66 protein-coding genes, 2 tRNA genes, 1 pseudogene, 1 riboswitch and 1 other annotated feature (1 of these 71 running past the window's edge) are annotated in these 89,614 nt (G+C 40.5%); of the genes and pseudogenes, 33 read left to right on the forward strand and 36 right to left on the reverse strand.

Annotated features, from left to right (window positions below; all coding sequences use genetic code 11):
• Positions 1-72: the end of a YcgL domain-containing protein gene (locus CTN01_RS01750; RefSeq protein ID WP_005370601.1), read on the forward strand. Its footprint begins 207 nt before the window's first position; the window shows 72 of its 279 coding nt (coding positions 208-279); its start codon lies beyond the left edge, outside the window; the stop codon is at positions 70-72.
• Between the two features lie 7 nt (positions 73-79).
• Entirely contained in the window at positions 80-1,048 is a 969-nt protein-coding gene (locus CTN01_RS01755) for a lytic murein transglycosylase (protein WP_045148158.1), read from the forward strand.
• A gap of 236 nt (positions 1,049-1,284) precedes the next feature.
• Here the strand turns inward: CTN01_RS01755 and CTN01_RS01760 are convergent, their stop codons facing one another.
• Complete coding sequence (locus CTN01_RS01760; protein WP_045183993.1) at positions 1,285-1,680, reverse strand: H-NS family histone-like protein; 396 nt, start codon at positions 1,678-1,680, stop codon at positions 1,285-1,287.
• Positions 1,681-2,040: 360 nt separating this feature from the next.
• Positions 2,041-2,221: riboswitch (Lysine riboswitch) on the forward strand.
• 84 nt (positions 2,222-2,305) lie between these two features.
• On the opposite strand from CTN01_RS01760, the gene CTN01_RS01765 reads away from it, so the two are divergent.
• The gene (locus CTN01_RS01765) at positions 2,306-3,904 is read left to right on the forward strand and encodes a Na+/H+ antiporter NhaC family protein (RefSeq protein ID WP_045148202.1); all 1,599 of its coding nucleotides are present in this window, start codon (positions 2,306-2,308) and stop codon (positions 3,902-3,904) included.
• A 162-nt stretch (positions 3,905-4,066) separates the two neighbouring features.
• Positions 4,067-4,645 carry a thymidine kinase gene (locus CTN01_RS01770; RefSeq protein ID WP_005370610.1) on the forward strand — a complete coding sequence of 193 codons (579 nt, stop codon included), beginning with the start codon at positions 4,067-4,069 and terminating at the stop codon, positions 4,643-4,645.
• 113 nt (positions 4,646-4,758) lie between these two features.
• Here the strand turns inward: CTN01_RS01770 and hisIE are convergent, their stop codons facing one another.
• The 10 genes from hisIE to CTN01_RS01820 all read right to left on the reverse strand — a co-directional run bounded on the left by hisIE (position 4,759) and on the right by CTN01_RS01820 (position 14,170).
• Positions 4,759-5,382 (reverse strand): bifunctional phosphoribosyl-AMP cyclohydrolase/phosphoribosyl-ATP diphosphatase HisIE, encoded by a 624-nt coding sequence (gene hisIE / locus CTN01_RS01775; protein ID WP_005370611.1) that lies wholly within the window; start codon positions 5,380-5,382, stop codon positions 4,759-4,761.
• Positions 5,379-6,152 carry an imidazole glycerol phosphate synthase subunit HisF gene (gene hisF / locus CTN01_RS01780; RefSeq protein WP_045127247.1) on the reverse strand — a complete coding sequence of 258 codons (774 nt, stop codon included), beginning with the start codon at positions 6,150-6,152 and terminating at the stop codon, positions 5,379-5,381. Before hisF ends, hisIE begins: the two co-directional genes overlap by 4 nt.
• Before the next feature lie 10 nt (positions 6,153-6,162).
• Positions 6,163-6,897 (reverse strand): 1-(5-phosphoribosyl)-5-[(5-phosphoribosylamino)methylideneamino]imidazole-4-carboxamide isomerase, encoded by a 735-nt coding sequence (hisA, locus tag CTN01_RS01785; protein WP_045148159.1) that lies wholly within the window; start codon positions 6,895-6,897, stop codon positions 6,163-6,165.
• Positions 6,898-6,917: 20 nt separating this feature from the next.
• The gene (hisH, locus tag CTN01_RS01790; protein WP_045148161.1) at positions 6,918-7,565 is read right to left on the reverse strand and encodes an imidazole glycerol phosphate synthase subunit HisH; all 648 of its coding nucleotides are present in this window, start codon (positions 7,563-7,565) and stop codon (positions 6,918-6,920) included.
• Positions 7,565-8,635: a bifunctional histidinol-phosphatase/imidazoleglycerol-phosphate dehydratase HisB gene (gene hisB, locus CTN01_RS01795; protein WP_080896170.1), complete on the reverse strand. Its 1,071-nt coding sequence runs from the start codon at positions 8,633-8,635 to the stop codon at positions 7,565-7,567. Before hisB ends, hisH begins: the two co-directional genes overlap by 1 nt.
• A gap of 11 nt (positions 8,636-8,646) precedes the next feature.
• Positions 8,647-9,693, reverse strand: coding sequence for a histidinol-phosphate transaminase (gene hisC / locus CTN01_RS01800; RefSeq protein ID WP_045148205.1), 1,047 nt, complete (start codon positions 9,691-9,693; stop codon positions 8,647-8,649).
• 9 nt (positions 9,694-9,702) lie between these two features.
• Positions 9,703-11,004 (reverse strand): histidinol dehydrogenase, encoded by a 1,302-nt coding sequence (gene hisD, locus CTN01_RS01805; protein ID WP_045148162.1) that lies wholly within the window; start codon positions 11,002-11,004, stop codon positions 9,703-9,705.
• 3 nt (positions 11,005-11,007) lie between these two features.
• Entirely contained in the window at positions 11,008-11,904 is an 897-nt protein-coding gene (gene hisG / locus CTN01_RS01810) for an ATP phosphoribosyltransferase (RefSeq protein WP_045148164.1), read from the reverse strand.
• A 41-nt stretch (positions 11,905-11,945) separates the two neighbouring features.
• Positions 11,946-12,081, reverse strand: a sequence feature (His leader region).
• Positions 12,082-12,416: 335 nt separating this feature from the next.
• On the reverse strand, positions 12,417-12,941 hold the full coding sequence (locus CTN01_RS01815) for a YchJ family metal-binding protein (RefSeq protein WP_080896172.1): 525 nt from the start codon (positions 12,939-12,941) through the stop codon (positions 12,417-12,419).
• 2 nt (positions 12,942-12,943) lie between these two features.
• On the reverse strand, positions 12,944-14,170 hold the full coding sequence (locus tag CTN01_RS01820) for an EAL and HDOD domain-containing protein (RefSeq protein WP_045148165.1): 1,227 nt from the start codon (positions 14,168-14,170) through the stop codon (positions 12,944-12,946).
• A 321-nt stretch (positions 14,171-14,491) separates the two neighbouring features.
• On the opposite strand from CTN01_RS01820, the gene CTN01_RS01825 reads away from it, so the two are divergent.
• A complete protein-coding gene (locus CTN01_RS01825) occupies positions 14,492-15,394 on the forward strand; it encodes a sulfite exporter TauE/SafE family protein (protein WP_045148167.1) in 903 nt (300 codons plus the stop codon).
• Between the two features lie 28 nt (positions 15,395-15,422).
• Here the strand turns inward: CTN01_RS01825 and lpxH are convergent, their stop codons facing one another.
• Positions 15,423-16,163 (reverse strand): UDP-2,3-diacylglucosamine diphosphatase, encoded by a 741-nt coding sequence (gene lpxH / locus CTN01_RS01830; RefSeq protein WP_045082680.1) that lies wholly within the window; start codon positions 16,161-16,163, stop codon positions 15,423-15,425.
• A gap of 45 nt (positions 16,164-16,208) precedes the next feature.
• The gene (locus tag CTN01_RS01835; RefSeq protein ID WP_005370640.1) at positions 16,209-16,703 is read right to left on the reverse strand and encodes a peptidylprolyl isomerase; all 495 of its coding nucleotides are present in this window, start codon (positions 16,701-16,703) and stop codon (positions 16,209-16,211) included.
• 202 nt (positions 16,704-16,905) lie between these two features.
• Between CTN01_RS01835 and cysS the strand changes: the two genes are divergently transcribed.
• Complete coding sequence (gene cysS, locus CTN01_RS01840; RefSeq protein ID WP_045148168.1) at positions 16,906-18,288, forward strand: cysteine--tRNA ligase; 1,383 nt, start codon at positions 16,906-16,908, stop codon at positions 18,286-18,288.
• A gap of 67 nt (positions 18,289-18,355) precedes the next feature.
• On the opposite strand, the gene CTN01_RS01845 is transcribed toward cysS, so the two are convergent.
• From CTN01_RS01845 to CTN01_RS01860, 4 genes and pseudogenes are all read right to left on the reverse strand, one after another.
• Positions 18,356-19,243 (reverse strand): mechanosensitive ion channel family protein, encoded by an 888-nt coding sequence (locus CTN01_RS01845; protein WP_045148170.1) that lies wholly within the window; start codon positions 19,241-19,243, stop codon positions 18,356-18,358.
• Complete coding sequence (locus CTN01_RS01850) at positions 19,244-21,601, reverse strand: AAA family ATPase (protein ID WP_107188413.1); 2,358 nt, start codon at positions 21,599-21,601, stop codon at positions 19,244-19,246.
• Between the two features lie 145 nt (positions 21,602-21,746).
• Positions 21,747-22,565 (reverse strand): ion transporter, encoded by an 819-nt coding sequence (locus CTN01_RS01855; protein ID WP_005370644.1) that lies wholly within the window; start codon positions 22,563-22,565, stop codon positions 21,747-21,749.
• Positions 22,566-22,772: 207 nt separating this feature from the next.
• Positions 22,773-23,410: pseudogene (locus CTN01_RS01860) on the reverse strand (YchE family NAAT transporter).
• Positions 23,411-24,116: 706 nt separating this feature from the next.
• Between CTN01_RS01860 and adhE the strand changes: the two are divergent.
• Positions 24,117-26,798: a bifunctional acetaldehyde-CoA/alcohol dehydrogenase gene (gene adhE, locus CTN01_RS01865; RefSeq protein ID WP_045082678.1), complete on the forward strand. Its 2,682-nt coding sequence runs from the start codon at positions 24,117-24,119 to the stop codon at positions 26,796-26,798.
• Between the two features lie 65 nt (positions 26,799-26,863).
• Here the strand turns inward: adhE and CTN01_RS01870 are convergent, their stop codons facing one another.
• The 8 genes from CTN01_RS01870 to CTN01_RS01905 all read right to left on the reverse strand — a co-directional run bounded on the left by CTN01_RS01870 (position 26,864) and on the right by CTN01_RS01905 (position 34,570).
• Positions 26,864-27,541: an SDR family NAD(P)-dependent oxidoreductase gene (locus CTN01_RS01870; protein ID WP_045148171.1), complete on the reverse strand. Its 678-nt coding sequence runs from the start codon at positions 27,539-27,541 to the stop codon at positions 26,864-26,866.
• A gap of 180 nt (positions 27,542-27,721) precedes the next feature.
• Positions 27,722-28,249, reverse strand: coding sequence for a VC2046/SO_2500 family protein (locus tag CTN01_RS01875; RefSeq protein ID WP_373455571.1), 528 nt, complete (start codon positions 28,247-28,249; stop codon positions 27,722-27,724).
• Between the two features lie 122 nt (positions 28,250-28,371).
• Positions 28,372-29,346, reverse strand: a complete 975-nt coding sequence (locus CTN01_RS01880) for an alpha-L-glutamate ligase-like protein (protein WP_005370649.1) — start codon at positions 29,344-29,346, stop codon at positions 28,372-28,374.
• A gap of 3 nt (positions 29,347-29,349) precedes the next feature.
• Positions 29,350-30,858 (reverse strand): inactive transglutaminase family protein, encoded by a 1,509-nt coding sequence (locus CTN01_RS01885; protein WP_005370650.1) that lies wholly within the window; start codon positions 30,856-30,858, stop codon positions 29,350-29,352.
• Between the two features lie 14 nt (positions 30,859-30,872).
• Positions 30,873-31,682 carry an ATP-dependent zinc protease family protein gene (locus CTN01_RS01890; RefSeq protein WP_045082677.1) on the reverse strand — a complete coding sequence of 270 codons (810 nt, stop codon included), beginning with the start codon at positions 31,680-31,682 and terminating at the stop codon, positions 30,873-30,875.
• An 86-nt stretch (positions 31,683-31,768) separates the two neighbouring features.
• A complete protein-coding gene (gene cmoB / locus CTN01_RS01895) occupies positions 31,769-32,743 on the reverse strand; it encodes a tRNA 5-methoxyuridine(34)/uridine 5-oxyacetic acid(34) synthase CmoB (RefSeq protein ID WP_045127236.1) in 975 nt (324 codons plus the stop codon).
• A 15-nt stretch (positions 32,744-32,758) separates the two neighbouring features.
• Positions 32,759-33,487, reverse strand: a complete 729-nt coding sequence (gene cmoA, locus CTN01_RS01900) for a carboxy-S-adenosyl-L-methionine synthase CmoA (protein ID WP_005370656.1) — start codon at positions 33,485-33,487, stop codon at positions 32,759-32,761.
• 171 nt (positions 33,488-33,658) lie between these two features.
• Positions 33,659-34,570, reverse strand: coding sequence for a DUF72 domain-containing protein (locus tag CTN01_RS01905; RefSeq protein ID WP_045148172.1), 912 nt, complete (start codon positions 34,568-34,570; stop codon positions 33,659-33,661).
• 320 nt (positions 34,571-34,890) lie between these two features.
• On the opposite strand from CTN01_RS01905, the gene aspS reads away from it, so the two are divergent.
• The 18 genes from aspS (at position 34,891) to nadA (ending at position 52,459) form a co-directional block, all read left to right on the forward strand.
• Entirely contained in the window at positions 34,891-36,681 is a 1,791-nt protein-coding gene (gene aspS / locus CTN01_RS01910) for an aspartate--tRNA ligase (protein WP_045082673.1), read from the forward strand.
• 204 nt (positions 36,682-36,885) lie between these two features.
• Entirely contained in the window at positions 36,886-37,632 is a 747-nt protein-coding gene (locus CTN01_RS01915; protein ID WP_045148173.1) for a YebC/PmpR family DNA-binding transcriptional regulator, read from the forward strand.
• Positions 37,633-37,654: 22 nt separating this feature from the next.
• A complete protein-coding gene (gene ruvC, locus CTN01_RS01920) occupies positions 37,655-38,176 on the forward strand; it encodes a crossover junction endodeoxyribonuclease RuvC (RefSeq protein WP_005370662.1) in 522 nt (173 codons plus the stop codon).
• A gap of 120 nt (positions 38,177-38,296) precedes the next feature.
• Positions 38,297-39,751, forward strand: coding sequence for a methyl-accepting chemotaxis protein (locus CTN01_RS01925; RefSeq protein ID WP_045148174.1), 1,455 nt, complete (start codon positions 38,297-38,299; stop codon positions 39,749-39,751).
• A gap of 77 nt (positions 39,752-39,828) precedes the next feature.
• On the forward strand, positions 39,829-40,452 hold the full coding sequence (ruvA, locus tag CTN01_RS01930) for a Holliday junction branch migration protein RuvA (RefSeq protein WP_005370666.1): 624 nt from the start codon (positions 39,829-39,831) through the stop codon (positions 40,450-40,452).
• Between the two features lie 29 nt (positions 40,453-40,481).
• Complete coding sequence (gene ruvB, locus CTN01_RS01935) at positions 40,482-41,501, forward strand: Holliday junction branch migration DNA helicase RuvB (protein ID WP_045082670.1); 1,020 nt, start codon at positions 40,482-40,484, stop codon at positions 41,499-41,501.
• Positions 41,502-42,449: 948 nt separating this feature from the next.
• The gene (gene cydA, locus CTN01_RS01940; protein WP_045082669.1) at positions 42,450-44,036 is read left to right on the forward strand and encodes a cytochrome ubiquinol oxidase subunit I; all 1,587 of its coding nucleotides are present in this window, start codon (positions 42,450-42,452) and stop codon (positions 44,034-44,036) included.
• 17 nt (positions 44,037-44,053) lie between these two features.
• Positions 44,054-45,190 carry a cytochrome d ubiquinol oxidase subunit II gene (cydB, locus tag CTN01_RS01945; protein ID WP_045129501.1) on the forward strand — a complete coding sequence of 379 codons (1,137 nt, stop codon included), beginning with the start codon at positions 44,054-44,056 and terminating at the stop codon, positions 45,188-45,190.
• Positions 45,191-45,204: 14 nt separating this feature from the next.
• On the forward strand, positions 45,205-45,312 hold the full coding sequence (gene cydX, locus CTN01_RS01950) for a cytochrome bd-I oxidase subunit CydX (protein ID WP_005370675.1): 108 nt from the start codon (positions 45,205-45,207) through the stop codon (positions 45,310-45,312).
• Position 45,313: 1 nt separating this feature from the next.
• On the forward strand, positions 45,314-45,607 hold the full coding sequence (ybgE, locus tag CTN01_RS01955) for a cyd operon protein YbgE (protein ID WP_052956164.1): 294 nt from the start codon (positions 45,314-45,316) through the stop codon (positions 45,605-45,607).
• Positions 45,608-45,885: 278 nt separating this feature from the next.
• Entirely contained in the window at positions 45,886-46,290 is a 405-nt protein-coding gene (gene ybgC / locus CTN01_RS01960; RefSeq protein WP_005370679.1) for a tol-pal system-associated acyl-CoA thioesterase, read from the forward strand.
• The gene (gene tolQ, locus CTN01_RS01965) at positions 46,291-46,980 is read left to right on the forward strand and encodes a protein TolQ (RefSeq protein WP_005370681.1); all 690 of its coding nucleotides are present in this window, start codon (positions 46,291-46,293) and stop codon (positions 46,978-46,980) included.
• A gap of 3 nt (positions 46,981-46,983) precedes the next feature.
• A complete protein-coding gene (gene tolR, locus CTN01_RS01970; RefSeq protein ID WP_045127231.1) occupies positions 46,984-47,427 on the forward strand; it encodes a protein TolR in 444 nt (147 codons plus the stop codon).
• Between the two features lie 9 nt (positions 47,428-47,436).
• Positions 47,437-48,525 (forward strand): cell envelope integrity protein TolA, encoded by a 1,089-nt coding sequence (tolA, locus tag CTN01_RS01975; protein WP_045148177.1) that lies wholly within the window; start codon positions 47,437-47,439, stop codon positions 48,523-48,525.
• A gap of 35 nt (positions 48,526-48,560) precedes the next feature.
• Positions 48,561-49,889 (forward strand): Tol-Pal system beta propeller repeat protein TolB, encoded by a 1,329-nt coding sequence (gene tolB, locus CTN01_RS01980; RefSeq protein WP_045148179.1) that lies wholly within the window; start codon positions 48,561-48,563, stop codon positions 49,887-49,889.
• 58 nt (positions 49,890-49,947) lie between these two features.
• Complete coding sequence (pal, locus tag CTN01_RS01985) at positions 49,948-50,490, forward strand: peptidoglycan-associated lipoprotein Pal (protein ID WP_005370689.1); 543 nt, start codon at positions 49,948-49,950, stop codon at positions 50,488-50,490.
• A gap of 21 nt (positions 50,491-50,511) precedes the next feature.
• Positions 50,512-51,234, forward strand: a complete 723-nt coding sequence (ybgF, locus tag CTN01_RS01990) for a tol-pal system protein YbgF (RefSeq protein ID WP_045148180.1) — start codon at positions 50,512-50,514, stop codon at positions 51,232-51,234.
• A gap of 163 nt (positions 51,235-51,397) precedes the next feature.
• Positions 51,398-52,459: a quinolinate synthase NadA gene (nadA, locus tag CTN01_RS01995; protein WP_045082665.1), complete on the forward strand. Its 1,062-nt coding sequence runs from the start codon at positions 51,398-51,400 to the stop codon at positions 52,457-52,459.
• 98 nt (positions 52,460-52,557) lie between these two features.
• Here nadA and CTN01_RS02000 read toward each other — a convergent pair whose 3' ends face one another.
• Complete coding sequence (locus tag CTN01_RS02000) at positions 52,558-53,130, reverse strand: UPF0149 family protein (RefSeq protein ID WP_045148181.1); 573 nt, start codon at positions 53,128-53,130, stop codon at positions 52,558-52,560.
• Positions 53,131-53,390: 260 nt separating this feature from the next.
• Between CTN01_RS02000 and CTN01_RS02005 the strand changes: the two genes are divergently transcribed.
• The 4 genes from CTN01_RS02005 (at position 53,391) to CTN01_RS02020 (ending at position 56,289) form a co-directional block, all read left to right on the forward strand.
• Positions 53,391-53,478, forward strand: a tRNA-Ser gene (locus CTN01_RS02005).
• 27 nt (positions 53,479-53,505) lie between these two features.
• Positions 53,506-53,596: transfer RNA gene (locus CTN01_RS02010), tRNA-Ser, on the forward strand.
• A gap of 320 nt (positions 53,597-53,916) precedes the next feature.
• On the forward strand, positions 53,917-55,014 hold the full coding sequence (locus tag CTN01_RS02015; RefSeq protein ID WP_045148183.1) for a S1 family peptidase: 1,098 nt from the start codon (positions 53,917-53,919) through the stop codon (positions 55,012-55,014).
• A gap of 174 nt (positions 55,015-55,188) precedes the next feature.
• Positions 55,189-56,289 carry a MalM family protein gene (locus tag CTN01_RS02020; protein ID WP_107342077.1) on the forward strand — a complete coding sequence of 367 codons (1,101 nt, stop codon included), beginning with the start codon at positions 55,189-55,191 and terminating at the stop codon, positions 56,287-56,289.
• Here CTN01_RS02020 and CTN01_RS02025 read toward each other — a convergent pair.
• From CTN01_RS02025 to CTN01_RS02035, 3 genes are read right to left on the reverse strand one after another with little or no spacing between them, the layout of a single operon-like run.
• Positions 56,281-56,886, reverse strand: a complete 606-nt coding sequence (locus CTN01_RS02025) for a CDP-alcohol phosphatidyltransferase family protein (RefSeq protein WP_107188411.1) — start codon at positions 56,884-56,886, stop codon at positions 56,281-56,283. The genes CTN01_RS02020 and CTN01_RS02025 overlap by 9 nt on opposite strands.
• Positions 56,876-57,526, reverse strand: coding sequence for an ATP-binding cassette domain-containing protein (locus CTN01_RS02030; protein WP_045148186.1), 651 nt, complete (start codon positions 57,524-57,526; stop codon positions 56,876-56,878). Before CTN01_RS02030 ends, CTN01_RS02025 begins: the two co-directional genes overlap by 11 nt.
• A gap of 18 nt (positions 57,527-57,544) precedes the next feature.
• Positions 57,545-59,194, reverse strand: coding sequence for an ABC transporter permease (locus CTN01_RS02035; RefSeq protein WP_045186558.1), 1,650 nt, complete (start codon positions 59,192-59,194; stop codon positions 57,545-57,547).
• Between the two features lie 245 nt (positions 59,195-59,439).
• Between CTN01_RS02035 and CTN01_RS02040 the strand changes: the two genes are divergently transcribed.
• The 4 genes from CTN01_RS02040 to CTN01_RS02055 all read left to right on the forward strand — a co-directional run bounded on the left by CTN01_RS02040 (position 59,440) and on the right by CTN01_RS02055 (position 63,979).
• Complete coding sequence (locus tag CTN01_RS02040; protein ID WP_107188410.1) at positions 59,440-61,065, forward strand: LytS/YhcK type 5TM receptor domain-containing protein; 1,626 nt, start codon at positions 59,440-59,442, stop codon at positions 61,063-61,065.
• A gap of 10 nt (positions 61,066-61,075) precedes the next feature.
• Positions 61,076-61,810, forward strand: coding sequence for a LytR/AlgR family response regulator transcription factor (locus CTN01_RS02045; RefSeq protein ID WP_045127222.1), 735 nt, complete (start codon positions 61,076-61,078; stop codon positions 61,808-61,810).
• 181 nt (positions 61,811-61,991) lie between these two features.
• Positions 61,992-63,203: an L-lactate MFS transporter gene (locus CTN01_RS02050; protein ID WP_045082660.1), complete on the forward strand. Its 1,212-nt coding sequence runs from the start codon at positions 61,992-61,994 to the stop codon at positions 63,201-63,203.
• A gap of 332 nt (positions 63,204-63,535) precedes the next feature.
• Positions 63,536-63,979 (forward strand): L-alanine exporter AlaE, encoded by a 444-nt coding sequence (locus CTN01_RS02055; RefSeq protein WP_005370705.1) that lies wholly within the window; start codon positions 63,536-63,538, stop codon positions 63,977-63,979.
• 109 nt (positions 63,980-64,088) lie between these two features.
• Here the strand turns inward: CTN01_RS02055 and CTN01_RS02060 are convergent, their stop codons facing one another.
• The 7 genes from CTN01_RS02060 to CTN01_RS02090 form a co-directional block, all read right to left on the reverse strand.
• Positions 64,089-65,015, reverse strand: coding sequence for a PstS family phosphate ABC transporter substrate-binding protein (locus CTN01_RS02060; RefSeq protein ID WP_045148187.1), 927 nt, complete (start codon positions 65,013-65,015; stop codon positions 64,089-64,091).
• Between the two features lie 10 nt (positions 65,016-65,025).
• Positions 65,026-65,634: an OmpA family protein gene (locus CTN01_RS02065; protein ID WP_045129506.1), complete on the reverse strand. Its 609-nt coding sequence runs from the start codon at positions 65,632-65,634 to the stop codon at positions 65,026-65,028.
• A 2-nt stretch (positions 65,635-65,636) separates the two neighbouring features.
• Positions 65,637-66,947 (reverse strand): TolC family outer membrane protein, encoded by a 1,311-nt coding sequence (locus CTN01_RS02070; RefSeq protein ID WP_045148189.1) that lies wholly within the window; start codon positions 66,945-66,947, stop codon positions 65,637-65,639.
• 62 nt (positions 66,948-67,009) lie between these two features.
• Entirely contained in the window at positions 67,010-68,329 is a 1,320-nt protein-coding gene (locus CTN01_RS02075) for an HlyD family type I secretion periplasmic adaptor subunit (RefSeq protein ID WP_045148190.1), read from the reverse strand.
• On the reverse strand, positions 68,319-70,499 hold the full coding sequence (locus CTN01_RS02080) for a type I secretion system permease/ATPase (protein ID WP_045148192.1): 2,181 nt from the start codon (positions 70,497-70,499) through the stop codon (positions 68,319-68,321). Before CTN01_RS02080 ends, CTN01_RS02075 begins: the two co-directional genes overlap by 11 nt.
• A 7-nt stretch (positions 70,500-70,506) precedes the next feature.
• Positions 70,507-80,277: a T1SS-143 repeat domain-containing protein gene (locus tag CTN01_RS02085; protein WP_107342078.1), complete on the reverse strand. Its 9,771-nt coding sequence runs from the start codon at positions 80,275-80,277 to the stop codon at positions 70,507-70,509.
• Between the two features lie 398 nt (positions 80,278-80,675).
• Positions 80,676-89,614, reverse strand: an 8,939-nt coding sequence (locus tag CTN01_RS02090; RefSeq protein ID WP_107342079.1) for a T1SS-143 repeat domain-containing protein, incomplete at its 5' end; no start/stop codon positions are given.

Raw genomic sequence — 89,614 nt, forward strand, 5'->3', positions numbered from 1 at the left:
CTTCAAGTTCCACCACCAGTAACAAATTTATTGGATCAATATAAAGCCGAGAAAGCCGGCAGAGCTAATTAAGGTTATTATGCATAAGCGTTTTATATCGGCCGTTGTGGCCTTAGGACTAGGGATTTCCTCAACAGCTTTTGCTGCTGATGAAGGGTTTAACGCATATATAAATAAGCTAAAAGCAGAAGCGCGTAGTAATGGTATATCTGAGCCTATTCTCGATTCAGCTTTTAAGGGCATTACATTTACTCATCGTGCAGTAAAGGCGGATAAAAACCAACCTGAGAAAAAGTTAACATTAGATCAATATATTCCACGCGCTGTACCTGATTGGAAAGTTAAACAAGCACGTCGTTTATATCAAGAGAATAAAACAACGTTAGATCGTATAGGTAAAGAATACGGCGTACAGCCACGTTTTATTGTCGCGTTATGGGGAGTTGAAAGTAACTTTGGTAAGTTACAAGGTAATTACCATGTTGTTGAAGCATTAACTACGTTGGCTTATGAAGGTCGTCGTGAAGCCTTATTTCGTAAACAAGTGATGGCTGCATTACAAATCCTTCAAGAAGGACATATTACGATTGATGAGATGAAAGGATCATGGGCAGGGGCGATGGGCCAATGTCAATTCATGCCGACATCTTATTTAACCTTTGCTGTTGATGGTAATAACGATGGCAAAGCAGATATTTGGAATACTAAAGCGGATGTTTTTGCATCTGCTGCGAATTACTTAAAAAAATCAGGTTGGAATGATAAATATACTTGGGGACGTCAAGTTAAGATCCCATCATCATTATCGGCTGATTTAAAAGGTACGGGTGTAGAAAAAACCAAAACACTAGCACAATGGCAAACATTGGGTGTTCGCACTATAAGTGGTGGAAATTTACCAAAAGAAGACATTGATGCGTGGTTAATTCAACCTGATGACGAACATGGGCGTGCTTACCTTGTTTATGGTAATTACCAAACATTAATGAAATGGAATCGCTCTCATTATTTTGCTTTAGCTGTCAGCCATCTTGCTGATCGTATTTAAAAGTTATAACCAATAATAGGTTATATCATATGTATTGAAAGTCAGGCGCTAATGCCTGGCTTTTTATTTTGCGATGTGTTTTCTATATTTCAAAGCTAATAAAGATTTACTTAGATATACCTTTAAGCAATGTTAAAACATAGTTGTTTAGATTGATGTCTATAATTCTTGGTTTATGAAAGTATAAAAAAAGCCCAACTAAGTTGAGCTTTTTAAATATATGGCAGGAAATGAAATTAGATTTCAAATTCTTCTAAAGATTTACCATTTTCAAGTGCTTGCTTAAGCGCACTTGGTGTACGGCCTTGGCCTGTCCACGTTTTTTCTTCACCGTTTTCATCGATGAATTTATATTTAGCTGGACGTGCAGCACGTTTTGCTTTTGGTGCTTTTGAAAGGCTTGCTAACAATTCTTCAGGGTCGATACCATCAGCTAATAGCATTTCACGATATTGAGCTAATTTTTCATTACGCTCATTTTCTTTTGCTTGTTCTTCTTCTTCAGCTTCAGCACGTTCTTGAACAACGGTAGTTAATTTCTCTAGAGCTTCTTCTAGTTGCTCTAAAGTATATTCACGAGAAAGCGCACGAAGACTACGAAGGTTTAAAAGTGCTTTCATTGCATCAGACATTTTTATATTTCCTGTTATTTTTAACTAACTGTAAATAATAATAGCAGTGTCGAATCATTTATTACAATAGTAATGCTTTTATTCTTTATGTCAAAACACTTTAAACATTCTTTATTCTTAATTGTTAATAATAGCGATATTCGTATTTTTATAAAAATACGAATATCAGATTTATGCTTAATAGATGTTTATATGGTTACAAAATGAAACATATCTGCTCGTAGGTTCATAATATTTAATGAGTGAAGCTATACTTAGATAAGATTTATTTATAAAACAATGGCATTTGATGTGTTGTTAAATGTTTAACGTGATGTTGTTGCAAATAATGAAACATTACGTAGAATAATCGCAACCTTGATGTAAGGTAGAGGCGCGTTATCTAATAGTAATTAACAAGAGGGTGAAGCCAATGACGGTTAATGAAAGGAGCTAATGCCGAAGTAAGAGTGACGTCAAATCCTTTTTCTGGGGTTGTATTGAATAAGTGCAACACTGCCATAGTATATAATCATATTCACTATGGAGCGCTACTGTGAAAGAGAAGAGCTAAAATGTTCTTCAAATATGGTTGAAACCATATGATCCAGTAGATCTCCAACCTAATTCGGTTGTCTTTGAGATCATGAATTTAGTAGATTACTCCCATTCATTAGTATCCATTATTCCTCCTATTGTTGCGTTAGGGTTAGCGATACTTTCTCGGCGTGTGTTAGTTTCTCTTGGTGCGGGTATCGTATTAGGAGCACTTTATTTAAATGATTTTTCATTTAATCATTCAGCTTCTTATTTAGGAGACACAATACAAAACTTATTCATATCTGATGGTGGTATTAACACCTGGAATATGAGTATTGTTTTATTCCTCATTATATTAGGCATGACGACAGCATTGTTAACATTGTCTGGTGGTACTCGTGCATTTGCTGCATGGGCACAAACAAAAATTAAAACGAAAAGGGGCGCGAAACTGCTTGCTGCCTTTTTGGGTGTGTTTATTTTTGTTGATGATTACTTTAATAGTTTAGCGGTGGGTTCTATCGCTCGTCCTGTAACGGATCGCTATTATGTATCGCGTTCTAAATTGGCTTATATATTGGATTCAACAGCCGCTCCAATGTGCGTTTTAATGCCAGCATCGAGTTGGGGAGCGTATATAATTACATTAATTGGCGGTATTTTAGTTACGCATGGGGTAACAGAATATACACCTTTAAGTGCCTTTTTAACGTTAGCGCCAATGAACTTCTATGCTATTTTTGCTTTAGCTATGGTTTTTGTTGTGTCTTGGTTCCAATGGGATATTGGACCAATGAAAAAACATGAGATGGCAGCAATGCATTGTCGTGGATTTGATGAAGGCAGTGATGTTGATGAACAAGCAAAAGATTTAACTGACGAATTAGAAATTGTTGAAAGTACGAAAGGTAAAGTTGGCGATTTAATTTGGCCGATTGTTATTTTAATACTTGCCACGTTCTTTTTTATGGTTTTTACAGGTTACCAAGCATTAGCAGCAGACGGTAAATCTTTTGCTCTTTTAGGTGCGTTTGAAAATACAGATGTCGGTAAGTCACTTTGCCTTGGTGGTTTATTTGGCTTAATTGCTGCGATTATTCCAGTCATTCGACAGCGTATTGCATTTAATGAAGTTATTCGTACGTTATGGATTGGTGCTAAATCCATGTTTGGTGCGATTTTAATTTTATTATTTGCTTGGAGTATTGGTAGCGTTATTGGTGATATGAAAACGGGTCAATATTTATCCACGCTAGTACAAGGGAATATTAACCCTATGTTATTACCGATGATCTTATTTTTATTATCAGGCGTGATGGCATTTTCTACAGGTACGTCGTGGGGCACGTTTGGTATTATGTTACCTATTGCTGGTGATTTAGCAGGGGCAACCGATATTGCCTTAATGTTACCAATGCTAGCGGGGGTATTAGCAGGCTCCGTATTTGGTGATCACTGTTCACCTATTTCAGATACTACAATATTGTCTTCAACGGGGGCACGTTGCCATCATATTGATCATGTCGCAACGCAACTTCCTTACGCGGTTTCTGTAGCCTTTGTTTCTACTATTGGCTTCCTTGTGCTAGGTATGACAGATTCATTACCCGTGGCCTTCATAGCGGCTATAATTACTTTTATTATGGTTTGTGTGTTGTTTGCTTGGTTATCACGACGTACTTATGCCCCAGCAGTAAAAAGCTGATTTTATCTCTGCTCTTTTAAGCCCATACACTTTTCATAAAAAAGAGTATGGGCTTTTTTGTAACTAATTTGTACTTGTTAAGTCTATCACTTTTCATTGTGAGTGAATTTCTGTAGCATCGGCGCAGTTTTTTTAAACCAATCGTATTACTAGGGAATCCTCATGGCCCAAATGTATTTCTATTACTCTGCTATGAATGCAGGGAAATCGACCACATTATTGCAATCCTCATTTAATTATCGCGAAAGAGGAATGACCCCCGTTATTTTTACTGCTGCGATTGATGATCGTTTTGGTGTGGGTAAAGTCAGCTCTCGCATTGGTTTAGAAGAAGAGGCTGAGTTATTTAATGCAGAAGATGATTTATTCGAACGATTAAAAGCCTTATCGGATAAAGGTAAAATTGATTGCGTATTAATTGATGAATGCCAGTTCTTATCTAAAGCACAGGTATATCAATTAACGGAAGTGGTCGATAAACTCGATATTCCAGTTTTATGTTACGGCTTACGTACAGACTTCTTAGGTGAGCTTTTTGAAGGGAGTCGTTACTTATTATCGTGGGCGGATAAGTTAGTTGAACTAAAAACAATTTGTCACTGTGGTCGCAAGGCAAACATGGTGATCCGTCAAGATGAAACCGGTCGTGCTATTGCTGATGGTGAACAAGTTGAAATTGGTGGCAATGCTCGTTACGTATCGGTATGTCGATTACATTATAAAGAGGCATTAGGGCGTTAATTATTTAATGATAATAGGGATTGTCCTCTTTATCTTATCCAGTAATACGTAATTATTGCGAAACAAAAAGCCAGCTAAATAAGCTGGCTTTTTCATCGTAACTGACGATTGAATTATTTCTTATTATGACGCTCTTGCAGTTTATTAGTCACATCTGACAGTGATAAACCTTGATCTTGAAGCAGTACAAGCAAGTGGTAGATCAAATCTGCTGATTCACACACTAATTCCGCCTTGTCACCCGACGTTGCCGCAAGCGCGACTTCAACGCCTTCTTCCCCCACTTTTTGCGATATACGCTTGGTGCCACGATCGTAGAGGCTGGCTGTGTAGGAAGACTCAGGATCTGCACCTTTACGACTCGCCAAGAGTTGTTCAAGTTGATGAAGGAAAACCAGTGATGGTGGCTGTGCACCGCTTTCATCAGAATCAAAACAGGTGGTCGTGTTTAAGTGGCAAGTTGGACCAATCGGATCAACTTGTACTAATAAAGTATCTTGGTCACAATCAAGCTGAATACTTTTGAGTTGCAGTACATTTCCTGATGTTTCACCTTTCGTCCACAGGCGCTCTTTGGTACGAGACCAAAAGGTGACTTGCTTGGTATCAAGTGTCTTTTGAAGCGCATCTTCGTTCATGTAGCCAAGCATTAGAACTTGACCACTGGCATTATCTTGAACAATAGCAGGGATCAGTCCGGCTACTTTTTCCCAATTGATGTTGGTTAATAAACTCATAGTCGGATCTCCACATTTTGCGTTTTCAGAAATTGCTTTAACTCACCAATATTGATGATTTGTTTATGGAAAACAGAGGCAGCTAAGGCACCGTCTACATTCGCAAGCTTAAAGGCATCGCTAAAGTGTTGCATTTCACCGGCACCGCCAGAAGCTATTAAAGGTACATTACATACACTGCGTACCATGTTGAGTTGTTCTAAGTCGTAACCGTTACGCACGCCATCTTGGTTCATCATGTTCAGTACGATTTCACCAGCACCACGACGTTGAACTTCTTCAACCCAATCACGTGTTTGCCATTGGGTAGCTTTGGTACGCTTTTCATCACCAGTAAATTGGTATACCTGATATTGACCTGTTTCAGCGTCAAAATAGGAATCAATACCGACAACGATACATTGCACACCGAACTTATCAGCCAATGTGGTGATTAATGTTGGATCAGCTAGTGCTGGCGAGTTAATAGAGACTTTATCTGCACCAAATTGAAGAATACGGCTCGCATCGTCAGCAGATTTAATCCCACCTGCGACACAGAACGGAATATCAATTACTTCAGCAACGCGAGATACCCAGCTTTTATCAACAACACGACCGTCACTTGATGCGGTAATATCGTAGAAAACCAGTTCATCTGCGCCTTCTTCTGCGTAACGTTTGGCTAGCGGTACAATGTCGCCAATAACTTCGTGGTTACGAAATTGGACGCCTTTTACAACCTGACCATCACGTACGTCTAAACAAGGAATAATACGTTTAGCTAACATTGTGGTCTCCTTAATTGTTCCAGCATGTAAAGGCTTGCTCGGCAGTAAATTTGCCGTCAAGTAGGGCACGACCGACAATCACACCAGCTACGCCTGAGCCTTTTAATGCTGCAATATCATCAAGTGAGCCAATGCCGCCAGATGATTGAAATTGTACTTGTGGGTATTGGCGACAAAGATCGACATACAGTTCGACATTTGAACCAGCCAATGTGCCATCGCGAGAAATGTCAGTACACAGCACGTGTTTTAAACCAACTTTTAAGAAATCTTCTAATAGCGCCTCAATAGTAACGCCTGAATCTTCTTGCCAACCAGATACAGCGACAATGCGGTTACTGTTGTCATCAATATTGATATCCAGAGCCAATACGATGTGTTCAGCACCGTATTTTTCCATCCAACCTTTTACCATTTCTGGTTGTTTAACGGCCGTTGAACCTATCACGACACGTTTAGCACCAGCGTTTAACAGATCTGCGACGTCTTGTTCGGTGCGTACGCCACCACCAATTTGTACATTGGCTGGTGTGCTTTTGAGTAGCTTTTCTATCAGGGATAACTGACGGGCTTGTGTATCTTTTGCGCCCGTTAAATCAACCAAGTGTAGCCAGTTAGCGCCAGCTTGGTGGTAAAGATTAAATTGCTCTGCGGGATCGACTTTGTATTCTGTCACTTGACCATAGTCGCCTTGGAATAGACGAACGACTTGGCCTTCAATCAGATCTAATGCAGGAATAATCATAACAAGTCCTTTTGTTATCGTTATAGTTCGAGGAAGTTTTGAATGAGTTTCGCGCCAGCTTTACTTGAACGCTCTGGGTGAAATTGCACCCCGTAGTAATTGCCGCTTTGCACTGCTGCAGTAAAGCTTTGACCATATTGCGCGCTGGCAATGGTTTTGCCACCTTGCTGCGCGGTATGATCAAATACAGGCATAGCGTAACTATGAACGAAATAAAAATAGCTTCCCGCAGGAATACCTTTAAATAGTGGGTGATTATCTTTCGGTGTAATGGTGTTCCAACCCATATGTGGCAGCGGCAAACCCTCTGCTTGGATCTTCTCTACAGAAGCATCACACAAATCTAGACAGGGAATAATTTCACTGCCATTTTGACCGTGCTCTTGTGATTCTTTACCTAGTAGCTGCATACCTAAACAGATACCTAATAATGGTTTAGTCACTTGCTTTACTAAGCTAACTAAATCACGTTGTTGTAGATTCTGCATTGCTTCACTAGCGGTACCGACCCCCGGAAGAAAGAGCTTATCGGCAGCAAGTACAACTTCTGGATCTTTGCTGACTTCCACCTGATAGCCAAGACGTTCAATAGCAAAGCGAACAGAAGATACATTGGCACAACCGGTATCAATAATGACTACGCGCTGTTGAGTATTGGTTGCTGTCATTACAACACTCCTTTACTGCTTGGTAGTTCGTTACCTTCTACTTTAATCGCTTGGCGCAATGTGCGGCCGAAAGCTTTAAATAGGCTTTCAACGATGTGGTGATCGTTATTACCTGTTGATGATAAGTGCAGGGTACAAGCGAGCGTATCAGTTAAAGATCGGAAGAAGTGTGGCACCATTTCCGTTGATAAATCACCAACTTGATCACGACTAAATTGTGCATCAAATTTCAAATATGGACGACCAGATAGATCTAACGCGCATTGTGCTAAACACTCATCCATTGGTAGGCTAAAGCCAAAGCGGCCAATTCCACGTTTATCACCTAAGGCTTTTTTCAACGCTTCGCCTAACGCAAGTGCGGCATCTTCAACACTGTGGTGATCATCGATGTGTAAGTCACCATCAACGGTTAAAGTCATTTGAAAACCGCCGTGCGTGGCGATTTGATCTAACATGTGATCAAAAAAGCCAAGGCCAGTTGAAATCGTATTACCGCCCGTTTGATCTAAATTCACTTTAACGCGAATGTCAGTTTCTTTGGTGGTTCGTACAACTTCAGCAATGCGAGGTTGGGTGGTTAAATCAGTTAAGATCTGCATCCAATTCATGGTTTCAGGGTTGTACTGAATACCACGAATCGCCATATTTTCAGCAAGCTGTAGATCGGTAATCCGATCGCCAATGACTGCTGAGGTTTCAAAGTCTACGCGACCTTGTTGAAGGTATTCTTTGACCAGTCCAAGCTTAGGCTTACGACAACTACAACCTTCGTTATCAAAGTGAGGACAGATCAGCACATCGCTAAATACTACACCTTGTGATTCGAATATTTCCATCATCATGTTATGTGGCGCATCAAAATCTGCCTGTGGGTAGCTATCTGTACCTAAACCATCTTGGTTTGTCACCATCACTAGTTTGTAACCTGCGTTTTGCAAAGCAAGTAGGGCAGGAATTACATTTGGTTCAAATTTAAGTTTGTCTAAACGGTCTACTTGAAAGTCTACTGGCGGCTCAATAATTAAGGTGCCGTCACGGTCAATAAATAAAATCTTTTCTTTGCTCACAATCAACGTCCTTATTGTTGTTCTAATTGGCTACGAATAAAGGCGAGAGTTTTCTCACACTCATCGCGGTTACCTACACTGATTCGAATACAGTTTTCAATCGGAGAGCGGCGTAAAATAATGCCGTTATCCCATAATGCTTTAAATAGTTGATCTGCATTAGGGAATTCAACCAGTAGGTAATTACCGTAACCATCAAATACGGTTACGCCATCTAGCATGCTTAAACCCGCTTGTAAGTAAGCGCGGTTAGCACTGATATCAAGCACTTGAAATTTTGTTCGTGCTCGACCTGCTTCTGATAGGGCTTGGACTGCAATTTCAGTGACAGGTACAGGTACTGGGTAGGGGGCAATCACTTTGAGCAAAACATCGATAATATCGCTGTTAGCAATGGTAAAGCCACAGCGCAAACCCGCTAGTGCAAACGCTTTTGATAGCGTACGAAGAATGACTAAATTAGGGTAGCTTGACAGTAAATCGCTGGCGCTTTCTTCTAAGCAGAAATCGATATAGGCTTCATCAACGACCACTAGGGCTGAGTTTGCTGTCATATCTAACAGGGCTTCAATGTCTTTACGTGCTAACAAGTTACCTGTCGGGTTATTCGGGCTACAGACGAAAACAATTTTCACGCCATCAAGGTTTTGTGAAATGGCCTCTAAATCCAATTGCCACTTGCTTGTAAGCGGAACAACTTTCGCATTTACATCGTAAGTTTCAGCACTGATCGCATACATGCCATATGTCGGAGGACAATATAGAATACTGTCTTGGTTTGGCTCACAAAAAGCGCGGATCAGAAGTTCAATGCCTTCATCGGCACCACGTGAGGTTAGCACCTGATCAGGTTTTACATTTGCATAGTCTGCGTAGGCATTGATTAATGCTGGTGGCTGACATTCGCTGTAACGGTTTAATCGAGCAAGACTAATGCTGTACTCGTTGTCAAACGGCGATTCATTGGCATTTAACCAAATGTCTCCGTTGCCGCCTAGTCGACGGGCTGATTGGTAAGGGGTTAATTCACGTACTGTTTTACGTGCTAGTCTTGCCATCGTCATGATTTACCCCTCACGCTTAGCTGTTAATTTTTCAACACGGATTGTTACTGCACGTTTGTGGGCATCAAGGCCTTCAGCATCGGCAATCGTGGTTACTGTTTTTGCTAACCCCAGTAGGCCATCCGCAGACAGCTCTTGTACTGTCATACGCTTAGAAAAGTCAGCCAAGCCTAAACTTGAATAAGTCCGTGTGTAACCATAGGTTGGTAATACGTGGTTAGTACCAGATGCATAATCACCAACAGATTCAGGTGACCAGTTACCTAAGAAAATTGAGCCTGCATTGTCAAGTAATGGCACTAAATCACGTGGCGTACGGGTTTGAACAATTAAGTGCTCAGGCCCATAGTTGTTAGAAATCGCAATACACTGAGGTAATGTTTCAGCGACAATTAACAGGCTTGAACCTAATGCTTCTTTAGCAATATCTGCACGTGATAATTCAGCTAGTTGGCGTTGAATAGCATCAGCAGTTTTATCAGCAATCACTGGATCAGGCGTAACCAAAATGACTTGAGAATCAGGGCCATGCTCAGCTTGGCTAAGTAAGTCAGCTGCGATAAAGTCAGGATCTGCGCTGCTATCAGCAATGACTAATACTTCAGAAGGACCTGCTGGCATATCAATAGCAGCACCACGGAAATCATTACTCACTTGACGTTTAGCTTCTGTGACAAAGGCATTGCCTGGGCCAAAAATCTTATCGACTTTCGTGACGGTTTTGCTGCCGTAGGCCATTGCCGCAACTGCTTGTGAGCCACCGACATTGTAAACATCATCGATGCCACATAATTTAGCAACGTATAAGATTTCATCTGCAATAGGCGGTGGAGAGCACAGCACCACTTTTTGGCAACCTGCTATTTTAGCGGGCACGCCGAGCATTAATACGGTTGATGGTAGTGGTGCACTGCCACCTGGAATATATAAACCAACTGAATTAACAGGGCGTGTCATTTGCTCACAGATGATACCAGGCTGTGTTTCTACACGGAGTGTCGGTTGCTTCTGTGCCTTGTGGAAGGTACTGATATTGTCAAAAGCTTGCTGTAGCGCTTCTTTCATCTCTGTACTTAATCGAGCACATGCATCATCGATTTCTGTGTCACTGACTTTGATGGATGCTGGACGAATACCATCAAATTTTTCTGTCAGTTCAAGTAAAGCTTCATCGCCACGTTCACGGACATCGCTAATAATGCCAGAAACAATAGCGCTAATATTAGCGCCATTATTAACGGCTGGTCGAGCAAGAAGATTTTCTCGCTGACTTTCACTTAAGGATTGCCATACAACTGTCTTCATCGATTACTCCATCATTTTCTCGATTGGCAATACTAGAATAGAGCTTGCGCCTAATTCTTTTAGCTGTTCCATTGTTTCCCAAAATAGGTTTTCAGAACTCACTAAATGGATAGCAACACGAGATTTGTCTTCAGCAAGAGGAAGTACCGTTGGATCTTCAGCACCAGGTAGTAGGAGTTTAATTTGATCTAGGCGATCTGTTGGTGCATGCAGCATGATGTATTTTGATTCTTTTGCTTGAATCACGCCTTGCATACGGGTTAGTAAGCGTTCAATTAATGCTTGTTTCTCTGCATCTAACCTTTCTGTTGATTGGATAAGTACCGCTTTTGAACGCAGGATAACTTCTGCTTCCTTAAGGCCATTTGCTTCAAGTGTCGCACCGGTTGAAACCAAGTCACAGATAGCATCAGCAAGACCTGCACGAGGAGCAACTTCAACAGAGCCGTTTAGCATGCAAGTGCTAAATTTAACGCCCAGTTCATCCATATAGCGTTTAACTAATTGCGGATAAGTCGTTGCAATACGTTTACCGTTTAAATCTTGAGGACCGTTGTACTTAGCATCTTTATCAATTGCGATAGAAAGGCGGCAACCACCAAAATCTAGACGGCGTAGTTTTTTATAATCTGATGGCTCACCGCGAGCAGCACGTTCAAGGCCGACTTCTTCAAGTTCATTTTCACCAATCACACCTAAATCAACCACACCATCCATGATAAGACCAGGAATGTCGTCATCACGAACAAGTAGCAAGTCGATAGGCATGTTTTCAGCGTGAACAACAAGACGTTCGCCTACCATGTTAAATTTCACACCACAGCGTTTAAGCAGTGTTTGACACTCTTTACTTAGGCGGCCTTTCTTCTGAATCGCAATGCGTAATCGTTGTGTTTGCATAATCATTTCCCTGTCTTAATTCACTTAATTCAAAATCTGGTATTAAAAAACCCTCGGAAGCTTGTATCTTCCGAGGGTCTGAATTTGATTATTCCTTGTGACCACTGGAAGATAATGTTGTCTTCCAGGGTGAGGCGTATCCTCCCGAAAGACTAGTCAGGATGATGATGAATATGATTGTTAGTCATTTGGATACGCATAATAAAATCTCGTTAATACATAATGGTGTTACTTTCTTGTTATCCACACTAACTAAGAGTGTTAGATAATGCAACATTATTTTTAGCCTTTTATCTGATTTATTTTTCTTTTAGAAAATAGTTTAGGCGTAGTCGCAATTGTAAGAAGAAATTTCCTAACTTGTTGACTTTTAGATGGTTAAATTAATTGTGTCGAAAGAAATAAGGTAGGTGAATTATTGGCTTAGCACATAGTTTTGCGTGGGTTAGCATACTTGAATAAGAAAAACCGATGCTAAGATCGGTTTTATTGAGAAGAATGTTAACCCTATATTAACCACAACATTTTTTATATTTCTTACCGCTACCACATAAGCAAGGATCATTACGACCGACGGCTTTCTCTTTTTTAACGGGAGCAGGTGGGGCTGTTTGTTCTACTGGTGGTGGCTCTGGGTATTCACCATCAATGTAAAACCAACATAGCTTGCTATCTTTTTCTTGTTGTAAAAAACGTGAACGTTCTTGCAGGATGTATTCATTGCCTGCTTCTTTGTACATGGCTTTAAATTCAACAAAACCTTCGCCGCTTTCAGCGATTTCACTGTTTAGAACATCTAACCCTAACCATGTTAAGTATACTGATTCTGCAATGGCATCGCGGTGCTGTTCTGCTTCACAACTAGAGTGATAAGTTTGGACGACAAAATCAACTAACCCAAGCACATGGGCACTGTAACGTGCACGCATCAGTTGTTCTGGGTGTTTTGCTTTTGAATGATCAAGATGGATAGGTTTACAGCACTCAATAAGAGGCTTATTACTTCCACAAGGACACATTGATGTGTGTTTAGACATGTTTATTTAGCCGAGGTTTTCTCATATTCAGTAGACCATTTTACTGATTCTAAATAGTAGTCTGCAATGCTTGATTCATTGATTTTCAATGCGGTGCTGTATTTTCTAACTAATGGCCAATTTGCCTGATCGTAAGCATCTGTTAGGTTTAATATTGCGCCTAAAGGGCCTGCACGTTTAGTTAACGCTAACTTAACTTGCTCGCTTAAAGGGAGGAGTTCTATCAACTCTTCTAATGGTTGATCAAGCAAAGAGTCTAATAAGGAAAATAACCCAGTAAGAAAGGCCTGGTTACCATTATCTTTGGGTACTCGGGTCCGATATAGCTGCTCACAAAAATGTGCACGTTGGAGTGATAAGTTATAAAGAGAGTGAGGTTTTTTTTCAACCGCATGCGAGGTTGCGACAAATGTGACAAAACGTCGTAGCTGATCTTCACCAAGAAAAATTAACGCTTGTTTAAAAGAGGTTACGGGCTTTGAGCGCATTGATGTTAGTGCATTGACGTGACGAAGTAATTTGTACGATAAGGTTAGATCAGTAGCTATAATTTCTTCAATTTTGTCAAAATCAACATCAGTGACACAAATTTCTTTAAACAAACGTAATGTTGTTAAAGATGAGGGTTTTAATGACTTTCGTTGGATCATTTCTGGCTTACTGAAAAAGAAGCCTTGGAAAAGATCAAAGCCCGCATCATAAGCTTGTTGGTATTCTTCTTGTGTTTCTACTTTTTCGGCTAAGAAGCGTAGTTTTGTTTTTTCTTTATAGAATTGAATAAATCGTGCGGCTTTTTCAATACTGATAATACGGATATCGAATTTAATAATATGGATATACGGGAAAAAACGAGTCCATTGTTTATTAGGGATAAAATCATCAAGTGCGAGTGTGTAGCCTCTTTGATGAAGTTTCTTTACAGCTTCAAAAAGTTCGTCAGTTGGTTCGCAATTCTCAAGGATTTCGATGATGAAACTTTGTTTTGGGAAAAGAAGAGGTGTACCTGATACTATTGAACTATAAGGGAAATTAACAAATGCACGTTTACCTGATGTTAATTGAGCTTCTCCAGCTGAACTGAAAAAGTTATCGTTAAGCAGACGGTTTGTAGCTTGCTCATCACCAATATTTGGAAAGCAGTTATCTGGGCCATCCCTAAATAAAAGTTCATAGCCAATAGTTTGCTTATTTCTGTTTAAAATGGGTTGTCGAGCAATATATGAGAACATTGAAATCTACAGAAAAGTCCAAAGAATAAAATCATTTTAGTATTGTTATTATTAGCTAGAGCATATCAAATTTATATATTTCACAAAGTGATGTTTTTAACACTATTTAAATAAAGTATTGAAGCGTCAAGTACATCACGTTCACATATGGTTAAAAGAATTACACCTTATAAATATATTAGCATATAAAACTATTATAAATAATAAAAATGGTGTGAGATCTGTTTTGAGTTCATAATAGCAGTGTTTAAATATTCACTATTTTCGTGAATTACTTGAACTACCTATTCAATTTTTTATCAAATCGTATTTGTAATATTTATGTCTATATTTACCTTGATACAAGCGGGATTGCTTGTTGGTGGTAGTGTTTTTATTGTTATGCTTGTGATGGCATGGCGAAGAAACCGAAAGCAGGAAGCAGATACACGAGTTATTCCCATTGCCTTAATTGGTGGTTTTGCAAACTTCTGCGACACTTTAGGGGTGGGAAGCTTTGCCATTATGACGGCAGGCTACAAACAGTTTAAGCTTATTGATGATCAAGTTCTTCCCGGAACAATGAATTGCCAAGCGGTGTTAGCCACGGTCGTACAAGCGCTTATTTTTCTCACTGCAGTAAATGTAGATTCAATTACCTTATTAAGTCTCGTCGTTTCAGCGTGTTTAGGGGCAACAGTCGGTGCGCGCTTAGTCTCTAATTGGGATCGCCAACATATACGTATTGTGATGAGTGGTGCGCTCCTGGTGGTGGCCGGTTTGATGCTTGCGGGTCAATTAAAGCTATTTCCATTAGGTGGCACGAGTTTAGGGTTAAGTGGTTGGAAATTGGCGATTGGTATTGCTGGTAACTTTTTATTTGGCGCTCTGATGACTGTTGGTATCGGTTTGTATGCTCCGTGTATGACGATGATCTACATGCTAGGTATGAATCCGCTTGCTGCGTTCCCTGTGATGATGTGCTCATGTGGATTTTTAGGCTTCTTTTCTGCTGGTGGTTTCTTACGTCGAGACAAAATTAATAGTCGAGCGTCAGTTGCGGTTGCAATAACAGGTCCTATCGGTGTGGTGATTGCAGCCTATTTAGTGAAATCGCTAGATATGAAGCTGTTGGCTTGGCTTGTTTATGGGGTTGTCTTATATACCTCTTTGACGATGTATCGATCTTGGGTGGCTGATCGAAAACAGCTCAAGCAAGTCAGTGTCGAAGAAAAGATCGCATAAAAAGAAAGGTACGCACTGCGTACCTTTTTTATTGCTGCTGATTAGTATCAAAATTACGGGTTTCTAGCTGATAACCATCAGGCGTAACGACTAATATCGATCCATGTTCATACCAATCACCGAGGACAATGCGTGAGGCTGGTTTATTATCAACAATAAGTGAATGAATATCTGGTCGATGGGTGTGACCATGGATCATTTGATCAACATGGAATGCTTGCATTAATCTCACCACTTCACTTTGTGTGACGTCCATGATGGATTGGCTCTTCATCTGATTATTCTTACTACTCTTACTTCTAAACTTCTCACCAATTTTAATACGACGAGAGAGAGGAATGCGGAAGAATAACCATTGAATAAACTTGTTATGCACTTTTTTACGGTAACGTTGATACGCTTCGTCTTCTATACATAAAGTGTCGCCATGGAGGATTAAGGTTGGTTTTCCGTACAGTTCAACAATACAATGTTCAGGAAGTAACTGAACCCCCGTTTGTTGGCTAAAACGTTTACCAATTAAAAAGTCGCGATTACCATGGATAAAATAGCAAGGAACCCCCGAGTCTGTGAGGGTTTTAAAGGCCTGTTTGATTTGTTGTAAAAAAGGTGAGTCTTCATCATCACCAATCCACATCTCAAACAAATCCCCGAGTACGTATAAGGCGTCAATATTTTTTGTGTCTTCTGCCATAAATCGCAAAAAACATGCTGTCATATCGGGACGCTCAGCACTTAAGTGCAGATCTGAAATAAATAGTGTTGTCATAATAGAAAAAGGGCGACTAATGCCACCCTTAATATCAATGAAGACTTATTCTTCGATAGTTACGCTTTCGATAACAACATCTTCAACGGGTACATCAGAGTGGTAACCGTGACGGCCTGTTTTCACAGCCTTAATCTTGTTAACTACATCCATACCTTCAACCACTGCTGCAAATACACAGTAGCCCCAACCGCTCATGTTTTCACCAGTAAAATCAAGGAAGTTGTTGTCTTTTACGTTGATGAAGAACTGAGAGCTTGCAGAGTGAGGAGCGTTAGTACGCGCCATTGCAAGTGTACCTGTTTTGTTGCTTAGGCCATTATTTGCTTCGTTTTGAATTGGAGCGCGAGTTTCTTTCTCTTCCATACCAGGAAGCATGCCGCCACCTTGAACCATGAAACCATCAATAACACGGTGGAAAATAGTACCGTTGTAGAAACCATCACGGCAGTATTGAAGGAAGTTTGCACACGTTTGAGGTGCTTTGTCTTCGAATAGGTTAATTTTGATGTCACCAAAATTTGTGTGAAGGGTAATCATGATCTTTTCCTTTAATGGAGTATTTTTCTTTAAGTCTTGAATATTAACTTACCATAGCCTGCTCAGACAAACATTACCCGATTAATCGGTGGCTAATGGTTAAAATAGCATTCATTAAAGGATTTTCCTTGCCAACAAAAGGCATAAAAGGTGTAATTACCCTTCGAATTTGTAATCCTACTACTATGAGTAATGAAGAGACATGTTAAAGATCTATAACTCGCTCACACGACAGAAAGAGGCATTCACCCCAATCCAGCCTGGTAAAGTAGGCATGTACGTCTGTGGAGTAACGATCTACGATTTGTGTCACATCGGACACGGTCGTACGTTTGTATCTTTTGACGTGGTTTCTCGTTACCTGCGCTATTCTGGTTATGATTTAACATTTGTTCGTAATATCACTGATATCGACGATAAGATCATTAAGCGTGCTGCCGAGAATGGCGAAAGTTGTGATTCATTAACTGAGCGTTTGATCGGTGAAATGCATGCAGACTTTGATGCGTTAGGTATGAAACGTCCAGATGTTGAACCACGTGCGACACAGTTTATCGCAGAAATTATAGCGCTTTGTGAGCGTTTAATTGAGCGTGGCTTTGCATATGTTGCTTCTAATGGCGATGTCATGTTTGAAGTGAGCAAGTATGAAGATTACGGTCGTCTATCTAAGCAAGATCTTGACCAACTTCAAGCAGGTGCGCGTGTTGATATTGATATGGCAAAACGTAGCCCACTAGATTTCGTTTTATGGAAAATGTCTAAGCCAGGTGAACCTACATGGGAATCACCATGGGGCCCAGGTCGTCCAGGTTGGCACATTGAATGTTCAGCAATGAACTCTGCAATCTTAGGCGATCACTTTGATATTCACGGCGGTGGTTCAGATCTTCAGTTCCCACACCATGAAAACGAAATCGCACAATCTTGCTGTGCGCACGACACCCAGTATGTAAATACTTGGATGCACAGTGGCATGGTAATGGTTGACCGCGAGAAAATGTCTAAGTCATTAGGTAACTTCTTCACGATTCGTGATGTATTAAACCACTACGATCCTGAAACGGTACGTTACTTCCTAATGTCTGGACACTACCGTAGCCAGCTAAACTACAGCGAAGAGAACTTGAAACAAGCACGTTCTGCACTAGAGCGTCTATACACATCACTTCGTGGTTTGGACACATCTGTTGAAGCGGCTGGTGGTGAAGAGTTTATTGCTCGCTTTAAAGAAGCGATGGACGATGACTTTAATACACCTGAAGCTTATTCAGTACTGTTTGATATGGCGCGTGAAATTAACCGTTTGAAAACAGATGATGTTGCTACAGCTTCTGCATTAGGTGCACGTATGCGTGAGCTTGCTGATGTACTTGGTCTTCTATCTCAAGAGCCTGAAGCTTTCCTACAAGGTGGTGCTGGTGAAGATGATAATGTGGCTGAAATTGAAGCATTGATTCAACAACGTCTCGATGCGCGTGCAGCAAAAGATTGGGCTGCAGCAGATGAAGCTCGTGATAAGTTATTAGCAATGGGCATTATCTTAGAAGATGGTGCACAAGGCACAACATGGCGTCGTAAGTAATTACATCCCCATAAGAAAAAACCGAGCTAAGTGCTCGGTTTTTTTATATCAGTAATATAAATACGAATTAAGCATTGGCACTTTTGAGTGCGATCGCTGGTGGCCTAATACCATTACGTGCAAATTCTTCCATTACACGCAGCGTAATATCAGTTTCAAATAACTTTTCATATTTGGTATCAACCACATATGCTTTACAAGTTAACATGATTGCTAGGTAGTTATCGGTGATCGTTTGCTTTACTAAAACCGTCACAGGTTTTGGTAGGTGAATATAACGGCTTGATGACGCTGCTTCTTGGATTAAATCACGGGCTAAGCGGATGTCTTGATCCATACTGATATAGAAGGGGATTACTACTTGCATATCCAATGCGCCATAGTTACCACTGACGGTGACTTCACTTAAGAATTTGTTGTTTGGTATGGTGATAATATCGTCATTTAAGGTACGCATACGTACAGAACGCAAACCGATAGTAATAATATCACCATAATTGCCTTCAAATGTTACACGATCGCCAACCTGGAAAGGTCTATCAATCATCACTGTTAATCCTGCAATGAACGAGGCTGCCAAGTCTTTAAGGGCAAAACCAACAGATACCGCAATAGTACCGCCTATCAAAGCTAAGATACGATCATCAACACGGAAGCTCATCATAAAGACGGCAATACCCGTCGACATATAAATGAAGAATTGGAAGAAAGATTGCAACTTTTGCAGCAACATTCGGCGTTGAGCAAATTGGCTACTGATACCATCAACAATTGATTGAATGAATCGTAGTAATATCCAAGCGGCACAAACCGTTAATGCTGAAAAGAGCACACCACTCCAACGAATAAGGCTAGCAAATTGTTGCAAGCTTTCAATGTTTGGCATGTCATCAGCAAAAACTGCTGGTGAAAAACTGAGAAGTATTAGGCTAAATAGACAGAATAAACGCTTCATTTATTTCACCAATAAGTGCTGACGGTGGAGAACATTAGTTATATGACGGAACCAGTGATCGGAGATTTTCGCTTTATCATCTGACCATTCAATAAAACCACGACTTTGAAAGTAACGTAATGTACCAATAACTTCATCAAGGCTGAGCTGAGTACATTCAGAGAGCTCTTGCGGGGATGCGACCTCTAACTGCACGATAGAACGTAGCACTGCTAACATCGGCTTTGGCATTTGCTCTAAATCTTCAGATTGTGGTGCTTTAAATAAACGCACCAGTACTTTATCTGTGTCTTTATCTCGTTGCAGAGAGAAACGGAAGAATCGTACAGCAACCGTAGGATTACCATCAGAGTAATCCCACAGAATACGATAAAAGCCTCGCTGAGCTCTTTCTTCTTCTGTGATGTCATCTTCATCCCACTGGCGAGGCAGCACTAACCCTTCAAAGCTTATGGCAAATTCTCCTTCGGAAGAGGTACGGGTTTTTAATAAGTCGCCAATTTGTTGTTCGCTCCAGCGTGGCATAAAGGTGACTAAATCAAACAGTAAACGCTCACCACGAGCACGATCAACAAAACGCCAACATGATTTTTCAACTGCAATAATCGCACGATGACTTTTCCGTGTTTTACGCAATAAATTAGCGATACTCATTAGATCTTTCAGTCCACCGACTTTAGGTGTCACCAATCGTTGAGCGTTATCGATAGCGATTAAATAGGTTGTTTCACTATTACGTAAGTATTCAAGAATATCATCTTCACAACTGTCACTTGCAAGACCAAGTGCGGTAGAGAACTGTTGTAGCAATTCTGCGTAGCCATCATAAGGGCAGTTAATGTATATCGGTGTTGCATTTTTAACTTTGTGTAACAAGCGTCGAAGAAGCGTCGTTGTACCAATACCGCGCTCACCAGAAACAACACAAACTGCGGGTTTATCAGTCAATAAGTAGCCTGAAAGCTGTTTAATTTCTTCTAACGCATAGTCTTCAATGATTGGGCTATCATCACTACCAGGTTTTACATATTCATAAGTAGCGACACCTTTGATACGAACCATATTGAGTTGTTCGCGTGAGGTTTCTGTTTGTTTAGCAACTTCAATACGGAATAGGTAGGCGAGTGCATGACGAAAGAAAATGTACTTTGATAAGTTAGCAACTAGTGTGTGTTGAAAGCGACGTAAGGTAAGCCATGCTGCGCCTAGTGCCGTTGCTGGAATTGAAAGTAATAATTTATCTTTATGTTTGAGCGCCCATTTAATAGAAAGGGGAAGATGAGTCGCGCCTTTTAAACGCTTAAAGACGATATGCCTCCAACGACGCAGCGTAATTAAGGTTAATAAGATAAAAGCAAAGAAGATAATTGACCAAATCCACGCATAGATGGTGCCTTGGCCCAGTGTACGCGCTGAAATTTGTAGAATTACGCCTGCGGCAATAAATCCCCATACGTATTGGCGAATAGTTGAAAGACGTAATGCGACAACTTCAGCATCGCTATTATTGATGCTATTACGACGCGCAAACTCGAGAATAAAGCGTACTGCAATTGAGCCACCAAGAATCCACCAGGTGAAGATTTCCAAGTAGATCAAGTGATGCAAGCTTGGTAATTGAGAAACAATACGCAGTGAAAGCGTGATTGCAATTAACCAACCAATTGGACGGTGCGCTCGACTGATATACCAAATCGCACGAAACAAAAGATTGGGGTGCGGGTTATGTTCGAGTTGTGTTTCTCTAAAATGTTCGATCAAACGTGCGCTATTACGCTGCCACCAAGAAAGTAAAAATAAAATAGCGAAAACTTTTAAGGCAACCACAAGAATGGGTACTGGTGAGATCAGCATATCTTTTAGCAAATCATGGAAACTGCGTAATTGATATAAGGCCATGTACTGTAAGTTAAGTGCTGTGATTGATAGCTCTAACTTAAATTGTTGAACGCCAAAAGGGCCAAATCCTGTCACCTTATCTTGGATAGCTGATGAACTTAAATTGAGAAGGCGCTCTTTATCTTGGCTAATGCTCAGTAGTGAACTGTAAACCGATGACAGTTTTTCCCACGCTTGTTCTTTATCATCGCTTTTATGGTATTCATTCAGTGCTGTTGCTAGTAACTTTTGATGTTTCTTTTGTTGTGAGAGGGTCTTAGATAGTAAGGAATTAACTTCTTTGACATCGTTATGAGTGAACAAATGCTGATCAGGTAGCTGATTAATGGCAGTATTTATGCTCATTGCTGCTTGGGTTAATTCAGGCTGGTCTGTTTCAAAAAGTGTTAGCGTAGCAGATGCTGAAGCACTGAATATCAGAATGAAACTACAGAGTAATGAGTATATCGTTAATCGCATTAATTTTTCATATTTCCTAAATGATGAAGATAAAGGTAGACCAAATAAGACGAGAATAATTGTTATCTTGTAAAAGTAAGAATCAGATCACGTCTTAAAGATCAAGTGGTTAATCATTAAAGCTAATGGTTTAATTTAATGATAATTAGATATTTTCAGGGAGTTGTGTTCCACACTTTTTGCAGTAATCAGCATCTACTTCATGACCACTGGTCGCACAATTCGGGCATCGTCTTAGATTCCGATGTGTTTTCATTTCTTGATTGAGCTCTGCGGTCAAAATACCGGTGGGAACGGCAAGAATTGAATAACCGAGTAACATGGTTAATGAAGCTAACGCTTTACCCATCACAGTTTGAGGCACAATATCGCCATAACCAACGGTTGTAATAGTTACGACAGCCCAGTAAATACTTTTAGGGATACTGGTAAAGCCATTTTCAGGACCTTCAATTAAGAACATTAACGAGCCAAATACGGTAACTAGAATTAATACAGAGCTAAAGAAAACAAAGATTTTACGTTGGGCATGGCGTAGTGAACGTAAAAGGATATTGGAGTCTTGTAAGAACCTAGCCAGTTTTAGTACACGGAAAATACGTAAAACACGGATTAAACGTACGATCAGTAAATAGTTTGAACCTGGCACAAAGAAAGAAATGTAAGCAGGCACAATGGCAATTAAATCAATAATGCCATAAAAACTGCGCGCGTAAGCAAGAGGGCGTGGCGAACAATACAAGCGCAGAATATATTCAATGGTAAATAAGATCGTAAATAGCCACTCAGCACCTAACAGCGCTGTGGAGAATTTTGATTCAATACTGGCAACAGATGAAATGATTAGGATCAGTTCAGAGCTAACAATAGCGATTATTAAGCCAATATCGAATAGCTGTCCAGCGCGTGTAGAGGTGCCAAAAATAATTTGGTAAAGACGTTGTCTTAGAGTTAGTTTAATCATAATTAAGTGTTAGTTAGCCGTGAGCTTACGCAGAAGTAGGTTATTATTTTGTATGGCATATCAATCAGCAAACTAGTATAGCAAAAATAGTATTAGGTAAGTGCGTAAATGATGGGCGTAGGTAATTGATAATAAAAAGTCCCGAAAAAATCGAGACTTTATATTTAATTATTATCTTTTATTAGCGAGGTGTTTATGTTGTGACGCTTAAACTAGGCCTGGTAGCATCACTTTTAATCCATTAATAATAAATTCGATACCAAGTGCGGCAAGGATCAAACCCATGATACGAGTAATAACATTAATCCCTGTTTGACCTAAGAAGCGTACAATTAATGGGGCAGACCGAAATAGTAACCAACAGCCAAAAGCAAATACAACGATGGTAATGGCAATGCCAATCGTTGATGTCATTGTTGGATACTTGGAACCATAAACAATGGTTGAACTGATAGCACCTGGCCCTGCCATTAAAGGCATTGCAAGTGGTACAACGCCGACTTGTTCACGAATGGCTGACTCTGATTTCTCTTCTTTATTTTGCTTCACCTCACCAATCTTACCGCTCATCATTGAAAAAGCGATACTCAGTAATAGCAAACCACCGGCGACTCGGAATGAGTCAATAGAGATACTAAAGAGATCCAATAAGTGTTGGCCAGCAACAAGAGCTACCACCAATATAATAACAACAGCAGTATTGGTTGTTAACGCCGTTTTATTACGCTCTCAGGTGTCATTGAACCAGTTAATGACACGAAGACAGGCATAATACCAACAGGATTAACTGTTGCAAAAAGCCCGACAAAAAAGTGTAAAAATATTCCTATTTCAATGGCTTGCATGATTTTCTCGGTTAGGTTTACTATGTGTAAGTCATGAGAATAGTATTAATCAATACAGTTGATCTCAGTGTAAAAAAGCCTCGTATATAAGGCGTAGTTATTAACTTATTAGTTAGGTTATGTGTGTTATTTTTTTGACAGTTAAAACCAGTGTTAGTTAATCACTTGGTGATATTTTAATCTTATATTATTCGACTAACCACAAAAAAAAGCCTGCTTTTTTAGTTCTAGAGAAATATTTCTCCATTTATATTAATAAACTTTCATTGTTGAAAAGATGAACTACTATGGTGAAACGAAATGCTTATCAAGAGTAATGGCTCAATATTGACCAATTGGCATATGAAAAGGTGATAATTATCACAAGTGGATAAATATAGGGCTAGTAAATGTATTTTTATTACGTAATATTTCTCCTTGTGAATTGAGTGGTTATTGTTACTGATTATGTGAAATGTTAGTAAAAATATTGATTCTAAAGATTAAGTGTTTGTTTTTTGGTCGATTTAATGGCTTTTTATATATAAGTCAAACATCATACATAATAGTGATCTAAATCAAATCTTTTTGGAATGTGAATAAATATAATCAATTTTGAAAGTTATTTACTAAGTGTGTGAATTTCTTAATTCGACAATGTTAAGAATGAAAGGAATGAAGCCGTATCCTTACTAAAAAGTTTTCAATCTTAAGGTAGGAGTTTACTATGCCTGTTACAAATATTACTGAATTAGATGCAATGGTTGCTCGCGTTAAAGCGGCTCAAAAAGAATTTGCAACTTTCTCTCAAGAGCAAGTGGATAAAATTTTCCGCGCTGCTTCTCTTGCTGCAAATAATGCTCGTATTCCTCTAGCTCAGCAAGCTGTTGCTGAATCTGGTATGGGTATCATCGAAGACAAGGTTATTAAAAACCACTTCGCATCTGAATTTATCTACAACAAATACAAAGACGAAAAGACATGCGGTATCTTGGAAGAGAACGATGAGTTCGGCACCATGACTATTGCTGAGCCTGTAGGTATTATTTGTGGTATCGTTCCAACTACTAACCCAACATCTACAGCTATCTTCAAATCTTTAATCTCTCTTAAAACACGTAACGCAATTATTTTCTCGCCTCACCCACGTGCTAAAGACTCGACTAACGCTGCTGCTAAATTAGTCTTAGATGCTGCTGTTGCTGCAGGTGCACCAAAAGATATTATCGGCTGGATTGATCAACCATCTGTTGAGCTATCTAACGCACTAATGAAGCACGATGATATCAATCTTATTCTTGCTACTGGTGGTCCAGGCATGGTTAAAGCGGCTTACTCTTCAGGTAAACCTGCTATCGGTGTTGGTGCGGGTAACGTGCCTGTTGTTATCGATGAAACGGCTGATATTAAGCGTGCAGTTGCTTCTGTTCTTATGTCAAAAACGTTTGATAACGGTGTTGTTTGTGCTTCAGAGCAAGCTGTAATCGTTATGGACGAAGTATATGACGAAGTGAAAGAGCGTTTTGCTTCTCACAATGGTTATGTTTTATCTAAAGATGAAGCTGAAAAAGTTCGTAAAGTTTTACTAATCAACGGTAACTTAAATGCGGATATCGTTGGCCAGCCAGCAACTAAGATTGCTGAAATGGCGGGTGTTAAAGTTCCTGCTGATACAAAGATTCTTATCGGTGAAGGTGAGCGAGTTTCATTTGATGATGAATTTGCTCATGAGAAGCTTTCTCCAACATTAGGTATGTTCCGTGCTTCTTCTTTTGAAGATGCAGTAGATCAAGCAGTAACAATGGTAGAGATTGGTGGTATCGGTCATACATCTGGCCTATACACTAACCAAGATACGAACGCTGACCGTATTAAGTACTTCGGCGACAAAATGAAAACTGCACGTATTCTTGTAAATATCCCAACAACTCATGGCGGTATCGGTGATCTTTACAACTTTAACGTTGCACCTTCGCTAACTCTAGGTTGTGGTTCATGGGGTGGTAACTCTATCTCTGAGAACGTAGGTCCTAAACACCTTATCAACAAGAAGACAGTAGCGAAGCGAGCTGAAAATATGTTGTGGCACAAACTACCTAAATCAATTTACTTCCGTCGTGGTAGCCTTCCAATTGCACTTAGCGATTTAGAAGGTAAGAAGCGTGCGTTCTTAGTAACAGACCGTTTCCTATTTAATAACGGTTACGCAGATGAAATCGTATCTTTGCTTAAAGCACAAGGTATCGAAGTTCAAACATTCTTTGATGTAGAAGCGGATCCAACACTTTCAGTTGTTGAGAAAGGCGCTGAAGCAATGAAGAGCTTCCAACCTGATGTGATTATTGCACTCGGTGGTGGTTCACCAATGGATGCTGCGAAGATCATGTGGGTAATGTACGAGCACCCTGAAACGCACTTCGAAGAACTAGCAATGCGCTTTATGGATATTCGTAAGCGTATTTACAAGTTCCCTAAAATGGGTAAGAAAGCTGAGCTAGTATGTATTACTACTACATCTGGTACAGGCTCTGAAGTAACACCATTTGCGGTTGTAACTGATGATAAAACAGGTGCTAAGTACCCACTAGCAGATTATGAATTAACACCTCACATGGCTATCGTTGATGCGAACCTTGTGATGAATATGCCTAAGTCGCTAACAGCGTTTGGTGGTTACGATGCCGTAACTCACGCATTAGAAGCTTATGTATCAGTTCTTGCTAACGAATACTCTGATGGTCAAGCACTTCAAGCACTTAGAATGCTAAAAGAGTACCTACCATCAAGCTATGCGAATGGTGCTAATGATCCAATCGCACGTGAGAAAGTACACAATGCGGCAACTATCGCTGGTATCGCGTTTGCTAACGCATTCCTAGGTGTTTGTCACTCAATGGCGCACAAACTAGGTGCAGAGTTCCACGTACCACATGGTCTTGCTAACGCATTGTTGATTTCTAACGTTGTTCGTTACAACGCGAATGATAACCCAACAAAGCAAACAGCATTCTCACAGTATGCAAGCCCACAGGCGCGTCGTCGTTATGCTGAAGTTGCTGATCACTTAGGTCTATCACATGCGGGTGACCGTACAGCACAGAAAATTGAGCGTCTATTAACTTGGTTAGATGAACTGAAAGTGAATCTTCAGATCCCTATGTCAATCCAAGAAGCAGGCGTTGCAGAAGCTGATTTCCTTGCGAAAGTTGATGAGCTAGCGGTAGAAGCGTTTGATGACCAATGTACTGGTGCAAACCCTCGTTACCCTCTAATCTCTGAGCTTAAAGATGTACTAATGGCATCTTACTACGGTAAACCTTTCATTGAAGGTGAGGCGTTTGAAGGCACTACAGTGATTAAAAAATCAGAGCCAGCGAAAATCACTAAAGGTAAAAAAGCGAAAGCTTAATATCGAGCACTGATTGAAAAGAAAGCCCGCTAACTTAGCGGGCTTTTTTTATATCTTATAGATGCTTATATCAAACACTCTGCTTCAAGTATCCTGCCATTGAAGGAATCATTTGTAATAATGTATTCTGTGCAACTGACTATCTCTTCTTGTAATCGTGTATGGATCATTGTCTCATTATCTGAAGTAATTGGAATAATGGCACCCACACGGATATTCAAAGAAGATAATTCTTTAGACCAGCCAAAAGTTAAGCCTTGTATTACTGATTTACTAGTATCGGAAAGGTGAGTGTGGTGGCTAGATGGTTGTAGGGCTAAATTAATAATGACCGCTGGTTGTTTGTTGCCTTGCATTATTCTTGCTGCTATTTGTCCAACGCTAAAAAAAGTTGTTGCGCTGTTACACATGACATCATTGAATTCATTAATTGCATCGGGTTCAAGAATATTAGGCGTATTCGTACATTTGGGCCATGTGTTGAGTAGGACATTAAAAGTCCCTAGTTGGCGCTGAATATGGGTAAAGACTTGTTTAATAGAATGCGGTTGGGTGTCTTCTAAATGAAAGATGTTGATATGACTAGAAAATTGAGAGCAAGCATCCTGTGTTGCCTCTAACTTTTTGATGTCATTATCAACGAGAGCAAGTTTCGCCCCTAATGATGCGAAATGAAGAGCCATGGCTTTACCGATGAGAGTACCTGCCGCAGTGATGACTATTACAGATTGATCAATACGCATAGTAGTATCATCCAAAAATTATCATATTAATATGGCATTAACTGATCAGACCTAAAGTAGTTAATAACCATATTAGTTAGCGCTTTCACAATAGAATAATTAGATGTGACAATGTTTGATTGCGCTCACAAAGATACCTATTGCGTATCATTGATGGATTGGCAGATAGTTATATGTACATTAAGCAGCGTGATAAAGCTCAGAAGTTCGCTTGGCATGAATAAGCGAAGTATATAAGCTTTTTGGTGACGCAGAGATAGGGCGAGGCTCTTCTGGTGGAAGCTTGCGACGTTCGTGTACAGAAAGGTTATGAAAGAGATCTTCTGGTAATCCTTTGGTGTTCTCGGCTGGGAATGTTAACGCTGTCGGCTGTAGACCGTGTAGTAAACGGGTACTCGCAATACCTGATTCATGAAAAGCTTTTGCCTGATCCGCAGAGCGTTGGTAACAATGCTCTGATGTGGTCAGAGGTTGAGGAGAGGGTAGCTCAAAATAAGCACGCAGTTGTTGCTCTGTTTGAATCTGCTCAGGTTCGTTATCTTGCGGTGTATTTTCCATTAATTCAGAAGACAGTAATGCAAGCATTAATGAGAAATCAGCACGGCGACCAGATTCAACCGCTTGGTTGAGTCCCGTACCGAGCTGGATCTCATTGATCAGCATATTATCTAAAGAAATGGGTTGCATGGAAAAGTAAGCCTTAATCATATTGATACTCTTTATATCGACATCAATACTAAGAGCTTTAATTTTTTATTCTATTAATAAAAAATAAAAAAGCCCTGTCGCCATAACACGACAGGGCTTTCAAAAAGCATTAACCGAGAAGATTAAAACTTAGGTTTGACACCAAACTGGTGAGCAGCATAAGCGACACGCTCTTCAGGTGTTGGCGTATGTGCTGAAGTACCGATATTTTCAATATGGCGAAGGCGAGGGAGTAAACCACAACCATTTGCAATTTGAATAGCCAATCCTGGTCGAGCATTGAGCTCTAGTACCATAGGGCCTTTCACTTTGTCTAACACCATATCTGTACCCATGTAGCCTAAGCCTGTCATTTCCCAAGCACTCGCAGCAAGCGTTAGCAGCTTGTTCCAATTAGGTACTTGAAGCTCGCTGAGTAAACGATCAGTATCAGGATGGTGTTCAATTGGCTGATTAAATTGAACTGCTCGTACCGCTTTACCTGACGCGATATCAATCCCCACACCGACAGCACCTTGGTGCAAGTTTGCTTTACCATCGGATGCAGAAGTCGAACAACGCATCATCGCCATCACAGGATAGCCTTTAAATACGATGACACGAACATCAGGTACACCTTCAAAACTAAAGCCATCAAAAACATTATCAAATTGGATCAAGTTTTCGACCATGGCAACATCATTTTTACCACCCAACGAGAATAGTCCCGCGAGCGTATTGGTAATATGACGTTCAACATCTTGTTTATTGATTTCAGCACCAGACGGTTTTACATAAATACCGTCTTTGTGCTTAATAATAACTAAAATGCCTTTACCACCAGAGCCTTGAGCTGGCTTAATCACAAATCCAGGCCAGTCTTTGACCATGTCATGAATGTTCTTAACTGAACCTTGGCTATCGATAACACCGATCAAATCAGGAACGGTTGCACCAGCTTGTTGGGCAATAAATTTTGTTTTTAATTTATCGTCAACAAGAGGATAAAGGCTGCGATCATTATAGCGACCAATGTAGCTATGATTACGCTTGTTCATCCCCATGATGCCACGTTCTTTCAGCTTGTTTGGTGAAGTAAAACGTGCAAGTAAATTCATCGATTAATCCTCAGTTAGCGGCTTAAAACGACGAAGTTCACTTAAACGATAACCTGTGTAGTTACCTAGCATTAGGATCACCGCTAGGATAATGAACTGAACACCAATAAAGTTAAATGTTAGATGACGGATCATCGGGTTAGTCATTGCAAGGTAAACTAAAATTGCTGTTAGTAGCGAGCCACCACCTTGAACAAATACTTCTTTTGCCCCTTCTTCTTCCCATAGAATCGACATACGTTCGATAGTCCATGACAAGATGATCATAGGGAAGAAGGTAATGGTTAGACCTTCAATAAGACCAATCTTAAAGGCGACAACTGTGAATATTGAAATGATCAATATTACGGTAATAATCACCGCGGATATTCGCGAGACTAAGAGCAAGTTCAACTTCGATAAATAACTTCGAATAATTAAACCTGTACCAACAATCAATAAGAAACCGACAATACCCGTTAATAATTGTGTTTGGACAAACGCAACCGCGATTAACACTGGCATGAAAGTACCAGAGGTTTTCAAACCAATAATAACGCGAAGGAATACCACAATTAGCGCGCCAATCGGAACAAGCATAATGGTTTTAAACATTGCTTGTTCTTCGAGTGGTAATGAGTGGATTGAGAAGTTTAATAAATCTTCGGCTTTAATCTTCTCTTGCGTAGCACGCTGTGGTGTGATGTCTTGAGCAATGATAGAAAAACTAATATTAGAATTTCGACCACCAACAACATCTAGCATCGCACTGCCTTGTTGGTTCCAAATCATTACATCAGATGGTTTGCCTTCTTCACCAGTTGTAAGGTTGAAGAGTTTCCAACTATTGTTATCCCAAACTTCAACCATCGGCATCACTGTTTGGCGACGACGACCATCTTCAAGTTTTAAGCCGCTAACAATTCGCGAATGAATACCTTCAAGTGAAAGTAAATTCGTAATTGCTTCTTGCAGACTCATAGAATCAAGTAATACAGATGCGTTTTGGTTTTGTTTATCTTGTAATTGGCGAATAAGTTCACGGGTAAACGTGGTGTTGTTCGCAGATAAATTACGCGCCTGTGTTAACAGTGCTGTTGCTGCTGTTTGTTGTGGGTTACTTAAACTAACCGCTGCAGGTTCACCTTTAGGTGGGATCTCTTTGTACTGTGCTTGATCATCAACAAGAAGCTGAGTTTTGTAGTAAAGCACTTGCTTACCCATTGCGGTACGCGTAGCCCAGTCAGCTTGGTGACCTTCTTTCGTATCATGAATAAGTACAGAGTAGCCAGGAGGAGACGACGTACTTTCATCAATTAAGGTAAAGCCTTCCTGTGTTTCAGGCGTCGCCATTTTAACTTGTACAGGATCACCAACAGCATCGAATTGAACACGTGCTTCAACTTCCCACACTGCACGCTCATCGCCTGGTGTCCACGGCACACCGTAGACATCGTGGCGATACATGCTCAGCCCTAAACCTGCAATAATAAGCAGTGAAATAAGGATATAAAAAGGTACTCTAGACGTCATGACATCCTCATCATTTATTTATTAGCACTAACTGGCTCTGGTTTTGGCTCAGTTTTTCCTTGAACAAATTCTTTACCCACATCAACGAGTGCAATGTCTTTAAAGAACTCACGACCTAATAAAACAGGAAAATCCATCTTAGTTCGATCTGCAAGTGTGAATTGCGCTTTTTCATGTAAATTGCCAAGCGTGATCCAAGCCTCAATTACAGGGCGACGTACCGCATCTTCTGAGGTTGATTGGCGGATACGTACCCAACGCAGAATAGGTGCTTCGATAGTTTCAGGTGTTGCTTTATCGTTCTGTGCTTTTTCTTCTGGTGTATCTTCTGCTGAATCATGACTCAGGTTAAAACGTACCCATTCTTTTCCATCTCGTTCAAAAGTTTGTACATCAACAGCATTTAAAGAAGAGGTGGTTGCACCTGTATCGACACGTGCTTTAAAGAATGATTTAACCGAATCAAGCCAAACCCACTCTTCCTGACCAAGGATAGCTTTACCATTGGCTTGGGTTGGATTTTCTTCAATTTTAGGCTCAATAGGCACTCGAACAATTTGTTTTTCAACAATAACTTTAGGCTTTTCTAAGCTTTTTTGCTTAATAAACTTTAGATCTTTAGATATAGACGCTAATTTACTTTCTAGCTCGGTAATATATTGCTGTTGTGAATCCATTCGAGTAGAAACAGTATCGAATTGAGAATTAATGTTCTGTTCTACGTTGCTGATCGCTGCCAAGGTTTCTTGATGATCTTGAGGCTGCGTGGTTGAACACCCTGTCAGTATTGCAATTGTGATTAATGGTACGCTGAAGCGAAGCATCATATCTCCTATGTGCGTCTATTTTCTAATGTCGACCGTAGTTTACCTTACAAAAAGGGATGCGAACAGCATCCCAGTGTCAGTTACTAGTCAGGATTGCGGGCTATTAAAACCGCACGTTTTGGTGCTGGATATCCTTCGATAGTTTTTGACGGATTTTCTGGATCTAAGTATTCCGGAAGGGAATTATTTGTCATCCAATCTGTCGTTCTTTGCTCATCTGTTGTTGTTATATTCTCATCAACAATACGTACATCAACAAAGCCACATTTTTCCATCCACACTTTTAATGCTTTAGCTGATGGGAAAAAATAAACATTGTGCATTTGGGCATAGCGGTGAGTTGGAACCAATACCGCATTTTCATCACCATCAATCACCAATGTTTCTAGAATGACTTCACCGCCTTTACGCAGTTGATTTTTTAACTGAATAATGTGATCGAGCGGAGAACGACGGTGGTACAGAACTCCCATACTAAAGACCGTATCAAATGCTTTCAATTCAGGCAGTTCTTCAATACCTAATGGTAATAAGAATGCGCGATCATCATTGCCCATTAATCGCTTAATGGCTTCAAATTGAATTAAAAATAAGCTTGATGGGTCGATACCGACGGTAAGCTTTGCACCTTCACCCAACATGCGCCACATATGATAGCCATTCCCACAGCCTACATCTAATACGCTACGACCTTTTAGTGGTGTAATGTGAGGCAGTACACGATCCCATTTCCAATCTGAGCGCCATTCCGTATCGATATGAATATCGTGCATGGTGAATGGGCCTTTACGCCAAGGGTGAAGCAAACGTAATAGACTTTCTAAACGTTTTTTCTCGCCATCGGCAATTGGAGCTTCATTACGAACACTGACTTCATTTTTTAAATCAATAATATCGGGTTTATCGGTTGGGAACTTTTGCAATGCGCGAACCCAACGAGCCATATCACCGTGCTCTCTATTTTCCCAATCACTTAATTGTTTAGGTAGAGTATTTAGCCATGGACGTAATGTTTCATGCTGGGCAAGAAGCTGATAAAAATCAGAAAAACTAAACATATGGAACAAAAAACCTTATTTAATCGCAAACATTGAGCCGAAATTGAAGCACTGGAACCATACTTCAGAACTAGAAAAGCCGATTTTCTTGAAACGTGTTTTGTGGGTCTCAATACTGTCAGGGCGCATCACATTTTCTATTGCGCTCCGTTTTTGGCTGATCTCTAGTTCGCTATAACCATTCGCTCGTTTAAAATCGTGGTGTAAATCAATCAATAATTCATTGGCACGTTCGTCATCGAAAATATATTTCTCCGACAAAATTAAAATACCGCCAGGGCGTAAGCCAGCATAGATTTTTTCTAATAATGCTTGGCGATCTTCAGGTACAAGGAATTGGAGAGTGAAATTTAAAACCACGACTGAAGCGTCATGAATATCAACATCACGGATATCAGCTTCAAGTACTTGCACTGGTGTGTCAGAGCGATATGCGTCCACTAATAATCGACATCGTTCAACCATAGCAGCAGAATTATCAATTGCTAATATTTCGCAGCCTTCTTGCTGAATATGGCGACGCATAGAAAGAGTGGCCGCCCCTAAAGAACAACCAAGATCAAAGACTTTAGAATGAGGCTTGGCAAAGCGCTCAGCTAACATGCCAATTGCTGAGATGATATTACTGTAACCCGGCACAGAGCGTTGGATCATATCAGGGAAGACTTCAGCAACACGTTCATCGAACGTAAAATCACCGAGTTTTTCAATTGGCGCAGCAAAAATATTGTCGTGGCCTGCCATTTCTCACGAACCTCATAATATATAAAGAACAGGGATCCATTGTACGTATTAAGCATCAAACCTTGCTGATACTCAGGCGATCCATCACCTTTGAAAGGTCGCGTATTGTAGAGAAAATAGCAGCATTTGTCTTTAATGATTTCTGATTTGTTCTTTAATTGATTATTTGCGTTATAGCAAAGAGATTTGTGGCGTACTTATTTCAGCAGCACTGGGCATAGCAAGTTCGGGGAGTGGCGAAAGAGTGCTGTTTTCGCTGATAAGGTGATCGCGTAACACATTATAAAGCCGACGGGCTGATTCTGGCGCAGCATTATTGTCAGGAGTATGAATAAAGAGATAGGGCGTTTTACCTTCTTTGATCCATAAAGGCAGTCGTTGTAGCCAGTTTTTAAAAAAAGGATCGTTACACGCATCATCAGGATGACCAATAAAGCGGATCACAGGGTTATCAGCGGTTGCGATTGCATGAACAGGCACGCGAGGTTTCTTCTTTTGTGCATCAATTACCGCCTCTGTATTCGCTATGGCTGAAAATACGGGACGGCTATCCATAATAATGCGGTTACTGCCTTTTTCTAACAGCATTCGATTAAGTGCTTTTTCCTCTTCACCTTTCGCAAAGAACGCAGGATGGCGAACTTCTACACCTGTAGTAAAGTTGCGCGGAAACTGATCTAAAAAGGCATCGAGCAAGGGTAAATCGTGAGGACTAAACCTCGCAGGTAACTGAATCATCCATAAACCTGTCTTTTCTTCTACCGGAGACATAGTATTTAAAAAGTCAACAAGGCTCTGATTACTATGACGTAACTGCTGCTGGTGGGTGATGGTTTGTGGGATTTTAAAAGTAAATTTAAATCCACAATCAGGTGTCGCACCGTTCCAATTTTTTACCGTCGTCATGCTCGGAATAGCGTAAAATGTGGTATTTCCCTCGACAGTATGAAATACCTCAGCATAGCGAGCTAAACGGTCACCATTTTTACAGCCTTTACCGTATATGCTTTGCTGCCAATGATTGTGTGACCATTGAGATAACCCAAGATATAACGGTAAAGATAAATCAGAAGGTGAAGACATAATAAGACTTGGGTTTATTAAGTAGAGAGTGATGATTTATCTTACGTGATTTTGTTTGTAAAAGTCTAAATCGCCGTAGATATTTGGTCATAATAAGACTTTAAAGTCGTCATAACGAATTGGTGATGAATTACCGTCGGATCACTTCGCTTATTGAGGCTGTTTGGGTATAATGCCTCGTTATTTTTGCCTCTTGGCCTTCTTGCTATCCAATTTAGACGATAAATTAGACAGCAAGCGGTCGGGATTGAATTCGCCTGACGTTTAGCGTTATCGACACTAAACGCAGGAATGTAAAGTATATAGATTGGGAATTTCTTATGCGCACCCATTATTGTGGACACCTGAACAAGTCCCTTGCAGGACAAACAGTCGATTTATGCGGCTGGGTAAACCGTCGTCGTGATTTAGGCGGCCTTATCTTTATTGATATGCGTGATCGCGAAGGTGTGGTTCAGGTTGTTATTGATCCTGATATGACTGAGATCTTCACACAAGCAAACCAATTACGTAACGAGTTTTGTATTCGTCTTACGGGTGAAGTGCGTGAGCGCCCTGAAAGTCAATGTAATAAAGAGATGGCAACAGGTGAAGTTGAGATTTATGCAACTGGCCTTGAAATCATTAACCGTTCTGACGCGTTACCGCTTGATTTCAACCAAAAGAACTCTGAAGAGCAGCGTCTAAAGTACCGTTATTTAGATCTTCGTCGCCCAGAAATGAGCGATCGTATTAAGCTACGTGCAAAAGCATCAAGCTTCGTTCGTCGTTTCTTAGATGACAATGCATTCCTTGATATTGAAACACCAGTACTAACAAAAGCTACGCCAGAAGGCGCACGTGATTACTTAGTACCAAGTCGTGTTCACAAAGGTAACTTCTACGCATTACCACAATCACCACAGCTATTTAAGCAGCTGCTAATGATGTCTGGTTTTGATCGTTACTACCAAATCGTTAAGTGTTTCCGTGATGAAGACTTACGTGCTGACCGTCAACCTGAATTTACTCAGATCGATATCGAAACGTCTTTCATGACAGCTGAAGAAGTTCGTGCTGTAACTGAAAATATGATCACTGAAATGTGGAAAGAGCTACTAAACGTAGATCTAGGCACATTCCCAATCATGTCTTTCGAAGAAGCAGCGCGTCGTTTCGGTTCTGATAAGCCAGATCTACGTAACCCACTTGAGCTAGTTGATGTTGCAGACATCGTTAAAGATGTTGATTTCAAAGTATTCTCAGGCCCTGCAAACGACGAAAAAGGTCGTGTAGCGGTTATCCGTGTACCAGGTGGTGCAGAGCTAAGCCGTAAGCAAATCGACGAATACACTAAGTTCGTGGGTATCTATGGCGCGAAAGGCCTAGCATGGATGAAAGTTAACGATCGCGCTGCAGGTTTTGAAGGTGTTCAATCTCCTGTTGCTAAGTTCCTTAACGAAGAAGTGGTTGCTAATCTTCTTGATCGCACTCAAGCAGAATCTGGCGACATCATCTTATTCGGTGCAGACAGCAAGCGTGTTGTAACAGAAGCGATGGGTGCACTTCGTCTGAAACTAGGTGAAGATCTAGGTCTAACAGACAAGTCAGCATGGAAACCACTTTGGGTTGTTGATTTCCCAATGTTCGAAGAGAACGAAGATGGTTCACTATCTGCAATGCACCACCCATTCACATCACCACTAAACCTAACACCAGAAGAGCTAGCGGCTAACCCTGCAGCAGCGCTATCAAACGCGTACGATATGGTAATTAATGGTTATGAAGTGGGCGGTGGCTCAGTACGTATCCATAACTCTGATATGCAATCAACAGTATTTGATATCTTAGGTATCTCTGCTGATGAGCAACGTTTGAAGTTTGGTTTCCTACTTGACGCTCTGAAGTTCGGTACGCCACCACACGCAGGTCTTGCGTTTGGTCTTGACCGTCTTGTAATGCTACTTTGTGGTACAGACAACATCCGTGATGTTATCGCGTTCCCTAAAACAACAGCAGCAGCATGTCTATTAACTGACGCGCCAAGCCTAGCAAACCCAGCAGCATTAGAAGAATTATCTATTGCGGTTAAAATTGCTAAGAAAGACGAAGAAGCAAAAGACGCAGAGTGATCTGATTAATTTGTTTTAATAAAAGCCGATGACTTATTTGCCACTTTTTAGTGAACGCCTATAAGACATCGGCTTTTTTGTCTTTTGTTTATTCCTTTCTGCTGTACATCTTATTTGGTAAAAGTGTTTTGTTCGCTTTAACCTCTTATTTGGTTTATGTTTTCATGCAAGCAAAAAAATTAACATTGCCTGATTGGAGATAACATGGCTGGACACAGTAAATTTGCCAATATAAAACATCGTAAAGCTGCTCAAGATGCTAAACGCGGTAAAATTTTTACTAAGTTAATTCGTGAGATTACCGTAGCCGCTAAAGAAGGTGGCAGTGAACCAGAAAATAACCCACGCTTACGTGCTGCCATTGATAAAGCACTATCAAATAATATGACTCGAGATACCATTAACCGTGCAGTGACACGTGGTGCTGGTGGTGAAGGTGACGAAGGCGTAGAAACTGTTATCTATGAAGGCTATGGTCCTGCGGGTACGGCGGTAATGGTTGAGTGTTTAACTGAAAACCGAAACCGAACGGTATCGGGCGTACGTCATGCTTTCTCTAAAGCGGGTGGTAATCTTGGAACGGATGGTAGTGTAAGTTACCTTTTTGATAAAAAAGGCGTGATTTCTTATGCTGCAGGTTTAGATGAAGATGCCGTTATGGAAGTCGCGTTAGAATCTGGCGCTGACGATATTGAAACTAATGACGATGGCTCAATCGATGTTTACACTACGCCTGCCGATTTCGGTAGCGTGAAAGATTCATTAGATGCCGCAGGTTTTACAGCAGAAAATGCAGAAGTAACCTTAGTGCCATCAACGAAAGCTGAGTTAGATGCAACAACAGCACCTAAATTATTACGCTTAATTGATGCATTAGAAGATTTGGATGACATTCAAGAAGTCTACCATAACGGTGACATGTCAGATGAAGTAGCAGCTACGCTTGAATAATTGCTACTGATAGTAGTGAAAAATGTCGATAATTTTAGGTATAGACCCCGGCTCTCGTATCACGGGGTACGGGGTAATTCGTCAGGTTGGACGTAATTTAGAGTATTTAGGTAGCGGTTGTATTCGCACTTCAGAGCCAGGTATTCCTGGACGATTAAAGCAAATCTATGCAGGTGTTTCTGAAGTGATCACTCAATTTCAGCCAGATTTTTTTGCCATTGAAGAAGTGTTTATGGGTAAAAATGCCAGCTCTGCAATTAAATTAGGCCAGGCGCGAGGTAGTGCAATTGTTGCTGCGGTGAATGCAGATTTACCGGTAAGTGAATATGCTGCGCGATTGATCAAACAGGCGGTAGTCGGAAACGGTGGAGCAGATAAAGCGCAGGTACAACATATGGTTTGTTCCGTATTAAAGCTAGCTGGTAAGCCTCAAGCTGATGCTGCTGATGCTTTAGCTGTTGCGATTTGTCACGCGCATACCTATAAAACCTTAGTGGCTATGGCAGGGAAAGCGACGGGGGCACGAAAGGGGCGTTATCGTTAATAGGTTTACTATTATTAAAGATGAGACACTTGAGACATATACTCCGCAAGATATTTGTTATAAAAATGTTAACTAACTATAGTGGTCAGAGGTCTAACGGTAATAAGCAAGGAAGTGATTATGAACCCTGCCACTTTATGGCGCAGTATATTTATGCCGCGCCAACCTCAATGGACAACAGCACAACAACGCCAAGCCGATATCCTCTCCTTATTTACTTTTATCGCTTTTCTCGTTGGTATCTATAGTTTGATTAAATGGTCAAACCATGGTCATGATAATCTTGTTTTTACTTCTGTCATATTGATCGTATTAGAACTTTTTGCTATTTCGAGCCTGCGTTGGCTTCAGCAGCCTTTAATATCTTTAAATTTAGGCTTTATTGGTATGGCAATCCACGCGCTGAATATCATTTATCAAAGTGGTGGTGTAGTTGATTCAACACAGACTTATTGGGTGCCTTTGTTAGTTGTCTCTTTCTTCCTCTCGGCAACACGCCTAATGGCCATTCTTTGGAGTAGCTTGATCATTTGTGTTTCGGCTTATATGACATACCAACACATTCAGGGTGTTTCATTTCCACAGCTTTCTTTATCTCAGGCAGCACATCAAATTGAGGTTTGGTCTGGAACCGTGTTGCCATTGATTGTTATTTGTATTGCATTAGCTTTTACGGCAAAACAACGTGATATCGCCATTAATCGTGCCGAAAAAGCTAAGTTAAAAAGTGAATCAGAGGCCAATAAAGCAACTGAAGGTGAGTTACGTCTATCTGATGTATTACTTCAAGCGAATAATAATTCTGAACAGTTAAAGCAAGTGTCTTATAGCTTAGCTAATCAATCGTCGCAATTAGATAGCCAAGTCAATGAGCTAAATATTAATAGTGAATCACAAGCCAGCGCTGCAGAACAAATGAGCCATCAAGTACACCAAATGGTCCTCGGAATTGAGAGCTCAAGTCAGTTTGTTGAGGAATTACGTGAAAAAAGCGATGTGGTTCATGAATTAACTCAAAAAAGTTCGGCGCACTTAGAAGATTCAACGCAAGCGATCAGCCAAATTATTAATAGTCATGATGAGATTATGAAAGTGGCAGATTTAATCAGTTCTGTTGCTGAACAAACAAATTTGCTTGCGCTAAATGCTTCGATAGAAGCTGCTCGTGCTGGAGATCAGGGAAGGGGATTTGCGGTTGTCGCAGATCAAGTACGGGAGCTTTCGGCGAAAAGCAGTCAATCCGCAGTTGAGATCCGCCATTTATTGGATCGTAGTGAGCAGGAAGTACGGCACGGTCAAGATGTGATTAACGCCAGTACTGAACGGATGAATAATATAATTCAGCAAGTCACAACGATTTCGCAAGATGTACAAGGATTATCGGGTTTGATGGCTGCTCAATCAAGCGCATTAAAAGAGCTGGATGAAGCGAGCAGTGAAGTTGCTAATAGTGTGGTAAATACACAAAGTGTGGCTGCAATCGTTGCACAACATGGTACAGAATTAAATCAGCAAGTGGTTGCTGTTCGTCATTTAACACAACAACTTGATCAGGTTGTTTCTCACTCTTCGTAAATTCGATAAAGGACTGGATGTCTATCCAGTTCTTTACTATTCTAGTGCCAGTTTAAATTCACTATAGAGATGATGTTTTGATTGGTCGACTACGCGGAATTGTAATTGAAAAGCAGCCACCTGAAGTATTACTTGAAGTTGGTGGGATTGGTTATGAAGTGCAGATGCCAATGAGCTGTTTTTATGAGTTACCACAGATCGGCCAAGAAGCCATTATCTTTACTCACTTTGTGGTAAGAGAAGATGCGCAGCTACTGTATGGCTTTAATAAGAAAAGTGAACGTGAGTTATTCCGTGAAGTAATTAAAGCGAACGGTGTTGGGCCTAAATTAGGCTTAGCAATTCTATCTGCTATGACTGCAAGTCAATTTGTTCGCAGCGTTGAATTAGAAGATGTGACTACGCTTGTTAAAATTCCCGGTGTCGGTAAGAAAACAGCAGAACGTTTAGTTGTTGAAATGAAAGATCGCTTAAAAGGGTGGGGTGAAGGTGACTTATTTACGCCTGCACTTGATACTGCGGCATCAAACGCTCCGATCCAAGATCCATCGAATCAAGCTCGCGCTGAAGATGAAGCTGTGAGTGCATTGGTTGCGCTGGGTTATAAACCACAAATTGCCGCGAAAGTGGTTTCTCAAGTCACACAACCAGAGATGAGTAGTGAAGCGATCATTCGTGATGCACTACGCTCAATGGTATAACCCTGTAAGTTGGGTATAGGCATTAAAGTATGATTGAAGCTGATCGACTGGTTTCTGGTAATTTCGAAACAACCCGTGAAGACGATATAATTGATCGCGCAATACGACCTAAATTACTTGATGATTATCAAGGACAGGATCATGTTCGTGATCAAATGGAAATATTTATTAAAGCGGCAAAGATGCGTGATGAAGCCTTAGATCATTTATTGATCTTTGGCCCTCCGGGGTTAGGTAAAACAACGCTTGCAAATATAGTGGCAAATGAAATGGGGGTAAGTATTCGTACAACCTCTGGCCCTGTACTTGAAAAAGCCGGTGATTTGGCAGCGCTACTCACTAATCTTGAAGAAAACGATGTGTTATTTATTGATGAAATACATCGCTTAAGCCCTCAAGTTGAAGAAGTACTGTATCCTGCAATGGAAGATTACCAATTAGATATTATGATTGGTGAAGGCCCAGCCGCACGCTCAATTAAAATTGATTTGCCACCCTTTACTTTAATAGGTGCAACGACGCGAGCGGGTTCGTTAACTTCACCTCTACGTGATCGTTTTGGTATTACACAACGTCTTGAGTATTACAAAGTAGAAGATCTTAAAGACATTGTAGGCCGAAGTGCTAAATGTCTAGGGTTATCAATGGAAGAAGGCGGCGCGATGGAAATGGCCATGCGTGCTCGTGGTACGCCACGTATCGCTAATCGTTTATTACGGCGTGTGCGAGATTATGCTGAGGTTAAAGGTAACGGACATATTTGCCCTGATATCGCCAATAAAGCATTAGATATGCTCGATGTTGATAGCAGTGGTTTTGATTATATGGACCGTAAACTCCTATTAGCTATTATTGAGAAGTTTATGGGCGGCCCTGTTGGTTTAGATAACTTAGCAGCAGCTATTGGTGAAGAGAAAGATACAATTGAAGATGTACTTGAACCGTATTTGATTCAGCAAGGTTATTTACAACGGACACCAAGAGGACGAATTGCGACACATCGCGCATATCTCCATTTTGGTTTAGAACTCCCTGAAAATACGAAGTAAGATAAACGATTCGAAAAAATTAAGCGTGGCGATTAAAGCCACGCTTTTTTTGTTTAATAATTTTGTCTCATTGTAAATTAATTGTTATGTTAATTTGGTATTTATTTGTTGCCTTAGTAATTTAAATATCAATTAGACTGTTTATTCATAATTCAGATAGCATCTATATATTATTTTTATTATCAAAAATATGATTATAGTTTTCATTTTTATTAGGTGAAAACTAATGAAAAATATAAAACAAGAAAATATCACAAATTCGGAACGTTTTATTTGTATTGTATCGACGGTTTAATTTTATACATTAACGGGCTGATATTTAGTAAAAAATAAAAAATGTTATGTTTAACTTAGGTATTTATAGATTCGTAAGTTTAGATATTTGAGCGGCATTTACGAGACCTTAGAAGGCAGCGAATGATAGTCTAGAAGCTGGTTTGATGATCTTTCTAGATTATTCATAAATTTTAGAAAGTTATAGTATAGGTGAAGCAAAAAATTGATTCACTTTATTCAGCTGTCATGATTAAATAAGAACAGGAAAAAAAACAATATTTCAGAATGCGACCAATTATAATTCATTGTTTTCTCCTCCCAAATTCACTCTTCCTATCAAAATATTCCGTAAATTGATCTAAATCAAAAATATCTGCGTACTGGCTACCAAGCTCATTTTTTCTTGATATTTGTCAAAGCAAAACGCGTAATAAACTCTTTGAAGATTGCAATTAATATCTGTAATATTAGCGACGACTAAATTAGCTATAGAATTACGTTTATTTAAATTTATTTAAACAATATTGCAACACAACATGGACGCTTGTGATTATTAGCAAGTGATCAGGAAGGTCGGCAAGATTGCAATAAGTATTCTATGTAAAGCTAAACCCAATAATCGGTACATATGTAGTACTGTCACCAGTCAGCTGGTGAATAAAGGAGTTATCAATGTTAACTGATGTCGTCGAACTATCGCGGTTACAGTTCGCTCTAACAGCGATGTATCACTTTTTGTTCGTTCCACTAACTCTAGGTATGGCTTTTTTACTAGCCATCATGGAGTCCGTTTATGTAATGACCGGAAAGCAAATCTACAAGGACATGACTAAGTTCTGGGGTAAGCTTTTCGCGATTAACTTTGCTCTTGGTGTGGCTACCGGCCTATCTATGGAGTTCCAGTTTGGTACAAACTGGGCATACTACTCTCACTATGTTGGTGATATCTTCGGTGCGCCGTTGGCAATCGAAGCACTAATGGCATTCTTCTTAGAATCAACGTTAGTCGGCATGTTCTTCTTTGGTTGGGATCGTCTATCCAAGCGTCAGCACCTTACTGTCACTTGGCTAGTAGCTCTTGGCTCAAACTTCTCCGCACTATGGATTCTTATTGCTAACGGTTGGATGCAAAACCCAGTAGGCGCTGATTTCAATTTTGAAACAATGCGTATGGAAATGGTGAGCTTTGCAGACGTAATATTTAACCCAGTAGCACAGGTGAAGTTCGTTCACACTGTAGCATCAGGTTATGTATGTGGCTCAATGTTTATTCTAGGTGTTAGTGCATACTACATGTTGAAAGGCCGTGATATTGCGTTTGCTCGCCGTTCATTTGCAATCGCAGCAGCGTTCGGTATGGCATCTATCGTGTCTGTAATGATCCTTGGTGATGAGTCAGGTTACGAGCTAGGCGACGTTCAGAAAACAAAACTTGCAGCGATTGAAGCAGAGTGGCACACAGAGCCAGCACCTGCGGCATTTACTGCGTTTGGTTTCCCTAATCAAGAAACAATGGAAACCGATTACGCAATTAAGATCCCTTACCTAATGGGTATTATTGCAACGCGTTCTCTTGATACTCAAGTAACGGGTATCCGTGATCTTAAGAAAGAGCACGAAGTACGTATTCGTAACGGTATGGTTGCATACGGCCTACTAGAGAAATTACGTGCGGGTGATAAGACACCAGAAAACATTGCAGCTTTCGATGAAGTGAAAAAAGACCTAGGTTACGGTTTACTACTTAAGCCTTACACTGACAAAGTTGTTGATGCGACACCTGAACAAATTCAAAAAGCAGTAGATGACTCAATCCCTCAAGTATGGCCGCTATTCTTTAGCTTCCGTATCATGGTTGGTGCTGGTTTCTTAATGTTCGCCATTATTGGTGCTGCATTTATCCAGTCTTGTCGTCATAAGATCACGGGTAATAAACTAGTACTAAAAGCTGCGCTATTTGGTATTCCACTACCTTGGATTGCAATTGAAGCAGGTTGGTTTGTTGCAGAGTATGGTCGTCAACCATGGGCAGTAGGTGAAATTTTACCGGTTCATATGGCAGCTTCTAACTTGGCTCCATCTGATATTTGGTTCTCACTAGCAGCAATTTTAGCGCTTTACACAGCATTCCTAGTTGCTGAAGTTTACCTAATGGTTAAATTCGCTCGTCTTGGTCCAAGTAGCTTGAAAACAGGTCGCTACCATTTCGAACAAAATGACACAAAACAAGATGTGGTTTCACGTCAGGTTGAAGCGTAAGCAGGGAGAAACAAATAATGTTTGATTATGAAAGCTTGCGACTAATTTGGTGGTTATTAATCGGTGTATTATGCATCGGCTTTGCAATCACGGATGGTTTCGATATGGGTGTAGGTATCCTATCTCATATTATTGGTAAAACAGATAATGAACGTCGAGTAATGATCAACTCGATCGCGCCTCACTGGGATGGTAACCAAGTATGGTTAATCACAGCTGGTGGTGCATTGTTCGCAGCATGGCCACTCGTTTATGCAACAGCATTTTCAGGTTTCTATGTTGCAATGATCCTGACGCTAGCTGCACTTTGGCTTCGTCCTCTTGGCTTCGATTACCGTTCAAAGCTGACAGATCCAAAATGGCGTAGCCTTTGGGATAAAGCAATCTTCGTAGGTAGCTTTGTACCACCTGTGATCTTCGGTGTTGCATTCGGTAACCTAATGCAAGGTGTTCCATTTGAGCTAAACGAGTTCATGATCCCAACTTATAAGGGTTCATTCTTTGGTCTGCTAAATCCATTCGCATTATTGTGTGGTGTGGTTAGCTTACTGATGATCGTGACGCAAGGTGCGACATTCCTACAAATGAAAACAACAGATGCAATTCACGCACGTTCTCGTAACGTAGCTGTGATGTCTGCTGTAGCGATGGCTGTTGTATTTGTTATTGCAGGTTTTGTATCTCAAAGCATCAATGGTTACGTAATTACATCTGAAATCATTAAAAATGCACCTTCAGATCCAACAACGAAAGAAGTAATGCGTCAGACAGGTGCATTGTTCATTAACTATGCGAACTACCCAGCACTATGGATTGCACCAATCCTTGCTGTAGTGATGCCGTTACTGACAGCGCTTTGTTCACGAGCTAACCGTGCTGGTTTTGCTTTCTTATTCTCAAGCCTTACAGTTGTAGGTGTGATCTTAACGTTTGGTTTTGCAACATTCCCATTCATTATGCCTTCAAGCCTAGATCCAAACATTAGCTTGACGATTTGGGATGCAACATCCTCTGAGTTAACATTGAAGATCATGACCGTAGTTGCCTTTATTATGGTTCCAGTGATCTTGGCTTACACCTCATGGTGTTACTACAAAATGTTTGGTCGTCTAGATACTAAATATATCGAAGACAACAAAACTTCACTGTACTAAGGAGTAGACGAACAATGTGGTATTTTGCTTGGATTTTAGGTGTTCTACTGGCTTGTTCTTTTGGTATCGTCAACGCGTTATGGCTTGAAACGACCGAAAACATGGATAACGACAGTGAATAATATGGATCGTGCGATAAAAGCAATACATGCGCCATTGATGTTGTTGCCACTAAAATTATTAGCGATTGCAATGGCTGTGACTGTTGCAGGGTTAGTGATGTGGGAACCACACCAGTTTGCTGATGCAATTGGTGGCTTTGGTCCTGTGATTGCACCGTTGATGATTTGGGCAACATGTAGTGCCATGGTTTTTGGTATGAGTTTTGTGCCTCATCGCTGGTATTGGCAGTTACTTTTCTCGCCAATCATCGCACTTCCGATATTAATCTATGTTCTTAAATTGTACTTTTTTTAATAGAAGACGATTTGTAGAATAATCAAACGGCTTACTACTGTGGTAGTAAGCCGTTTTTTTATAAAAATTAGGTATGTACTGTATTCATTTAACTTGTTACGCATGGTATGTGAACAGAAATGTGATTTGATTGTCAGAATGGACACGTAAGCGTTAATTTTCTATAAAATAACGCCTTGAAAGCATCACTTAGTAACAAACTTACATTAAGTTGATGTACAGTAGCGGTAATATATTTTTGCATATATAGATGATAGCCACGGCTCAATGGTAACAAAATGACACAACTTAATGTTTTTAAGTGGCCAGTAACCATTTACTATGAAGATACTGATGTTGGCGGGGTGGTATACCATGCTAACTATTTGAAGTTTTTTGAGCGAGCACGAACAGAATACTTGAGAAAAATTGGGCTAAATCAGCAACAGTTATTTTCACAAAACATGAGTTTTGTTGTGCGCAGCCTAAATATTGATTTTCTTCGTGGTGCAAAACTTGATGATCAGTTAATGGTTCATACAGTGGTGCAAAATACACGGCGAGCTTCAATCGAGTTTAGCCAAGAGTTAGTAAACAATAACAACGAAGTGCTGTGTAAGGCATTGGTGAAAATTGCTTGTGTCGATCCGACAAAGATGAAGCCTATTGCACTTCCTGAACAATTAAAGCTGGAGATAAATTAAGTGAACTCAGAGTTGACGGTTTTAGACATTATTCTAAATTCAGGTGCGCTTGAAATTATGGTGATGCTTATTTTGTTAGGCATGTCGATTGCATCATGGACAATGATCATCAAGCGCTCTCAAGTATTGTCAGAGGCTAGCCGTAAAGCCACACAGTTTGAAGATCGTTTTTGGTCAGGTATTGATTTATCTCAGTTGTATAAAGAAGTACAAGCGCGCAAAGATGACCTAACGGGTTCTGAACAAATTTTCTATTCAGGTTTTAAAGAGTTTGCACGTCTACATCGCAGTAACGATAAAGTGCCAGAAGCAGTGATGGAAGGTACAAGTCGAGCAATGCGTGTATCACTGTCAAAAGAAGTTGATGAATTAGAGACAAATCTACCGTTTTTAGCAACAGTGGGTTCAATTAGTCCATATATCGGTCTATTTGGTACCGTACTGGGCATCATGACTGCATTTATTGCACTTGGTGCGATGAAACAGCCAACATTAGCAACCGTTGCACCAGGTATCGCAGGGGCATTGATTGCAACGGCGATGGGCCTGTTTGCTGCAATTCCTGCTGTAATGTTCTACAACCGTTTAACTAATAAAGTATCAAAGCTAGAACATACATACGCAACGTTTATGGAAGAGTTTTCAAGCATTTTACACCGCCAAGCATTTGCTGCTAATCAGGAGAAGTAAGCAATGGCTTATCAACCGAAAAAGCGAAAAATGACAGCGGAAATTAACGTTGTTCCCTATATCGACGTTATGTTGGTATTGCTTATTATCTTTATGGTAACAGCGCCGTTCGTTAGTCAAGGTGTGGATGTGGATCTACCACAAACCACAACAGCAGAAACGGTGGCAGAGATGAATAAAGATAGCGATATTCCACCAATTATTGTCGAAGTCGACAAAGATGGTTACCTTGGTGTCAGTATCGACAACGCTGACATGCAACGAGGCTTATCGCTTCAAGAAGTGCTTGCTCGAGTGAAAGCGCAAATGGCAGCGGAGCCTAAAACGTTAGTGATGGTAGGTGGTGATGGTCGTACACCTTATGCACATATTATCGAAACATTGGACGCCTTAAACCAAGCAGGTGTCGGCTCTGTTGGCTTAATGACTGAGCCACTGGAGCAATAAGGTTAAAGAATGAAAAATAACAATTACACAGGTTCCACCGTTATATCGTTATTTATTCATGCGCTGTTGATTGGATTATTGCTCTGGGGCGCTGATTTTACGAAGAAAAAATCAGACGTGGGCGGCAATACTATTCAAGCTGTGGTTGTCGATCCTGCAATGATTCATCAACAAGCGACGCAAATTAAAGAACAACGGGAAGCGGCTAAACGTGCTGAACAAGAGCGTAAAAAAAGGCTAGAAGAGCAGACGGAAGCGCTTGAAAAGCAGAGAAAAGATGAAGCTGAACGTGTTAGACAGTTAAAAGTTGACAAGCTAAAAGCTGAGAAAGAAGCACGAGAAGCAGAAAAACAACGTAAGTTAGTCGCAGAGCAACAAAAGCAAGCAGCTGAAGAAAAACGTAAAGCTGATGAAGCGGCAAAAGTAGCGAAAGCACAAGCAGCAAAAGCAGAAGCTGAGCGTAAAGCGAAACAAGAGGCAGCAGAAAAAGCGGAACAAGTTCGTCAACAAAAACTTGAAGAACAACGAAAAGCGGAAGAAGCAAGTCGACAAGCTGAACTTGAGCGTCAAAAGCAAGTAGCAGCAAAGAAAAAAGCACAAGAAGAAGCTGCTCAAGCGGAAGCGAAACGTAAAGAAGCTGAAGCTAAGCGTTTAGAAGCAGAGCGTAAAGCTGCAGAAGCTAAGAAAAAAGCAGAAGCAGAAGCTAAACGCAAAGCAGCTGAAGCGAAGAAACTTCAGCAGCAGAAAGAAGCAGCATTGAATGATATGTTTGCAGGTCTTGAAGCTGAAAGTGAGCAGCGCGGTGGTGCGAAAGGTCAGCATATTGCTAATGAAGTTGATCGTTATGGCGCAATATATAAACAGATGATTCAACAAAATTTATTGGTTGATCAAAGTTTTAAAGGCCAAGAGTGTATTTTGACTATGCGTTTGTCTGCTGATGGTTTAGTACTGGATGTTACTCAATCTGGTGGTGATGGTGCATTATGTCGTGCGGCAAAATCTGCGGTAGTAAAAGTTAGCCAATTTCCAATGCCTGATGATCCAGAAATTGCGAAAAAATTAAGAGATATCAAACTTACAGTCACGCCACAGTAAATGATTTGTGGTGCAACATAAAATAGGAGCGATGGATGAAACGTTGGATAATGGGCTTATGTTTAGCTCTATTAAGCGTTAGCCAATTTGCACATGCTGAACTTGAATTAGTGATCACTGATGGCGTGGATTCTGCACGCCCAATTGGTGTTGTTCCTTTCAAATGGGAAGGTGAAGGTAAACTACCCACTGATATTTCTGCAGTAATTGCATCAGATTTACAACGAAGTGGTAAGTTCAGCCCAGTGCCGACAAATAAATTGCCACAGTTACCTCACAATGAAAGCCAAATTGATTACTCTGCATGGAGTAAGATGGGCGTTGATGCGGTTGTAACAGGTACAATTGTTAAGAATCAAGATGGCAATTACACAGTTAATTATCAATTAGTAGACATTGTTAAAGGCAAACTAGCAGCAGGTACTGAAGGGGCAGCAAAAGGTGATTATTTACTATTGAATAATCAAGCGTCAGTGAAGCCTAACCGCATGCGTCAATATGCTCACCGTATTTCTGATTTAATTTACCAGAAGCTAACGGGTGAACGTGGTGCATTTTTAACTCGTATTGCATACGTTGATGATAATCGTTCATCGAAGTTTCCATATCAATTACGTGTTGCTGATTACGATGGTTACAACGAACGTGTGGTATTGAAGTCCAAACAACCGCTAATGTCTCCTGCATGGTCGCCAGATGGCAGCAAACTGGCGTATGTAAGCTTTGAAAGCGGTAAAGCACAGATTTTCGTGTTAGATATCTACACTGGTAAGCGTGAAGTAGTGGCGGATTACCCTCGCCATAATGGTTCACCACAGTTTTCACCTGATGGTACTAAATTAGCGATGGTACTTTCTAAAACAGGTAGTTTGCAGATCTACATAAAAGATCTGAAAACCAAGCAGTTGCGACAAATTACTCACGGCCGTGCTAATAACACGGAAGCAGTATGGGCACCTGATGGCCAGTCTCTTTACTTCACCTCTGATCGTGGCGGTCGTCCACAGGTTTACCATTTAGATTTAGCAACTGGCGATACGCAACGTGTAACATGGCAAGGTAGTCAGAACATGGGACCACAAATTACACCTGACGGTCGTTACCTTGTCGTCGTAAACCGTTCTGATAGCGGTTACAACATTGCGAAACAAGATCTTAAAACAGGTGCAATGCAAATTTTGACAAAAGCGCGTCTTGCTGAGTCACCAAGTATCGCTCCTAACGGAAGTATGATTATTTATAGCTCAGCGCAAAATAATGGTACTTACGAACTTTCTTTGGTATCCATTGATGGTCGTTTCCAAGCACGCTTACCATCAACAAGTAAACGTGTACGAGCACCATCTTGGGGCCCATTTTTATAATTTGAGTTAATTCTCATTTGCCTTTTGAGGCACAATTGAGTTTAAAAAGGAAATATAGATGCAACTGAACAAAATTTTAAAAAGTTTAGCGATTGCGCTACCAATGATGACATTGGCAGCATGTAGTTCAACAGATAGTGCAGACAGCTCTGCTGCGAACCAAAACGGTACTAATGGCGGTGGTACTTCGCCTGATCAAACAATTGTCACTCCTGTTGATCCATCAGGAAGTATGAGTGAAGAACAATTGCTTGAGCAGCAACTGCAACAATTACGTCAAGAACAAACCATTTTCTTTAAGTTTGATAACTCAGAGATTCAACCTGAGTATCAAGCAATTTTAGAAGCTCATGCTGCGTACTTGCGTGACCACCCAAGTATTAAAGTCATCGTTGAAGGTCACGCTGATGAGCGTGGTACGCCAGAATACAACATTGCGTTAGGTGAGCGTCGTGCCAATGCAGTAGCACAGTACCTGCAAGCATTAGGTGTGCCTGCATCTCAACTTTCAATTGTGAGCTACGGTGAAGAAAAACCATTAGTATTAGGTCACACTGATGCTGATTATGCGAAAAACCGTCGTGCGGTTTTAGTTTACTAACCTAATGTAGGTAAACCCAATATGAGCAGTAACAAAGTAATGCGAAAACTTGCATTAGTGTTGCTGATGAGCGCGGCGACCCAAGTGGTCGCCGCGCCTGTATCGGCAGCGAATTTAGATAGCTTAGAGCGTATGCTTGAAGCGCAAGGGCAGGTGCAGTTACAAATGCAGCGTCGCTTAGAGCAGATGTCATCAGATATTGATGAGCTTCGTGGTAACGTTGAACGTAATAGTTATGAAATTAAAAAAGTGGTAGATCGTCAACGTGACATCTATCGAGAAGTTGATAACTTGAGCCGCCAACCAGCGAAAGCCGAGCCTACGGACGCTAAAAAAGAAGCGACATCAAGTGAAGCTTTTTCAAGTAATACCGATGAAAATGCGGCCTATGAAAAAGCTGTTAATCTGATCTTAAAAGAAAAAGATTATAAAGGCGCAACAAAAGCCTTCCAAAGCTTCTTAACGACTTACCCAAATTCGGTCTATAAGCCGAATGCCAGCTATTGGTTGGGGCAATTATTCTTTGCTCAGAATCAGTTAGCAGATGCTGCAACGAACTTTAAAGTGGTTGCAGATACCAAAGACTCAAGTAAGCGCGCTGATGCGTTGTTGAAACTTGGTGTGATTTCAGAACGTGGTAATGATATTGCGACGGCAAAAAAATATTATCAAGAAGTGATAAAAGCATACCCGAATTCAACGTCTGCTAATCAAGCTAAAACAGCGCTTACGAAGTTAAAATAAACGCAGTTACGGTTTGATTTTAAAAGCCCACAGAGAAATAGTTATTTCTATTGTGGGCTTTTTTGTTACTGCGAAGTCGAAGCTGTGTTGGTTAAAGGTGAAATTTGAAAAATCCAGCGTATAATGTTCGGACACTAAAGGAATGCTAATGAGCAAGTGAAAAATGAGTATTACATTTGATCCATCAGAGATGGTATATCCGTTTCCACCAAAACCTGCCCGACTAACTGATACTGAAAAACAGCAATATATTCAGCAAATCAAACAATTGCTAAAGGATAAAGATGCAGTATTAGTGGCGCATTATTATACCGATCCTGAAATACAGGCATTGGCTGAAGAAACTGGCGGTTTTGTTGGTGATTCACTAGAAATGGCTCGTTTTGGTAATCAACACCCAGCCACCACCTTAATTATTTGTGGCGTACGCTTCATGGGTGAATCTGCCAAGATCCTTACACCAGAAAAGCATGTATTGATGCCAACCTTAGATGCTGAATGTTCGCTTGATTTAGGTTGTCCTATTGATGCATTTAGCGAGTTTTGCGATGCTCACCCCGATCATACAGTTGTTGTCTATGCCAATACGTCTGCTGCAGTAAAAGCGCGTGCTGATTGGGTTGTAACATCGAGTATTGCACTTGAAATTGTTGAGCATTTAGATAGCGAAGACAAGAAAATCATTTGGGGACCAGATCGTCACTTAGGTTCTTATATTCAGAAGAAAACCGGTGCAGAGATGCTGTTGTGGCAGGGTGAATGTATTGTTCACGACGAGTTTTCAGCTAAAGCCCTACGTGACATGAAGCACCTATATCCTGACGCTGCTATTCTTGTTCACCCTGAATCACCTGCGAGTGTTGTCGCATTAGCTGATGCTGTGGGTTCAACAAGCCAGCTTATTAAAGCCGCGAAAGAGCTACCAAATCAGAAGCTTATTGTAGCAACGGATAAAGGCATTTTCTTTAAGATGCAGCAAATGGTGCCAGAGAAAGAATTAGTAGAAGCTCCGACAGCGGGCGCTGGGGCAACATGTCGAAGCTGCGCACATTGTCCGTGGATGGCAATGAATGGTTTGAAAGCGATTTACACCGCATTAAATGATGGTGGTGAGCAGCATGAAATTTTTGTTGATGAATCGCTACGTGAAAAATCACTGATCCCGTTAAACCGAATGCTAGATTTTGCGGCTGAATTGCAGTTAAAAGTAAAAGGTAATGCTTAAGCTTTTTGTTGAATCAGCGGCAATTAATAACAAACGAGCATAAAAAAGAAGGCGAACAGAGATGTTCGCCTTCTTTGTTTTGGGGAATGTGTTTATTGTTACTCTTGAACTAACATTGCGCCACGTTGTGTTAAGCCACATAGCATTACAGGAATAGCATTAAAGATCTCTTCAAATTGCGCTAAGGCATCAGCATCTTGTTCTTTTAATGCTTCAAGTGCTGTTTCAGGATCAAACAGTAGGCTGAAAGAAAGCAATACGCCACCTAGTAGGGCATTATCTTCGCTTTCTGGTGGCATAATGGTTTCCCAATCATCACGAGCAAGTTGCCAACCTTGAAGCATACCTTCACAGAAGTTACTGGTCGCTTCGGTGACAATTTGGCTGTCGTCTAGCGCGCAGTCTTCAGGCCATTGCCAAGTGTTGTCAAAAAGAGTAGCACGTGCTTCGTTTAAAATATCGATGATTGCATTGGCATAATTTTCTAATTCTTCATGCGTACTAAAAGGAGAGGTTTCTTCTCCACCCCATAAAAAAGCTAACCATTCTGTTGGGGCAATAATATTAGGTGCTGCAGCCATCGCAGTGACAAAGCCACGTGTTTGTGCTTCGTTAAGCAATTGTTCGGCAAGCTGTTGATCTTGCAAAATGACGCTAAGTTTTGAAGACATATAAAGAGTCTCTATTTAATCATTGTTAGGAGATTCCTTGACCTATTTAACGATCAACGAAAGAGTAATCAAGTACTAGTTACTTATTGTAACAGTCTCGTTAAGTCAAAATAGAGACGTGATGAGATATTTTCGCGTAAGTATTAAAATTGTTTTAAAAGTAGGCACTTAATACGATGCTTTCAGTTTTATCTTGACCTAATACCTTTAGCGCAATATAGTAGCCGTCCGTTAAGAGGCAGTGCCAATTAACGCAATGTGGTGAGGTGTCCGAGTGGCTGAAGGAGCACGCCTGGAAAGTGTGTATACGGCAACGTATCGAGGGTTCGAATCCCTCCCTCACCGCCATCTCTTATCTTAAGAGATCACAATTTAGGAGAGATGGCTGAGTGGTTGAAAGCACCGGTCTTGAAAACCGGCATACGTTTATAGCGTATCTAGGGTTCAAATCCCTATCTCTCCGCCATATTAAAGAAAGCCGCTGATTTATCAGCGGCTTTTTTGTATTTCAAGTATATCTATCTAAAATATGAGTATTTTCTATCATACTCTAGAAGTAACTTTATTCGTAAATTTTCATCATCATATTAAGAGTTGTTATTAACCTTTAATTATAGGCTATATGCCAATTAATCTCTATTTTACTTAAATGTATATTATCGATTAAGTTTAAAATAAATAATGTAGTTTAAATTATAAGAATATATGGGATTATTTTAAAAATTTTTTTAAAATATGTTTATTATTAAGGGGGAATATAATTATTGAATTTCGATGGTAAAAATCATGCAAAAAATGGTCTTTTACATTGTACTCTTATTTTTATCTGTACAATCTTTTTCCCAGCCTGTTAAAAAAGTGCTTAATGGTTCTGACGTCGACCTATTTGATTCTTTTCTACTACCATGGAATGCCGCTCTTATAAGTAAAAATAACGATTCCATTGTTTGTGGTGCGGTTGTCATCGCGGAGCATTGGTTGCTGACTGTTGCCCATTGTAATAATAATTTAGGTAATGTAGCTATTGTTGGTACTCATAGTGTTGATGTGGACAATCTTGTTCTTTTACATGATAGATATAAGTTTAATATTGTCGATAAAATATCACATCCTGATTATAACCCGCTAACATTCCTAAATGATATCGCTTTATTAAGGGTAGACCGATCACTTTTTGAAGTTTCTCAAGCGATTAAGATCGCTACTGTTAATGAACAATATATTGTAGATGAGCAATTTAGAAATTCCTGGGCAACAAACATTGATTCATCATCAACGACAATTGCGTCAGGTTGGGGAGATACTGTTAGTAAAGGCTATCCATCAATCTTGCAGGTAGTCACCTTAGCTGGGGTTCCTGATGAGCAATGCATAGGCTTAACTGATAATCATGATTATATTGTATGTGCTGATTCAAATATTAACGGTCTCATTAAAGATGTTTGTAATGGCGACTCGGGTAATCCTCTTATTTGGCAGAATGAACAAACGATGTCAGATAGTGATAAGGGAGTAAGACTAATCGGACTGGCTAGTAATGGTGCGATATGTTTAAATCGAAATAACTTTCCTGAAAATCAATATAACCAGCTTACTGGTCAATATACTCAGGTTTCATCTTACAAGCTCTGGATAGAAGATTGTCTTAAAAAACATCATGGTTATGAGGATTTTACACTCAACGATAATAAATTAAAACCAATTATAGATATTGACCCATTTGTATCAATACCAGATTACCCTCAAGAAAGACCTTCACCGGAACCTGAACCTGAGAAAGAAATCGTAACGACGGATAGCAGCGGTGGTTTAGTTTCTTGGTATTTTATTTTGATTATTTTAGTAATTACTGGGATCGATAAGTTGAGATTACTTAAAAATTAATAACGAAAAATAAACACTTACGCAGCTTACGTTTATGTCTTACCAGGCAAGTTGCTCGTTTTTATTCTTAAAAATAATACGAATAGCAGAGAGACTAATTTTTTATATTTACTATAGTACTTATATGTTCATATAAACCTTAAATAAGTTAAACATATTGAGTTAGGTATAACTATGATAAAATATTGGTATGTTATTATTTTGGGAGGGCTTTTATTAAGTGGTTGCTCATCGCACTTATTCAGTTTATCTGATAACGATCCAACATCAAAATCATTTGTATGTTGTCGATCGTTTGAACATATAGATTGGAAAGTGATGAATGGTGAAGAAAAGAAACTTTACATTAATGAAAAATCAGATATTGGCTACTTTTCTGGTGAAAAAAGCTTATATAAAGCTTATAAATTAGCTGATGGTATTGAGGACATTATTTTCTCTATCGAAAGTAAAATTACAAGTAATAATGTATTTTCACCTAATGTTATGATCTTCGATGATAAATTTTCACTTTTTAAATCAGTAAATTTTTTTGATTTTGAAAATAATGAAAAAGAAAAAAGCTATAGTATAAAAAATATAAGGTTAAGTAGAAAAGCACCTTATATGATTATATTTACACCTCAAAGTCATGAAGGCACTAAGATTATATTTGACACTCCAAGTGGACAAGAGCTTGTAGATTTGTATACCAAGGGGAGTTTATCTTTTGATGATGTGTCTATAACAAAAAGAATAACAGAAATGGTAGATGTTGAGCTAATACCATTAAATATCAAGAAAAATGTAGTACCAGTACCAGTACCAGTACCAGTACCAGTACCAGTACCAGTAGCTTCACCTGTAGTTGCTACAGCTCCTTTAGCTATACCTTTGAAAAAAGTGCCTTCAACACCTTTAAAAGAAAATATAAATATTATTGATGCTTCTCCAACTTATAAAGAATCTCAAGAGATAATAAAGAAAGTAGAATATCCATCTAAATTTCAAGTGGTTGATAACAATAAAAATTCATGGTCAAATAATTCAACTTATGAGTTACCTCCTAAAGTAGTTGAGCAAGCAGTTTCAATGAAAGGCGAACGTATGCTTGCTGAAACGGAGAGAATTTATAATCAATTAATAACTCAGTCTTTAAATAAGGGGGATTTTGCTAAAGCACTAAAATTATTATTAGAGGCGAACCGTATAGGGTCACCAACAGCCGAAGCCGTTTTTTTAGAGCATGTTGAAAAGAAGTTTGAAGGTAAAAAAAATTCTAACTCCTTATTTTAAAGTGTTAAATCCACTATATATCCGAGTAAAAGTGGTAAACCAACACGCAGCAGCAAAGATATAGGCAATCATTGAAAAGTGTTGTGGTAATAAACAAAATAAAATAAAACAGCCAATGGTTTCTGTTCCCTCTGTCAATCCACTCATGTAATACAATGATTTATTACGATATACGGGGTTTTCAATACCTCTCTTACTGGCCATAACAGCAAAAGCAAGAAAACTGCTGCCCGTTCCAATAAAGGCATAGATTAAAAATGCGCCAGCAATGGCATTTTGCTCTGGATTGGCGAGTACAAAGCCGAAAGGTATTAAGGAATAGAATAAAAAATCTAAACTAATATCAAGAAAGCCCCCCGCATCGGTAATACCTTGAATACGTGCAAGCGCCCCGTCAACACCATCACAAATACGATTGAGCAAGATAAAAAACAGGGCAATGAAATAGTGCTCTGTAATTAAAGCTGGAAACGCTAAGCAACCGATAAGAAAACCTGTAAAGGTGACTTGATTTGCAGTAATACCATAGGGATGTAGACGGGCTGCAATAATATTCAGCGGCGCTTTAATAAGCTTAATACTTATATTATCGAGCATAATGACTCTCCGTTTGCCAATTGATTACACGGCTATTGCTTGGGATGTCTTGTTTATCATGGGTCACCATTAAAGTGGGTATTTGTGCTTGCTGAATTTGGTTAAAAACCCAATCTCTAAATTGTGCACGGCGGTCACTGTCTAATTTACTGAATGGCTCATCCAATAAGATTAATTGAGGCTGGGCTAATAACAGTCGAGTAAGGCTAATTCGCGCACGTTGCCCGCCTGAGATTTGATAAGGGTAAGCATTTGCTAACGCTGATAGCTGCAACTCTTCAAGGGCATTAAGAGCCAGCTTCTGGCGATCTTTACCTTTAATGCGATTGGGTAGTGCAAACGCAAGGTTTTCCCAGACTAATTGATGAGGAAAGAGCAAATCATCTTGAAATAGTATGCCTATCTGACGTAAGTGAGCAGGAACTTCGGTGATATCGTTATTATTTAATATAAGGTTACCTTGTGCCTGAAATGCATCACTTAAATGGCCTGCAATGTAATTTAATAAGGTGGATTTTCCACAGCCACTCGCTCCCATTAAGGTCACGATTTCTCCTTTTGCGATTTGTAAGCAAAAAGAAGACAGTAAAACACCACTATTAGGCATTGATATTGTGACGTTGTTGATATGTAGACTCATGATTAGTTGACTCTATTTTTAAACGTTTATTGTTTTTCGTCGGTTTATTCGTCGAGCTAAAATAAAAAAGCCTAACGGGAGCAGCGCTTGGCATAAGGCGTAAATAGCGGTAACTCGCCTGTCCGATCCACTGGCAAGGGTTACGGCTTCTGTCGTTAACGTACTTATTCGGCCAGCACCTAGCATTAATGTTGGGAGGTATTGTGCCAAACTGACGCTAATGCCAATAACCCATGCAAAAATAAATGCCGATGATAATTGCGGCAGCTTTATTTTAAGCCATACCTGAAAAGGTGTTTTCCCTAAACTTAATCCAATTTGAGTTAAACGTTGATCATAACTGCGATAAGGACCATCAAGTGCGAGATAGACATAAGGGAAAACAAAAAAGAGATGTGCCCAACAGACCCATAGTAGATAAGTATTAAGTGAGGAAAATAAAGTTAGTACTTGCAAACCAAAGAGTAACGATAGCTGTGGGATCAGCATCGGAATAGCAATAATGTAGTTAGGAATATGGCATTTATGTTTTATACGATATTCGTGCGCAACAATGGCAAAACATAATCCAAGCGATGCACTGATCAGTGCGATCACCACACTGATGTTGATTGTACTAAGAATATGACTCCATTCTAGTTGCCAAAAGCGCAAGCTATAACGAGTTGGAAGTAGATCAGGAAAGCGCCAACGCAGTGCGACTGACCATAGACTTAATATTGGGATAATCAACGCTGTTAATGCCAGCAATAGGATAAAAAGTGATTTTCCTGGTAACGCAAAACCATATCTGCCCGACCATTGCCACTGTTTAAAACACTGTGTGAGTAACCATTCTATAGCCACCGTGATACATAACAATATTGTGCCGATAATAAATAGCATGATTGCCCCAGCGGCAGCTCGTGGAATAAGTTGTAGGTTGGGATCAATAAACCATTGCCAGACTAAAACGGCAAAAGTGGGTGGATTGGTTGGCCCTATAATTTGTGCAACATCGACGACAGAGACACCATAAGCCACGATAGCAAATAGCGGAAAACGCATCTTAGGCAACCACTGAGGGAAAATACACTTTAACCATGTTTGAGTACGGTTATAGCCCAGAGATGCTGATACTTTTTGGGTTTGCTCAATATTTAATTGTTGGAGAACCGGAATACTCATTAGCATTAAAAAAGGCGTTTCTTTTAAGGCGAGCATGAAGATAAGCCCTAAGCCATAAGGATCATTGATCAGTAACGCGGTTTCACTGACAGCATGAGTGCTGAGATTGGTTGGGAGTAATGAATACAATAAACGAACGCCCATACCTGTTGGCGCAAATAAAAAGGCAAAGCCAATCGCAAAAGCAACATGGGGAATAGCGAGTAGAGGGCTTAGTGCTGATTCAATACGTTGCCACAGGCGGGTTCCCCAACAGGTTTGGATGATTGCAAAGGTAAACAAACAAGCAAGAAAACAGCTAGCCGCCGTTGTATAAAACGTTAAGGCAATAGCGTGCTCGACACCTTGCCATTGTAATACTTGGCTAAAACCGTTGAATGAGAATTGAGTTAACCCTAGTGGTGGCATATACCCCAATGCAGTGATCACCACACCGAGTAGTCCTGGCAATGTCGGTAAAATACACACGGCAATTAAAAGAAAGTAAAACGCAGGTAACATACCGTGTTCTCATGGTTAAAAAAGGTGGTCATCTTAACGTATAAGAGACGTAAGACGATGCTGATAGTAATTATAATTATGCAATAAGCAATGCGATTTTAATTATTTAATCAATAAATTACCTGTGACGATAACTATGACCCGTTTTTGCAAACTTTTCTTTCATAACCAGTGACTAAAATTATATTCCGTATAATTGCGTTTATTTCCTTATTAGTAGGTTACTTGTGTATAACGACCAATTAATGATGTTGCTAGCAGTATTTGAACGTGCAGCTTTACTATTAATGGCACTGTTTTTATTAACACAAACCCAGCACTTTCAGTCGATTGTTAAAAAACAACATCGTCGACCTACTGAAACTGCCATGATTTCTCTTTTATTCATCCTTTTTGCAGTTTTAAGTACGTACACAGGAGTGAAAGTTGATGGTTCATTAGTTAATGTGCGGATCATTGCGGTGGTGTCTGGTGGAATTTTATTTGGTCCTTGGGTGGGGATTCCTGCGGGGATCATTGCAGGTATTCACCGTTATTTGATTGATATTCATGGTCCAACATCTGTGGCATGTTTGATCACCAGTATTTTTGCTGGGGTATTAGCTACATGGATCCACGTATCGTGTCAGAAAAAACATTATGCCCAGCTCGGTATACTGGCAGGCATGGTATGTGAAATATTAACTATGCTGCTTATTGTGGCTTTATCGAATAATAAAGCGCTTGCTTATAACATCGTCTCGCATATTAGTTTTCCGATGATAACAGGAACGTTGTGTATCGGTTTGATTATTAAATTAGTCCAAGGACTGGATGAAGAAAAAGACATTGTGGCTGCTCGGCAAGCCAAATTGGCGTTAGATATTGCCAATAAAACCTTACCGCATTTTCGGATTAACAGCCGAGAATCGCTACAAAAGGTATGTAATATTATCCGTGAATATACTTATGCTGATGCGGTGGCTATTACTGATACGGTTGATGTTCGTGCTTATGCGGGGAGTGGTGAAGAGAACTTTCTTGATGCTCACCATCAAATTAGTGGCATGACACGGCAAGCGGTTACAACAGGTAAGCAAATTATCAGTAATAACCTAAATGTGCATGAGTTTCGATCTTTGTTAATTATTCCATTATGGGAAAACGGTGAAGTGAGCGGGACGTTAAAGATCTTCTATTGTAAGCCTGATCAAATTCGTTTGTCGTTACGTGAAATGGCGATCGGCTTATCGCAAATTATCTCAACCCAAATGGAAGTGTCCCGCATTGAACAATTAACAGCGATGGCAAGCAAAGCCGAGTTTTCTGCCTTACAGAGTAAAATTAACCCTCACTTTTTATTTAATGCGCTAAATGCGATTTCAACGTTGATCCGTATTCGTCCTGATCATGCAAGGCAATTGATTGCTAATTTAGCGGATTTTCTGCGATATAACCTAGAACGTGATGTTGAATTGATCGATATCCAAGAAGAGTTACAACAAGTACGCGATTATGTCGCTATCGAGCAAGCCCGATTTGGTAATAAACTCGACGTTATTTTTGATATTGAAGATGTTCATCCTCTGATTCCATGTTTACTTATTCAGCCGATCGTTGAAAATGCCATTCTGCATGGTATTCAGCCATCCCGAGAGCCGGGAATGGTGACGATTTCAGTGAAAACAGTCGGTGAGAGAATTGCTATTATGATCCAAGATACAGGTATTGGTATTTCGCAAAACATCATCGATCAACTTTATACAGGCAATGTTGATTCTCATCGTATAGGTTTAAATAATGTCCATCAGCGTTTGTTAATGCTTTACGGAGAAGGTTTGCATATTCGCCGCCTAGAAAAAGGCACTGAAATGTTGTTTTACGTAAAATAAAGGTTATTCCATGATGAAAGCGCTAATTGTTGAAGATGAATATTTAGCACGCGAAGAGTTAACATATTTAATTCAAACTCATAGCCATATTCATATTGAGGCTGCTTTTGAAGATGGATTGGAAGCCTTTAAGTTTCTCCAAACTAACCAAGTCGATATCGTGTTTCTTGATATTAATATCCCGTCGATTGATGGTATGTTACTCGCGCGTAATATATCTCAATTTAAACATAAGCCCCATATTGTATTTACCACTGCTTATAAAGATCATGCCGTTGATGCTTTTGAACTTGAAGCGTTTGATTATTTGCTGAAACCCATTAGCGAAACAAGGATGAAAGGGCTGTTAGCAAAATTAGAATTGCAACATCAAGAGGCTAACCAACAAGAACAACAAGCGTCTGAACCATTACGTAGTCATACCATAAATTTAATGAAAGATAACCGTATTGTTATCACGCCTGTTAGTGAGATTGATTATGCGGAAGCCAATGAAAAAATCACCACAGTTTATACCGCTGATGGCTGCTTTATTGCGCCAATGGCGATCAGTGAGCTGGTGGCAAAATTGCCTCAATCTGAATTCTTTCGTTGTCATCGTTCGTACTGTATTAATCTTTCACGGGTGCAGGAAATCATCCCTTGGGTAAACAGTACTTACATGTTGAAACTACAACATCATGAACAGCAGGTGCCAGTTAGCCGAAGTAACATTAAGCAGTTCCGTGATCGGATGAAGCTGTAATAGGTAAAACGATAAATGCATTTCATGCGGATATATTGCATTTAATTCCACTGAGCAGGCAGCTCATTTTATAGTTTTTCAGAGATATTGTTATCTTTGTTAATAGTCGTATGTTGGGAACCGGAAGCGATAACTGAACAGGTTATTGCCAGCGTTATAAGTCCCTTTGGAGAGTACGACGATGAGCACTCATATCTCGAATAGAACCCGTGTTCTAACCTTAATTGGCACCATCATTACCCAGTTTGCATTGGGTTCGGTTTACACATGGAGTTTGTTCAATGCCCAACTTGCTGACAAGTTATCAGAGCCTGTTAGTCGTGTTGCATTTTCATTTGGTATATTGAGTTTAGCGTTGGCTGTTGCTTCTTCTATGGCTGGTAAAATGCAAGAGCGTTTTGGTGTACGTAAAGTGACCATTGGCGCTGGTGTGCTACTGGGTGCAAGTTTATTGCTAACAGCGCATGCTACCAACCTTATTTTGCTTTATGTGTTTGCGGGTTTCTTAATTGGCTTTGCCGATGGTACGGGCTATTTAATGACCCTATCTAACTGTGTGAAGTGGTTCCCAGAGCGTAAAGGCTTAATTTCAGCGTGTGCGATTGGTGCTTACGGCCTTGGTAGTTTAGGCTTTAAATTCATTAATATGTACTTCCTTCAGCATGGCGGCCTTGAAACGACATTTGATATTTGGGGTGTTGTTGCCATGATTATGGTTATTCTTGGTGGATCGTTAATGACAGATGCACCTAAACAAGAGATCTCAGCGGAACAAGCAGCAGAGGGCGCTCGTGATTACAGCTTAGCTGAGTCAATGAAACACCCACAATATTGGATGCTTGCTCTTATCTTCTTAACCTTATGCATGAGCGGCTTATATGTTATTGGTGTTGCCAAAGATATTGGCCAATCTTATGTACACTTAACTGCTGGCGTTGCAGCATCTGCAGTGACTATCATTGCCGTAGCCAACATCAGTGGACGTTTAGTTCTTGGTATTCTGTCAGATAAAATCGCACGTACTAAGGTAATAGCGATTGCGTTGACGATCTGTTTAGTGGGTGTATGTGCATTGTTATTTGCGCATTTGAATATGATGGTATTTTATGCTGCTGTAGCGTGTATTGCGTTTAGCTTTGGTGGCACATTAACCGTGTTCCCATCATTAGTGAGTGACTTCTTTGGTTTGAATAATCTGACTAAAAACTACGGTGTTATTTACTTAGGCTTCGGTGTTGGTAGCTTGATTGGCTCAATTGTCGCATCTATTTTTGGTGGCTTTATTGCAACGTTCTACTTGATGTTCGCATTATTGATTGTCTCTCTTGTGATTGCATTAACCATCCAATTACCTAACGGTGAAAGTGATGCACAGTTAGTTGTAAATCACTAACGGGATAATTTGCGAAAAGAATATCTATAAATCCGAGCGCTTATAATGGGTTCTCGGATTTTTTAATATCTATATCGAGGAAGAGAAAGGGCGCAGCATAGTTAATATCTATATAACTAAATGATTACACTGGCTAGTTTGTATAAAGGCAGTTTAAAACACTATTTTCATATTGAAAGTTAGTTACCAAAATGAAAATAACATTAAAATATGGTGTCTTATTTTGGTTGAACTCTGGTTTAATACGCAAATAAACTGCTTATATATTTAAAGGTAGTTAAGGTCACTCTATGCAGAGTTTTAATTAGTGTATTGTTTGGTAAGAGATAGCCATGTCTGTAATTAAATTTCCTTTAAAGTATAGAAATGCCGCAGCAGATACTTTTGCGATGGTTGTGTTTAGCTTTGCCGCTGGCATGATGATTGAGATCTTTATTTCAGGTATGTCGTTTGAGCAGTCGTTAGCATCACGAACATTATCTATCCCAGTTAATATTGCGATTGCTTGGCCTTATGGGATGTTTAGAGATTACATGATCCGAACAGGTATGCGCTTTTCAACAAAACGTTGGATGAAAGGCTTCTCTGATATGGTGGCCTATGTGTTATTTCAATCACCGATCTATGCTTGCATATTATTTGTTGTAGGGGCGAACTTTGATCAGATTATTACTGCTGTTACCAGTAATATCGTGGTTTCTGGTGCGTTGGGCATTGTTTATGGTCAGTTTTTAGAAATGTGTCGCCGCATGTTCCGTGTACCAAATGCTGCATGATCAACAATATTCAATAGAATAAAAAAGGGGCGTAAAGTTTAACTTTACGCCCCTTTTGCTTTGATAGCGATAGATAGCAAATTATGGCTGTTCTAAAGCAATTGTTTAGTTATTTATAACCGCCCTGAATCTCAGGTTGCTGTTGTTTTAATACGACTTTGTTACGCGTAATTGCCGCTGCTGGTAAATTGATAAAGCCGTTGTTAGTCAGTGTCTGCTGCGCTTCCGGTGTCATTACGTAATTTACAAAAGCCGTTTGCTGCGGCGATAGAGAGCTATTTGTTGGCTCTAAATTCAGGTACATGTAATAAACGTTAGCAAGTGGATAGCGGCCTGATAAAATTGTTTCATGATCTAGCCCAAAACTCTCACCATTTTTATCAATAATATCAATACGTTTAATATCTTTATCTTGGCTTTGATATACGGTGTAACCAATGGCGTTTTCTTTTGATTCAATAGTATCGATTAAGTCTTCACGGCTGTTTAACGATTTAGTTGCCGTTTTTTGGCCATCGTAGCAGGTGATCATCTTGGTGAAATTACGGTGTGCTGATAAATCACCATTGACTGAATAAGCGTGTACTTGTGTCAGTTCTGTATTGTTGGCAAGTACAGGACTTACTGTCTGCCATTGAATTGATTTTAATGATGATTGACAGCCGAAAATATCAGCCAGCGCATTGATTGAAATAGATTTAATTGGATTATCTTCATTAACCAAAATGGCGATGGCATCGGATGTAAAGTACAGCTCGGTTGGTTTATAACCGTATTTATCTTTAAAAACGGCGACTTCGCTATCTAACCAACGACGAGAGCTAATACCAATTTTTACGCCATCTTCAATCATGACTTTTTGAATGTCATTGCTTTGTTCTGTGAGTAAATGATTGTTCAACGTTGCGGTTGAAATTAGCTCGTTGACGACAGTATTGAGTTCATTTTCAACCGCAATAGTTTTACTGCTATCGGCATAAGCAGAAGAAGCAAACAGCGCCAGCGGTAACATGTAAGTTAAAGTTGATTTATTCACGAGTATTCCCTCACTGTGCTGTTGATGCATGTTGTGCTGATTGCTCAGAGCTATAAATTGTCCATTTTTTTACAGGCTCCATTTGGTTGCTGGTTATAACAGCAATGGTGCGTCGCTCACGTTTCTTAAGGTGCTTGGTTAATTCGGTCACCTGCGTAAACTCTTGCTCTGAAATGCGCTCAGGCGCGATACCATTTTCAATCAATGCATCTTTAATCACCCCTGTACGACGTTGGGCTAATGCTTTGTTGTATTCGTTAGTACCTTCCGGACTAGTATCACCGACAAGGATGACTTTTGCCTGAGGCTTTTGTCTTAATAAATCAAACAGTTTGGTATAGGTTTCATTTTGATCTAAGCGAATGTGGTCATCATCAAAGTTAAAGTAAACTGTCTGGATGTCGTATTTCGGTTTCACTTCCCAAGGTGCACAGCCAGTAATATCAACCTGCGTACCACCAGGCGTATCTGCACACATATCCCGCTGGTTGATCACTCCATCTTTATCATGATCGCGAAGATCATCAATTTGATGGCGAGTGACTTGAGTATCAGGCATGTCTGCACAGCCAGTTAAAAGCAAAGGCAATAAAATGAGAGAAAGTAGTGATTTTTTCATGATTATTGCTCCTTCGCCTGCCATTGTTCTGGATATTCAACACGTAACGCATAGGTCAATTTGCCCATAGCATTAAGAATGCGATATGCTGCTAGGGTGTGGTCATATTCAGTATTGATGTAGCTCTTGCGGGCAAGGAACACTTCTACTTTTGCATCAAGTACGTCAAGTAAGCTACGACGGCCTAAACGAAATTGTTCTTCATAACCCATTTCAGCGGCTTTTGCCGCATCAACGTTCTGTTTCAACAATTTCTTCTGTTGCTCTAACATGTTGTAGGCATTCCACGCTAGGGTTGTCCCTTCAACCACTTCACGCTCTGCGCGCAAACGGATAGTACGTGCTTCTTCATGACGCCATGCAGAGGCTTCAGTATCGGCATTGGTTTTTCCACCGTTATAGATGTCGTAATTCATGGTCAGCATGATACGGGCATCTTGATCTGGACCAAGCGTATTACCCACGTTGTCGTTGGCATTTGCGTGCACTTCTAGCTTAAATTCAGGGAAGTAATTGCCTTTTTCACGGCGAATTTCTTCACGTGCCGCTTTAATATCAGCCATGGCTGCTTGAATTTCAGGGTGTTGCTTAATACCTTGTTTAATAGCAATTTCTTTGCTGCTAGGCAGTAGGGCAGTATCGACCACAGGATCGACTAAACCTGTTGCCGGTTTTCCAACTAAACGCATGAATTGGGCGTCGAGATCATAGAGGTTATTTTCAGCGGCAATAAGTGATGAGCGCGCTGTTGCAACACGTGCTGCGATTTGTGCCAAGTCAGAATTACTGCTTAAACCTTTTGAGTTTTTATCCAGAATATCTTGGTAAATCGCTTCATGTTCACGAACGTTACGCTGGGTTAATTCATGAATGGTTTTGGCTTTCAGTACTTCCATGTATAAGCGTGTGGTATCTAATGAGATATCTTCTGCATCAGATAACAAGGTTAACCGCTCAGATTCTGCTTCATAGCTAAGACGATCAGTATTGGCTGAGGTTTTAAAGCCGTCAAAGATCAACTGTGAGGCTTTTAAACCAATTTCAGTTCGGTTCATGCCACGATCGTCTTTGGGGATTTTATTACCACTGTTGTAACGGGTTTCTTCATAACCCGCTGCAGCGTATAGATTTACCTGTGGTAAGTAATCAGACTGTGCACCATCTGCTTCACGAAGCACTGATTGAAAACGGGCATATTGCCCCGCAATTTGTGGGCTGTAATCAATGGCTGAGGCAACTGACTCTTCTAAAGAGAGTGCATGCGCAGCACTTGATGAAAATAGCGCCGCTGCTATTAATGATGATAAACGCATTCCTTTTCCTTTATCTTTTATTCTGTATACCGTGTAAAACGGTATGACTAATTAGCTAAATGTTATGGCTCTCTTAATGCACTTGCTTTGGCGCGTAATAACGGCTTTAACCAGTAGCTCAAAACGGTTTTTTCTCCCGTTAAGATATCCACCATGGCTTGCATGCCGGGAATGACTTGCAAACGTGTTTCTGGATCATCATGGAGCTGAATATGGGCGCGGTAATAGGCGGTACCGTCTTCTGTTTGTAGTGCATCAGCACTGACATATGTCACTGTGCCTCTACGTCCACCGTAAACCACAAAGTCATAGGCAGTAAATTTAATGGTGGCTTCTAATCCTGTTTGTACAAAAGCAATATCTTGCGGCGAAATTCGCGCTTCAACGATTAACTTGCTGTCATTGGGCACTAACTCCATGATGGGTTCACCGGGTTTTACAACACCGCCTAATGAGCGCACTAAAATATCTTTAATAGTGCCATCCATTGGGGCGGTGATTTCAGTTCGTTTTAACTGATCGGCTAATCCTTCTTGACTATCTTCTAATTGGGCAAACTGATTGGTCAATTCATTGAGTTGTGCTTGGACTGAGGTTCTAAATTCCAACGCAAGATTGCGGCGCATCACAATAGCTTCACGTAATGCTGCTGACGTTTTTTGTTGTGCAACTTTTGAACTGGCAATTTCGCCGCGTAATTTCACCTGATCGCGACGTGTTTGAATCAATTCTACTTCCGCAACAGCGCCTCGTTTTACCGCACCTTCAAGCATTTTGGCTTCTTTATTGACTAAACGAAGACTGCTATAAAGTGTGGATGTATTACTTTTAGCATCACGTAACGCTTCAGTTTTTTGTTCAATCGTAAGCTGTGCTTCTTCAAGTTGTGACTCAATTTGTCCAATACGTTCGTTGTAATTGGCTTTAGCATTAAGCTGAGCACGCTTACTTAAATCATCAAAAGCGATAGCTTGATGTGAAATCGTGATTTGTTTTTTCCAATCTTTTTCCTTGGTATTGACTTTTACGGTATCTAATTCGGCTTTCAGGCGTTTGATTTGCGCTTGTAGCGTGCGGTAATGCTCATCAGATTCTTGGAAAGCGGTACGGAAACGGGTGTCATCTAAAATAATTAAAGGCTGACCTTTCTTTACCTGTTCGCCTGCTTTAACCAAGACTTGCTCAATAATACCGCCTTCTAAACTCTGAATTTTTTGAATGGCGAGGGTCGGTACAACTTTGCCATCACCCACGACTACTTCTTCCAATTTGGAATAGGCAGCCCAAGTGATAATAGAGATAACCAATAGCGAACAAAGCCAAACAATTTTACGAGAACGATAGGCGTGCTTTTGATTTGCCCATTTTAAATTACTGCTCATTACCGCCTCCTTGAACAATACTGACGGATCGAACACGGCTAACTGGACGTTGTGGTTTTTGTTTAGCGAGGATAGTTTTTGCATCACCATCAGCAACAATTTGCCCACGCTCTAGGACAATAATACGATCACATTTCGCCAAAATAGACTGACGGTGAGAGCTAATTACCATGGTGATATCACGCGGCAATTTATGCAGGGCTTGACGAAAACGTTCTTCTGCTTGTTGATCTAAAGCGCTCGTTGGTTCATCCATCAGCAATAGGCTAGGTGAGCGATAAAGTGCGCGAGCCAGTGCGACAGCTTGGCGTTGACCGCCCGATAAATTACGGCCGTTTTCACCGACTTGGGTTTCTAATCCGTTGGCAAGGCGATCCATAAAGCCATTTAAGCCAGAAGTCGTTATGGCATGACTTAGGCGCTTTTCATCTACTCCATCACAGCCAAATAGAATGTTTTCATAAATAGTGCCGTAAATAAGGGCTGGCTGCTGTCCAACCCAACCGATGTTGTTACGAAGAGCGGCGGGCGGCCATAACTGGGCATCAATCCCTTCAAAATACAATTGTCCTGAACTCGGGCGGTATTGATAGGAAAGTAGCGCTAATAGGGTCGACTTACCTGAACCTGCCGCACCAATAATACCAACACGCTCACCTTGGCGGATTGCTAATTTGATATTGCTAAGGGCGTTAAACTTTTGTTCAGGATAAGCGAAGTTCGCATCATCTAGCTGTACGTTGCCGTTAAATTCACCACGATCCATCACCTGATGTTCATTACTTTCTTGCGGTAATGCCATCACTTGATCAAGCCCTGTGATCGCTGAACGGCTTTGCTGATAGCGCAGCATTAACATGGATAATTGGTTGATTGAACTCGCGGCACGACCGCTCAGCATAACAATAGCAATCAAGCCACCCATGCTGAGTAAGCCTTCAGAAATACGGTAAACACCAATAATAATTAAACCAATGGTTACTATTTGCTGACTACTCATCACCGAATGAGACACAACGTTGGTGTATTTACGGGACTTAATGTGCCAGTCCGACAGCGCAGAAACCGTTTGCTCCCAACGACGTTGGATAATGCCTTCAGCATTATTTTGTTTAATATCAGAAAGATTATATAAGCTATCTAATAATTGGGTTTGTTTCTGGGTCGATAAGCGAGCGGATTCATCCAATGTTTGACCAATTTTTCCTTTCATAATGGTGCTTAGGAGCAATAGCACCACCATAACAGCGATAGGAACAAACATCATAGGTCCGCCAAGCCAACCAATTAATGCAAGGAAGAACAAGGTGAAAGGTAAATCCACCAAGGTAACTAAAGTGACTGACGTGAAAAACTCTCGCACACTGTCAAAATCTTGAATTTGACGCGCAAATGCAGCGGCTGATTGGGGGCGATGTTCAAGTTTCATTCCCAATACTTTTTGCATTAAAATTGCCGATAGTTTGGTATCAATATGATGCCCAGCCATATCGGTGATAGCGCTTCGTGCTTCGCGTAATAACCAATCAAATATCAACGCAATTGATACCCCAGCCGCCAACACCCATAAGGTATTAAAGGCTTGGTTGGGTACCACGCGATCGTAGACGTTCATGGTAAACAATGGCACGACAAGAGCGAGTAGGTTGATAAAAATAGAGGCAATAAGCAGATCACGATACCAAGGTTTTACCTCTGAAATTGCCGCACGCAACCAGTGTTTTTTTGGCTTAGGCTTAATATCATCAACACGGGGATCTGCAACTTGGATCGGCGAAACTTGCCAGACATCCCCGTTGAGCAGATGTGTTAACTCGTCGCTTGATTGTTGAGAGACAATGGGAGTTGGGGCATGATCGCCGTTAGTTTGAAACTGGACTGTTTTAAATACACTATCAGTGTATTCACTGATAATGATTGGTGTGCCAGCCTCGGTAATACCAACGGCAGGTAAACTTGCTGTTGGTAACTTATTTTTTGGGTGTAAGCCAACATCCAACTGAGCTTGGTTGGCTGCACGTTCAAACAGAGAATCGTCAAGTTTACCCTCTACTAAGGGTAAACCTGTAGTGACTTTTAGACGATGACAGCGAATGCTGTAATGCTGGCATAACCACAATATAGAGGCTAGCCAGAGGTCATTATCTAACGGCGGATTTTTACTACTCATACCATCCCTAGCCAGTAATTAGATTATTATCATCTATCATTTTTTGTAGAACCTCTGCATCCGTTGCAGAGCTCGTATCTGCGCCATAAAGCGCATCTTTACTTACATTGTCTAACGTTATCTCTTGTGTAACATCTGTGCCATTGTCTTTAACATGTAATGTGACGGAACCGTTATTTTCAGTAATATCAATATAGTTATCGGCTGAAATACCATCAGTCACATTTGACAAAATAGCGCTTAAGTCAATGTTATCGCTATTAATTGTGGTATCAAAATCTAAAATAGTATCTTGTGCTGGTACAGAGTTTGAACCAAGATCATCAGATTTAAATAAGAAACTGTCATTACCACTATCACCTGACATTATGTCGTTGCCTTTACCGCCGATTATCACATCATCACTTGCCGTACCGACTAGGGTATTGTCACCCGATACTGCGATTTTGAAATCGATGGTTTGCGCTGTACCCGTTGCAGTTTGATTGCCAATACTTGAAATTGGCTCAATAGATAAAGTGAAATCTTGTGCGTTGTTGCCTGTCATGGTGAGATTAGTAATATCAGCGAGATCGACTTCCCAACCACCAGCGTTGGCTTTACCTGCAGAGAAGGTGTAATCACTTGGGAAGCCTGTGATCATAATGCTGCCTTTTTCATTAGGTGCTGGATTTTGCATCATGAGATCAAGATTTAAGGCGATCGCTGAATCTGTTTCAGCAATAATACTGTTGTATTGCGCCGTTAATTCAGGCTCATCAGGTAGCGCATCAATGGTTAATTTGATCTCTTCGGTAGCGATAACACCTTCATGAGTGTACTCAGTGCCTAATACGATATTGGTATCAACAGTATTGGCAGCTAATGTGATCGTCATGTCGCCATAAGCATCACCAGGATAAAGTGTGAATTCATCCAGTGTATTGGCATTAACGACGACGGTAGCAAACCAATTATTTCCTTTTTGCCCAAAGGTAACTTCTTGTCCGCCAATAACGATTTTATCTAACCCTTGTAACTGAGCGGGATCATTAGCACTGATCGTTACCGTGAGTCGTAAGTCTTCATCACTGTTTGTTTCATAGCTTTCTAGATTAACCGGAATAGTGAAACTATCGCCTTCAATCCCAGCAAGGTTTTCTGGTACATCAAAGAACTGAACATCATCGCCAATAGGTTTAACACCTACGACTAAATCGGTGGTCGAGGTTTTAATATCATTGGTGCCAATTTCGTTGGTGATGGCTTCTAGTTTGAGCTTCATATCACCACTAAAATCGAGCGGTGGACGGATATAAACCCCGTCCATTTGGCTGGCACTGATACTCCATGATTGACCACTATTAGGTAATTGGACGAATGTATTTCCGCCATCAGGAGAATAGAACAGCACAGCGCCTTCAGGTAACCCTGAAATACTCAGCGATAGTGTTTCTGAACCATCATCATCAAATAAAATTGCGTCTAGGCCTGTGATATTTATGTAGCTATCTTCGTCACCAAGAACTTCGATTCTATCTGGCATTTCAGCAAAATCAGTTACAGGTGCAACATTGATTACCACTGATGCCGTTTTGGTTTGGGTATCGGTTTGGGTTGGGCAATCAGCTTCATCAGTGATGTTGGCTGCAACATTAATGGTTAACTCACCGCTGAAGTTAAGTGGTGGTGTTAAGGTTAATTCACCTAAACGTGTTGGGTCTTTAATTGTCCATGTGTTATCGCCGTTGTCTTGTAAAATGGCGGGATCACCGTTGAGTTTTGCCCCAGCAGGTAAAGTAATTTTCAACCAGTTAATGGTTTCTTTACCAGTGGCTGATTCGCCTTCGCCGCTGATGGTTTGTCCCGCGAAAATATTATCGCCTAAGATTAATTCTAAGTTGATAGCAGATTCGGTATCTTCCTGAATCGTGGTTTGTCCTGCATTAACAATGATGTCATCGACAACAGGGATAACTTCAATCTTGATATTCTGCGTTGTTTTGGACGACTGGCCGTTACAGGTGGACGTTTGAGTGATCTCAATCGGAATATTAATACAGCCAGCCCAATCTTCATCGAGTCCAACAAAGACCATATTTTCTAAGCCGCTTGGTGTAATGGTATAGCCAAGAATCTCACCAACAGCGTTGTATTCAGGAATAACACCATCGCCTTCAATTTCAACACCTGCAGGTAGATCTTTGATATCAATGAAAAACGATATTTCGATTTCAGGGTTGTCGTCAATGTTGCTATCCAGCAATCCTGATAAATCAATATCTTCACCTTCTTTGGCAATAATGGCATCGTCACCTTGAATGCTATCTGGATCGTCAATTGGAAGACAAGAACCACCGCCGCTGTGACCAGTAATTTGGACTTGAAGAGGAGCATCAATATAGCGTGAATGTTCGTCATCAATAACGTGGGCTACAACACGTAGATCGATAATGTCAGTATCAAAGCTAGAGCTAATGGTTGCATCTGCCAAGATATCTTTCATCGATTCTTTTACTGTGTCACTGGTTAATCCCGTTGCGGGAATAATCCAATTACCACTGCCATCAATGGACGCACCATTTGGGTGTTCAACGATTAAGTTAATACCATTTGGAACGACGATGATGATGTAATCAAGGTACTCTGAGCCATCGAGATCTTCATCAAAAAAGTGAACCGCGTTGGTTAAATCGATAGGGCTTCCATCGGTACTGGTGAGCACTTCTGATGTTGATTCTAAACGGGTATCGCCTTCAACAATACCATTCACATCAAGCTGAATGGTTGCATTAATGTCTTTTGTCGCTGTTTGTCCTGTAGGTGAGGTGTCAGTGACTTCATAGCTAATTGAAATATTGAATAAACCACTTAAATCTTCATCAGCAAGCGCGGTAACACGACCGCTGTTAATGAAGTCAGTCCATGATTCGCCACTGGTTTTGTAGCCAGCAAGATCTAATCCACCAGTAGGAACGTTAACTTCTATTCCATCAATAAAAAGTGTTAATCCTGCTGGTAAGGCTAAAATCTTATAGCCAGTCAGGCTTTCACTGTGATCGATATCTTTATTAATCACGGGCTCAATTAAGAAGCTTGCTGATTTATCCTCAAGCGTCGTTGTCTCAAGGACTGCGCCATCTTTTTCATCTACCACTGGAAGCACATCAATTTCTACTTTGTAATTGAATTCACCGCTGTCACCATCAGGCTCAGTTGAAATCACGTTAACATCAAAGTTGATCTGTCCACTGAAGTCTTGTGGTGTCTTCAAGAACGTAGTTTTTAGTTGATCATTGCTGATCTGGTAGATCACGCCAGTCGATGCACTTTCACCCACGATCTCTAGTGTGATCGGACTACCGTTACTATCAACAAATATCACTCCTTCTGGAAGGTTAGTGATCATAATAGTGATCTGTTCCGATTTATCATCATCACTGGTGGTGATCATGAAATCTAAAGGTAATGGGCTATCTTCGTTAAAGCCTGCCGTACCTTTGATTGTGCCTTTAAATCCAGTGGAGTTATCTGTGCTTTTAGCAACATATTCCCAATGACCATTACCGCCATCTGCAACATCAGGGCGATCAATCACACCTTTTAAATTAATGGTAATGGTTTTGGTATCACTCACTGCGGTGATATTAACGGGATCAAGTCCATCAACGGAGGTTTCGGTCGATACCGCCGTGACTTCAATGGTTAGCGTTTCTGTCCATGAGCTAATATCTTCTTTTGGATAAAGTAGGGCTGTACCGTTTTCAATACCTTCGGCGCTGACAATATAAACACCTGAGCCTGCTGGTTGCTCAATAGCACCACCACCTTTAATCGACCAGCCTTCTTGGACTTTGATATGATAGCTTAAACTTTCAGAACCATCGGTATCAGTAAGCTTACCGATTAACACTTGGCTTAAGTTAATTGGTTGATCTTCAATGCCTTTAATATTTTTAACTGATAGGGTTGGCGTATCCGCATCTGGCTTGATATTAACGATAACTTGGTGTGGTATTTCTTCGGTTTGATGTTCATTTTTATCAATGAACTGATTACCTTTTTCGGTCGCAATAGCGGTTACGGTAAATTCAAATTTACCTGCAAGGTTTTTATCTGAAACTATAGTGATTTTATTCAATTGATTTTGATTTAATACATCACCGTCTTTAACGACATTGCCATTAAGTTTTAATGTAATGCCATCTGGGATACCTGAAATTCGATATGTTAATTTTTCAGAACTATCGGTATCGGTAAGATTGGCAGCAAGGTCGAGTTTAATGCTGCTGTTATCATCCTCAACGCCTGTGTATTCAGTTTCAGGGGCGTCCCATACCGGTGCATCAGCATTTGGATATACCTTAATAGGTAACTTCTTATCTAAGGATGTAATACCAGAGTCTTTTGAGATGCTTGCTGTGATCTCAAGGTTCACCACACCTTGCTGATTGATTGCAACATCAGGGGCTGGTTGATAGGTGAGTTCACCATTTGGAGAGTAGAAGTTACCGTCTTGAATAAAATCGGTAATCGTGATGACACCACCGACTGCCGTGAGTAACGTGCCATTCAAATAAAGTTGTCCACCAGCTAATGAACTTTCACTAATGGTGATGCTGGTAAGGGTTTCATTTTGATCTTCATCACCAGGGAAGACTTTAATTGAAAGCGGCGCTGTGCGCGTATCTTCCAATACTTCTATTAGTTCAACGTTGATATGACCTGGATTATCACCCAATGCCATTGTTGCGGTTCGATCTGCGATATCGCCGTCACCGTCTCTGACTGTGTATGTCAGGTTATCAATAATCTGCCCACTAAATTCAGATGTTGAGACAGTCGTTATTTCAATCGTGCCGTCAGCATGAATAACCATGGTGCCGTACTTTTTCGACGGCGAAACTGTAGTATTGATTAAATCAATCGGATTACCATCAATAGAGTAAGTTGTTCCGTTGTAAATGAAGCTAACAATTTCACCGCCGTCAGCGCCTGTGATCTCATCGGTTAATAGCTGTAAGGTTTGGCTCTGCCCTTCAACTAAAACCAATGTGCCGTCAGTACCGCCTTTGGGAACATCGTCTAAGACATTCACATCAAAGATAGTGGCAGGCGAGGTGTCACCATCGCTGTCAGTCAGAATGGCACCAAATTCAAGGTTAAGCGTATCTTGTGATGTAGCATCTGGATGATCGATAGGGGCAAACAGATCAAATTGCACCGTACCATCAAGATTAACTTTGATTTGGAAGATTTCTTTACCCGCGGCTGTTGCGATATACCAACCATCAGCATTAGGTGCGCCAAGCGTGATATTCTCGCCTGCGCTGGTGTAGTTTTTACCATTAAAGAGGGCGGTATCTAAGGTAACGGATACCACATCATCACTGCCTGTATTAAAGCTCAGTGTTGGTGTTGCATCATCAGAGGGAGCACTATCTATACCACCAACAAGTAAGTCATTTTCTTGGACATTTAAAGCGCCATTAACAATGATTTCTGGCTTCAAACCATCCCAAATTGTGACTGTTACATTGGAGGTTCCAATACTACCATCACTATCAATGGCTTGAACTGGAAGGGTGATATCGAGCTTAGTGTCTTTACCATTGAGATGATCAATATAGTCATTCAGTACAATAGTGACTGTTATATCTGCACTGCCACCGGCAACAATAGTGCCAATATCAGAAAGATTGATGGAAAAGATCACCGTACCGTTAGCTAAAACCGCATCATAGGTATTGTTACCATCAAACTGCCACGTCAGTGCTTCACCGTTATGAGTGATCGCATCACCATCACTGGTTTGAACTGCGCCTGTTAGAGCTAGTTGTAAATCAACAATCGGATCTTGCCCTGCGGTAACAGAAATTGTTGAGCTTGCTGTTTCTGTCGTGCCTGCTGGTGGCGCATCGGGTGCTACAGCAATTGGGTTTTCGGTAATTTCTAATGTGGTATCAGTAATGACTGGTGTGTCACCATCGGCAATTGTTACAGTGATATTGGCTTGGTTAACGTCGCCATCGTTATCGCGAATAAAGACTGGAATGGTGATGGTTTCAATGCCACTCGGATCGGTTTGGTCGATAGATTGATACAGGTTGAAGGTATACTCAACCGTCGAGTTACCTTCTGCATCAGGTTGTTGAGTAATGATGATATCAAAGACTTTTTCACCATTGACCCAAGCTTCAATCATTTTACCGGTGTCGTTAATGGTGTAAGTAATGATATCGCCGCCGCTGGTTAATCCTGATGGTAGCTGTGTTTGATCAAAATATAACGGGCTGAGAGGTGAAAGGCCATTTAAGCCATCACTGCCAACAACAACATCGATAGTGCCTGTTTTGGAAATCGGTTGACTTGAAGAGAGGTTAGCTTCATCAAAGTCGAGTGCTTGGTTGACGATTAATTCAGGATCTGCGCCATCTTCTATATACCAATCAAATTGTCCTGTTGGGGTTTTCGTACCATCAAGATCGGTAGCATCAATCAGTAGTGGTAATTTGATCACATCACTGGCATTGGTGTGATTTAAAGGACGATATTGAACAAAAGTGACAGTACCAGTTACGTCATCGCCATTAGCGAGACCTGTTAGGGTTAAAGTAAAGATGGTTTCTCCACCAGATGTCGCTGTAATGGTTTTTCCATCACTACTTAATGTGTATTCAAGTAAATTAACTGAAATACCTGAAGTTAGATTTAAAGCACTTAAAGTAGCAATGGTTTGGGCGTTAAATGTAATGCTACTAGGGTCGGGGTTATCTGATCCCGCTTGAATAATAAAGTCACCCGTAAAGGTATCTGTTGGGTTAGAAATCAGTCCTTCAACGTTACTATCATTGTTATTAATGATGGTATTTGCTTCGCCATCTTTAATTGTGATGGTGAGATCCGCACTTCCGTTGTCATTATCGTTATCACCTGCAATGTAACTAACCACGAGGTCAATATCACCCGCACTATGGTCGAGATTGCGGTTGGCGGTGAAAATCCAGTGACCATTTTCTTTTATGGTCAATTGACCTTCAGGAAGATCAAAGGTTACAGAAGGACCTGTTAGATCTTTGGTTTCACCGTTAATCGTGACACGAATAACAGAGAGAGGGGAATCAAGATCACTATCATTGTTGAGCACATTGCCAGAGGTAATATTGCCTTCAATCACATTGCTATAGTTATCAAGAATAGCGGGTTCTGAATCTCGGATATAAATTAACGCGGGCGCAACAACCGTTTCTGTTGTGCCATCGCTATCGGTTTGGACACCATCAATCAATATTGCAGATTGAGTGCTATTGAAACCCAATTTAGTATCAATAGGTTCAAATAAACTAATTTTAATATTTTGAGAGGCGGTTTGAATGGTTGCCGTTAAAACTGTGACGCCATTGCTTACCGCAGTGAGTGTGAGCCCGTCCGGTGAGATGGTAACGGTAATAGGGTTACCGTTAGAGGTCAGCTTTTCTAGTAATGTTTGATTGGCATTAAAAGTAAACTCAGCAAATTCGATATTAATAGAAGCCGTTGCCGTTGTTGATTCTTGATACTCTAATGTCGTCTCATAAAAAACTGAAGAATCAGGATGTCTTAATGTCGGCATATCATCCACCGCCGTATTACCTGCTGCATCGGTAACGGTTGCTGACATTTCCCATGTTTTTTGAACGTTTAATTGGCTGAGGTCGAAATCTTCAATACGCCAATTTCCCGCACTATCTACAGTGGTGGTTAAGATAACGGTTTCAGTGCCATCACTAAACGTGACTTCGATCTTATCACCCGCCTGAGTGCCCGTTGTTGTCCCTTCTAAAAACTCGACATAACCAAGCTTGAGTGCGGTGATATTCAATCCGCCCAAATCGTAATTATCAGTGACGATATCAATAGATAATGCTGAGGTATCTTTAATTATGGTATCGGTAGCGATAGCAGGATTTCCTGCGATATCCATGGTTTTTGCTATGATTGTTAGTTCACCATCTGCCAATGTAGCTAAATCAGCATCTTCAATTACCCATACGCCATTAACAACGGTTGTGGTGAAAGAAATGGTTTTTCCATCTTTATCTGTGACGATAACGTCAACATTTTGTTCATCTTCAACAAAGTCTATATTGCCAAACAGCTTTGTTTTAGCCGCTATTTCAGCTTCATTTAAATATTCATCACCATTACCTTCAAAGTTAGCGGTAATGTCAGCAAGGGTGTCTTTGATGATAGTATCAGAGGCTGAGATTGGGTTGCCTGCAATATCAATGGTATCAGCAATAACTGTGAGTTCACCTTCGGCAAGCGTGGTTAAGTCAGCATCATCAATTGCCCATGCGCCATTAGTGACAGTAGTGGTAAAGCTTTGTTCTATTCCGTTGCTATCAGTTACGGTAATGGTAACGGGTTGTTCCTCTTCTACGTTTTCGACATTACCAAATAAATCGGTGACAGGAATTTCAAAACGGTTGAGGTATTCATCGCCTTTGCCATCAAAATTAGCGTTAATGTCTGCTAATGTGTCTTTTATTATTGTGTTGGTTGCTGAAGCTGGGTTACCCGCAATATCAATAGTTTCAGCCAAAATAGTGAGTTCACCTTCGGCTAAATCCGTTAAGTCAGCATCCTCGATTGTCCATTTTCCATCAATTACAGTGGTTTCAAACGTTTTTACTAAGTCGTTACTATCGGTAACTTTAATTGTGACTGTCTGACCATTTTCAACATTGGATACTGAGCCAAAAAGATCGGTCACAGGGATTTCAACACGGTTAAGGTATTCATCGCCTTTACCGTCAAAATTTGCCGTAATACTTGCAAGGGTATCTTTGATAATAGTGCTGGTGGCAGAGGCTGGGTTGCCTGCAATATCGACCGTTTGAGCAACTATAGTGAGTTCACCTTCGGCGAGGGAGGACAGATCTGTGTCGCTAATGTTCCAAGTACCATCAGTGTTCGTCGTTTCAAAGGTGATAGTTTTACCTTGGCTATCGGTGACAGTAATCGTAACAGGTTGGTTATTTTCTACAAAGGTGATATCACCTAATAAATCACTAACAACGATTTCAAATTGGTTGAGATAGTTATCACCCTTGCCATCAAATTCAGCGGTAATTTCAGCTAAGGTGTCTTTGATGCTGTTATCTGTGGCATCAACAAAATTGCCATAGTAGTCAGTGACAGAAGCATAAACATCAAGTGGGCCTTCAGCGAGTTCACTTAAGTCTTGATCGTTAATAAACCATTTTTGATCTTTCACAACCGCACTTGTTGTGAACACTTTGCCATTAATATCCGTGATAGTTACAACCACAATACGGCCATTTTCAACATCAATAGCGTCACCAAAGAGATCGACCGTAGGCACTTCAAAGCGATTCTCGTAACCGTCACCACCGTCAATAATTGTAACTGTTAAAGCGGCAGAATTACGAAGTGACAAAATGGTATCGCCAATTTCATCTCGTTCTTTTCTCTCTTCGGCAGTTGTCGGACGTGAAGTAAATCCCGCTTCAGGCAAGGTTTCAGCAAGCGTAGGCTTAATGCGGGTAATAAAAGATATGCCGTCACTTGAATTGGCTGTAGATTCTGAGGCGTTTTGTGTGTGACGAGGTGCAGTATCAGATCGTGCTAAGTCAACAACATTGTCTTCATTATTTTGAGTTTTTATGATGTCGTTAACTTGTGCTTGCTCTGCAATGAAAGGAACAGAGTCATCGATGATTTCTGATGGCGGAACTTGTATCCATTCATCTTCCGTTGTTATTTTCCAGATAACGCCTTCAACAACTACATACATGATTGGCTTCATCCTTGGCCCCTATATCTATTATTATTGATAAGTATTGCGAGCATGTTTTAAATCCAATGCATAATCTCGCAACACTAATCAATTTTAGATAGCAATCGTCAGAATGAACATTAAATTTACAAAACAATGTTACTGATATTGTTTTTTTGTGAGAATTGTAGCAAAACCATTAATAAAGTTGAGTTAACTGTCATTTTTTACTCATTAACTATTTGATAGTTATATTTATAGTTTGGTTATAAAACTATATTAAGTTTATTAATTAGTCGCAGTAGGGTGTGACTTTAAGCTATTAAGTGGGCGTACTACTATCAAATAGATAGCAATACGCCATAGTCGTAGGATTAAATACCTAAGCTAGAAGGAGGGAGATCCTAATAAAAGGATTAGCCAGCTAATAAGTTATTATCATCTATCATTTTTTGTAAAAGCTCGGCATCTGTTGTTGTGCTTGAATCATTGCCATAGAGCGTATCTTTGTTTATGTTCTCCAACGTGATCTCTTGGCTAACATCTTCGCCATTTTCTTTAATATGTAATGTTACTGAACCTTCATTTTCCGTGATATCAATAAAGTTCTCAGCCGAGATTCCATCTGTAACGCTATTTAAAATAGCGCGCAAATCGATATTATCGCTATTAGCTGTGACATCGAAATCTACAATGGTATCTTGTGCCGGATTAGTGATTGTTCCTTGATCTTCTGCTTTGAATACAAAGCTATCATTACCGCTACCGCCCGTCATGCTATCGTTATTGGCAGTACCAAAGATCACATCATCATTTGCAGTGCCGATAAGCGAATTATCATTTTTATCAGTGATGCTAACGTCGATGGTTTGCGTAATCCCCGTAGCCGTTTGTCCATCGAGAGTTGAAATTGGCTCAATAGAAAGAGAGAAATCTTGCTCACTATTGGCTGTCATCGTCAGATCGGCAATATCGTCAAATGCAACTTCCCAACCATTTCCTTTCACTTGACCTGCTGAGAATACGTAATCACTAGGGTAACCTGTGATAATTATACTGCCTTGCTCATTAGGCGCAGGATTAAACATTGATAGCTCAAGATTTAACGCAATCGTCGTTTCGGTTTTAGCTATAACGCTGTTGTACTCAAGATTAAGCTCTGGTGCATCAGGCATAGGTTCAAGAGTTAAACTGATATTTTTCTCAATAGCTTGACCATAATGCGTAATTTCTGAGCCTAAGATAGTATCGGTATCAATACTGCTGGCTTTGAGTGTGATATTAATGTCACCAAAAGCATCACCGCTAAATAGGGTTAATTGGTCTAAGGTACTGCTATTTACTATTGCAGTCGCAAGCCATATATCACCATTTTTAATGATACTTATCTCTTGATCACCGATTTGAATTTTATCTAAGCCTGCTAACTGAGTTTGGTCAGCTGCACTAAAGATCACTTCTAAAAATAATGTTTCATTACTATTGGTTTCAGTACTCTCAATATCGACTGGAATCGTGAAGCTTTTTCCTTCATTGCCTGAGAGGCTCTCTGGTACACCAATAAATTGAATATCATCACCAATAGGATTGACGCCAATAATAACCTCTGAGGTCGATGTTATTATTTCTGTTGTACCAATTTCATTCGTGATCGCATCCAACTTCAATGTGATATCACCACTGAAATCTGTTGGTGGACGGATATAAATGCTATCAGCTTGACCGCTTTCAAAGCTCCATGATTTTCCGGTATTTGGTAATTGAATAAAGGTCGTGCCGCCGTCTGGTGAATAGAACATCACTGCACCATCAGGAACGCCGGATAGGTTCAATGAAATAGTTTCAGAACCATCATCATCGAATAAGATTGCACCTAATCCAACGATATGAATGTAGCCATCTTCATCACCTTGTTCTGTTATGGTATCTGGCATAGTGGCGATATCAGTCACAGGCTCAACGTTAATAATCACAGAAGAGGTTTTGGTCTGAGTATCCGTTTGCGATGATGAATCGGATTGATCTGTGATGCTTGTTTCAATGTTGATGGTTAAATCGCCGCTGTAGTTATGAGGAGGCTTTAAAAGCAATTCGTCTAAACGACTTGGATCCAGTACTTGCCAACTACCATCGAGGTTCTGGGTCACGATTGCAGAATCTCCAATCAATTCACCACCAGGTTCTAAGGTGATTGTCATCCAGTTGATGGTTTCTTTACCTGTCGCAGAAGTACCTTCACCCGTGATGGTTTGTCCGTTACTAACGCTATCACCTAACAGCACCGTTAAATTGATTGCGGTTGCGGTATCTTCCAAAACACTCGTGATATTTGATGTTGTAATGATGTCATCAACAACCGGAACAACGTCAATTTTGATGTGTTGTGTGGTGGTTGATTTTGTACCATTACAGGTAGAAGTTTGAGTAATAGTGATCGGAATATCTAAAGATCCAGCCCAAGCTTCATCTAATCCAATGAATGTCATATTGGAAAGACCATTTTCTGTGATGGTGTAGCCAATAATTTCACCCGCATCGTTATATTCAGTAATGATACCGACACCTGTAATTTCAACATTTTCAGGTAAGTCATTAACGTCAATAAAAAAGGAGAGGGCGATTTCTGGGTTATTATCAATATCGCCATTTAGTAGACCTGATAAATTAATATCTTCGCCTTCCTTAGCAATAATCACATCACCTTGAATTTTATCTGGCGCTTCGGTCGGAGGGCATGAACCTCCGCCTCCCGTTTTACCTGTGATCTGGATCTGAATGGGTGTTTCTAAAAAGCGAGAATCGTTGCCGTCAACCACACGGGCTTTAACCACAAGATCAATCACCTCTGTATTAAAGCTAGCGCTTACGGTTGCTCCAGCTAAGAGATCTTGCATCGCTTCTTTAATACCATTGCTGGTGATATCTTTTGCAGGAATAATCCAATTTCCACTACCGTCAATATGGGCACCGTTGGGATGATCGATGATGAGGTTAATGCCAACAGGTACTTCGATCACGATGTAATCTAGATATTCTGAGCCATCAAGATCTTCATCGATAAAGTGAACTGCATTGGTTAAATCTATCGGGCTACCATTGGTACTACTTAGTAGATCTGTTGTAGATTCTAAGCGTGTATCGGTTTCAACGACCCCTGCAACATCAACTTGGATAATTGCATTGATGTTTTCACTCGCTGTTTGTCCGGAAGTTGACGTATCCGTTACTTCATAACTAATTTTGATATCAAAAATGCCACTGAGATCTTCATCAGCAAGAATGGTCACGCGACCACTGTTAATAAATTCAGCCCATGATTGGTTGCCTTTATAGTTGGCAAGATCGAGCCCATTAGCAGGAATAACAACTTCTACATCATCAATAAAGAGGGTTAACCCATCAGGTAAATCGGTGATTTTATAACCTGTCAGTGTTTCACTGTTGTCGCTATCTTTTCTGATGGTCGGCTCAACTAAAAATGAGGTAGGTTGATCTTCAAAACCTGTGCTTTGCAATATTTGCAATATAGGACGACCTGCCTCATCTTTATAATTTTTCTCATCAACAAGTGGTAATACTTCAATATCCACCTTGTAGTTAAATTCACCACTCGCACCGTCGGGCTCGGTAGAAATTACAATAACATCAAATGTTAAGTTGCCACTCATGTCTTTAGGTGTGGATAAATACGTCGATGTTAATTGATCGGATGTGATCCGATAGATCAACCCCGTTGAAGCATCCTTACCGACAATTTCAAGGTTTAAAGGATTGCGATGAATATCGATAAATTTCACACCGTCAGGTAAGTTGGTGATTAAGATGGTTATCTCTTCTGATTTATCGTTATCACTGGTTGTAATTAAAAAATCGAGCGGTAATGGCTTATCTTCATCAAAACCATTAATGCCTTTGAGCGTGCCCTTAAAGCCAGTGGTGTTATCTGTGCTACTAGCAATGTATTGCCAATGCCCATTACCGCCGTCTGTAATGTCTGGGCGGTCAATGGTGCCTTTTAAGTTAATGGAAATAGTCTTAGTTGCCCCCTCTGTACTGGTAGCAGAGGTGAGTCCGTTAATAGCGGCTTCAGTAGATATAGCAGTTACTTCAATAGTGAGTTTTTCAGTGTGTGAACTGATATCTGCTTTTGGATGAAGCTGTGCTTCACCACTTTCAATATATTCTGCACTCACAATATAGATGCCAGAACCGGCAGGCTCTTCTATCGCATCGCCACCTTGAATTGACCAACCATCTTGCACTTTAATTCGGTAACTTAGGCTTTCTGAACCATCGTTGTCAGCTAATTTACCAATAATGGACTTACTTAGATCAATAGGCTGATCTTCATGACCTTTAAGGTTTTTAACCGAGAGTTTTGGCGCATCAGCTTCAGGAATAATATTTACTGTGATAAGACGTTGCGATTCTTCTGTTCGATCGGTACTTTTATCAAGGAACTGATTGCCTTTTTCTGTGCTGAGCGCAGTAATGGTAAAGGTAAATGTGCCTGCTGAGTGTTTATCAGAAAATATCTTCACATCATTGATTTGATCAGCGTTAATGATTTTGCCGTCGCTAATTATGGTGTTACCCAGTTTGAGTGTAATACCGTCTGGGATCCCTGAAATACGGTATTTAAGGGTTTCTGAACCATCGGTGTCTTGTAGATCCGCCGCAACATTTAATTGAATGCCATTACTATCATCTTCAACTGCGGTGTATTCATAATCTCTAGCCTCGTCCCAAATCGCGGCGTCAGCATCAGGTAGCACCTTGATAGTGAGATCTTTGGTCAGTGTTTTATCTTGGTTATTCGTTGATATCGTCGCTGTTATTTCAAGCACAACCGTATCTTGTTGATTAATCGCAGTATCAGATGTAGGTTTATACGTCAGCTCACCGTTTGGCTTGTAGAAATCACCTTCACTAATAAAATCGCTAAGGGTAATTACGCCATTTGTTGCTGTTAGCAAATTACCATCTAAATACAGCTGTCCACCCGCTAATGAGCTTTCAATGATTGTGATAGTGCTAAGCGATTCATTCTGGTCAATATCACCAAGGAATACTTGAATAGTGAGTGGGTTACTCATGCTGTCTTCAAGGATCTGCTCTGCATTAACTTCAATACGACCAGGATCATCTGCAAATGATAGTTTCTTGGTTCTTACCGCAGTGTCACCGTCGCTGTCTTTGACGGTGTAGCTGAAATCATCACTGATCTCGCCACTACTTTCCTTACTGGCAATCGTCTTAATAATGACAGTGCCATCTGCATTAACAGCGATAGTGCCATATTTAGTGTGTGGGTCCGTTTGAGTATTTATTAAATCAATTGGATTGCCGTCTGCTGGATACTCTTTGCCACGATACTTGATACTGACAACTTCGCCACCATCAGCACCAGTAACGTCTCTAGATAATAAGCGTAGTGTCTTATCAACACCTTCAACAACAGCAAGCTCTTCATCAGGACCCGCAACAGGGATATCGTCAGTAACCGTTACTTCAAATGGTGTAGTGGCTGACACATCACCATCTACGTCTGTGGCAATGGCGCCAAACTCTAAATTAAGCACACCTTGACTTGATGATGACGGGCGGTCGATCGCTTCGAAAAGCTCAAATTGCACGGTACCATCTAGATTGACTTTAATACGGAAAATATCATTACCGTTTGCCGTTGCGTTATACCAGCCGTTCGCATCTGCTGCGCTAAGTGTGATGTTTTCACCACCACTGGTATAGTTTTGACTATTGAACTGCGCAATATCTAGATGCACTGAAGCAAGCTTATCACTGCTTTGGTTAAAGCTGAGTGTTGGTGCTGAAGTGGTTGACGCATCAGCGGCTAAATTATCATCCAGTAAGTCATTTTCGTGAACGTTAAGGTTGCTGTTGGCGGTAATACTAGGCACTAAGCCATCTAAAATACTCACCGCTACATTTGATTTGCTCGAGCTGCCATCACTGTCTTTCGCTTCAACGGGTAGTAATAAATTAAGTTCGGTATCGTTACTATTGGTATGGTCGATAGACTCATTAAGTGTCACTGTGATTGTTGCATTTGCTGCACTACCCGATGGAACTGCACCAATATCTGATAAATGGACAGAAAAGATCACTGTGCCATCAGGTAATGATGCGTTATAGGTGTTACTGCCATCAAATTGCCAAGTTAATGCTTGTCCTTGGTAGGTGATGTTATTGCCATCACTACTTTTCACCGTACCCGATAAAACAAGATTTAAATCGACGATAGGATCTTGTCCTGCGGTTACTGTGATTGTGGCGTCTGCTTGGTTTGAACTACCTGCTGGTGAAGAAGCACTAATCGGCGTTTCTGATATTTCTATTGACGTTGTATTAATAACAGGGGCACTACCATCAACAATGACAACATCGATAGCAGTTTGGTTAATATCTCCGTCGTTGTCTTTAATAAAGACCGGAATAGAAATAGTTAATTTATCATTCGAGTTGGTTTGATCCAGTGCCTGATGCAGGGTAAAAACATAGTCAACGGTTGAGTTTGCCTCTGCATCTGGGCGAGAAGATAAGCTTATTTCAAAGACTTTACCTGAGCTTGTCCTTGCTTCAATGGTTTGATTATCATCAGAGATCACATAAGAGATAGCTTTTCCCCCCCTGGTTAAACCGTTTGGTAGTTGGCTTAAATCAAAATACAGCGGACTTTGCTCTGTGGTGCCATTTAAACCATCACTGCCAATGGTGACGGTGATCGTGCCTGTTTGTTGCAATGGTTGATTAGGTTGATTTGACTGATTAGATAGATCTGTTTCTTTAAACTCTAATTGCCCAGACGAGGCTAATACTGGATTCGCGCCATCTTCGATAACCCAATCAAATTTCCCTGTCGGGGTAGCAGTACCATCACTATCAACTGCATCAATAAACAGAGGTAGGGTGATAGCATCAGCTAAGCCTTGTTGATTGAGAGGGGAGTGTTGTACAAGGCTGACAGTACCCATCGCGTTATCGCCTGAGGCGGTTGCCGATAAACTCAAGGTAAAAATAGTGTCGCCACCCGCTTTGGCGGTGATAGTTTTACCATCGGAGCTGACGGTATAACTAAGCGATGATCTTGAGATACCAGAATATAAATTTAGTGCTTCAAGCGCCGGTATTGTCTGGGGATTGAATGTTAGGCTACTTGGATCAGGATTATCTGCTCCAGCTTGTACAGTAAACTCACCCTTGTAGGTAGAGTTTCCTGCTGTGATCATACTTTCAATCGTCTTTGCATTATCATCGAGTATGACATTGGCAAGACCATCTTTAATTGAAACTGTAAGGCTTGCATTGTTCTCGTATTGATCTTTATCTGAAGCAACGTAATCAATAACAAGGTTGATATTACCTTGGCTATGATTAAGATTGCGATTGGCGGTAAATGTCCATTCGCCATCACTATTTATGGTGAACTTTCCTTCAGGAAGCTCAAAGGTAACCGATGTGTTATTCAGTGCCTTTGTCTCTCCATTAATGGTGATACTTTTAACGAAAAGAGAAGCATCCACATCCACATCATTGGTTAGTACATTACCTGTAACAACATTACCTTCAATAACCTCACTTGTATCATCGACAATCTCAGGTGCGGCATCTTGAATATTGATCTCGATTGGCACGATGACAGTTTCACTTGTACCATCATTATCCGTTTGAATACCGTTAATGAAGATCAATGTTTCAGTATTAGGGTTGCCGGGGGAGTGATCATCAATTGCAGCACTTAATGTTGTTTTTACTGTTTGAGTGCTAGGGTCAATAACCGCAGTGAGTACGGTTGTGGTGGATGTTTGTACAGTTAGCGTTAAACCATCAGCAGAAATAGTAACGGTAACGTCTTTACCATTAGAAGTTAACTGCTCTAAAGCGCTCTGCGCTGCGTTAAAAGTAAATTCGGCAAACTCAATATTAATCGTTGAGCTTGATTCAATTGAAGATTCCGTTTCTAGCGCTTTTTCAGAGAAAGTCATATCGCTTGAGCTAGCGAATGTGGGCATATCGTCACTAGCAGTATTACCTGCAGCGTCTGTAACTGTGGCGATCATCTCCCAGGTTTGCTGTGGATCTAATTGAGACAATTCAATGTTATTTATACGCCAATTACCTGAGCTATCTACTGTTGTTGTTAAAGATACAGTGTCTACTCCGTCACTAAAGGTAACTGTTATCTTATCGCCAGCTTGGGTACCCGTCGTTGAACCTTGTAGGTAAGGTACTTGACCATTTTTTAATGCCGAGACATTTAAGCCACCTTGTTGGTAACTGCTTGTATTTATATCAATAGTAAGTACTGATGTATCTTTGATGATGGTATTGCTTGTTTCTTTGGTGTTGCCCGCAATATCAATCACTTCTGTGGTAACAGTTAACTCGCCATCAGCCAGTGCTGATAAATCAACATCATCAATTTGCCATGCGCCATTGATAACCGAAGTGGTCTGGGTGATAGTGTTACCATTATTATCTGTTACTTTTACTGTGACTGATTGATTATCTTCAACAAAATCAACGTCACCAAACAGGGTGGTTTTAGCATCGATTTCTGATTTATTTAAAAAGCTATCGCCATTAGCTTCAAAGTTCGCCGTAATTTCAGCGAGGGTATCTTTGGTAATGGTGTCAGTGTCCGAGGTTGTATTGCCTGCAATATCGGTGGCTGTGGTTGTAATGGTGAGTTGACCTTCAGCGAGCGATGTTAGATCCGCGTTATTCACAGTCCACTTACCATTATTTGCCGTGGTAGTGTAAATTTTCTCAGCACCGCTGCTATCTGCGATGGTGATAGTCACGGTTTGTCCGTCTTCTATATTTTCAACAGTGCCAAATAAATCGCTTATAGGTGTTTCAACGAGGTTGAGGTACTCATCGCCTTTACCATCAAAGTTGGTCGTAATATTTGCTGAAGTATCTTTGATGATAGTGTTGGTCGCAGAGGCTGGGTTGCCGGCAATATCGGTAGTTTCAGCCAGAATGGTAAGCTCACCTTCTGCCAAGTCGGTTAAGTCGGCATTACTAACTACCCATTTACCTGCTCTGATAGTGCTCTCAAAGGTTTTCTCTAAACCTTGGCTGTCAGTGACAGTAATAGTAACGGTTTGTCCATCTTCAATATTTGCGATAGTGCCAAACAGCTCAGTCGTTGAGACTTCGGCTTGATTAAGGAAGCGATCACCGTTTCCGTTAAAATCCGCTGTAATAGTGGCTAAGGTATCTTTGATGATGGTGTCTGTGGCTGATACTTGGTTACCTGCAATATCAACAGTATCAGCGATGACAGTGAGCTCACCTTCGCTAAGTCCTGTTAAGTCAGCATTATCAA

Origin of the sequence: Photobacterium angustum, assembly GCF_003026365.1 — a bacterium.
In the GTDB taxonomy this organism is placed as follows: Bacteria; Pseudomonadota; Gammaproteobacteria; order Enterobacterales; family Vibrionaceae; genus Photobacterium; species Photobacterium angustum.

What these genes read in the sequence shown, in the direction of transcription:
- CTN01_RS01755 (WP_045148158.1), top strand. Translation starts at nt 80, where the DNA reads ATGCATAAGCGTTTTATATCGGCCGTTGTGGCCTTAGGACTAGGGATT.
- CTN01_RS01760 (WP_045183993.1), bottom strand. Translation starts at nt 1,680, where the DNA reads ATGTCTGATGCAATGAAAGCACTTTTAAACCTTCGTAGTCTTCGTGCG.
- CTN01_RS01765 (WP_045148202.1), top strand. Translation starts at nt 2,306, where the DNA reads ATGAATTTAGTAGATTACTCCCATTCATTAGTATCCATTATTCCTCCT.
- CTN01_RS01770 (WP_005370610.1), top strand. Translation starts at nt 4,067, where the DNA reads ATGGCCCAAATGTATTTCTATTACTCTGCTATGAATGCAGGGAAATCG.
- hisIE (WP_005370611.1), bottom strand. Translation starts at nt 5,382, where the DNA reads ATGAGTTTATTAACCAACATCAATTGGGAAAAAGTAGCCGGACTGATC.
- hisF (WP_045127247.1), bottom strand. Translation starts at nt 6,152, where the DNA reads ATGTTAGCTAAACGTATTATTCCTTGTTTAGACGTACGTGATGGTCAG.
- hisA (WP_045148159.1), bottom strand. Translation starts at nt 6,897, where the DNA reads ATGATTATTCCTGCATTAGATCTGATTGAAGGCCAAGTCGTTCGTCTA.
- hisH (WP_045148161.1), bottom strand. Translation starts at nt 7,565, where the DNA reads ATGACAGCAACCAATACTCAACAGCGCGTAGTCATTATTGATACCGGT.
- hisC (WP_045148205.1), bottom strand. Translation starts at nt 9,693, where the DNA reads ATGGCAAGACTAGCACGTAAAACAGTACGTGAATTAACCCCTTACCAA.
- hisD (WP_045148162.1), bottom strand. Translation starts at nt 11,004, where the DNA reads ATGAAGACAGTTGTATGGCAATCCTTAAGTGAAAGTCAGCGAGAAAAT.
- hisG (WP_045148164.1), bottom strand. Translation starts at nt 11,904, where the DNA reads ATGCAAACACAACGATTACGCATTGCGATTCAGAAGAAAGGCCGCCTA.
- CTN01_RS01815 (WP_080896172.1), bottom strand. Translation starts at nt 12,941, where the DNA reads ATGTCTAAACACACATCAATGTGTCCTTGTGGAAGTAATAAGCCTCTT.
- CTN01_RS01820 (WP_045148165.1), bottom strand. Translation starts at nt 14,170, where the DNA reads ATGTTCTCATATATTGCTCGACAACCCATTTTAAACAGAAATAAGCAA.
- CTN01_RS01825 (WP_045148167.1), top strand. Translation starts at nt 14,492, where the DNA reads ATGTCTATATTTACCTTGATACAAGCGGGATTGCTTGTTGGTGGTAGT.
- lpxH (WP_045082680.1), bottom strand. Translation starts at nt 16,163, where the DNA reads ATGACAACACTATTTATTTCAGATCTGCACTTAAGTGCTGAGCGTCCC.
- CTN01_RS01835 (WP_005370640.1), bottom strand. Translation starts at nt 16,703, where the DNA reads ATGATTACCCTTCACACAAATTTTGGTGACATCAAAATTAACCTATTC.
- cysS (WP_045148168.1), top strand. Translation starts at nt 16,906, where the DNA reads ATGTTAAAGATCTATAACTCGCTCACACGACAGAAAGAGGCATTCACC.
- CTN01_RS01845 (WP_045148170.1), bottom strand. Translation starts at nt 19,243, where the DNA reads ATGAAGCGTTTATTCTGTCTATTTAGCCTAATACTTCTCAGTTTTTCA.
- CTN01_RS01850 (WP_107188413.1), bottom strand. Translation starts at nt 21,601, where the DNA reads ATGCGATTAACGATATACTCATTACTCTGTAGTTTCATTCTGATATTC.
- CTN01_RS01855 (WP_005370644.1), bottom strand. Translation starts at nt 22,565, where the DNA reads ATGATTAAACTAACTCTAAGACAACGTCTTTACCAAATTATTTTTGGC.
- adhE (WP_045082678.1), top strand. Translation starts at nt 24,117, where the DNA reads ATGCCTGTTACAAATATTACTGAATTAGATGCAATGGTTGCTCGCGTT.
- CTN01_RS01870 (WP_045148171.1), bottom strand. Translation starts at nt 27,541, where the DNA reads ATGCGTATTGATCAATCTGTAATAGTCATCACTGCGGCAGGTACTCTC.
- CTN01_RS01875 (WP_373455571.1), bottom strand. Translation starts at nt 28,249, where the DNA reads ATGATTAAGGCTTACTTTTCCATGCAACCCATTTCTTTAGATAATATG.
- CTN01_RS01880 (WP_005370649.1), bottom strand. Translation starts at nt 29,346, where the DNA reads ATGAATTTACTTGCACGTTTTACTTCACCAAACAAGCTGAAAGAACGT.
- CTN01_RS01885 (WP_005370650.1), bottom strand. Translation starts at nt 30,858, where the DNA reads ATGACGTCTAGAGTACCTTTTTATATCCTTATTTCACTGCTTATTATT.
- CTN01_RS01890 (WP_045082677.1), bottom strand. Translation starts at nt 31,682, where the DNA reads ATGCTTCGCTTCAGCGTACCATTAATCACAATTGCAATACTGACAGGG.
- cmoB (WP_045127236.1), bottom strand. Translation starts at nt 32,743, where the DNA reads ATGTTTAGTTTTTCTGATTTTTATCAGCTTCTTGCCCAGCATGAAACA.
- cmoA (WP_005370656.1), bottom strand. Translation starts at nt 33,487, where the DNA reads ATGGCAGGCCACGACAATATTTTTGCTGCGCCAATTGAAAAACTCGGT.
- CTN01_RS01905 (WP_045148172.1), bottom strand. Translation starts at nt 34,570, where the DNA reads ATGTCTTCACCTTCTGATTTATCTTTACCGTTATATCTTGGGTTATCT.
- aspS (WP_045082673.1), top strand. Translation starts at nt 34,891, where the DNA reads ATGCGCACCCATTATTGTGGACACCTGAACAAGTCCCTTGCAGGACAA.
- CTN01_RS01915 (WP_045148173.1), top strand. Translation starts at nt 36,886, where the DNA reads ATGGCTGGACACAGTAAATTTGCCAATATAAAACATCGTAAAGCTGCT.
- ruvC (WP_005370662.1), top strand. Translation starts at nt 37,655, where the DNA reads ATGTCGATAATTTTAGGTATAGACCCCGGCTCTCGTATCACGGGGTAC.
- CTN01_RS01925 (WP_045148174.1), top strand. Translation starts at nt 38,297, where the DNA reads ATGAACCCTGCCACTTTATGGCGCAGTATATTTATGCCGCGCCAACCT.
- ruvB (WP_045082670.1), top strand. Translation starts at nt 40,482, where the DNA reads ATGATTGAAGCTGATCGACTGGTTTCTGGTAATTTCGAAACAACCCGT.
- cydA (WP_045082669.1), top strand. Translation starts at nt 42,450, where the DNA reads ATGTTAACTGATGTCGTCGAACTATCGCGGTTACAGTTCGCTCTAACA.
- cydB (WP_045129501.1), top strand. Translation starts at nt 44,054, where the DNA reads ATGTTTGATTATGAAAGCTTGCGACTAATTTGGTGGTTATTAATCGGT.
- cydX (WP_005370675.1), top strand. Translation starts at nt 45,205, where the DNA reads ATGTGGTATTTTGCTTGGATTTTAGGTGTTCTACTGGCTTGTTCTTTT.
- ybgE (WP_052956164.1), top strand. Translation starts at nt 45,314, where the DNA reads ATGGATCGTGCGATAAAAGCAATACATGCGCCATTGATGTTGTTGCCA.
- ybgC (WP_005370679.1), top strand. Translation starts at nt 45,886, where the DNA reads ATGACACAACTTAATGTTTTTAAGTGGCCAGTAACCATTTACTATGAA.
- tolR (WP_045127231.1), top strand. Translation starts at nt 46,984, where the DNA reads ATGGCTTATCAACCGAAAAAGCGAAAAATGACAGCGGAAATTAACGTT.
- tolA (WP_045148177.1), top strand. Translation starts at nt 47,437, where the DNA reads ATGAAAAATAACAATTACACAGGTTCCACCGTTATATCGTTATTTATT.
- tolB (WP_045148179.1), top strand. Translation starts at nt 48,561, where the DNA reads ATGAAACGTTGGATAATGGGCTTATGTTTAGCTCTATTAAGCGTTAGC.
- pal (WP_005370689.1), top strand. Translation starts at nt 49,948, where the DNA reads ATGCAACTGAACAAAATTTTAAAAAGTTTAGCGATTGCGCTACCAATG.
- ybgF (WP_045148180.1), top strand. Translation starts at nt 50,512, where the DNA reads ATGAGCAGTAACAAAGTAATGCGAAAACTTGCATTAGTGTTGCTGATG.
- nadA (WP_045082665.1), top strand. Translation starts at nt 51,398, where the DNA reads ATGAGTATTACATTTGATCCATCAGAGATGGTATATCCGTTTCCACCA.
- CTN01_RS02000 (WP_045148181.1), bottom strand. Translation starts at nt 53,130, where the DNA reads ATGTCTTCAAAACTTAGCGTCATTTTGCAAGATCAACAGCTTGCCGAA.
- CTN01_RS02015 (WP_045148183.1), top strand. Translation starts at nt 53,917, where the DNA reads ATGCAAAAAATGGTCTTTTACATTGTACTCTTATTTTTATCTGTACAA.
- CTN01_RS02020 (WP_107342077.1), top strand. Translation starts at nt 55,189, where the DNA reads ATGATAAAATATTGGTATGTTATTATTTTGGGAGGGCTTTTATTAAGT.
- CTN01_RS02025 (WP_107188411.1), bottom strand. Translation starts at nt 56,886, where the DNA reads ATGCTCGATAATATAAGTATTAAGCTTATTAAAGCGCCGCTGAATATT.
- CTN01_RS02030 (WP_045148186.1), bottom strand. Translation starts at nt 57,526, where the DNA reads ATGAGTCTACATATCAACAACGTCACAATATCAATGCCTAATAGTGGT.
- CTN01_RS02035 (WP_045186558.1), bottom strand. Translation starts at nt 59,194, where the DNA reads ATGTTACCTGCGTTTTACTTTCTTTTAATTGCCGTGTGTATTTTACCG.
- CTN01_RS02040 (WP_107188410.1), top strand. Translation starts at nt 59,440, where the DNA reads ATGATGTTGCTAGCAGTATTTGAACGTGCAGCTTTACTATTAATGGCA.
- CTN01_RS02045 (WP_045127222.1), top strand. Translation starts at nt 61,076, where the DNA reads ATGATGAAAGCGCTAATTGTTGAAGATGAATATTTAGCACGCGAAGAG.
- CTN01_RS02050 (WP_045082660.1), top strand. Translation starts at nt 61,992, where the DNA reads ATGAGCACTCATATCTCGAATAGAACCCGTGTTCTAACCTTAATTGGC.
- CTN01_RS02055 (WP_005370705.1), top strand. Translation starts at nt 63,536, where the DNA reads ATGTCTGTAATTAAATTTCCTTTAAAGTATAGAAATGCCGCAGCAGAT.
- CTN01_RS02065 (WP_045129506.1), bottom strand. Translation starts at nt 65,634, where the DNA reads ATGAAAAAATCACTACTTTCTCTCATTTTATTGCCTTTGCTTTTAACT.
- CTN01_RS02070 (WP_045148189.1), bottom strand. Translation starts at nt 66,947, where the DNA reads ATGCGTTTATCATCATTAATAGCAGCGGCGCTATTTTCATCAAGTGCT.
- CTN01_RS02075 (WP_045148190.1), bottom strand. Translation starts at nt 68,329, where the DNA reads ATGAGCAGTAATTTAAAATGGGCAAATCAAAAGCACGCCTATCGTTCT.
- CTN01_RS02080 (WP_045148192.1), bottom strand. Translation starts at nt 70,499, where the DNA reads ATGAGTAGTAAAAATCCGCCGTTAGATAATGACCTCTGGCTAGCCTCT.
- CTN01_RS02085 (WP_107342078.1), bottom strand. Translation starts at nt 80,277, where the DNA reads ATGTATGTAGTTGTTGAAGGCGTTATCTGGAAAATAACAACGGAAGAT.